102 protein-coding genes and 1 pseudogene (1 of these 103 running past the window's edge) are annotated in these 115,343 nt (G+C 47.4%); 50 read left to right on the top strand and 53 right to left on the bottom strand.

What is annotated here, in order from left to right:
• The 3 genes from hetL to U2F10_RS10555 all read left to right on the top strand — a co-directional run.
• Positions 1–697, top strand: the 3' portion of a protein-coding gene (gene hetL, locus U2F10_RS10565; protein ID WP_163659200.1) for a heterocyst differentiation pentapeptide repeat protein HetL. 17 nt of this gene lie to the left of the window's left edge; 697 of the gene's 714 nt are visible here — the last part of the coding sequence; the start codon falls outside the window, past its left edge; the stop codon is at positions 695–697.
• A 721-nt stretch (positions 698–1,418) separates the two neighbouring features.
• Positions 1,419–2,195, top strand: coding sequence for a biliverdin-producing heme oxygenase (locus U2F10_RS10560; protein WP_499871993.1), 777 nt, complete (start codon positions 1,419–1,421; stop codon positions 2,193–2,195).
• A gap of 112 nt (positions 2,196–2,307) precedes the next feature.
• The gene (locus tag U2F10_RS10555; protein WP_163701956.1) at positions 2,308–2,913 is read left to right on the top strand and encodes a 4Fe-4S single cluster domain-containing protein; all 606 of its coding nucleotides are present in this window, start codon (positions 2,308–2,310) and stop codon (positions 2,911–2,913) included.
• A 33-nt stretch (positions 2,914–2,946) separates the two neighbouring features.
• Here U2F10_RS10555 and ftsH read toward each other — a convergent pair whose 3' ends face one another.
• A complete protein-coding gene (gene ftsH, locus U2F10_RS10550; RefSeq protein ID WP_499871992.1) occupies positions 2,947–4,908 on the bottom strand; it encodes an ATP-dependent zinc metalloprotease FtsH in 1,962 nt (653 codons plus the stop codon).
• Positions 4,909–5,108: 200 nt separating this feature from the next.
• Entirely contained in the window at positions 5,109–5,360 is a 252-nt protein-coding gene (locus U2F10_RS10545) for a hypothetical protein (RefSeq protein ID WP_163659196.1), read from the bottom strand.
• A 25-nt stretch (positions 5,361–5,385) separates the two neighbouring features.
• On the opposite strand from U2F10_RS10545, the gene U2F10_RS10540 reads away from it, so the two are divergent.
• The 6 genes from U2F10_RS10540 to U2F10_RS10515 all read left to right on the top strand — a co-directional run bounded on the left by U2F10_RS10540 (position 5,386) and on the right by U2F10_RS10515 (position 12,720).
• Positions 5,386–5,562, top strand: a complete 177-nt coding sequence (locus U2F10_RS10540; RefSeq protein WP_163659195.1) for a hypothetical protein — start codon at positions 5,386–5,388, stop codon at positions 5,560–5,562.
• Positions 5,563–5,637: 75 nt separating this feature from the next.
• Positions 5,638–6,381 carry an ABC transporter ATP-binding protein gene (locus U2F10_RS10535; protein ID WP_499871991.1) on the top strand — a complete coding sequence of 248 codons (744 nt, stop codon included), beginning with the start codon at positions 5,638–5,640 and terminating at the stop codon, positions 6,379–6,381.
• A gap of 6 nt (positions 6,382–6,387) precedes the next feature.
• On the top strand, positions 6,388–8,751 hold the full coding sequence (locus tag U2F10_RS10530; RefSeq protein WP_250564630.1) for an ABC transporter permease: 2,364 nt from the start codon (positions 6,388–6,390) through the stop codon (positions 8,749–8,751).
• Positions 8,752–8,968: 217 nt separating this feature from the next.
• A complete protein-coding gene (locus tag U2F10_RS10525) occupies positions 8,969–10,378 on the top strand; it encodes an efflux RND transporter periplasmic adaptor subunit (RefSeq protein WP_499871989.1) in 1,410 nt (469 codons plus the stop codon).
• A gap of 839 nt (positions 10,379–11,217) precedes the next feature.
• Positions 11,218–12,423 carry a formamidase gene (gene fmdA, locus U2F10_RS10520; protein WP_163659192.1) on the top strand — a complete coding sequence of 402 codons (1,206 nt, stop codon included), beginning with the start codon at positions 11,218–11,220 and terminating at the stop codon, positions 12,421–12,423.
• 15 nt (positions 12,424–12,438) lie between these two features.
• On the top strand, positions 12,439–12,720 hold the full coding sequence (locus tag U2F10_RS10515) for an FmdB family zinc ribbon protein (RefSeq protein WP_163659191.1): 282 nt from the start codon (positions 12,439–12,441) through the stop codon (positions 12,718–12,720).
• A 69-nt stretch (positions 12,721–12,789) separates the two neighbouring features.
• On the opposite strand, the gene U2F10_RS10510 is transcribed toward U2F10_RS10515, so the two are convergent.
• The 10 genes from U2F10_RS10510 to U2F10_RS10465 all read right to left on the bottom strand — a co-directional run bounded on the left by U2F10_RS10510 (position 12,790) and on the right by U2F10_RS10465 (position 20,065).
• Positions 12,790–13,527, bottom strand: coding sequence for a serine/threonine protein kinase (locus U2F10_RS10510; protein ID WP_499056650.1), 738 nt, complete (start codon positions 13,525–13,527; stop codon positions 12,790–12,792).
• Positions 13,528–13,793: 266 nt separating this feature from the next.
• A complete protein-coding gene (locus U2F10_RS10505) occupies positions 13,794–14,717 on the bottom strand; it encodes a malate dehydrogenase (RefSeq protein ID WP_499056652.1) in 924 nt (307 codons plus the stop codon).
• Between the two features lie 36 nt (positions 14,718–14,753).
• Entirely contained in the window at positions 14,754–15,491 is a 738-nt protein-coding gene (locus tag U2F10_RS10500) for an SDR family NAD(P)-dependent oxidoreductase (RefSeq protein ID WP_499871988.1), read from the bottom strand.
• Entirely contained in the window at positions 15,488–16,408 is a 921-nt protein-coding gene (locus U2F10_RS10495; protein ID WP_499871986.1) for a PhzF family phenazine biosynthesis protein, read from the bottom strand. Before U2F10_RS10495 ends, U2F10_RS10500 begins: the two co-directional genes overlap by 4 nt.
• Positions 16,409–16,477: 69 nt before the next feature.
• The gene (locus tag U2F10_RS10490; protein ID WP_163659187.1) at positions 16,478–16,771 is read right to left on the bottom strand and encodes a hypothetical protein; all 294 of its coding nucleotides are present in this window, start codon (positions 16,769–16,771) and stop codon (positions 16,478–16,480) included.
• 138 nt (positions 16,772–16,909) lie between these two features.
• Complete coding sequence (locus U2F10_RS10485) at positions 16,910–17,521, bottom strand: carbonic anhydrase (RefSeq protein WP_499871985.1); 612 nt, start codon at positions 17,519–17,521, stop codon at positions 16,910–16,912.
• A 141-nt stretch (positions 17,522–17,662) separates the two neighbouring features.
• Positions 17,663–18,076, bottom strand: a complete 414-nt coding sequence (locus tag U2F10_RS10480; RefSeq protein ID WP_499871983.1) for a hypothetical protein — start codon at positions 18,074–18,076, stop codon at positions 17,663–17,665.
• A gap of 153 nt (positions 18,077–18,229) precedes the next feature.
• Positions 18,230–18,820 (bottom strand): TetR/AcrR family transcriptional regulator, encoded by a 591-nt coding sequence (locus U2F10_RS10475; protein WP_163701935.1) that lies wholly within the window; start codon positions 18,818–18,820, stop codon positions 18,230–18,232.
• 170 nt (positions 18,821–18,990) lie between these two features.
• The gene (locus tag U2F10_RS10470) at positions 18,991–19,398 is read right to left on the bottom strand and encodes an MAPEG family protein (RefSeq protein WP_499871981.1); all 408 of its coding nucleotides are present in this window, start codon (positions 19,396–19,398) and stop codon (positions 18,991–18,993) included.
• A 127-nt stretch (positions 19,399–19,525) separates the two neighbouring features.
• A complete protein-coding gene (locus U2F10_RS10465) occupies positions 19,526–20,065 on the bottom strand; it encodes a redoxin domain-containing protein (protein WP_499871979.1) in 540 nt (179 codons plus the stop codon).
• A 146-nt stretch (positions 20,066–20,211) separates the two neighbouring features.
• Here U2F10_RS10465 and U2F10_RS10460 point away from each other — a divergent pair, with 146 nt between their 5' ends.
• Positions 20,212–21,117 (top strand): LysR family transcriptional regulator, encoded by a 906-nt coding sequence (locus U2F10_RS10460; protein ID WP_499871977.1) that lies wholly within the window; start codon positions 20,212–20,214, stop codon positions 21,115–21,117.
• Positions 21,118–21,244: 127 nt separating this feature from the next.
• On the opposite strand, the gene U2F10_RS10455 is transcribed toward U2F10_RS10460, so the two are convergent.
• The 4 genes from U2F10_RS10455 to U2F10_RS10440 all read right to left on the bottom strand — a co-directional run bounded on the left by U2F10_RS10455 (position 21,245) and on the right by U2F10_RS10440 (position 26,691).
• A complete protein-coding gene (locus U2F10_RS10455) occupies positions 21,245–23,305 on the bottom strand; it encodes an ATP-binding response regulator (RefSeq protein ID WP_499871975.1) in 2,061 nt (686 codons plus the stop codon).
• Complete coding sequence (locus U2F10_RS10450; RefSeq protein WP_006514402.1) at positions 23,272–23,706, bottom strand: response regulator; 435 nt, start codon at positions 23,704–23,706, stop codon at positions 23,272–23,274. The genes U2F10_RS10455 and U2F10_RS10450 overlap by 34 nt, the downstream gene beginning before the upstream one ends.
• Positions 23,666–25,969, bottom strand: a complete 2,304-nt coding sequence (locus tag U2F10_RS10445) for an ATP-binding protein (RefSeq protein ID WP_490793310.1) — start codon at positions 25,967–25,969, stop codon at positions 23,666–23,668. Before U2F10_RS10445 ends, U2F10_RS10450 begins: the two co-directional genes overlap by 41 nt.
• Before the next feature lie 281 nt (positions 25,970–26,250).
• The gene (locus U2F10_RS10440; protein ID WP_499871974.1) at positions 26,251–26,691 is read right to left on the bottom strand and encodes a response regulator; all 441 of its coding nucleotides are present in this window, start codon (positions 26,689–26,691) and stop codon (positions 26,251–26,253) included.
• A gap of 482 nt (positions 26,692–27,173) precedes the next feature.
• Between U2F10_RS10440 and U2F10_RS10435 the strand changes: the two genes are divergently transcribed.
• Entirely contained in the window at positions 27,174–27,602 is a 429-nt protein-coding gene (locus tag U2F10_RS10435; protein WP_163659177.1) for a RidA family protein, read from the top strand.
• Between the two features lie 73 nt (positions 27,603–27,675).
• Here U2F10_RS10435 and U2F10_RS10430 read toward each other — a convergent pair whose 3' ends face one another.
• The 6 genes from U2F10_RS10430 to U2F10_RS10405 all read right to left on the bottom strand — a co-directional run bounded on the left by U2F10_RS10430 (position 27,676) and on the right by U2F10_RS10405 (position 34,142).
• Positions 27,676–28,494 carry an alpha/beta fold hydrolase gene (locus U2F10_RS10430; RefSeq protein WP_163659176.1) on the bottom strand — a complete coding sequence of 273 codons (819 nt, stop codon included), beginning with the start codon at positions 28,492–28,494 and terminating at the stop codon, positions 27,676–27,678.
• A gap of 41 nt (positions 28,495–28,535) precedes the next feature.
• Entirely contained in the window at positions 28,536–28,982 is a 447-nt protein-coding gene (locus U2F10_RS10425) for a DUF3598 family protein (RefSeq protein ID WP_163659175.1), read from the bottom strand.
• 35 nt (positions 28,983–29,017) lie between these two features.
• The gene (locus tag U2F10_RS10420; protein WP_163659174.1) at positions 29,018–29,992 is read right to left on the bottom strand and encodes a quinone oxidoreductase family protein; all 975 of its coding nucleotides are present in this window, start codon (positions 29,990–29,992) and stop codon (positions 29,018–29,020) included.
• Between the two features lie 8 nt (positions 29,993–30,000).
• Complete coding sequence (locus tag U2F10_RS10415; RefSeq protein ID WP_499871972.1) at positions 30,001–31,425, bottom strand: aldehyde dehydrogenase family protein; 1,425 nt, start codon at positions 31,423–31,425, stop codon at positions 30,001–30,003.
• A 1-nt stretch (position 31,426) separates the two neighbouring features.
• Positions 31,427–32,467: a nitrilase-related carbon-nitrogen hydrolase gene (locus tag U2F10_RS10410; protein ID WP_499866562.1), complete on the bottom strand. Its 1,041-nt coding sequence runs from the start codon at positions 32,465–32,467 to the stop codon at positions 31,427–31,429.
• Between the two features lie 196 nt (positions 32,468–32,663).
• Positions 32,664–34,142 carry a dihydroorotase gene (locus tag U2F10_RS10405; RefSeq protein ID WP_499871971.1) on the bottom strand — a complete coding sequence of 493 codons (1,479 nt, stop codon included), beginning with the start codon at positions 34,140–34,142 and terminating at the stop codon, positions 32,664–32,666.
• Between the two features lie 313 nt (positions 34,143–34,455).
• Between U2F10_RS10405 and U2F10_RS10400 the strand changes: the two genes are divergently transcribed.
• Positions 34,456–35,268: an aspartyl/asparaginyl beta-hydroxylase domain-containing protein gene (locus U2F10_RS10400; RefSeq protein ID WP_163703363.1), complete on the top strand. Its 813-nt coding sequence runs from the start codon at positions 34,456–34,458 to the stop codon at positions 35,266–35,268.
• 74 nt (positions 35,269–35,342) lie between these two features.
• Positions 35,343–36,164, top strand: coding sequence for a DUF1838 domain-containing protein (locus U2F10_RS10395; protein ID WP_499871970.1), 822 nt, complete (start codon positions 35,343–35,345; stop codon positions 36,162–36,164).
• A 44-nt stretch (positions 36,165–36,208) separates the two neighbouring features.
• Here U2F10_RS10395 and U2F10_RS10390 read toward each other — a convergent pair whose 3' ends face one another.
• From U2F10_RS10390 to U2F10_RS10375, 4 genes are all read right to left on the bottom strand, one after another.
• Positions 36,209–37,234 (bottom strand): VOC family protein, encoded by a 1,026-nt coding sequence (locus U2F10_RS10390; RefSeq protein ID WP_499871968.1) that lies wholly within the window; start codon positions 37,232–37,234, stop codon positions 36,209–36,211.
• Between the two features lie 215 nt (positions 37,235–37,449).
• A complete protein-coding gene (locus U2F10_RS10385) occupies positions 37,450–38,454 on the bottom strand; it encodes a zinc-binding dehydrogenase (protein ID WP_499866558.1) in 1,005 nt (334 codons plus the stop codon).
• 3 nt (positions 38,455–38,457) lie between these two features.
• Positions 38,458–38,856, bottom strand: coding sequence for a nuclear transport factor 2 family protein (locus U2F10_RS10380; protein WP_499871967.1), 399 nt, complete (start codon positions 38,854–38,856; stop codon positions 38,458–38,460).
• Between the two features lie 102 nt (positions 38,857–38,958).
• On the bottom strand, positions 38,959–39,585 hold the full coding sequence (locus U2F10_RS10375) for a hypothetical protein (RefSeq protein ID WP_163669040.1): 627 nt from the start codon (positions 39,583–39,585) through the stop codon (positions 38,959–38,961).
• Positions 39,586–39,743: 158 nt separating this feature from the next.
• On the opposite strand from U2F10_RS10375, the gene U2F10_RS10370 reads away from it, so the two are divergent.
• The 6 genes from U2F10_RS10370 to U2F10_RS10345 all read left to right on the top strand — a co-directional run bounded on the left by U2F10_RS10370 (position 39,744) and on the right by U2F10_RS10345 (position 45,996).
• A complete protein-coding gene (locus U2F10_RS10370) occupies positions 39,744–39,899 on the top strand; it encodes a hypothetical protein (RefSeq protein ID WP_163698169.1) in 156 nt (51 codons plus the stop codon).
• Between the two features lie 34 nt (positions 39,900–39,933).
• Complete coding sequence (locus U2F10_RS10365) at positions 39,934–40,350, top strand: XisH family protein (RefSeq protein ID WP_163659075.1); 417 nt, start codon at positions 39,934–39,936, stop codon at positions 40,348–40,350.
• The gene (locus tag U2F10_RS10360; protein ID WP_499871966.1) at positions 40,338–40,673 is read left to right on the top strand and encodes a XisI protein; all 336 of its coding nucleotides are present in this window, start codon (positions 40,338–40,340) and stop codon (positions 40,671–40,673) included. Before U2F10_RS10365 ends, U2F10_RS10360 begins: the two co-directional genes overlap by 13 nt.
• A gap of 102 nt (positions 40,674–40,775) precedes the next feature.
• Positions 40,776–44,636, top strand: a complete 3,861-nt coding sequence (gene bchH / locus U2F10_RS10355) for a magnesium chelatase subunit H (RefSeq protein ID WP_499871964.1) — start codon at positions 40,776–40,778, stop codon at positions 44,634–44,636.
• 36 nt (positions 44,637–44,672) lie between these two features.
• Positions 44,673–44,912, top strand: a complete 240-nt coding sequence (locus U2F10_RS10350; protein ID WP_250565124.1) for a DUF4058 family protein — start codon at positions 44,673–44,675, stop codon at positions 44,910–44,912.
• Positions 44,913–44,967: 55 nt separating this feature from the next.
• Positions 44,968–45,996, top strand: a complete 1,029-nt coding sequence (locus tag U2F10_RS10345) for a Kelch repeat-containing protein (RefSeq protein WP_499871963.1) — start codon at positions 44,968–44,970, stop codon at positions 45,994–45,996.
• 24 nt (positions 45,997–46,020) lie between these two features.
• Here the strand turns inward: U2F10_RS10345 and U2F10_RS10340 are convergent, their stop codons facing one another.
• Complete coding sequence (locus U2F10_RS10340) at positions 46,021–47,571, bottom strand: IS5 family transposase (protein WP_499871961.1); 1,551 nt, start codon at positions 47,569–47,571, stop codon at positions 46,021–46,023.
• Between the two features lie 189 nt (positions 47,572–47,760).
• Positions 47,761–48,717, bottom strand: a complete 957-nt coding sequence (locus tag U2F10_RS10335; RefSeq protein ID WP_499871960.1) for an aldo/keto reductase — start codon at positions 48,715–48,717, stop codon at positions 47,761–47,763.
• Between the two features lie 321 nt (positions 48,718–49,038).
• On the opposite strand from U2F10_RS10335, the gene U2F10_RS10330 reads away from it, so the two are divergent.
• The 5 genes from U2F10_RS10330 (at position 49,039) to U2F10_RS10310 (ending at position 54,690) form a co-directional block, all read left to right on the top strand.
• The gene (locus tag U2F10_RS10330; RefSeq protein ID WP_499871958.1) at positions 49,039–49,479 is read left to right on the top strand and encodes a DUF1569 domain-containing protein; all 441 of its coding nucleotides are present in this window, start codon (positions 49,039–49,041) and stop codon (positions 49,477–49,479) included.
• An 85-nt stretch (positions 49,480–49,564) separates the two neighbouring features.
• The gene (locus U2F10_RS10325) at positions 49,565–51,328 is read left to right on the top strand and encodes a peroxidase family protein (RefSeq protein WP_499871957.1); all 1,764 of its coding nucleotides are present in this window, start codon (positions 49,565–49,567) and stop codon (positions 51,326–51,328) included.
• A 307-nt stretch (positions 51,329–51,635) separates the two neighbouring features.
• Positions 51,636–52,721: a universal stress protein gene (locus U2F10_RS10320; protein WP_499871956.1), complete on the top strand. Its 1,086-nt coding sequence runs from the start codon at positions 51,636–51,638 to the stop codon at positions 52,719–52,721.
• A gap of 127 nt (positions 52,722–52,848) precedes the next feature.
• The gene (locus U2F10_RS10315; protein WP_006514376.1) at positions 52,849–53,334 is read left to right on the top strand and encodes a hypothetical protein; all 486 of its coding nucleotides are present in this window, start codon (positions 52,849–52,851) and stop codon (positions 53,332–53,334) included.
• Between the two features lie 228 nt (positions 53,335–53,562).
• Positions 53,563–54,690 (top strand): mechanosensitive ion channel family protein, encoded by a 1,128-nt coding sequence (locus U2F10_RS10310; RefSeq protein ID WP_499871954.1) that lies wholly within the window; start codon positions 53,563–53,565, stop codon positions 54,688–54,690.
• Positions 54,691–54,857: 167 nt separating this feature from the next.
• Here the strand turns inward: U2F10_RS10310 and leuA are convergent, their stop codons facing one another.
• The gene (gene leuA, locus U2F10_RS10305; protein ID WP_499871952.1) at positions 54,858–56,594 is read right to left on the bottom strand and encodes a 2-isopropylmalate synthase; all 1,737 of its coding nucleotides are present in this window, start codon (positions 56,592–56,594) and stop codon (positions 54,858–54,860) included.
• 863 nt (positions 56,595–57,457) lie between these two features.
• Between leuA and U2F10_RS10300 the strand changes: the two genes are divergently transcribed.
• Entirely contained in the window at positions 57,458–58,678 is a 1,221-nt protein-coding gene (locus U2F10_RS10300) for an MFS transporter (protein ID WP_163666457.1), read from the top strand.
• 47 nt (positions 58,679–58,725) lie between these two features.
• On the opposite strand, the gene rph is transcribed toward U2F10_RS10300, so the two are convergent.
• Entirely contained in the window at positions 58,726–59,448 is a 723-nt protein-coding gene (rph, locus tag U2F10_RS10295) for a ribonuclease PH (RefSeq protein WP_163666459.1), read from the bottom strand.
• Positions 59,449–59,901: 453 nt separating this feature from the next.
• On the opposite strand from rph, the gene U2F10_RS10290 reads away from it, so the two are divergent.
• Together U2F10_RS10290 and U2F10_RS10285 are read left to right on the top strand one after the other, a co-directional pair.
• Positions 59,902–62,325, top strand: a complete 2,424-nt coding sequence (locus U2F10_RS10290; protein ID WP_499871950.1) for a PAS domain S-box protein — start codon at positions 59,902–59,904, stop codon at positions 62,323–62,325.
• 203 nt (positions 62,326–62,528) lie between these two features.
• The gene (locus tag U2F10_RS10285) at positions 62,529–64,211 is read left to right on the top strand and encodes a multicopper oxidase family protein (RefSeq protein WP_499871948.1); all 1,683 of its coding nucleotides are present in this window, start codon (positions 62,529–62,531) and stop codon (positions 64,209–64,211) included.
• 83 nt (positions 64,212–64,294) lie between these two features.
• Here U2F10_RS10285 and U2F10_RS10280 read toward each other — a convergent pair whose 3' ends face one another.
• Positions 64,295–64,624 carry a hypothetical protein gene (locus tag U2F10_RS10280; RefSeq protein WP_499871946.1) on the bottom strand — a complete coding sequence of 110 codons (330 nt, stop codon included), beginning with the start codon at positions 64,622–64,624 and terminating at the stop codon, positions 64,295–64,297.
• A gap of 111 nt (positions 64,625–64,735) precedes the next feature.
• Positions 64,736–65,062, bottom strand: a complete 327-nt coding sequence (locus U2F10_RS10275; protein WP_163661783.1) for a hypothetical protein — start codon at positions 65,060–65,062, stop codon at positions 64,736–64,738.
• Positions 65,063–65,331: 269 nt separating this feature from the next.
• On the opposite strand from U2F10_RS10275, the gene U2F10_RS10270 reads away from it, so the two are divergent.
• Positions 65,332–66,477: a PEP-CTERM sorting domain-containing protein gene (locus tag U2F10_RS10270; RefSeq protein ID WP_499871944.1), complete on the top strand. Its 1,146-nt coding sequence runs from the start codon at positions 65,332–65,334 to the stop codon at positions 66,475–66,477.
• A 98-nt stretch (positions 66,478–66,575) separates the two neighbouring features.
• On the opposite strand, the gene U2F10_RS10265 is transcribed toward U2F10_RS10270, so the two are convergent.
• Complete coding sequence (locus U2F10_RS10265) at positions 66,576–66,980, bottom strand: hypothetical protein (protein WP_163699648.1); 405 nt, start codon at positions 66,978–66,980, stop codon at positions 66,576–66,578.
• Positions 66,981–67,339: 359 nt separating this feature from the next.
• Positions 67,340–67,735, bottom strand: a complete 396-nt coding sequence (locus tag U2F10_RS10260; protein ID WP_499871942.1) for an allophanate hydrolase-related protein — start codon at positions 67,733–67,735, stop codon at positions 67,340–67,342.
• A 269-nt stretch (positions 67,736–68,004) separates the two neighbouring features.
• Between U2F10_RS10260 and U2F10_RS10255 the strand changes: the two genes are divergently transcribed.
• From U2F10_RS10255 to U2F10_RS10230, 6 genes and pseudogenes are all read left to right on the top strand, one after another.
• The gene (locus tag U2F10_RS10255; RefSeq protein WP_499871941.1) at positions 68,005–69,324 is read left to right on the top strand and encodes a Zn-dependent hydrolase; all 1,320 of its coding nucleotides are present in this window, start codon (positions 68,005–68,007) and stop codon (positions 69,322–69,324) included.
• Between the two features lie 188 nt (positions 69,325–69,512).
• Positions 69,513–70,703 (top strand): ABC transporter ATP-binding protein, encoded by a 1,191-nt coding sequence (locus tag U2F10_RS10250; protein ID WP_250565724.1) that lies wholly within the window; start codon positions 69,513–69,515, stop codon positions 70,701–70,703.
• A 67-nt stretch (positions 70,704–70,770) separates the two neighbouring features.
• Positions 70,771–72,081, top strand: a complete 1,311-nt coding sequence (locus tag U2F10_RS10245) for an ABC transporter substrate-binding protein (RefSeq protein WP_163665019.1) — start codon at positions 70,771–70,773, stop codon at positions 72,079–72,081.
• 129 nt (positions 72,082–72,210) lie between these two features.
• Complete coding sequence (locus tag U2F10_RS10240; protein ID WP_163698320.1) at positions 72,211–73,068, top strand: ABC transporter permease; 858 nt, start codon at positions 72,211–72,213, stop codon at positions 73,066–73,068.
• Positions 73,065–73,877, top strand: a complete 813-nt coding sequence (locus tag U2F10_RS10235; RefSeq protein WP_499871940.1) for an ABC transporter permease — start codon at positions 73,065–73,067, stop codon at positions 73,875–73,877. Before U2F10_RS10240 ends, U2F10_RS10235 begins: the two co-directional genes overlap by 4 nt.
• 33 nt (positions 73,878–73,910) lie before the next feature.
• Positions 73,911–74,069: pseudogene (locus U2F10_RS10230) on the top strand (transposase); the annotation flags it as partial.
• A 190-nt stretch (positions 74,070–74,259) separates the two neighbouring features.
• On the opposite strand, the gene U2F10_RS10225 reads toward U2F10_RS10230, so the two are convergent.
• Positions 74,260–74,823, bottom strand: coding sequence for a histidine phosphatase family protein (locus U2F10_RS10225; protein ID WP_499871939.1), 564 nt, complete (start codon positions 74,821–74,823; stop codon positions 74,260–74,262).
• An 808-nt stretch (positions 74,824–75,631) separates the two neighbouring features.
• Entirely contained in the window at positions 75,632–76,018 is a 387-nt protein-coding gene (locus U2F10_RS10220) for a RidA family protein (RefSeq protein ID WP_499866542.1), read from the bottom strand.
• A gap of 973 nt (positions 76,019–76,991) precedes the next feature.
• Here U2F10_RS10220 and U2F10_RS10215 point away from each other — a divergent pair.
• On the top strand, positions 76,992–77,225 hold the full coding sequence (locus U2F10_RS10215; protein ID WP_499871937.1) for a hypothetical protein: 234 nt from the start codon (positions 76,992–76,994) through the stop codon (positions 77,223–77,225).
• Between the two features lie 206 nt (positions 77,226–77,431).
• Here U2F10_RS10215 and U2F10_RS10210 read toward each other — a convergent pair whose 3' ends face one another.
• From U2F10_RS10210 to U2F10_RS10200, 3 genes are all read right to left on the bottom strand, one after another.
• Positions 77,432–77,863 (bottom strand): nuclear transport factor 2 family protein, encoded by a 432-nt coding sequence (locus U2F10_RS10210; protein WP_499056688.1) that lies wholly within the window; start codon positions 77,861–77,863, stop codon positions 77,432–77,434.
• Between the two features lie 60 nt (positions 77,864–77,923).
• Positions 77,924–78,340: an ester cyclase gene (locus U2F10_RS10205; RefSeq protein WP_163669341.1), complete on the bottom strand. Its 417-nt coding sequence runs from the start codon at positions 78,338–78,340 to the stop codon at positions 77,924–77,926.
• A gap of 210 nt (positions 78,341–78,550) precedes the next feature.
• Positions 78,551–79,180 carry an NAD(P)-dependent oxidoreductase gene (locus U2F10_RS10200; protein WP_499866539.1) on the bottom strand — a complete coding sequence of 210 codons (630 nt, stop codon included), beginning with the start codon at positions 79,178–79,180 and terminating at the stop codon, positions 78,551–78,553.
• 282 nt (positions 79,181–79,462) lie between these two features.
• Between U2F10_RS10200 and U2F10_RS10195 the strand changes: the two genes are divergently transcribed.
• A complete protein-coding gene (locus U2F10_RS10195) occupies positions 79,463–80,266 on the top strand; it encodes a helix-turn-helix domain-containing protein (protein WP_163669337.1) in 804 nt (267 codons plus the stop codon).
• Positions 80,267–80,298: 32 nt separating this feature from the next.
• Here the strand turns inward: U2F10_RS10195 and U2F10_RS10190 are convergent, their stop codons facing one another.
• Positions 80,299–80,760: a GNAT family N-acetyltransferase gene (locus U2F10_RS10190; protein ID WP_163698327.1), complete on the bottom strand. Its 462-nt coding sequence runs from the start codon at positions 80,758–80,760 to the stop codon at positions 80,299–80,301.
• A 78-nt stretch (positions 80,761–80,838) separates the two neighbouring features.
• Here U2F10_RS10190 and U2F10_RS10185 point away from each other — a divergent pair, with 78 nt between their 5' ends.
• Positions 80,839–81,423 carry a TetR/AcrR family transcriptional regulator gene (locus U2F10_RS10185; protein ID WP_163669335.1) on the top strand — a complete coding sequence of 195 codons (585 nt, stop codon included), beginning with the start codon at positions 80,839–80,841 and terminating at the stop codon, positions 81,421–81,423.
• A 45-nt stretch (positions 81,424–81,468) separates the two neighbouring features.
• Here the strand turns inward: U2F10_RS10185 and U2F10_RS10180 are convergent, their stop codons facing one another.
• The 3 genes from U2F10_RS10180 to U2F10_RS10170 form a co-directional block, all read right to left on the bottom strand.
• The gene (locus tag U2F10_RS10180) at positions 81,469–82,440 is read right to left on the bottom strand and encodes an NAD(P)-dependent alcohol dehydrogenase (RefSeq protein ID WP_499871936.1); all 972 of its coding nucleotides are present in this window, start codon (positions 82,438–82,440) and stop codon (positions 81,469–81,471) included.
• 240 nt (positions 82,441–82,680) lie between these two features.
• Positions 82,681–85,563: a winged helix-turn-helix domain-containing protein gene (locus tag U2F10_RS10175; RefSeq protein ID WP_499871935.1), complete on the bottom strand. Its 2,883-nt coding sequence runs from the start codon at positions 85,561–85,563 to the stop codon at positions 82,681–82,683.
• A 39-nt stretch (positions 85,564–85,602) separates the two neighbouring features.
• Positions 85,603–86,250, bottom strand: a complete 648-nt coding sequence (locus tag U2F10_RS10170) for a TetR/AcrR family transcriptional regulator (RefSeq protein ID WP_163703473.1) — start codon at positions 86,248–86,250, stop codon at positions 85,603–85,605.
• 189 nt (positions 86,251–86,439) lie between these two features.
• Here U2F10_RS10170 and U2F10_RS10165 point away from each other — a divergent pair, with 189 nt between their 5' ends.
• The 8 genes from U2F10_RS10165 (at position 86,440) to U2F10_RS10130 (ending at position 95,950) form a co-directional block, all read left to right on the top strand.
• Positions 86,440–87,852, top strand: coding sequence for a flavin monoamine oxidase family protein (locus U2F10_RS10165; protein WP_499871934.1), 1,413 nt, complete (start codon positions 86,440–86,442; stop codon positions 87,850–87,852).
• A gap of 15 nt (positions 87,853–87,867) precedes the next feature.
• Positions 87,868–88,596 (top strand): VC0807 family protein, encoded by a 729-nt coding sequence (locus U2F10_RS10160; RefSeq protein WP_163669329.1) that lies wholly within the window; start codon positions 87,868–87,870, stop codon positions 88,594–88,596.
• A 178-nt stretch (positions 88,597–88,774) separates the two neighbouring features.
• A complete protein-coding gene (locus U2F10_RS10155; RefSeq protein WP_163669328.1) occupies positions 88,775–89,200 on the top strand; it encodes a hypothetical protein in 426 nt (141 codons plus the stop codon).
• Between the two features lie 139 nt (positions 89,201–89,339).
• Positions 89,340–90,719, top strand: a complete 1,380-nt coding sequence (locus U2F10_RS10150) for an efflux RND transporter periplasmic adaptor subunit (protein WP_499866533.1) — start codon at positions 89,340–89,342, stop codon at positions 90,717–90,719.
• Positions 90,720–90,759: 40 nt separating this feature from the next.
• Positions 90,760–91,989, top strand: coding sequence for an ABC transporter permease (locus U2F10_RS10145; protein ID WP_163698341.1), 1,230 nt, complete (start codon positions 90,760–90,762; stop codon positions 91,987–91,989).
• A 13-nt stretch (positions 91,990–92,002) separates the two neighbouring features.
• The gene (locus U2F10_RS10140) at positions 92,003–92,737 is read left to right on the top strand and encodes an ABC transporter ATP-binding protein (RefSeq protein WP_499871932.1); all 735 of its coding nucleotides are present in this window, start codon (positions 92,003–92,005) and stop codon (positions 92,735–92,737) included.
• A gap of 441 nt (positions 92,738–93,178) precedes the next feature.
• Positions 93,179–94,717 carry a glutamate-cysteine ligase family protein gene (locus U2F10_RS10135; RefSeq protein WP_499871930.1) on the top strand — a complete coding sequence of 513 codons (1,539 nt, stop codon included), beginning with the start codon at positions 93,179–93,181 and terminating at the stop codon, positions 94,715–94,717.
• 39 nt (positions 94,718–94,756) lie between these two features.
• The gene (locus tag U2F10_RS10130; RefSeq protein ID WP_499871929.1) at positions 94,757–95,950 is read left to right on the top strand and encodes an ATP-grasp domain-containing protein; all 1,194 of its coding nucleotides are present in this window, start codon (positions 94,757–94,759) and stop codon (positions 95,948–95,950) included.
• Between the two features lie 137 nt (positions 95,951–96,087).
• Here U2F10_RS10130 and U2F10_RS10125 read toward each other — a convergent pair whose 3' ends face one another.
• The 3 genes from U2F10_RS10125 to U2F10_RS10115 all read right to left on the bottom strand — a co-directional run bounded on the left by U2F10_RS10125 (position 96,088) and on the right by U2F10_RS10115 (position 102,761).
• Complete coding sequence (locus U2F10_RS10125; RefSeq protein ID WP_163669314.1) at positions 96,088–98,514, bottom strand: EAL domain-containing protein; 2,427 nt, start codon at positions 98,512–98,514, stop codon at positions 96,088–96,090.
• Between the two features lie 163 nt (positions 98,515–98,677).
• Entirely contained in the window at positions 98,678–99,151 is a 474-nt protein-coding gene (locus U2F10_RS10120) for a response regulator (protein ID WP_250565135.1), read from the bottom strand.
• Complete coding sequence (locus U2F10_RS10115; protein ID WP_499872350.1) at positions 99,132–102,761, bottom strand: PAS domain S-box protein; 3,630 nt, start codon at positions 102,759–102,761, stop codon at positions 99,132–99,134. Before U2F10_RS10115 ends, U2F10_RS10120 begins: the two co-directional genes overlap by 20 nt.
• A 523-nt stretch (positions 102,762–103,284) precedes the next feature.
• Between U2F10_RS10115 and U2F10_RS10110 the strand changes: the two genes are divergently transcribed.
• From U2F10_RS10110 to U2F10_RS10100, 3 genes are all read left to right on the top strand, one after another.
• A complete protein-coding gene (locus U2F10_RS10110) occupies positions 103,285–104,016 on the top strand; it encodes a class I SAM-dependent methyltransferase (RefSeq protein WP_499871927.1) in 732 nt (243 codons plus the stop codon).
• A gap of 433 nt (positions 104,017–104,449) precedes the next feature.
• The gene (locus U2F10_RS10105; protein WP_499871925.1) at positions 104,450–105,766 is read left to right on the top strand and encodes a sensor histidine kinase; all 1,317 of its coding nucleotides are present in this window, start codon (positions 104,450–104,452) and stop codon (positions 105,764–105,766) included.
• A 38-nt stretch (positions 105,767–105,804) separates the two neighbouring features.
• Complete coding sequence (locus tag U2F10_RS10100; RefSeq protein ID WP_163698351.1) at positions 105,805–106,485, top strand: response regulator transcription factor; 681 nt, start codon at positions 105,805–105,807, stop codon at positions 106,483–106,485.
• A gap of 104 nt (positions 106,486–106,589) precedes the next feature.
• Here the strand turns inward: U2F10_RS10100 and U2F10_RS10095 are convergent, their stop codons facing one another.
• Positions 106,590–107,453 carry a sulfotransferase domain-containing protein gene (locus U2F10_RS10095; RefSeq protein WP_163669306.1) on the bottom strand — a complete coding sequence of 288 codons (864 nt, stop codon included), beginning with the start codon at positions 107,451–107,453 and terminating at the stop codon, positions 106,590–106,592.
• Between the two features lie 316 nt (positions 107,454–107,769).
• Here U2F10_RS10095 and U2F10_RS10090 point away from each other — a divergent pair, with 316 nt between their 5' ends.
• The gene (locus tag U2F10_RS10090) at positions 107,770–107,943 is read left to right on the top strand and encodes a hypothetical protein (protein WP_163669304.1); all 174 of its coding nucleotides are present in this window, start codon (positions 107,770–107,772) and stop codon (positions 107,941–107,943) included.
• Between the two features lie 31 nt (positions 107,944–107,974).
• Here U2F10_RS10090 and U2F10_RS10085 read toward each other — a convergent pair whose 3' ends face one another.
• Positions 107,975–109,258 (bottom strand): DEAD/DEAH box helicase, encoded by a 1,284-nt coding sequence (locus tag U2F10_RS10085; protein ID WP_499871923.1) that lies wholly within the window; start codon positions 109,256–109,258, stop codon positions 107,975–107,977.
• 632 nt (positions 109,259–109,890) lie between these two features.
• Positions 109,891–110,379 carry a hypothetical protein gene (locus U2F10_RS10080; protein WP_163669302.1) on the bottom strand — a complete coding sequence of 163 codons (489 nt, stop codon included), beginning with the start codon at positions 110,377–110,379 and terminating at the stop codon, positions 109,891–109,893.
• Between the two features lie 44 nt (positions 110,380–110,423).
• On the opposite strand from U2F10_RS10080, the gene U2F10_RS10075 reads away from it, so the two are divergent.
• Positions 110,424–110,999, top strand: coding sequence for a TetR/AcrR family transcriptional regulator (locus tag U2F10_RS10075; protein ID WP_499871921.1), 576 nt, complete (start codon positions 110,424–110,426; stop codon positions 110,997–110,999).
• A gap of 166 nt (positions 111,000–111,165) precedes the next feature.
• Here the strand turns inward: U2F10_RS10075 and U2F10_RS10070 are convergent, their stop codons facing one another.
• From U2F10_RS10070 to U2F10_RS10055, 4 genes are all read right to left on the bottom strand, one after another.
• Positions 111,166–112,374, bottom strand: coding sequence for a serine hydrolase domain-containing protein (locus tag U2F10_RS10070; RefSeq protein WP_163698358.1), 1,209 nt, complete (start codon positions 112,372–112,374; stop codon positions 111,166–111,168).
• A gap of 34 nt (positions 112,375–112,408) precedes the next feature.
• Positions 112,409–113,320 (bottom strand): carboxymuconolactone decarboxylase family protein, encoded by a 912-nt coding sequence (locus U2F10_RS10065; protein WP_499871919.1) that lies wholly within the window; start codon positions 113,318–113,320, stop codon positions 112,409–112,411.
• A gap of 678 nt (positions 113,321–113,998) precedes the next feature.
• A complete protein-coding gene (locus tag U2F10_RS10060) occupies positions 113,999–114,478 on the bottom strand; it encodes a methyltransferase family protein (protein ID WP_499871918.1) in 480 nt (159 codons plus the stop codon).
• Between the two features lie 143 nt (positions 114,479–114,621).
• Positions 114,622–115,020 carry a RidA family protein gene (locus U2F10_RS10055; protein WP_499061385.1) on the bottom strand — a complete coding sequence of 133 codons (399 nt, stop codon included), beginning with the start codon at positions 115,018–115,020 and terminating at the stop codon, positions 114,622–114,624.
• Between the last annotated feature and the right edge of the window lie 323 nt (positions 115,021–115,343).

The raw sequence follows: 115,343 nt of genomic DNA, 5'->3' as shown, positions 1-115,343 counted from the left end.
GCTAAAGGCCTATGAGGCTGGCGAGCGTGATTTTTCTGGGTTAACACTCTTAGAGTTAGAGCTACTTCAGCTTGATTTAAGTGATGCAAACTTTAGTCAATCTGATTTACGGCAGTCTCGCTTAGGTCGAACGCACTTCTGTCGTGTAAATTTTGAAAATTGTAACTTAAGCGAATCGATTCTTTGGGGTAGCGATCTTCGCAGTGCTAATTTAAAGCAGGCACAGCTACGAGAAAGTGACTTAAGCAGTGCCCTATTAACGCAGGCCAACTTAGAAAAGGCAAATCTTATCAAAGCCAGCCTTTGTGGAGCTAATCTCAGCGATGCAAATCTTGCTAATGCTTGTCTGTTGGATGCCGATTTGCGCTCTAATTCTGACCAGAGAACGGATCTAGGACAGTCTAATTTGAGTGGGGCTGATTTAAGCTATGCATTTTTAAGCGGTGCCATTTTACGGGGGGCCAATTTAGCCCAAGCGAAGCTGTGTCGCGCTAAATTAGGCAAAGACTATCGCCCTGGAGGATTTCCCTCCGATCTCAGTGAGGCCAACCTGCAAGGGGCTGATCTTAGCTATGCTGATTTGACAGGCGTGAACTTGAAAGAGGCCAATCTAAAAGGGGCTGACCTAACGGGTGCAGTATTGCATCAGGCAAATCTCTACCATGCCATCATGCCCGATGGTCAGCCCCATGGCTAACCAAGGACTTTTTAACGTACGCTCTCTCCCATAGACACTGAGGCTATGGGAGAGAGCAAGGACAGCCGCCGCCGCTCTCCCGCAAACATCTATTGATAACTTTCTAGGTATAAATACCATAATATAGTGCATCCATGCCGCCACAGGCATCATATTTTGTAAGCCATCAGCCGGTCAGACCAAAGGGATATACGGCAGACTCATCCATAGGTTAGAGCTGCAACTCAGCAAAACGAAGCAATACTAAAGATTCCATGCCGTTTTTCTAGAATTTAAGACTTACCATAAAGCGTAAAGTTTTGAAAATAGGGATCCAGTAATCGTTTAATCGCTATATAGTAATTAAAGCTAAGCCTAACGTTTTTAGCCATGAGTCTTCAAGCCAATCTACCGCAGGCAAATGCAGATGTCGCTTCTCCCCTTCACACATTGGCAATATGGTTATGGGCCCACACCTGAGACGCCAGAAGCAGAGCTATCGAGCCTCCTTCTCAAATCCCAAGACTGGGTGGGCTGGGCCTCAACATCTTGATATTTTCTAAGTTATCTGACAAGTTTTCTGGCAAGAAATATCAATGAGTATCTCCAACTACTTAGAGGTATGCACGTCACAAGGAGGGCTCCTAATTCGTGCCTATGCTCCAATCAGCATTATTTCTTGCCTTTTTTCTTCTTTTAGGCTCCACAGCCAGCTCGATGCAGCAATCATTGAGGGTATACCATGAACCACAACTTAGCTATGCAGTTGCGGGAAGGGACACAGAAGTCTCATGCACTGGCAGAAAACACAGCATTTATGAAATGCTTTCTCAAAGGTGTTGTTGAAAGGGACCCCTTCCGTCATCTAATCGCTAACCTATACTTTATTTACAGTGCTCTAGAAGAGGAAATGCGACGGCATGCCCATCATTCTGTCGTGGGTACCCTGTATTTCCCTTCCTTAGAGCGAGTGCCACAATTAGAAAAAGACCTTGCTTTTTACTATGGCAAAAATTGGCGTGGTGGGATTATGGCGTCCTCAGCCGGTCTCCACTACATAGAACGCATTCATCAGGTGGCTAACCAGAATCCATCCTTATTGGTTGCCCATGCCTATGTGCGCTATATGGGTGATCTCTCCGGCGGGCAAGCTCTAAAGGCCATTATCCGTTCTGCTTTACAACTACCGGAAGGCTATGGAACAGCCTTTTATGAATTTGACGATATCTTTGACGATATCTCTACTGTGGAAGCTCGACGGGTTTTTAAGGGGCAATACAGAGATGCTTTAAACTCATTGCCCATTGAGATGAGTCTAGTACGAAAAATTGTTGACGAAGCAAATGTAGCATTTCGACTGGATTGTAATATTGTTAATGAGCTAGAGCCTCTGGTGAAAGCAGCCATTGGCGAACATGTCTTTGACTTGATTACTCGCCAGGATACACTTGGCCGTACAGAATACCATCATCGGTCACCGACAGTATCTACTGAACTCGTGTCTTCAGTAACTGTCTAATCATTGACTTGTTCATCGGCTACCTCCTCTTCTATGAACCTCCATATCCCCCGCAAGGGGGATTTTTTCATAACTGCTCGATTGACCATATCCAGTAACTAGGAGAAATACGATGCCACTAGCCGAGAAAGATACAACTATACCGCCCAATCACCTCAATATTATGGGGTATGTAAATCGCTCTGAAGTCAACGGTCCAGGTCGTCGGGCCGTGGTATGGGTCCAGGGCTGCTTACGAGAATGTCCAGGATGTTTTAATCCGGCCTCCTGGTCTTTTGAACCTAACCAGATAGTATCCATTGATGAACTGGTCAGCCGTATCCTGAATGATCCTGAAAACGAAGGGGTGACGTTCTCAGGGGGTGAACCCTTTTGGCAAGCAACCGCCCTGGCAGAAGTAGCCCGACAGGTTAAAAAACATGGGTTAAACGTCATGTCGTTTAGCGGGTTTACATTAGACGAATTACAGAAAACTGATGCCCCTGAAGGTTCCCAGGCACTGTTAAAACAGTTGGATATTCTCATTGATGGTCCATATGTTGAGTCCCTAGCCATCAATGAACCCACTTCACCGGTCTCATCTCGCAATCAACAAGTACGGATCTTTAATCCGGACCTAGCCAATCGCATTACATGGGCCAGTGATCAAATAGAAGTCCATGTTTTCAAGGATGGCAGTCGCCTGGTTACGGGGTATCAAGGCTATTCATATGAATAACTGCGTTGAGAAAAACTAGGGTGTGACTCCGAGCTAATAGGTCGTTTCATAGTGTCGTTCTTTTGGTAGATATGGCTGCAACCCCTGATGGCCTGGGTTTAGCCAAGCGTGCACATCGGTCAATGGTTGAATATCAGCCAACAATGTTTTCAGAGTGTCACCTTCAAGGCTCTCCGCCGTCAGCAGTTTTTGGGCAATTCGTTCTAAGACTGCTTGGTTCCTCGCTAAGAGCGCAGTGGCCATTTGATAAGCATGATCAATTAGCTCTTTGATTTCACCATCAATAGTCTCCGCCAGATGAGGACTAATGGGGCGACGAGGCTGTCCAAATCCGTCTAAAAATTGTGCTTGGTTACGTTCTACAGCCATGGGACCTAGGGTTTTGCTCATGCCATAAAGCGTGATACAGCGTTCGGCTAAGTCTGTTGCCTTTTGGATATCATCACTGGCCCCAGTGGAAACCTTGTTGAAAATCAATTCTTCGGCGGCACGTCCCCCCAATAGCATCATCAATTGGCCTCGAATCTCATCTTCCATCATTAAGAACCGATCGTCCTCTGGTAGCTGGAGTGTATACCCCAGAGCAGCCACACCTCTAGGTACAATTGAAATCTTCTCAATGCTCCCAGTGCCGGGCATTAGGGCACCGATGATCGCGTGTCCAGCTTCATGGTAGGCCACTGTTTGCTTCTCTAGCTCGCTAAGGATCCGTGACTTTTTCTCAAGCCCGGTTAACATTCGCTCAATGGCTTCATTAAAATCAGCCATTGTTACAGCTTCACGGTTTTTGCGAGCAGCTAATAAGGCTGCTTCATTGATTAAGTTGGCTAAATCCGCCCCAGCAAAACCGGGGGTACGGGCCGCTAGCTTAGATAACACAACATCATCTGACAGCTGCACCGTCTTAGCATGAACATCTAGAATGGCTTTTCGTCCCAGGCGATCAGGGCGATCCACGACAATACGACGATCAAATCGACCTGCCCTTAACAGCGCTGGATCTAACACCTCAGGGCGGTTGGTGGCTGCCAGCAGAATCACACCCGCATTGGGTTCAAAGCCATCCATCTCCGCCAAAAGCTGATTTAATGTTTGTTCCCGTTCATCATTGCTAGCGAAAGGGCCATTGGCAGTCCGCGATTTACCTAAAGCATCTAGTTCGTCGATAAATACAATACAAGGGGCTTGTTGTTTAGCCTGCTCAAACAAATCTCTTACCCGTGAGGCCCCGACACCCACGAACATTTCAATAAATTCTGATGCTGAAATACTGAAAAAGGGCACTCCGGCTTCTCCAGCAATGGCTCGTGCCAGCAACGTTTTACCGGTTCCTGGCGGGCCTACTAATAAAACTCCCTTGGGAATTTTGGCCCCCAGGCGAGTATATTTTTTTGAATCCTTTAGAAAATCAACAATTTCTTGGAGTTCGGCCTTAGCCTCGTCTACGCCAGCCACATCGTCAAAGGTAACGCTATTCCCACTTTGGGAATATATGCGTGCTTTGCTTTTACCAACACTGAGGGCTGCGGGGCCTGCTTGCATCCTATTGGCAAAGCTTCCCCATAGTATCCACACTATCAATAGTGGAAATAATAGGCTCCAGAGACCCCCTACCCAACGACCATTGGTTGGTAAGGCCGTAATCTCAACGTCATGTTGTCGTAGGATGCGAGATAAATCTGGGTCGGCGGGTAAGGGCGTTGTCGTTGCCACCTCTGGTTGAGTAGCCGCTTCATCGTTGAGAGATGTATCAACGGGTATGAGCGTATATTCAATTTCATGTTCGCTGATTTTTACGGTGGCGACCTGACCGCTTTCAACCTGGGTGAGGAATTCACTGTAGGGAACTGCCTCAGGGCGTTCTGGCATACGAGTCATCGTAAATACCATAATTAGCAGCCAGACCATAAGCCAGCTGAGATTAATTAGCGCAGGCCTCCAACCGGTTGGATTGTCTTTGGGTGGAGATGAACGAGGAGGGGTACGGTTTTGCATAGCATTGCACGGATAAGTGATGATGTTTACAGGCTTGATCCCGAAGCATTTGCAGCCATATCGTTCAGGGCCTAATGCCACATACTTTGAGTGTAAACAGCTGATTTGAGGAACTTATGAGTATGATCCCCGTGGCGAGATAGGCCTGTCTCCTCGTGCAGTTATCGCCCATTACTGAATTATTATCTCCTGAGCCCTAATTACCCACCTAACTCAAATCTCCCTGCATCACTATCTGACTTTTCTAGGGTCTCTTCTGCACGACTCAGCATTGTTTCCTTTAAATGCTCGGTTGTCTGGCGTTGTTGTGTAACATGTTCACGTTCTTCAGCAGCCACTGAATCCTCAGTATCCAAACTTTCTACTGCTCGATTTAACATCTTTTCGTCTAACTGCTCTGCATGCTGACGCTTTTGAGTGTTAGCGGCTCTAGTTTCCTGTTCAATATTCATGGTGGTTTTTAACTGTAATTAAGCCATGGATAGGGTAATCAAGCATTCTGAGGATATTGTGAGGATTGAGGCTGCCCTAGGGTGTGCGATCGCAACTGAGCATCGAGCTGACGGCAATCATGTCCGGTGCGATCTCATTAACGTGTTGTTACACCCCTCACAAATTCCTCAAGTTTTTTGTCTAAGATCACCACAAGAGTAACAGTGACGCATTTTTACGTTTATTTAATTTGAGTAACTGCCGATAGAAATAATTCCTTGTTTACTAATAGCCAGTATGGTGGCAAATTCAACGTCAAATCCAGCATCCATGATGCCTCCTGCCGTCTTTCATATGGAGCAGGTCAGTAAGGTCTATGTAATGGGCGAGGTCAAGGTGCATGCACTGGAGTCAGTGGATTTAGACCTTTACGAGGGAGAGTTTGTCGTACTGCTGGGACCATCAGGTAGCGGCAAGTCGACACTGTTAAATATTTTGGGCGGTTTAGATGTCCCGTCCGGTGGCCAGGTTTATTTTCGCAACCAGGCCATGAACAAAGCTAATGAACACTCTCTGACTCGATTTCGCCGCCAGTCGGTGGGGTTTGTATTTCAGTTTTATAACCTGATTCCCAGCCTGACAGCCAGGGAGAATGTGGCCCTGGTGACAGATATTGCTCGCCATCCCATGAAACCGGAAGATGCCCTAGAGCTAGTCGGTTTAGCCGATCGGTTGGATCACTTTCCGGCGCAGCTGTCGGGGGGAGAACAACAGCGGGTTGCGATCGCCCGTGCCATTGCCAAACGTCCCGAAGTTCTCCTCTGCGATGAACCCACCGGAGCCTTAGATTTCAAGACTGGCAAGCGAGTATTAGAGACCCTGGAACGAGTCAACCAAGAATTTGGCACCACAACGGCTGTAATCACCCACAATGCGGGCATTGCCGCCATGGCAGATCGCATCGTCCACATGCGCAGTGGCAACATTGCCGATATTAAACGAAATGAACAGAAAGCGTCTCCGGCGGAGTTGGAGTGGTGAGGGGATATGGCACTGAAAGCCTTAGACCGTAAACTATTTCGAGATCTCCTGCGTATGCAAGGGCAGGTGCTGGCAATTGTCCTGATTGTCACCTGTGGCATGGCCAATCTGATCACCATGATGAGCACCCACGGGTCACTACAGCTCACCCAGGACACCTACTACGACCAGTACCGGTTTGCCGATGTATTTGTCCAGCTAAAGCGCGCCCCCAAAAGCCTGACCGCCCGGTTTGAGCAAATTCCGGGGGTGGGGGTTGTGCAAACGCGCGTGGTCCAGGATGTCACCCTGTCCGTAGAGGGCCTGGCGGAACCGGCTACCGGACGATTAATCTCGATTCCTGAGCACCCCACCCCAATGCTCAACGATCTGTTTATTCGCAAAGGGCGCTATCCAGAACGAGGGGATGAGGTGCTGGCCAGTGAAGTCTTTGCTGAGGCCAATCACCTGGAACTCAACGACACGGTTGGGGCAATTCTCAATGGGCGCTGGCAAACCCTACGGATCGTTGGTGTTGCCCTATCACCAGAGTATATCTATGAGATTCGGGGCACGGAAATTGTTCCCGATAACCAACGCTTTGGCATTCTCTGGATGCAGCAGGAGGCCCTGGCAACAGCGTTTGACATGGATGGGGCCTTTAACGATGTCAGCTTAAGGCTGATGCCAGGTGCCAGTGAAGCCGAGGTGATCTTTCAGCTAGACCAGCAGTTGGAAACCTATGGTGGATTAGGGGCCTTTGGTCGAGAAGATCAAATTTCCCATACCTTTATTTCCGATGAGATTCGTCAGCTGTCGGCCCATGCTGTCTTTGTACCCAGCATTTTTCTAGGAATTGCTGCTTTTTTGTTAAATCTGTTGCTCAGTCGGTTAGTGAGCACCCAGCGGGACCAAATTGCAGTGATGAAAGCGTTTGGCTATGACAACTTTATGGTGGGGCTTCACTATCTAAAACTCGTACTGATTGTGGTGTTGCTAGGTGTCGTTCTAGGCAGCGGTCTGGGTTGGTGGATGGGGCAAGGTATGACCCGCTTGTATGCGGATTTTTATCACTTTCCGGTGCTGCAATATGAGGTGCGACCATCGGTACTGGTGACGGCGCTATTGGTCAGTGGTGGTGCCGCAATATTAGGGGCGTTTCTGGCGGTACAGCGCGCGGTGTCGCTTCCACCAGCTGAAGCCATGCGGCCTGAACCTCCGGCCACGTATAGGCCTACATTAGTGGAGAAACTGGGCCTACAGCGGTGGTTTTCTGCGCCCAGCCGCATTATTCTCCGGAATTTGGAACGACGTCCGGTGCAGGGATTGTTGTCGGTGGTGGGCATTGCGGTTGCGATCGCAATCCTGGTACTGGGCCGTTTTTTCACCGACGCCATGGATGCCCTTGTGGATATCCAGTTTCGCACCATTCAGCGAGAAGACATTACCCTGGTCTTTAACAATCCCCTATCGAGCCGCGCCCAGTTTGACCTTTACAGCTTGCCAGGGGTATTACGGGCCGAACCCTTTCGCACGGTGCCCGCTCGGCTGCGCTTTGGTCACTATCAAAAACTCAGCGGCATCAATGGTGTGGAGCCCGGTAGCGAACTCCGTCGCCTGCTGGACCGCGAGCAGCGGCCAGTAACATTACCGCCTGAGGGAGTTGTTTTATCCACAAAGCTGGCGGACATTTTACAGGCCCACCTGGGAGACCAAATCACAGTGGAGGTGTTAGAAGGAGAGCGTCCCACGCGCACCGTGCCAGTCACCGGCATCTTTGACGAGCTGGTGGGCATTTCCGCCTACATGGATATCCATGCCCTCAATCGCTTAATGCGAGAAGGATTTACCCTTTCCGGTGCCTATTTACAGGTGGATGAACACGAACAACAGCAGCTTTATGCCGAGCTTAAACAAACTCCTGCCGTGGCCAGCGTCGCCATGCGTCAAACCACCATTGATCAGTTCAACGACATTCTCACCAGGAGCATGGCAGGATTTACCATGGTATTGGTAGGGTTCGCGTCGGTCATTGCCTTTGGGGTGGTGTACAATGCCGCCCGCATTGCTTTATCAGAACGGGAGCGGGAACTGGCCACCCTGCGGATCATTGGATTTACCAAAGGTGAAATTGCGTTCATCTTATTAGGAGAACAGGCGGTGCTATTAACGCTATCAATTCCCATCGGGTTTGCTCTGGGCTTTGGTATGGCGGCACTGATGACTGAGATTTATGACTGGGAGCTGTTTCGCTTTCCTTTGGTCATCACTCCAGCCACCTATGCCTTTGCTTTTGTCGTGATTATGGCGGCAGCGTTGGCTTCTGGCTTACTAATTCGACGGCAGCTGAATCGACTGGATTTGATTGCTGTTTTAAAAACAAGAGAGTAATAGAAGTTATGAAAAGAGCGCACAGGAGATAGGGGCAGCAGAGGATACTGGGGGGAAAGGTTTATTATTAACCACTAATTCTTGGAGCAAAAATCAATGCAGTACTCTTATATAAAAGCTAAAACTTGCTTCCCTCCTGGGATGGCAACGGGGTCGGTTGTCCGCTAACACTCCTCAAAACCACTCATCAAGTTCCTCTGCCTAAGGAGATCTCACTATGACTCAGGCCCAGAAACAAACGGTCAAAAACTTGTTTCGACGGAAGCCCAAGGATCCGTCGACTCCTGCGACCCGACGGCAACTTCGTTTGCCTCGCTGGTTGCCCTATGGTCTAGCTGGTGTAGGTATTACTGTTCTGGTGGGTCTCGCCTTTCGACCTACCCCCATTCCCGTGGACATAGGAACCGTGACAACTGGTCCGTTACGGGTGACTATTGATGCTGAGGGAGAAACGCGGGTCAAAGATCGATATGTGGTCTCAGCACCCGTGGATGGGCGCTTACAGCGGATCGATCTAGAAGCAGGGGATCTGGTGGAGGCCAATGCTGTTGTTGCACAGCTTGATCCACTCCCCCTAGATAGCAAAGTACAGACGGCCCAAGCACGATTGCAGGAGTTGCAGGCTGAGCTGGTGGGGGTGGATACCCAGCGACCTAAGGCAGAAGCTTTGGCCCAGGCGTCTGCTCGACTACAGGCGGCCCAGGCAACACAACAGGCCACCGCCGCAGAGGTGGAAGAGACTCGGGTGGCGCTGGAGCAGGCACGTCGAGATCGCAACCGGGCCCAAGATTTAGAAACACGGGGTGCCATTTCTCGTCAGGCCAGAGAGGCGGCTGAACTTGAGGAAAATCGTTTGACGCAGGAACTGGCAGCGGACGAGAAACGATTGGGCAGTGCGATCGCAAATGTGACAGCTGCCCAGGAAGCCCTAGCGTTGCTGCGAGAAGAACAACGCGACCCTGATTATTTAGAAGATGCCTACCGCGCCCAAATAGCCGGGGTGGAGGCAGAGCTAGCCAACCTGGTGGATGAGGCACAACGCACAACAATCTCGGCCCCCATTAGTGGCTCGGTGCTACGGGTACCCGATGAGAGTGCTCGTTTTGTTCAAGCCGGAGACCCCTTACTAGAATTAGGAAACCCAGGTGATTTGGAGTTGGAGATTGATGTGCTGTCTACAGACGCAGTGCAGATTGAACCTGGCGATCAGATTATTGTTGATCAATGGGGTGGCCCCAAGCCACTGGCAGCTACCGTCAGCTATATTGAACCTGCGGCCTTTACCGAAGTGTCTGCCCTGGGCGTAGAAGAACAACGGGTCAATGTTATTGGCACGTTGACTGAACCTACAGCCAATCCTTTGGGGGATCGGTATCGCATTGAAGCCCAGATTGTCACATGGGCAGACAAAAATATCTTACAAGTGCCAGTTAGCGCACTTTATCGCTGCGGTGAGAGCTGGTGTGTGTTTGTTGTGGAAGATAATCAGGCCCAGCCCCGTGAGATTAACATTGACCACCGCAGCACTATGGCGGCTGAGGTGACGGAGGGATTAAGGGATGGAGAACAGGTGGTGCTACATCCCAGTGAGGAACTTGAAGCTGGACGTCAGGTTAAGGAGAGATAGCTGACTGGCTGAAAAAAAAGTTGCCCAGACTATGAAATAAGAAGATATCGAGAGTAATTCTACTGAATTTGGAGATATAGACGATGAAGGTTTTATTCACCTTGATTGATGACAATCTGCCAAATTTATTCCCAGGTAACAGCACTAAAAGAGTCTGAGGATAATCACTTGTACCTGCGTCATTACAAATAAGAAGTCCCCCATAATCAATAAGACTTATGGAGGACTTCGGTTTAGAGATAGGGGGGTAGTTGATAGAGTGTTCTATCGACCAGATATTGGGTTAGACATAGAGAGTTTGCAATAAAGCATGTTAGCCGTTTGGAGCCACTCTATGCCAGCATGGTTAATACAGACACATGTGAGGAGCAGTCCCAACTCTGTTTTAATATAACCATCAATTTTTCTTGGATTGTGTCTCAGATCACAGCATAGAACTCCGGATAGTGAGGCTCATCAAGGCTTGAACAACTAGCCGTATAAAACATCACGGTCTTCAATAAACAATGGGCTCAGTAATCTAAAGCCTTTATAATTTCTAACGTTGAGCGATGGCCGGCTCAATTTTAACAACAGATCAACCGCTACAGATCCGTTGGTAGTTGCCATATGCTTCTTAAAGCAGCTCAATTTTTACATCAGAAACGTAACAGAAAAATCTTGTCTAGAGTAGCGATTGTTACATACTGAGTAAAGTGATAAAAGCTAGTGTCAGAGTACGTAATTACGCCAGAACGAAATATCGAATACCCAATACTAAATGTTGAGTGGATCCATGAGTCCGCTAACTAACTGATCCAAAATTTACGTCTACCTCGTTTATCAGGGAAGTCAACAATATGCCTCAAACATTGTTTAAGGTGGATCTGACAAAATCCATGTCAGAACAAGAATTGCCGGGTCATAATCGCTGGCATCCAGACATTCCAGCCGTTGTTTCTGTCAATCCTGGGGATGTGTTTCGGATTGAGTGTAAAGACTGGACAGATGGGCAAATCAAAGATAATGATAGCCCTGACGATATTCGAGATGTTGATTTAACAGTCGTACATGTGCTCAGTGGTCCTATTTGGGTCAATGGCGCAGAGCCAGGGGATATCCTGGTGGTAGATTTGGTTGACATTGGGGCACTGCAAGGAGATGAGTGGGGATTTACGGGCATTTTTGCCAAGAACAATGGCGGTGGTTTTCTAACGGACCATTATCCTGAAGCTGCTAAAGCGATTTGGGACTTCCAGGGGATTTACACCACATCTCGCCATATTCCAGGGGTAAAATTTGCCGGGATTACCCACCCAGGTTTGATTGGTTGTGCGCCATCCCATGAGTTGTTGGCTACATGGAATAAGCGAGAGGCAGAATTGGTTAATACTGCCCCCGATTTACGTACCTACGGTACTGGGCTATCGGGCGATCAGCCAGTGTTGGCAGCCTTGCCGAATCCAAACAATGCCATTTTAGGCACTGTATCAGCCGCAGAGTTTGATCGAATTGCTGCAGAAGCAGCTCGTACGGTTCCACCCCGAGAACATGGGGGAAACTGCGATATTAAGAATCTCTCTAGAGGCACCCGCATATACTTCCCGGTATATGTGGAGGGTGCCAAACTCTCCATGGGAGATATTCACTTTTCCCAAGGGGATGGAGAGATTTCTTTCTGTGGAGCCATTGAGATGTCTGGGTTTATCGACCTACATGTGGATATTATCAAGGGTGGCATGGACAAGTATGGCATGGTTAACCCCATTTTTAAGCCAGGTCCAGTCGAACCTCACTATTCAGAATACCTGGTGTTTGAAGGTATTTCTGTCGATGAGTATTCAGGTAAACAATATTACATGGATGTGCATATTGCCTATCGCCGTGCTTGTTTGAATGCGATTGAATATCTGAAAAAGTTTGGTTTTACAGGTGAGCAGGCCTATTTATTGTTAAGTTGCGCCCCTGTCGAAGGTCGAGTCAGTGGCATTGTTGATATTCCTAATGCCTGTTGTACGTTAGCGATTCCGACGGAAATCTTTGACCAACCTATTTTGCCAGTTTAGCAAGGAGAAAAATATATGCCACTTTACGATTATAAGTGTGCCGACTGTGGCCCCTTTGATGTGTGGCGAAAGATGGCTGAGGTGAAAATACCCCTGCCCTGCCCTGGCTGTGGTGTGATTGCCACCCGAGTTTTTACAGCACCTAACATCAGTCTCAATACAGGCAGTTTAAGTCGAGTGAGTCACTCCGCTGAACCTCGGTTTGTTAAGCGCCAAGATGTACCACCGACGCCCACTAATCAAAGCTCCAAAGGGGGGCGTCCTTGGATGATTGGCCATGCATCTCAACGCCTTTAAGTTAACTAAGACCAAGACAAAAGGTGTATAAATTCATAGCTGTGGTGTAGGCCGATTAATAAACGGCCCCTAAGCTTTGCGCTTTAGCAAAACGCGTAGAAATCGATAAACCCCCCGACTGATGTCCAGTAAGGCGAGAGGAATACGAACCCTTAGAGGCGAGAGAAAAGGTCTATAAACCCAATAGTAAAATGTCTTTAGATCGTCCCAGGCTAAACCAGAACCTGCTCGCAGAAAGTCTGAAATATCAACAACAAGGCCCCGGCCTTGTTGTATCATGACATTTTTACCATGGACATCGTGGGGGCGTAGTCCTCGACTGCGAGCATAGTCTAAAGCTTGATCAATATCTAAAATCACCTGTTTAGGAATGCGTCGACCCTGGTGTAGACAGTTATATAAGGTGACGCCCTCTAGGCACTTAAGGACTAAAAAATTATCTCGGGCGTAGAAACATTGAGAGAAAGCGGGATGAATGCCTATTCTGCGATAAACTTCGGCTTCATCTTCAAAACCAGGGCGATCTGGGGCATAGATCTTGACGGCTAAATCGGCATAGTCGGGATGGGTAAATACCGCCGCATAGTTGCCCGTACCTAACAACTGCCACGGAGCCGGAATATGCTTGACCTCAATGGGGTCATGGGGCCTAATACTTTTAAGGCTAACCTGAGGACGCAGTTCTTGTTCAATCATCGCCACCAGAGTCTTAATCGACTGGTTGAGCAGCACATTATCCACAACAGGGCTGCTGGTTGAATAATCAGCTCTGTCATACAAGAACATCTTGCTGTAGTGATTATGCATGGCTGACCAGATCGATATGGGGGCATTGAAGCCATTATATAGGCCACGTTCTAAAGTTGGAGCTAGCTGATTGCGCCCATATATAGATAGTAAGAATAGATAAAACTCTTTGCAGGTTGTCTAAGATGGTCACCTTTGATCAAAGCGAATTTGATCAAAGCGAATTTGATATTGGATTGAATCTCTGGCTCTATATCCTCTCCAGAATATCGTGGTTTCCATTAACTAACCTGAACGTGAAATCTTTAAGAGATATCTTTACCAGTTTATAAGTGCACACACTGGATTTGTTGTTGAACCACTCGCGCACAATTCTGGAAAGCCGATACCTCCGCCTCATTCAGTCGAGTTTCCAAACGATAATGAACACCCTGGCGGCCAACAACACAAGGCACACTGAGGCAACAGTTAAATACATCACAGTACCCATCGATTAATACCGTCACTGGTAGGGTATATCGCGAATCCTCTACGATACTGCGTACAATCATCTCCATGGCTAAAGATACCGTGTAATTGGTATACCCTTTAGCTTTGAAAATAGTCCATGCTGATTGTTTCGCCTTTTCCACCATCTGTTGGCGTAAAGGATTGGCATCAATTAATGCACCACCGCTTGTAGCCGAACTAAGAGCGGCAAATTGACTGTCTCCGTGTTCTCCTAAAATATAGGCGTTGATATCGGCAGGGTGGATACCTAGTTGAGTGGATAACAGATCACGAAATCGGGCTGAATCAATAAGTGTGCCAGTGCCAATTACCCGTTGCCAGTTGATTTCCTCAGACTGTTGTCGAGCAATCTGTAAGATTTGGTAAGTTAATGCGTCAACGGGATTGCTGACATTCACAAAAATAGCGTTCGGGCTATAGCGCGCCAGAGGCGGGATCAACGTTTGCATGATTTGAGTGTTTTGCAAGTACAGCTCATTGCGGTTTATCATGTTTTTAGGCATCGGGGCACTGACTGCAATGACAATGATGTCTGAATTAGCAGTGTCTTCTAATTCACCATCTCGGACCACAAGTCGATAGGGGGTGAGAGCTACAGCTTGCTGAATATCGATGGCTTCAGCATGGGCAATTTCTCTGGTGCGGTTATATAGTACTAATTCGGATGCTAAACCGCCTTTTGCTAAAACAAAGCTAATGGTTGAACCGACTTTACCGATGCCAATGACAGAAATTTTCATGGCCTGTAGTTTCCTGCATACACTACTTAATTCTACTCACCACTTTTCAGTGGAAGGACGAATTTCTACATCAAAGGACCAGGCTGATCGGGGTTGATGGGCGATGTGAAATGTTTCTTCGGCAATATCAACTGGTTGGCAGAAGAACTCTTTAGAAATTGTTATTTGTTGGTTCAAAGGGTGAGTGTTGAGGCCTTGAACAGGTAGATCTTTTGACCAGGGGGTTGCGATCGCAGCATCAATGGTCAGATAGGCTACATGAATGCCTTTGGGTCCCAACTCGCGGGCCAGGGACTGCGCTAAAATCCGCTGTGCCGCTTTCGTGGGGGCAAAGAGAGCATAGGTGGGAATTCCTCTATGGGCGGCTGTGTTGCCAGTCACAATAATGGTGCCACTACCTGTTTGCACCATCGGCGGTGCCAGCTGACGCACCAGGTAAAGCAGAGAGGTCGTATTGACTCGAAAATTATGTTCTAATGTCTCCGGATCAGCGTTTAGAAACGTTCCAAACGTAGCGCTAACGGCATTGTGAATTAGCACAGAAGGGTGTCCCATCTCTGCTTGGATATGTTTTACGGTGGTGAGTAATTCCTCTAAATTACTCACATCACAACCATAGGCGTGAGCCTGAGGGATTTCCTGCTCAAGTTTCCGGAGTCGCTCGCGGTTGCGGGCAAGCATGGCCAACCGATAGCCACTTTTAGCAAATCGGCGGGCAATTGCGGCTCCTGTCCCCTCTCCCACCCCTGTGATTAAACAAATTGGCTGAGTCATGGGTTATCTCCTGATGGAATGGTTATCTCTCCCTGGCTGACTTGAACTGAATTTCCACCAACGCGAATGGCAGATATTTTGTTACCGTCTTTATCTGCCTCAATGTCTAGAAAGCTGGGCCGTCCCATGTCAAATCCCTGTTCAATCACCCAGCGTAATTTTCCAGCTTTTGCAGTTTGGCTGAGGTAGCCTGCAAAAGCTGTGGCAGCGGCTCCAGTGGCCGGATCTTCTTGGATACCCATGGCGGGTGCAAACATCCTGGCTCGAAAATCGGAGCCTTCTAATTCTGGATCAGGGGTGAACAGATAAATGTGGGGAGCCCAATAGGAGGCTAATGTTGCTTCCCATGTGGTGAGATTGAGTTGCGCTTTGGCTAGGGTGGTGCGATCGCAAATCGGAATAAACAAAAATGGTACCCCGCAGGATAACGCCTGAGGTGTCCAGTTATCTGCGTGTAAATCTGACGGTTGGAGAGACAGCATAGAAGCTAGCTTAGCCAGAGGGGGAGGCTCTGGGCCAAACTCTGGCAGTTGAGCCGCTGAAAACTGTGCAAAGGTGGGTTGATCATTGGTGCTATGAATAACAACTGGAATATCGCCAACGCCTTCTTCGAAAATAATCGTTGTCCTATCTTCACTTAAAGGCACCTTGCCGATGGCTGCCAGCACATAAGCCGTACCAATGGTGGGATGTCCGGCAAAGGGTAACTCAGTGCCTGGGGTGAAAATCCTCAGGCGATAGGTTCCCTCTGTGGTCTCTGGCGGCAGAACAAATGCAGTCTCAGATAAATTAAACTCATTGGCAATCCGCTGCATTTGCTCTGGTTTTAACCCGTCTGCTTCTGGAAAAACAGCCAGGGGATTACCGCCAAAAATATGTTTGGTAAAAACATCAACGGTGTAAAAACGGTAACGCATAGAGCACTCCGGTAGGTAAGGATTGTTCGTTGGGCCGGGTAACAGAGAAAGCGAGATTCCTGGACGATTTTATCGGTAGTGTCGTTGATCTAACCAGATGCGAACCTCGTTTTTTGAGCTGAAGTAATGCATTTTCTCATCCAGCGGATCGTAGATTCGGTAGTAGCGCTCACCGTTTCTATCCTGGTGTTCTGAAACCAAGGGTTCAGTGCTCACTTGATCGTGCAAAAACTGCGCCACGGTCTGAGCCATTGCCATAAAGGCTGCTTGAATTCTGTTTTTGGTGAAGGTTGCCGGAGTCTGCTGATAAGATCTACTTTTAGCAGTATCCGCCAACCGATTTGAAAATGAGGAGGACTTCATGACTGTCTCCTTAATCAGGATGACTAATTGGTATAGTGGGGTGAAATTTAGACTATGGAAAAGAGTTGAATGATGACAGCGAGGGTGAGTGCGATCGCAGTAATAACAACAACTTCTCGATCTGTCTGTTTCATAGCTTTAAGGATTAGCTGTAACCAATCCTTTGTCTTCTACAAGCTTTGTCAGCCCATGGGTATCAGTGTTGTAGACATAGCCGTAGATGTTGACATGTTTGGGTGTACCTTTCGATTCCCTGACTAAGCGAGTGTCATACTTCAGGGATGTGGCAAAGTCACCAATGGAGATGCTGGCCCGCTCATAAAGAGCCGCAATGTCCTGATGATGTTCACGTTTATAGACCTCGATCAACCCATCTGGCGTAAATGAGGTAGCCCCGCAATAGGTATGATGGACGATGACAATATTCTCAATGCCAAATAAATGTTGTGCCACCGTAATTGAGCGCAGTGCATCCACGGCTCGCCCCCCGGCCACAACAACTTCAAAGAGAGTGGCCGACGAAGCAACTTTATTTCCCTGGACATCGGTGACAATAGTGCCCGGATACACCTCGTCAAATTCTTCTGCCACAGCGATGGGAATTTCAATCACCCTGGGATCATAACAATAGACCACAATTGTTCTCAGATTCGGTACGGCCTTGGCAAGTTCCTGACGTACCGTTGGTTCATGGTAGTTAGGTTGTTTTGAGAAGATGTAAGCATCAAAATTTGGTACTGTAGAACTCATGATGTAACTCCTTTGGGTTAATAAATTTGCTCATGTAAACTGAACTAAATCTTGGATCTAAATATGAAGCCAAACCCTCATCCTTTCCTGGGACGGGAAACGAGGTGGGTTAACCGCTAGCACCTTAAATTGCTCCCCTCATTACGCCAATTTTTCAACAACAACGCTGTTGTCATATTTCGGATTTATCCTCCCAATCCGCATCACCTGATGAATCCGCTTATCCACTTCGTAGACTCGAACCCACTCTAGATCTCCAGCCTGTTTTAACAACCCAGAATGGGGCGATCGCACCGTTTGCTTGTACTGCACCTGAGTCATGCGGCAGGCTTGGCCACCATAGCGATAGAGATATCCAGTGGTCCCTTCTATCACCCAACGAGCCTGATACAGCTTCCAGAACTGACCGTCATGTTCGTAAATATCAAATGTCATCTCATACTGACTCTCTATTTGAAGGTGCCAGGGGTTCCCCTCGATCTTTTTCCAGTCAGTAACCAGACTGCCGTCTTCAAATTCTTGACCTGGAATTTTCCATTGCAGTGTGTTTTTCATGATTGTTGTGTGATTAAAATACGACCAGTCGTCTTAAAATAACGACAATTTCTCAATGTAGGGTCGCACAGCTGGGCGGCCAATGCAGGATATTCGCTATTTATCTAAATTTGGACACACGCAGGTGCGTTCTTGCATGGATTGTGGAGAGGTTTAGGGAGCCACCAAATAACTGTTGAGCAACTGCCATAATTTCCGGATGGGTTCTACCGATTGTTCGACCTGCATGCGCAGTAAAGCGCCTTCATAGGCATTGATCAAAAAATCTGCAAGGTCTTCGGCAGAAATATCATGCCGAATTGAACCTTGGGTCTGGCCCCGCTTCAGGGTTTGGAGAAACTGGTTTTTCATGGCGGCAAATCCCTCAATCATGGCCTGTTGGCATCGCTCACTGCTTGCCCCCAACTCTGCTCCTAAATTACCGATAATGCAGCCTGCTTTCACCTCCTGATGTCGCTGCATTTCTTGCTCAAAAAACTGTTCAAGGGCAATCAGTGCGTTGTCCTCTGAACCATTGAGCCAAGCGGCCATGTTTGTCACAACCCACCTGGCATAGTGCCGAATGACATCAGCCCCAAACTGTTCTTTGCTGTCAAAGTAGTTGTAGAAAGACCCCTTGGGAACCTTGACTAAATCCACAACTTCCTTGATGCCAGTGCCATGATAGCCCTGATCCATAAACAGCTTAATGCCTTGGTCCAGTAACTTTTCTCGAGTATTGTCGTTGCGTTTTGGTCTAGCCATGGGCTTATTATATGACCGGTCGTCTTAAAAGTCAAGTGACTGACTCATGGTTGTCAGGAACTTTGTGGGTGGCAACTGGGTATTCATCTCCTTGTAGGGGGCATAAAGAAGACGAGGCAAGGGGTTTGAGTGTGGCATGTATAATAGATAAACCACTTGCCCATTGATATTTAGAAGACAACTTGAGCGCCAATAATCAGTACTGCAGCCCAAGAGACTAGGTAGGTGGGGGTTCTCAGGTAAGGGACACCCAGAATGTAAACACTAGCGTGGAATATTCTGGCCCAGAAAAAGACAGCGGCCCAACTGTTAACAATGTCGTTGTTAGCATCGGTTAGATAAGCTGCAAGCACGACAGCGGCAAAGGCAGGTAAGGTCTCAACCATGTTGAGGTGGGTGCGTTGGGCCCGTTCTGCCCATACTGGAATTGCCGGGGCTTCGGCTGGGAACTTTTTGCTGGGATAGTTGCTGGCAAATGCTGGAATGCCCCATACAAAGACTCGATTGAGAATATAGGGGGTCCAAAGGAGGACGCACAGCATGCCGCTGGCAGCGAGATAAAACAAGGATGAGTTCATGATTTTCTCCTGATGAGTTATCAGACTGTGATCCTCTCACATACAGAGGATCACAGTCTTCTGTTGAATTAATTCAGAGAAGGGGATTGTCCGATCAGCTGATCATCGATCAATAAGATTTCTATGGCTATTCAGTGCCACGGAAGGGATAGTTGTTGGGAATGACGTATTCCAATCCCTGAATTAGGAAGTCAAAGCTGATGCGGGAAAAGGGATGGGTGCCCAAGTTAGCTAGGTAGATATGACCGTTGGGTTTGATCAGAAAAAGGGCGGGTTCACTAAACAGAGTGGGCTCATTATCAAAATGTCCCTTACTTAGGTATAGCCCCCAACGGCGCATAGCGTCATAGGTTAGGCCATATCCCAGTGTTAGCTGTTGTGAGTTAGTTTTTGCTTGCAATTGAGCCGCCTTCTCCTGATCATCGCCACTAATGGCAATAACGGTTACACCGAGCTGACTAAAGGCATTGAGTTTTTGTTCTAGTTCGCTGATGTATTGGACGCAAACAGGACAATGCAGACCTCGGTAGAAAACTATCATCGTGTAGTTTTCAGGCGTCTGGTCAGTCAGATTCCAAAGGCCATGGTTCAATGTGTTCACTTCCAAAGCGGGAGCTGTATGCCCCATGACCAGTTTGGCAGAGGTTCCATTTACAGTGGCTGTCATAATTGTTGTTTGAGTTTAATGTTCGCGTTGTTAAGGGATAAGGGCTTTGAGAAGTTATCGTTTGCCCTTGTCTCCTCAATGGTGTCCCAGGTTAAACTATTCAACAAGGCTATTCTGAGTATAAAACCTATAGAAGGTACCTATAGATGGATTTATATCAAGTGCGTTATTTCCTAGCAATTGCTGAAACAGGTACATTTTCACGGGCGGCTGAGCGGCTTTATCTGTCCCAACCCTCTCTCTCCACCGGGATTAAGAAATTGGAGCAGGAGTTGGGGGTATCTTTGTTTGAGCGCGGGGGGAGGCGCACGGTGCTGACGGCGGCAGGGCGATCTTTTATGGAGAAAGCCCAGGTGATTATGGAGCAGTACCAGGCGGCTTTGCATGAGCTGAAGGGATTTAATGATGAGACTACGCTGCGTCTGGGTGTTTTGAGTACGATGCGCGTTGCGGTTTTGGCTAATTTAGTCAGTTCCTTTCAGCAGCATTACCCCCATATCACGGTTGAGTTACACGATGGCACGCTGGAGACGTTGCAGGATGGGTTAGAGCGAGGGGATGTGGATGTTGTTTTAACGGTGTTGAGTTTGCGTGGGGTATCTCAACCGGTGGTTCATGCTGATTCTCAGACGTCTACTGTGCTCTTTCGGCAGCCGTTGCGGTTAGCGGTGCCGCTCAGCCATCCGTTTTCTCAGCGGACTTCAGTGCGTCTGGCGGAGCTGGAGGGGCAACCGTTTATTGACCGGATTAATTGTGAGTTTTTTCCCCAGGAATGTCAGATGTTGGATGCTGCTCATATTCGTCCTAAGGTTGTTTATCGGGCGAGCCATGAGGAATGGGTGTTTTCGTTGATTCAGGCAGGATTGGGGCTGTGTATTATGCCTTACTGGCAGGGGATACCGGGTATGGTGTATCTACCGATTTCAGATTTGGACTTTGAGCGCACCATTGGACTAAAATGGCGGCAACATCAGCAGTCTGAGCTGGTGCAACAGTTTTGCCATTTTGCTGCTAGCTATGATTGGCAGTCAAAGGAGCATGCTGCTCTTTAGTTTTTGGTGGGGTGAGTTTACAGTCGATGGCGGCTTTGACGCTGCATTCGACGTTTTGAATGTATGCCTTGAGGCCCTATGTTACCTGCATATTTTGCAGCCACTAGTGGCTGTTCTTGGGATGAACTCATCCCTGGGAGACGAGGACTTTTTGCAGCAGCATGAGTAGATCTCGAGTAGTAAACGGTTTATTTAGGGTGCCATCTAACCTTAATTCGTTCGCCACCGAATCTGCCTGCGTTGGGATAATCGCTCCAGTCATGGCCACCACCTTCACCTCAGGCTGAAGCCGTTGCAACAGCGGAATAGCAGTTTGACCATCCATATCTGGCATCATCAGGTCGATCAAAATGCAGCGTACTAAAGCGCGGTGTTCGGCTAGCATTGCGATCGCACCCAATCCATCATTAGCAATCAGCACCTGATACCCATAGGTCTCCAACGACAGCCGCATCACCTTACAAATTGCCGGATCATCATCCACCACCAGAATCACCTCTTGGTGACCGCACAACAATTCTAACGGTGGTGTTGGTACCGAAACAGAATTGGGATCAGCGGGCAGATAAACATGAAACTGACTGCCCTCACCCACCGCTGTTTGCATCGTGATAAAACCATTGTGGCTTTTCACAATATTGAGCACAGCGGCTAACCCCAGCCCCGTACCCTGACCAGTGGATTTGGTCGTAAAAAACGGATCAAAAATATGTTCTTGAATTTCTGGTGCAATCCCTATGCCCGTATCTGTCACGGTCACCATCACATGGGGACCCGGCGTAGCATCACCATGCATTTGTAAATAGGGCTCATCAATCACCAAGTTTTTTGCAGAGACCCGCAAGATGCCCCCCTCGGACATGGCATCTCGGGCATTGACACAGAGATTCATGAATACCTGGTGCAGCTGTGTCTCATTACCTTTGACCAACCATAGATCGGCAGGCACCTCAACATGAACATTTATAGACTGAGGCAAAGTTTGTTTTACAATCTGATTTGTCTCTGCTAACAAATCGCCGATGGATAGGACACTGCTAACACTCTTGCCATCTTGGGCAAATGAGAGAATTTGCTGGACGAGTTTGATCCCCCGCTGAGCACTACAGTTTAAGGTTTCAATCAGCTGCTGCGACCGTTCGTCGATGGTCTCCAGGGTAATCGGTAATAATTGCCCAGCGGCCAAAATAGGAGTCAAAATATTGTTAAGATCATGGGCAATGCCACTGGCTAACGCCCCTAGACTTTCCAGTCGCTGGGCCTGCAAAAATTGGGATTCCAGCTGTTTCTTTTCAGTAATATCCAAATGGATGCCTAACATTCTCAGGGGTTTGCCATCCTCCCCGTTGAAAATGCGACTGCTGACACTAATCCATCGAATACCGCTGGGGTGGGAGATTCTAAACTCACTGTTGAGACCCTTGCCCACGGTGACAGAGCGCCATAAATCTTGCTCGACCCGAGACCGGTCTTCACTGTGAATTGCCTTGATCCAATTATCATAGGACCCATCAAAGTCACCCCGAGATACCCCATAAAGTGCCTCTAATTCTGCACTCCAGGTAACCTCGTTGGAGCGAATATTCCATTCAAAAATGCCGGTTTTACCCGCCTTTTGGGCCAGGGCTAGCCGCTCCTGCACCGTTTGACGATAGTTGACCTCCTGGCGTAGTCGCTGATTGGCCAGCTCTAACTCCCGCGTCCGTGCCTGCACCCGATGTTCTAAGGCTTCATTGGCTGCCCGTAGTGCCTCGGCCTGCTGCTTGCGCTCAATGGCATAGCGGAGCGATCGCACCAACACCTCATGGTGCATTTGTCGTTTAATCAAATAGTCTTGCGCCCCTTGGCGCACAGCTTCAACCGCAAGCTCAGGATTGTTGGTATTGGTTAAAACCACAATCGGAACGCTGGGTGCCTGGAGGAGGAGGGCATTCAGTGAACTCAGGCCATCGCTATCGGGCAACGTCAAATCCAACAAAACAACATCATAGGTGTTGTCCTGTAGCTGCTGTAGCGCCTTACCAAGACGTTCCACATGGGTCAAGAGAAACTCATCATATAAGGTTTCCCTGAGAAACTCTTGTAGAAGTCGAGCATCGGCAGCGCTATCTTCAATCAATAACACTCGGGTGCTAGTCCCTAGTCTAGGATCGGTCAAAGTTTGGGTAGCGTAGCGGTTTTCAGCCAAAACTCTTCAATTCCTTGGATGATGGTAAATAGCTGAGCTAAATTACGAGATTTGGAAATGTAGCAGTTGACATGTAAGTCATAGCTATTAAGAATGTCATCTTCATTGCGCGATGTCGTTAATACGACCACTGGAATATGTTTAAGCTTGGGATCAGCTTTGATTTCGGCTAAGACCTCTCGACCATCTTTTTTAGGTAAATTGAGATCAAGAAGGATTAAATCAGGCATCTTGACTTGCTGAAAGTCGCCCTCGCGACGCAGGTAGGCCATAGCTTCTACACCGTCTCTAGCGACAGCAATATCACAGGCGGTACCCGCGTGTTTGAGGGCTTCTTGAATCAGGCGAATATCGCCCCGATTATCCTCGATCAAGAAAATAACTTTGCGTCCTGCGTCCACTGGTACGATCTCGACCTCCGACTGGCAATGTGAAATAGAATGTCGCGCCTTGACCTACTGCAGAGTCCACCCAGATACGACCTCGGTGACAGTCAGCAATCTTCTTGCAAATGGCTAAGCCCATACCTGAGCCAGGATACTCATCACGGGTATGTAACCGTTGGAAAATGACAAAAATACGTTCAAAAAATTCAGGATCGATACCAATGCCATTATCCCGTACTGAGAACAGCCAGCTATCTTCCTCACGGTCTACACCCACATGAATGGTGGGAGACACTTCAGAACGTCGAAACTTAATGGCGTTACCAATCAAATTCTGGAATAGCTGCATCAGTTGGGTGCCGTCAGCCACTAACGTCGGCATTGTGTCGTAGGTGACAACTGCCCCCGTTTCATGAATTCGTCCCTGTAGATTCTTTAAAGCTTTCTCTAAAGCTACATCAACTTCTGTTAGGGCACAGTCTATCCCTTGGATATCCACCTTGGAGTATAGCAATACGTCATCGATCAGGGTTTGCATTTGGTGCACACCCCCCACCGCATAGTTGATAAATTCCTTGGCGTCCTGGTCCAGTTCTTCGCTATAGCGCATTTCCAATAGCTGCACAAAATTGGCTACCTGGTTCAAAGGCTCCTGTAGATCATGGGAGGCGATGTAGGCAAACTTTTTTAATTCCGCATTAGATCGCTCTAGATCTTGAGCCAATAGGGCAAGTTCTTCGGCCTGGCGTAGAACTACATTGACAACAGCCTTGCGCAGTTCTAACGCTGCTTTAATTTCGATTGGTTTCCAATGGAGTGACTTGCATCGCACAGTCTCTTTCCACAGGGCAAACGACTGCCGTGGCGAGAGCTTTAGACCCTGTTCAGATTCTTCTACAGCATAGGCATTGTTAGGGTCACCGCCCCAATTGACCGTTTGAATCACCTCTGGACGGAACCAGAGCACATAGCTGCGCTTAGAAATGGGAATAGCCAATAACCCACTGGCTAAATGCTTAAAACGCTGGGCATCTGAATAGATTAGGGGTAAAGCATCGGTGTAGAAAATATCATCATCTAGCTGTTTCCCTAACCATTGGGTTAAATAGTTCAGCTCATTTTCTGACGGGGTGGCTCCCACTAAAGTCCACCGATTACCAAAGTAAACGGCTGCCCCACTAGCGCCAACCAGCTCCAGCAGGCTGGCTTGATCGCCTGTTAAACCCTCAACAAAATAATCCGCCTGGGACATAGCCTCAATCAGGCTGGACTGGACATTGGCGATCCGAATACGGTGGGCATGATCGGCAACTTCCTCTCGGGTGGCAATCTCGGAAAAGATCACCCGTCCTAAAAACTCACAAGCTTTACGGAGTTCGTAGGGAACATATTTAGCGGTTCGATGATGGCAGGCAATCAATCCCCATAGCTTGTTATCCTTCATCAACGAAATTGTTAATGAAGCCCCCACACCCATATTGTGGAGATATTCCAAGTGACAAGAATAGGCGCTACGCAGGATCGAGTGCGTTAAATCCGTAGGCTGTTGCGTCACCGGATTTTTAGCAGGATAGAGATCCACCGCAGTAGCCGCTGCGTCGGGAATTACCCGAATCCAGTTGGAGAGAAACATCTGGCGAGCTGTTTTGGGGATGTCCGATTCGGGATAATGCAGCCCCAAATACGGCTCCATGTCCTCACATTTTTCTTCTGCTACCACCTCACCGTGACCATCATCATCAAACTGGTAGAGCATAACCCGATCAAACCCGGTCACCTTGCGCACTTCTCGGACAATGACCTGGCAAAACGCATATAGCTCCGCTGTAGATTCCAGCTGATTAATTGAGGCCCTAGCCAGGTGATAAAAGCTTAAAAAAGGAATATTTTCTTGGGTAAGGGCAGGCTCAAGTTCAAGCACTAAAAAGCCATCGTTGCTGCGATGAAAGACAGCATCAAATACCTGATAATCATCCCCTTCTCTGCGTACCCATATCTTGACCGGATTAATAAAATCTAACTTCTCTTCTGTCAGTCCTACCTTAAATTGATCAACTTGGAAAGGATCGAGAATTTCATCTAAAGGCCTGCCGATGACGTCCCTGACGTCCAAGGCAAATTCATCAATTGTGTTGGTACTCGCCTGCAATACGGTCAGGTCATTGGGGTCTAGCACCAACACAACCCCATGGGGCTGAATCTTTGTCAGACTGGTGATTGATGGCTGTTTTAAGGCTGCCAGGTTGGGACTTGATTGAGTTAGATTTGTATGTATCATACTGTCCTCCGTAGATGATCAGTGAAGTGAACACCAAACGAACGATCAGCACGGCACTGTTCGCTAGGCGCAACGCCATCAATTATTGACAGCTACCTTGCAGAATATCCCAGGTCTCTCTCTGTGCCTTGTTTGAATTGTTAAATAAATAGGGAGTTCTTGAAATGCTGTCGTAGTCATGTGTTGAGGCGACTAAACTACTCTCTCAATCGCAACAATTATCATGACTTTTTACACATAAATAGATGCTTAATTGGCTTAGTTCATTTTGGCTGAAGTGTTTACTCCAGTGGCAGCGTTACAATGTTAAGCCAGAATGATTCAATCACCTGTATGACATCGGTCAAACTTGTTAAATCCTGAGGTTTAATCACATAGCTATTACACTGCAGTTGATAGTTACTGATGACGTTAGTCTGATCAGCTACAGGGCTGAGAACAATCGTAGGAATACGACGGAGAGACACGTCTGTTTTCACCTCTGAAAGAACAGCCTGGCCTTTGCCATCTGCTAATTGTGGGTCCAGTAAAATTAAATCAGGGCGCGGCACCTGAAGATAATTTCCTTTATGCCGCAGAAAATCGATGGCCCGATGGCTGTCAGCGATAGAAACGATGTGACAAGGAACAGTGCCATTGGTGAGGACCTGTTCAATAATTTGTAAATGCTCTGGCTGATCGTCAATTACTAAAACCAGTCGCTCGCGTTTACGGTCATCCATAGCAATCCTAGCTCCCCATACCTTGACGCCCAACTGGGCAACAAAATTGTTCAGATACTAGCTTTGATTCATTGGCTATGACCTCCCATAACTCATCTTACACATTAATTTTCATGATTTTTAATGTACTAAGATGCCAGTCAATTGGTTGGGTAGGCAGTCTTTTCTTTCTGATTCCATTCCCAAGGATAGTGGCTATGAAAGGGCGGTATCCACGGACGATAGGAAATGTGGGGATTACCGCCATGTACTAGGGCAAAGTATCTTGTTTCTGTATAAGCGGGAGCATGGGGTATAAAGGCTGGCTGCCAAAAACACAGCCTGGGGTCATCTGTCTAACCTGGGTAGTCAGGCTTCCTTGGAGAACAAATTCTTCTTCAGGCATAGGATGATACTCGGATTAAATTGTTTCCCAGGGCACCGTTTATAATCAATTCAATCATTACAATTCAGCCACTAGAGACCGCTGTGAGGATTTTGCTATGGGTACTAAGCGCGAGATTATAATTCCTGAAGGAATGGAAATTTTGTATGAAAAATATCGCTATTGTCCTGGGATAAAAGTGGGAGATACCTTATATATTTCAGGGCAAGTGGGAAGAGATGAAAATATGCAGGTGGTGGAGGGCACAGAAGCTCAATTTGACCAGGCATTTAAGAATGTGGAAAAGGTTCTATCATCAGCAGGAGCCACGTTTGATGATGTGGTGGAGATGATTACGTATCATGTTGTTGATACTCCGATAGAGAATCCACAGGATTTAAAAATTCCTCACTTGTTGTTGTTTATTCAGGTAAAAGATCGTTATTTCACAAAGAACTTCCCTACATGGACTGGCATGGGGATTGTGGCCCTATCTACACCAGGGCTGATTGTTGAGATTAAGTGTACGGCGGTGTTGGGGAGTTAGTTGTTGGCGGTGAGGGAAGATTGGTGATGGAGTAGGGGAGTGTTCCATCACCCTATCACTCTATCACCCCTCATTAGACTGCACCTTTCAAAAAATCAAGTACCATATTCGCAATCTCTTCGGCCATCTGACTCATCATGCAGATAGTTCCCTCGGGAATGTCGATCACCTTACCATGGGGGATTACCTGGCTAACAAAAAATCTGTCTTCTGGTTTGGAGAGACCCAGTCTTTCGAATTCTTTGACATCGTCTAAGCCCCAGAAGATCAGGGTGGGGCATTTGACCTGTTTTAATCTTTCCTCAGCTTCTAGACAATATTGTGCAACTGCCCAAACAGCGTACAGGGGGTGACCAAAACATTTGAGGTCGTCCAATACCCAGCGATGGTTGAGCTCAGACGTGCCGATATAACGGGAACGGGCCTGCCATCGTTGCATGAGATGGGAGCCATCGTCTTGGATCTTAAAGCCCTGTTCAAATAGTTCCATGAGTCTGGCTTTGCCCTGTTCTCCAAAGCCAGGGACATTACCTAAGATCAGTTTGTTGACCCGCTCAGGGTGGGCGGCGGTGACTTCTCCGGCGATAAAGGCACCGGTATGGTTGCCGAGAATGTTGGTTTCTTGAATGTCTAATTCGTCCAGTAATGCCATTACGGTTTTGGCATAGTCGTAAATCGTGTACATTCTGGGGGGTTTATCGGAATCGCCAAAGCCCATGGCGTCCATGGCAATTACCTGATAGTGTTGCCCCAAAATTGGCATCAGTTCTCGGTATTCGTCGCTGCTGCGGGGGTTCATGTGGAGTAGTAGGAGTGGTTCGCCTTCGCCGCCGATGCGATAGTGAATTTGGCCATCGGCGGTATCTAGAAAGGCTCGTTTGATGGGTTGCATGGGGTGTCTCCAGGAATCAAACACGTGTAAATCTTCTTTTCTTACTGAATTCGTGCTTCTTTGATTAGTGTTCGTTGATAGATTTCTCCATTTTTAAACCAGTGCCAGGTGCGGGCGCGATGGTTGTTGCACTTACTCAGGTGGATCATTTCGTAGACAAAGGCATCTGGGATTCCTTTGTAGGCAAACCAAAGGATTACAATGGAATCGTCTGCGTCCCAGGCTTTGCCTTCGATGCGTTCGGTGTCAAACCAGAGCTTGTTATCTCGATACATACCAGGGAACTGATATTCTTCTACTTTGCCGTCGGCCCAGGTGTAGCGATTGGTTTGAAAATAAGGATGGGGCTGGTCGTCTGGAAACTCGCAGGTAATCAGACATTGGTGTTGATCGAGAATTTTGCCATCATTATCAACCACTGTGTAAGTTCCGGTCCATTGGCCTTCATGGCGAGTGAGAACGGGCATTCCTTCTTTGATTGCAGACATTTGACTAGCTCCTAATTTAGCGAAACGACCTAAAATTATGGAACGATAACAACTTTTCCCTTAAGATGATTCTGTTCCATTTGTAATAATATTTGTGGCACACACTCCAGGCCCTGAACTACAGTGATGGCAGGCTGTACTTGACCGTTAACAATAGCGGGAACCACCAAATCACGCAGGGTGGTTAAGGTGGTTCGATAATGCTGGTTATACCAGAGGGCAATGCCAAATAGCTGTACATTACGACCGATGAGTTTGACCAGCGGCAGCGTTGCTTCCACACCTGTTGTATATCCATAGGAGATAATGCGACCTTCATTGGCAACAGCTGTTAAGCATTGGGGCAAGGTGACCTGTCCGCCGCCGTCTAGAGCTACCTGTATACCTTTATTTTCTGTAATACGTTGTACCTCTGTAACGACATTTTGCGTGCGGTGGTTGAGGGCATGGTCAACGCCTAAATCCTGTAAATGGGTGATTTTTGATTCAGAGCTGGCAGTGGCAATAACGTGGGCTCCTAGCAATTGGGCAAGTTGGATGGCGGCGGTGCCCACACCACCGCTGCCGGGATGGATTAAGACCCACTCACCTGCCTGCAGATTTGCTTTGCAAACCAGGGCCATTATGGCTGTGAGATAGGCGATGGGGAGACTGGCAGCCACCTCAAACGGGATAGTCTGCGGCAGGGGGAGGAATTCGGCAGCGGGTCCCAGGGCAGTCTCGGCAAAGGCTCCACTGACATGGCCGAAGACCCGCATTCCAGGGGTAAATTCAGTGACACCAGACCCGATAGCCTCAATTTCTCCGGCAGCCTCCTGTCCCAAAATGTGAGGTAATCCTTGATGCCCATACCCCCGATAGGTGCCATGGGTGGTTTGCAGGTCAGAGTTGTTCAATCCTGCTGCCCGCACTCGGATTCTAACTTGATCAGGACCAGGCTCTGGCACATCTATCTGATCAACTTGAACAGATGTGGGACCCTGATAATGATGAATACGACATGCTTTCATAATTTTCTTTAAAACCACCAGGGATCGTGAATCGAGCTGGTTTTAACTAAAAAGACCTGTTTGCGCATAAATCGCTGAATCGAGGCGGGTCCCATGCGAGATCCCCCCAGTCCCGATAACTTGAAGGCATTTTTCTCGCCTTCGTGGATCAGGGCGGTTAATCCGGCGTCGTTGATGCTGATGGCCCCGGCCTGGATCTGTTGGCCAACGACCTGGGCCTCATCTGCTGAACCGGCAAATACGGCAGCGCTGAGGCCGTAAACGGTATCATTAGCCAGCTGGATGGCTTCATCTACGGTGTCAAACGGCATGATGGGCATAATTGGGCCAAAGGTTTCTTCTGTCATAATTTTCATGGTGTGATTGACCTGGGTGAGCACGGTGGGGCGACACCATAGACCACCCTCCAGGTTTTCAACGGTACCGCCACAGTGGACAATGGCTCCTTTGTGGCGGGCATCTTGTAAATGATCTGCGATCAGATCGGCCTGTCTGGCGGCAATGATGGGGCCGATTTGACCGCTGTTGGGTTTGGGATAGGCCAGGTTAAGCTGTTTCGCTTTTTGGACCAGGGTTTCAACGAAGCGATCGCAAATCCCTCTATCCACATAAATTCGCTCAATGGACAAACAGGACTGTCCGGCATTCACCACCGATCCCCACAGTAATGCGGTGGCGGCCTGGTCCACATCGGCGGAGGCTAAAACAATGGCGGGGTCTTTGCCACCCAGTTCTAAAAAGGCGGGGATCATGCGTTTGGCAGCGGCCATGGCCACGATTTTGCCAGTGGCGACACTGCCGGTAAAGCACACTAAATCCACCTGCTCGATCAAGGCTGCGCCGGTTTCCCCTGCGCCTTCGATCAAGGTGAGGACAGATTGGAGGGCGGGAACGGCTGCGATCGCAGCCATCATCACCCGAATAAAGCGGGGGGCAATCTCACTGGGTTTAACAACTACAGCACAGCCCGCCAACAGTGCCGGCACCGTATCAATGGTGGCTAGTAACAGGGGAAAATTCCAGGGGCTGATCACCCCCACCAGGCTGTAGGGCACTACCTGGGGACGCAGTTGGATAAAGGGAATCGCCGCTGTTTTAGTTGGAGTGGGTGCGATCAAGTTCGGGGCCAGCTCACACCAGCGATCCAGCCCTGAGAGAAATGAGTCCACTTCCAATATAGACTCCGAGAGTCGGCCCGTATCTGCCACAATTGCCTGAATTAAGGCGTCTTTGCGGTCCAGCAATGCTTGTTTCCATGCCTGCAAAGCCTCAATCCGATGGTTCAATCCTTTGGTGTGCCAATCTTGCTGGCCCTGGCGTAGATGTCCACAGGTGGTGGTCAACTGTTCAGACGTGGGGGGAGTCATCTCATAATCTAGTTGGCCCGTGCGGGGATTGCGTACGGCGATGGTGACTGTGTCAAAGGTGACCATGTCAAATAACCCCCAACTGCGTTAATCGTTCAAGGGCTGTTTTTTGGGTGGCGATAAAGTGACTGCGCTCCACCCCACCGGCTGCCATGGAATTGGCCGGGTAAATGGAAGACTGACTATAGAGTGTAGTATAGGCATCCAGGCGCTGCCGGGACAGCAGGTTCTTGATGCTGGGGCGTTGCCGGTACCGACGCAGGGCCTCTAGATCAATGTCGCCATAGGCGGCCATACTTTCTCCGGATCCAGTTTCCGCTAACACTAATCCCCGGTAGTCGATAATCTTCGATCCCCCATCCACCGAGGCTTCTAAAATGGGCGTATTGGCAATGCCAGCGGTATTGGCCGAGACCACATACATCATATTTTCCACCGCTCGAGAGACTTTGGCCGCTTCCTTGGGAGCCCGCGCATTGCCGTACACTTCAGAGGTGGGATGCAGCAGAATTTCAGCCCCCCGCAGCATTAAACAACGGGCCACCTCAGGAAAAAGAATCTCATCGGAGGCAACGGCAGCCAGATTACCAATGGCGGTTTTGGCCACCGGAAAAATCCCTTCAATGCCGTAGATATCGAGGTATTTGTCCCACACATCATGGGGTGTGGGGGCATACATAGAATTAATGCGGCGATATCGCAATACCATGTCCCCTGAGGGATCTAGCACAAAACAATTCTGAAAGTAGAGATCGGGGAAATTAGGATCTAATTCGTAGGCATTGCCTGCCAGAAAAATCCCCTGTTTTTGGGCAATCGCTCCCAATGTTCCATACATGGGATCATCCATGGTGAGACAGGCCTTGGTGCCCCATTCGATAATCGATTCTCCCATGGGGAAGCCGGTGAGCCAGTATTCTGGCAGTACTACCAGACGACAGTCAGCACCGATAAAGGCACGGGCAGCAGCGATTTGAGGACCCAGTTTTGCGATCGCGCCTTCCATAATTGCCCGTGCCTCGGACGAGGTCCTTGCCCGGTTAACGGCTTCAGACTTTAGCTGCATAGCTAAGGCTGTAAATGCATTTGAAGTAGATGGGGATGCCATAAAGAATGAATTCTTAATCCTAAAAGATTTCCAATTACATCCCCTCTCGGTAGGGATGCTGATCAGCCGGGGTGAGTTAATCGTTAGCGCTACTGATCGAAACCCATCCCGTTGCCCTTTCCAGGAGGGGATGAAGTATCGAACTTCGTTATTACAGCCTGCATCAGTAAACCTCCGAATTCTAAAAGAGACTAATTTACGAGAGTGCCAGGGGACGTTTCAAATACTTACCCTGGGGTGTTCCCATCACCTGACCGCGATCATAAATTAACTGCCCCCGTAAAAACGTTTGTTTTATCCGTCCGGTTAACTCCACCCCTTCGAAGGGGGTATATCCCTGTTGCGATGGGGATTCATCCGCCTGGACAACAAATGTCTCATCTGGGTTTAACAACACCAGATCCGCATCATAACCAACCGCAATATCTCCCTTACAAAACAGTCCATATCGCTGTGCTGGATTCCAACTCAGCAGCTCCGCCATCCGATGATAAGGCAGCCCCCGCTTACTACCTTCGCTAAACACCCCTGAGAGTAAATATTCAGTGCCACCAAAGCCTGATTTAGCCAGCCAAATATTCTCCGGGTCCTTAAGACTGGCTTTTTTCTCCGCAGAACAGCAGGCATGGTCGCTGACAACCCAGTCCACCTGACCCGCTAATACCGCGTTCCAGAGAAATTCCACATCCTGTCGAGACCGGATCGGGGGATTTACCTTGGCCCATTTACCTGCTGGTGCATCCACATCCAACAACAGATGGCCCACGGTCACCTCCCGTCGAAAATTAATGTGGGGAAAAGTGCTCTGCATCATTAACGCGGCTGCCAAGGCTTTCTGGGAACTCAGATGTAGCAAATTAATGTTGACACAGTCTGTCTCATGGGCCAGATAGGACGCGATACAAATGGCCAGTCCCTCAGAGTGGGGTGGACGGGCAGCACTGTAGGCCTTCAAGCCAGAGAGACTAGTATCTTGTTGTACCAGTTTAGTGTAAGCATTTAAAATCTCGGCTACTTCGCAATGAAGACTTAAACTCAGGCTATCCTGTACTTCAGGATGCGCTTGCCGCAAACGGGTCAACCCCCGCATAATAAATTCAAAATGGGCAAAGTCGTAGCGATCTTCCTTATTGATCATCAAAAACAGACTTTGCTGATCGGAAAGCCCATGGAGACCATAGCCACCATAAAACATAAAAATCTTAAATGATGTCACCCCCTGGTCCAACAGCCACGACATTTCATCAATGTGATGGGGACTAATGGGGGCCAGATGATAACCATAATCCACAAAAAAGTTACCCTCTGACCGTGCCAGGACCTCTGGAAAAAATGACCGGTAGGGACCCCCCTTGTTCAGATAATACTGCCCTGTGCGCATATAGTTGAGACTGGTGGTCACACCTCCCATGGCCGCTGCCTTACTTTCCTCGACAGCATCCTGTTCCAGGGGTTGATAAATGCCGATATGCATATGGGCATCCACACAGCCAGGAAATCCTAGCCAGTGTTGGCCATCAATGACTTCCTTTGCCTGTTCAGGACTAATCTCTGGAGAAATTTGGGTGAATTTCCCATCTTTGATGCCCAAATCCAGTAGTTCTACTGATGACTGATTTGGACGCACCACTCTCACATGCTTGATTAATGTATCTAGCCCTGATATCTCAGTCACAGCGCCCCTCGATCTGAATCAAAATCTGAATCCATCAATTCGTTATGATTAAGGGTATCAACTCAAAGCGAAATGTTTTTCTCAGGATAGAATTAAAAATGCAGGGAGTCAGAATAGCTCCTCACTGATTTCTGGCTTCTGACGTCTGATTCCTGACTTCTGACTCCTGACCAGAACAGGAGTTTCAGCTTAAGTTAGTACCCATGATTAATCTTAGATAGGTGAACTAATTTTTAATGACAGCAAGACCACCAAGATATTAATCTTCTATTTTCTTAACAAGTAACAACATACAAGGATATGTAAGAGGGATATGCAAGCACTTAAAAAAGATTTTAACGACTATCATCAAGACCCCCAACAGTTTCCATTTCTGCATGGTTTGCAAGCAGACTGGCAAGCTATTAGAGAGGAGTTTTCTAACTTTATGGCCCAAAGCTCGGCTGCTGAGCAATCCATTGCGGCCCAGATGATGGGACCCCAAAGCAAAACCATTCGAACGAAGGGGGCAAAAAAGTATAGTGCCTTCGGTATTCTATTTCAGGGACAGCTGATTGACGACTATATTCGCACGTATCAGATTGGTTACCCGGATTGTACTACCACCAATGCTGCAAGCAAAGTCCAGGCGTTAAGAGAAACCTATTTTCCAAAATTGACTCAAGTTGTCACCCAAGTTAATCAGACAAACGCCAATATTCTTAGAAACGTTTACTTCGGCACGTTTCATCCTGGTTTAGATATTCGGCTCCACACCAACGATAATCCCCACATGTATCGGGGATATCTGGGATTGATTGTACCCAAGGGCGATGTGGCAATGAAAATCTGTCATGACAAACTCCACTGGCACGAAGGAGAGTTTATGGTGTTAGACCATAGCTATCCCCACTGCCCCCACAATCATACGGATTATGACAGAACGGTGCTGGTGGTGGACTTTTTTAAGCCTGATAAACCCAGGGAAGAGGTGATTGAGTTTGAACAAATCCAGGTGGCCCAGCGGATGCAGGCTAATCTTTATAGTTTGGGAGTATTTGGTCAAAGTGATAAAGCGAGCGAGGCTGACTTTGTTAAGTATGGGTTGGCCCATCAGCTGGAGTGGGATAAAGCATTGGGGAGTTAGAAGGTAAAGGAGCGAGATTTTTGCGAAAATCGATCCAAAATACCTATAATCGTCCTTGCCGTAACCCTAAATTTATGACTACTAAAGAAATGTTCGAAGCCCGCGACTGGGTTAAAGTCCGCAACACAACAACAGGGGAGCAAGCGTTTCTCACCTGGAGCGGAAAAGTCTATGCCTTCTCGCCGGGTGAACCGAAGATCCATCTGTTCAACATTGTTGGTATGAACGTGAGTCGTTGTCTAGACAACCCGGATAAGGAGGAAAGCTGGAGTTTTGTTTCACGGGAGTTGACCTATTATCTAGATCCAGAAACCGATGAGATTTTGCATAGCTGGAAAAATCCTTGGACAGGGGAGACTGTGCCGGTGATGCATGTGGCTAATAGTCCGGTGCAGGGTCGGCAGCCATTTGAAGGGCAGTATGGGGCGAAAGTGGATGGAGATTTTACGACATTTGCATTTGATTTGTTTACGTCTTATCCAAATCCATTAGGGGATGATGAGCGTTTTGTGGAGTATAGCCCTCAGTCGCTTTATCAGGCGGTGGAGTTGTTTAAGTTAACGGTGCCCACACGGGAATTGAGAAATCCTGAGTCGACGTCTATTGCCAACGTAATTTTGGGGTGGGATCGGTTGGGACCATGGGTGCCGTGGATGAAGATGGGGGATCGGGCGGGGCAGCTGATTTATAGCGCTAGTGGACGTAAGTTAACGGGGTTTGAGGAGTTGCCGGAACTTTTGCAGGAGCAGATTAAGACGCGAATTCCGACCTATCGACATGCGCCTGAGGCACGGATAGAGGGTGATAATGTTACTTCGTGGCGATATTTTAAGCGGCATTTTGAAGAGTATTTGGCGGGGAAGGAGTTTCCGTTGACGGATGTGGAGGGTACTTAAGGGGGACTGCACTTTCTCCTTCGACCTACCCCCTAAGTACAGTTTCACTGTTCGATTAAAGTCCAGAAATAACCGTCTGGAGCTATAAATGAAAAGCTTTGTTTCCCAAACTCATTGGTGACAATATCAGTAACGTGTGTAGCTGAACTAGAGTGAATCCGAACTCGGTACTCCTCCAGACCCTTTACCCGATAGGTATACAACGACACTCCCAATACCCCTGGTCGGGACTGTTCTGAAAAATCTGGCAACTCCAAATCTTCAGGAAATCGCACAATATATAACCGGCCCGATCTCGCTGTTTGCCAATCGGTCTTTGATGAACGTGGATCATCAAAGGCGGTTACCCAAAATCGTTCCCCTGGTTGCAGATCAAAAATCTGTCGCCCACCCCGCGCTGTTTCATAGGTGCTCTCCAGGGCATCCTGCACCCGCAGTAAGCCCAATACCTGATCATAAAATTGCAGAGTTTTCTGGCTGTCGTCCTGTACCACCAGCCCCATGTGGGTCACCTGACTCGCCTGAAATGCAGACCCTAATTGGGGCCGACCATAGTCCGGCACCGTATAGTTAAACCGCTCAAACATCACCTGTCGTGTCAGGGGTTGCAATAACAGCATTTCCCTCACACCCACCAACGGATCTAAAAACGGTCGTCCCTGGGCCGTCGGGTAAATCACCGTCCACTGGGGTGGCCCATAGCGAATAGGTAAACCATTGGCTTCTGCTTCTGCCGCATGGTTCCACAGATTAGTCACATCCAAGGTTAAACTGGTGGCCCAGCGATTGCCCTGTGCCTTCATAGGGGCCATGCTTAATCCTTCATTGATGGGACTGTCCCACACCATTAACCGAATCAATCCATGGTCTGCCGTCTGGTGATGTAACCGTATGGACTGCACGGATGATGCTACTCCATAAAGTCGCTCAGCATCAGCGGCGGATAGTTTACCGGTTTCTCCAACGGTATAGCCAAACTGTTGCCAATACTGAATTAATGGTTGGGCATCTCTGACGCCGATACAGACTTCATAGATACCTTGAATGGAGTGGGATGGGGTTTGGGACATTGTTTAAGGGTCAGGCAAATAAAGAGAATATTCGTTTGACATATTCGTTTGACATTATGTTTTAGGATGTCCTCCCCTTTAGAAGGGGAGGTGCCGTAGGTGGAGGGGTTTCGACTGATAGCGCCAGTGTCGAAAACCCCTCCCTGACGGTTCCCCTCACGAAGGGGAACCAGATGTCACTAGGCCTCTAAAAGGGTACATTTTTCCACACATTCCTAAAGCCTGACAACAACTTTACCGCAGTTTTGACCGCTGAGGAGATAATTGACAGCCTTGGGAATGGCTTCAATTCCATGGAAATCAGTAGGATCAATGGCTACTTTGAGTTTGCCTTGTTCAAATAGAGCCAGAAGTCGATCGCAAGCCTCCGGTACGGCCTCACGATACTGGGGCAACAAGAATCCTCGCACGGAAGCTGCTTTCCAAAAGAGTTTTTCATAAATGCGGGGTTGGGAAACTATCTCTAACGATTTGCCATATTCGGAGATAAATCCCACAATTACAAACCGTCCCCGCACAGCTAAATGGTCTACGCCAGCGTCAAACATGTGTTTACCAACGCAGTCAAACACCAGGTCGATGCCATTGGGGTATTCTCTGGCCAGGACATCACTGACAGATTCTTGGTGGTAGTTGATGATGCGATCGCACCCCAAGTCCCTCAACAATTGCCCTTTAGCCGCTGACCCGCAAGTCCCAATCACATGGTTACCTGCCAATTTAGCCAGCTGTACCGCAATGTGCCCAATCCCCCCCGCCGCCGCCGTAATCAAAATGATCTCTCCACTCCCCATTTCTCCCACCCGTTCTAAACCCACCAGGGCCGAGATACCTGTGGGCATCAGTGTCAGAATCTCGGGAATAGCCTCAGATATTTTAATCGCCAGTTCGGCATCAATTACCTGATATTCCCGGTACCCCCCTCCTCTGACAGTTGTTGCCACAGCATCGCCGACGGTAAACCGGTTCACCCCAGCCCCCATGGCGACCACCTCACCCACCGCTTCCACCCCCAGGTTAAAAGGGGGCCGAAAATTCACATAGGGCACCTCTCCCCGGCAAAGCAACGTATCAAACCCGGCATTCACACCAGCAAACCGATTCCGAATGAGCACCTGGTTAGCCATGGGTTGTGGTATGTCCTCTTCCACAATGTCAATGGCAGATTGAAAATCATGGCTAAGCTGTCGAGCCACTAGTTTGCGATACTGTTTGGCCATGGGTTATCCCCCAATTTGAAAGATTACACCCAGGTATTCCCGGTATCCACAAACCTTGTTACCGGCTATATCAAAGGAAATAGCCGCCTGGTTTTCATAGGGATGACCCAACATCAGTCCCTGAGAACGCACTTCAAATAGAACCGTATTGCCACTGCTAAACGTGCGCTCTAGGGTTAGGGTCAGCCCCTCTGGAAAGACTTTTGAAACCATGGCAAAAAAGTCTGTAGCCTTTTCTTTGCCAGAATTTAGACCTTTGAAGGGACCTGCTGGGAACCAGAAGGTAAAATCATCACTCAGCCAGGCTAAAAAACGAGACCAATCTCCCGTTGATAGCCCCTGGGAAAAGTCTTGGAAGGCGGCTTCGGCAACGTTAAGAGTTTTAGGGCTGGCAGTTGTCATCAGTAGTTATCCAATTTACAAATCAACTGTGGCTAGACTATCAACGAAATCAGGTTGTCAAAACTGTTGGGAAAACTTATAGCAGTGCCTATATTTCTATGCTTAGGCTGTATGTATAGACTCTTCTTCAGTTAAAAATGGTAATGACAAAATACCCAAAATCTTGTCAATCTCTTTAACGTAGTATTCTTCTAAATCAATGGCCACAATTGGATAGGTCAAACGCAAGAATTTCCAGATAACGCCAGTGGTCACCACCCCATAGATAGTTGATATCTCCTCTTCTTGCTTTTGATTAAACCTATAGGCTGCCACCATTTCAGCAATACACTGCCCCAAACCACCTTTAATATCTTCATTTTTGGCTTCTACTAAGGTAACCACTGGAGAGCGAACCTCATATAAGTCTGCTGATGCTGTCAAGATATAGTCGCAGTAACCAGATAGACCCGCATCGGGATCAACCGTAAACTCAGTCCCTGAGAAAAAACCTACTTTACCCTTATATTGTCGCCTGAGTTCTAGCAAAATAGGGGCAATGATTAGCTCAGAGCGGGCTTTTTCGGTATTAACTGCATTGGCAAGCGGTAAATAGTCTTGCAAAGTCTCCTTTAAACGAAGATCTGGCTGCAGAGGTTTTACATCGTTGAAAAGTCTATGGTGTTCGTCAAGGGTTAAGTCAAAGGCTGCTTCTACCTGGCTGAGGGTTGTGAATTTGCTGTAAGGCATATTGCTGACTTCCCTTGCTCAAAACATTCTAAGCTAATAGTAACGTTATTAATAGTAATGTACTACTCCCATATCTATAGCAGCAGGTATGCTCGCAGACTAAGGAGCCACAATATTAAAATTCGCTAAAATTAAGGGGCTGCCATGGGTCTTAATGAATGCCACGGATTGTCCTAATTGCTGGGTTTGAAGCCTTTAATACACAGCTATATCAGCAGGTGGCGGATATGGCTCAGAAGCGCTGTCCTGAGTTGGACATTCGGGTATTTTGCGATTTGCCTAATGAACCTTATAAGATCGCATGTATTAATTGAACTAATATCACAGAGATAGCTGAATAAGAGGATAATGGCAGCCAAAGATCGATTTCATGAAGTCGTTAAAATTGCTCTGGAGAAAGAACAATGGACAATTACTGATGATCCATTGCGACTTGACGTTGGTGGAACAAAGTTTGAAATTGATTTAGGTGCGGAACAACTTTTAGCAGCAGAACGAGGAGCAGAGAAAATTGCGGTTGAAATTAAAACCTTTTTAAGTGACTCACCACTAACGGACTATCATGCTGCGTTAGGGCAATTTTTGAACTATAGACTTGCTTTGGAGATCAGTGAGCCGCAACGTATTCTCTATTTGGCAGTACCTGTTATAGCCTATGAAGCCTTCTTTAAACGGGAATTTGCACAACTTTCAGTGGAACGATATCAGATTAAGCAAATCATTTATGACCCTATTCAAGAGGTAATTGTTCAATGGATAACATAACGTCTTATCGAAATATAATTCAAACATTATTGACTGAGTATGCAGCAATTCCAATCTCCAATGGCGAGATTGAATGCCATACTGTTTTTGACACACAACAAGACCATTACCAGGTGATGAATGTGGGTTGGGACGGTCACCGACGAGTGTATGGTTGTGTGCTGCACCTGGATATTAAAGCAGGAAAAATTTGGATTCAGCAGAACATGACTGAGATTAGAGTAGCTCAAGAACTGGTTGATCGAGGAGTGCCGAGAACGGATATTGTCCTTGGGTTCCAAGCTCCTGAGATGCGGCAGTATACTGACTATGCAATGGCTTAGCCGCCAAAGAGTATTTAGCCAATTTTGATGGAGAGATATGGGCGGCTCAGACCAAACCATTAAAACTCGTTAAAATTAAGGGGCTGCCATGGGTCCTAATGAATGCCACGGATTGTCCTAATTGCTGGGTTTGAAGCCTTTAATACACAGCTATATCAGCAGGCGGCGGATATGGCTCAGAAGCGCTGTCCTGAATTAGACATTCGGGTATTTTGCGATCGCGACCTCACCACCCAACCTGACACCATTGCAACGGCCTTAGATGGAGCCGACGTATTCTTCGCCAGCCTAATTTTTGACTATGACCAGGTCCTCTGGTTGCGGGAGCGCGTGCAGGATATTCCCATTCGCCTGGTCTTTGAATCCGCCCTGGAGCTTATGGCCCTCACCCATCTGGGTAAGTTTGTCATTGGCGCGAAGCCAAAAGGTATGCCTAAGCCGGTCAAGTTTATCCTCAGTAAGTTTGGCAGCGGCAAAGAAGAAGACAAACTGGCTGGGTATATTAGCTTTCTCAAAGTTGGCCCCAAGCTACTGAAATATATTCCCGCCAAAAAAGTACAGGACCTGCGCAACTGGCTGATTATCTACGGCTATTGGAATGCAGGCGGTACTGAGAATGTGGCCTCCATGCTGTGGGTGCTGACAGAGAAATATTTAGGCCTGACCGTCGGAGAGATCCCAGCGGTGATTGAGACGCCGAATATTGGATTGTTACATCCAGACTATGAGGGGTATTTTGAGACGCCGAGGGCGTATGTAGATTGGTATCGGGCTAACTCCATAGGAGACGCTATGCGAACGACTTCGCTCAGCCCCCCGTTGACTGAGCGGAGTCGTTCGCAGAGCGTTTCCAACGGAAATAGTCAACCCCGTGTTGGCATTCTCCTGTATCGCAAGCATGTCATTACCAAGCAGGCCTATATCCCGCAGCTGATTCGCTACTTTGAGGAAGCAGACCTGATGCCGGTGCCCATATTTATCAACGGTGTGGAAGGCCACGTAGCCGTGCGGGACCTGATGACCACCGGATATGAACAGGCCCAGCGAGCCTTGGGCAATGTGGAATGTGCCTCTCTTTCCAACGAAGCGGCACAGGTGGATGCCATTGTGTCTACCATTGGCTTTCCCCTGGTAGGTGGTCCAGCAGGGTCTATGGAAGCTGGGCGTCAAGTGGCCGTGGCCAAGAAGATTTTAGGGGCAAAAAATGTGCCCTATTTTGTGGCAGCACCGCTGTTGATTCAGGATATTCACTCCTGGACTCGTCAGGGGGTGGGGGGACTGCAAAGTGTGGTGCTGTACGCTCTACCGGAACTGGATGGAGCCATTGATCCGATTCCGCTGGGGGGCCTGGTGGGAGACCAAATTTATCTGGTACCGGAACGGGTGCGTCGTCTGACTGGACGGGTGAAACAGTGGATTGCACTGAGGCGGAAAGAGCGGTGCGATCTCAAAGTCGCCATCATTCTCTACGGATTCCCCCCAGGCTATGGAGCCACCGGTACAGCCGCGCTTTTGAATGTACCAAAATCTCTCCTAACCCTCTTACAAGCCCTAAAAGCCCAGGGATACCAGGTGGGAGAACTCCCCGAAGATGGCGAGAAAATCATTAACTGGGTGAAAGCAGCCGACGATGAAAATCAATGGATGACTCCCAGGCAGGCAGAACAAATAACCAATAACAAAGAACTTCCCCCACTCTCTGTCCCAGCCACTGTCAATGTCAGAACCTTAGAAAAATGGTTGGGCTATTTGAAAACCTCCAAAATTGAAAAACAATGGCAGTCCCTTACCAAAAGCGGCATTAAGACCATCGGTGAAAATTTCCATGTGGGTGGCATTCAGCTGGGCAATGTGTGGATTGGGGTGCAGCCCCCCTTAGGCCTAGCGGGGGATCCCATGCGGCTGATGTTTGAACGAGATTTAACCCCCCACCCCCAGTACGCAGCGTTTTATACCTGGCTGCAAGAAGAGTTTCAGGCGGATGCGGTGGTGCATTTTGGCATGCATGGCACCGTGGAATGGCTACCGGGTTCCCCATTGGGAAATACGGGCTATTCCTGGTCTGACATTCTGTTGGGCAATCTTCCACACCTATATGTGTATGCAGCCAACAACCCATCAGAGTCCATTTTAGCCAAGCGGCGAGGTTACGGAGTGCTGGTTTCCCACAATGTGCCCCCCTATGGACGAGCGGGGTTATACAAAGAACTGATTACGCTACGAGAGCTGATTGCTGAATTTCGAGAAGAGCCCCAGGCAAACCGAGTTTTGCAAGATGCCATTCTCACCAAGATTACCGATACAGGTCTGGCCACAGATTGTCCGCTGCCGGAGTTAAAGCAGCAAGGATTAGAGTTCACCCCAGAGCATGCCAAACTATTTAGTAATGCCGTCTTAGATGCCTACTTTGTCACGGTATATGAGTATCTGCAAGTCTTAGAAAATCGTCTATTTTCCAGTGGCCTCCATGGGCTGGGTCAATCGCCTACGACAGAAGCTATTACCAGCTATCTTGCTGCCTACTTTGGAGAACGCCTGCACCCTGAGCTAATAGAACACATCGCAACGGATACCCTACCGGAGAAACCTCAGATCGACGTCCTGAACAAGCGTTATCCAGCCAGCGCGCCCATCACCGCAGCGCTATTGGACGAAGCCAGAATTATTCGTCAGGGCCTGATGCAAACCACGGATGAACTCACCAATCTGTTGCGAGGCCTTAACGGCGAGTACATTCCTCCAGCCCCCGGTGGCGATCTGTTACGGGATGGTCCCGGTGCTCTCCCCACAGGCCGAAATATCCATGCGCTAGATCCCTATCGTATGCCTTCTCCAGCTGCCTATGAGCGGGGACGTGCCATTGGACGGAAGCTGATCGCTCAGAATGTGGAGGACTCTGGTGAGTATCCTGAAACTGTTGCTGTGATGTTATGGGGACTGGATGCCATCAAGACTAAGGGAGAATCTTTAGGGATTTTGCTAGAGCTGGTGGGGGCGGAACCGATTAAAGAAGGTACGGGGCGGATTGTGCGCTATGGGCTAATCCCTCTAGAGCAGATGGATCATCCCCGCATCGATATTTTGGGCAATCTCTCCGGCATCTTTCGCGATAGCTTTGTGAATATCATTGAGTTGTTGGACGATCTGTTTCTCCGCGCTGCCGAGGCTGATGAACCCCCAGAACAGAATTTTATTCGTAAGCATGCCTTAGAGCTGAAAGCCCAAGGGGTGGAGAATGTGTCGGCTCGATTATTTTCCAATCCGGCTGGGGACTATGGGTCGCTGGTGAATGACCGGGTGACGGATTCTAACTGGGAGTCGGGGGAAGAGCTGGCGGATACGTGGCGCGATCGCAATGCCTTTAGCTACGGTCGTAGCGATAAAGGACAGGCTCGCCCAGACGTGCTCAATACTCTTCTACAAAGCACAGGCCGCATTGTGCAGCAAATTGACTCTGTGGAATATGGCCTCACCGACATTCAGGAGTATTACGCCAACACCGGAGCCCTCAAAAAGGCTGCCGAAAAACGTCAAGGTAAACGAGTGACTGCTAGCTTTGTGGAGAGTTTTTCCCAGGACACCACCCCCCGCAAGCTGGAAGAGGTATTGCGCATGGAGTATCGCACCAAGTTGCTTAACCCTAAGTGGGCTGAAGCCATGGCAGACCAAGGTTCTGGTGGAGCCTATGAAATTTCTCAACGGATGACGGCCCTGATTGGCTGGGGAGGGACCACTGGCTTCCAAGATAATTGGGTCTATGACCAGGCCGCCCAGACCTATGCCCTGGATGAAATCATGGCGAATCGGTTGAGGGAAGCCAACCCAGAAGCATTCCGTAATATCATCGGACGGATGATTGAGGCTAATGGACGTGGGCTATGGCAAGCTGAAGAAGAAACCCTGGAAAAACTACAGGAGCTTTATGATGTCGCTGATGAGACCCTGGAAGGTGTAGGGCTATAATGGCCATAATTAAGGAAATTGCCAAATCACTTGACCATGGCATCACCGTTTCCAGTTGGGAATCTATTTGCCTTCAGCTTACAACAGACTGTTCCCCCTATTCCAATTCCGCTGTTGCCCGGTGAATCAGATGTTTTACTAGAGCTCCAGCCATTACTCGATCAGGTGTATAAAAAGGGCCGATATCATTTGGCTATTGACTACAGTCAACCTCCTAGTCCTAAATTCGCTCCCGAACATCAGCAATGGGTGTTGGAACTCATAGAAAATCAATAACTGAAACTTGCTTATGGTAAGGCTTACTCGAAGATTTATTTCTGTTGGGCTGACTTTGACAATTTCTATTTTTCCTGTAATAGCTTGTACCCCGCAGCAGCAGACCGCGCAAAGAATTAGCCAAACCCCAAAAGACTCTCCCTGGCAAGAAATTGGTCAGTTACCAACGCCTTTAGAATCCCACCAAATGATGGTATTGGGTGACTATATCTATGTGATTGGTGGCTGGAATGAGACCAAAGGCATTCATGAGGATGTCTTTTTTGCGCCCCTAACGTCAGAGGGCACATTTGGTGACTGGCAAGACACAACGGCTCCGTTGCCTCTAAAGCTACAACACCATATGGTAGCTATCCATAAGGGTGCTTTTTATGTGTTTGGAGGAGATAATGGCTTCTGGGATGGCAGTGAGGTTTCTAGCCGAATTCTGCGGGCGGTGCCCAATCAGCAAGGTGATATTACAGAATGGGTAGATGTAGGAGAGTTACCAGAACCACTAACAATTCATGCCGTCACTAGCCTGAATAATCAGCTTTATATTCTGGGTGGCAGCAATACGTTTCGCCCCAACAACACGACGGTAATTGATAAAGTGTTTACAGCGACCATTGCCGCTGATGGAACGGTGGGAGATTTTCAAGAGCTGGCCCCCTTTCCCACACCCATCGGCTGGGTAACGGCAACAACTGTGGATAATCGCATTTTTGCAGTGTCTGGCACTGCCCAGTTTAGACCTAGTGAATTACTTGATCAGGTTTGGGTGGCTGATGTTCAAGTGGATAAAACCCTGTCACCGTTTGAACCGGTGGGGACAATTACAGCACGACAGCGACATGCAACTGTTTTGGTGGATAGAACAGTGGTTGCGATCGCAGGTGGTGCAACCAACAAAGTTCTCTCCACCGTCGAAGCCGCCACGGTTGATGACCAAGGTAATCTCGGATCCTGGACAGAGCTACCGCCTTTACCCGAATCCCGCTATGCCCATGCTGCCTTTGTCCATAATGGTTACATTTATGTGTCCGGTGGTTTCATAAAATATGGTAGCAATGAGACCAGTACTCAGATATTTAGGGTTTGCTGAAAAACTCAATAGAAATCTCAGGGATTATCCAGCAGCCCAGCCAGGGTCAGTAGCCCCTTTCCCAGGGTCGAGCCTTTTCAGCCAGTCCTTGCTTAAGGTGTCTGTAAAGGGTCTCACATCTGCCTGAGAGCGGCGGAGTAAGCGGATCACCCCCATCAAAAACAAGCCAATAAAACGGCGTAGCCGTTTCTCCAAGTTCATCACCAAACAAGTGATGGCAATCATGGTTTCAGCAGTTTGGGCGAGTTTGGCCATGACGTGTCCGAGTCCAAATCGTCGTTTGGCCTGACCAAACTTACCTTCGACAGTGACTCGAATACTCTCATCGTCTCGGGCTTGTTGTCGGAGGAAGGCGTGTTGAGCTTCATCGAGTGACGGTCGACCCAAGGGCGGACCACTTAGACGGATGCCATGCTGTTTACACCACCTCAAGTTATCGCGTGTCCGATAAATCTGGTCGGCATGCACTGAGGCGGGATAGTGTCCGGTGCGGGCGCGAAAGCGTTCTATCTGGGGTATCAAGTCTTCGGATTCATTAAAGTTATCCCAACTGAGACGGTCGAGAAACACATAGCCCGCCACACAACTCATGGCGAATTTGGCTCCAAATTCAACGGGGGTTCCGGCTTTACCGCGCACAATGGGTCGTACATGGGGCTGTGAAATACTCACAATGCGGTCATTAATCCGTCGCTGCTTGTGTTGATACATGTGCTGTTGTTGGCGATAGACCTCATAAATCACCAACAGGGTCTTGTACTCTCGTGGATTCAGCGCTGCAAGCGTTGCGCCTGCTTTGATTAACCGGTCAATGTACCCTAGGTTTCGTCGCACATAGTTGAGTTGTTGTCGGAGGCCTTTACGAATCAACTTGCGTGACTTCTTGCGCCGTTTCACAATCCTGAGGTAGTCTCTGCGGGCGGTTTGTCGATACGTTCGAGGCTTCTTTGGAAGACAGCCTGCTACCTGTTGATACAACTCATCAATGAGCCGTTCACTGTGCTCTCTCGCTTGGTTGAGTAAATCGAGGTCAGTCGGATAGTGAATATCGGCAGGCGCACAACTCGCATCCACAATCAATTGACCTTGATTGCCACTCGATGGCGGGGCTGGTGGATCTGAGTCATCATCGCTCTCGGATGCACTGTCCTCAGATGAGGCGGAGGCGGGGGCCATGCCTGCTTCAACCACCGACTCATTGACCGCTGACACCAGGTCGACACGGATTCGTTTGCGAAAATGAACCAGCATCGACGCATCAAACGGGGGCGTGTCGCTGTACTCATGCAGTCCAAGAAAATATTGCAGATACGGGTTCTCTCGTATTTGGTCTATCGTCTCTCGGTCGCTGGTACCCAATTTCTCTTTGATAATCAATGCGCCCAGAGCCATCCGAAAGCCCTTCGCTGGCGCTCCCATATCCTCGCTAAACTGGCTAGCATAGGTTGATTCGAACTCATCCCATGGGATCATCTCGGCCAGTTTCACCCAGCGATTCTCCGACGATAATTTGCCCCCAAACGGTAGATAAAAATCTTCGAAAGATAACTGGCCAGGTGATGATTGTCGGTACATTTCCCTGAGTAGGTGCAAGGGTTTTAAGCATTTTAGCCACTTTTTCGTGCACTTAAGCACATCTCAATACAATGAAACCCTTGCAAACTATGAAAGCTGGACTTCAACAGCAAACCCTATTTAGATTACCTTTTGAGCAAGGGTAGTACCAATTGTTAATGCATGAAAATGGACGTTTACAGCGTTGAATCATAAATCCCATAGCGCCGCTAGGGTATACGGTCCACCGTCCACCTGCCAGAAAGTGCCGTCCACATAGCGACGGTTTAAATCTAGCTCGGCTATTGTCTGCATGTCGGCGGCAGTTAGCGACAAGTCAGCAGCGGCCAAATTTTGCTTAATACGGTCAGGATTAACTGACTTAGGAATCACTGCGGTGCCTCGCTGCATGGCCCAGCTCAGCAGTACTTGAGCGGGTGTGGCTCCATGGTGTTTAGCAATGGTTGCAATGGTTGGATTTTCCAACAGAACAGGTTCGTCATCGGCCTTCAAGCTATCAGGCCGATCCGCTGACCCCAACGGTGAATAGGCCGTCAGATAAATATTGTTTTCTTTGCAGAAATCCAGCATTGAGGTTTGCTGTAGGTAAGGATGCAGCTCAATCTGGTTCATTTCCGGCTTTAAGCGGGCGTTTTCCAGTAAATCCTGTAGTTTGGCCATACTGAAGTTAGACACCCCGATGTGACGGCATAGCCCCTCATCTGCCAAGACCTCCATTTCACTCCAGGTAATTAAAATGGGCAATACTTCCAGCGAAACTAATTTTTCGGGCGTCAGGGGAAACGTTGCCCCCTTTTTCAGGGCAACAGGCCAGTGGATAAGATACAGATCTAGATAATCTAATTGCAAATTTGAGAGGGTTTCTTTCAGGGCAGGCCGCACATCCTCCGGTGCATGGGAATCATTCCATAGCTTTGAGGTAATCCACATTTGCTCACGGGTGACCACGCCTTCACTAAATGATTCTGATAGAGCACGACCAACTTCGGCTTCGTTGCCATAGATGTGGGCACAGTCAATGTGGCGATACCCCGCTGCAATGGCTTCCTTAACAGCCTTATAGACGTCGCCAGGTGCAGACTTCCATGTGCCTAATCCTAAAATCGGCATCTGGTCGCCATTTTTAAATTTAAATGTAGTTACCATTTATCTGCTCCGAGCGATGAACATTTTCCATCCTGTCTTTTCATCAAAGTAGCAGGGAAAATTAAATTTGCGTCAAACTCAGCATTTAATCCTGTGATTAGGGGCCTTAACCTGCCTGATTTCAAGACGGCGTTGGCAGGCGATAATCACTAACATATTTTACTTTTACCCAACGCTGAAGCATCAAGTTGTAAAGCTAACGGCACGTTGCTATTGGAGTGATGTTAACGTCATGGGAGATTCTCACAACTCAACCTGGGTTGATGTTTAGAATCCTCCCAAAACTGAGACGCATGAATGAAATTTGGTAATAGGCCTACTATGTTAACAATTTCTTCAGCATTAGAAACTATAGCAAGCCTTAGCAATCGACCTCTACACAGTACAGGAGCATGGCAACCCTATGCAATTTTGACCCACTGTGCCCAGAGTGTTGAATGTTCCATGGTGGGATATCCCATACAACAACCTGAAATCTACAAAGCCACGGTTGGTAAGCTAGCTTTCACCCTTTTTTCTGCCCTCGGTGCCATGCAGCATCCCTTAGATGAACACATTCCTGGTGCCCCAGAATTGGAAGCACATGGCAATCTCAAAAAAGCTTTGGCTCGCTTAAAAAAAGCTTACATTGATTTTGACAACTACACAGATTCCCTGGCTCCTCATTTTATCTATGGAGACCTATCAAAACAAGACTATATCCGTGCCCATGTGATGCATTTAAATAATCACCTTGAGGAAATACGAGAATATTCAGCTTGATTCACCATCAGCATCCTTAAGGTTAATTCAATAACAATCCGAGCGCAATTACTGTTAGCCCCCTCGACGACTGGAGACTATTGTTATGTTTGATAATTTTTGGCACAAACTGCCGACTCCGCTGGCGTTGTTGCAGTTATTAAAGCTTCGCAATGATCTTAGGGAGAAAAATCTCCACGATACATCTCAGCTGCCTGATAGTGGTGAATTGCCCAAACCTCACCCCAGCTCTGATGGGAGTCACCTAACTGCTCGTACAGCAGACGGCAGCTTTAATGATTTGCAACAGCCCCAAATGGGTATGGCGGGTACCCGCTTTGGCCGTAATGTTGCACTGGGTGCCGTTGAAGCTGAAGCAGCCCCTAAGCTGATGACGCCAAATCCGCGTGAGGTCAGTCGCATATTGATGACGCGCGATCGCTTTCAGCCTGCCACCATTCTTAATCTGTTGGCTGCGGCCTGGATTCAGTTTGAAAACCATGATTGGTTTTCCCATGGTGATAATGAGCCTGACGATAAGCTAGAAATTCCTTTGGAGCCCAATGATCCGTGGCCAGAGGAGCATCGCCCCATGGCCGTTGGCAAGACGCTGGCAGACAAGTCTCGACCGGACGGTGCCAGACCCAAAACGTTTATCAATACGGTCACCCACTGGTGGGATGGCTCTCAGATCTATGGCAGCGACCCGGAAACGGTGGATAAATTGAGATCGCACGTCCATGGCAAACTCACTATTCAGGATGACGGTCTGTTACCTGTGGATCCCGAGACTGGCCTAGATGTCACCGGTTTTAACGATAACTGGTGGATTGGATTATCCATGTTGCACACTGTGTTCACCAAAGAACACAACGCTATTTGCGATCACCTAAAACAAGAATATTCCCATTGGTCCGACGATGTTCTCTTCAACCATGCCCGGTTGATCAATGCAGCACTAATGGCAAAAATCCACACCGTTGAGTGGACACCTGCGATTTTACCTCTGCCGGCAACGGATATTGCGCTGAATGTGAACTGGTCTGGTTTCCTAGGAGAAGACCTGAAGCAAGTTTTAGGCAGCGTCGGTGAAGGAGAACTCACTGATTTGTTGTCGGGGATTGTGGGGTCTGAGACGGACCACCACACCGCACCCTACTATTTAACTGAGGAATTTGCGTCTGTGTATCGCATGCACCCGCTGATTCCTGATGAACTCCAGTTTTATTCTCTAGATAATAATCGGCCATTACAAGCCGCCGACTTTTTCCAAATCTCAGGCAAACGCAGTCGGACATTGTTAGAATCAATCCCTATGCCGGACCTATACTATTCGTTTGGTATCGCCCATCCTGGTGAAATTAGTCTTCATAACTATCCGCGTTCCTTGCAGCAATTGGTGCGAGACAATGGTGAGGTCTTTGATCTGGCAGCAGTGGATATTTTACGCGATCGTGAACGGGGAGTGCCCCGCTACAATCGTTTCCGAGAGCTGATCGGTAGAACTCGTGTGAAATCCTTTGAGGAAATTAGCAGCAACAAACAATGGGTCGAAGAAATGCGTCGAGTCTACTACAACGACATCAACAGCGTAGACCTGATGGTCGGTCTGTTTGCTGAAGATAAACCTGAAGGCTTTGGCTTTAGCGATACCGCCTTCCGCGTGTTTATCCTCATGGCCTCTCGCCGCCTAAAAAGCGATCGGTTCTTTACCAAGGATTATAGGGCTGAAGTTTATACCCAGCTGGGCTTAGACTGGATTGCCAACAACACAATGGTAACTGTTCTACAGCGCCATTTTCCCACGCTAGCTCCAGCGTTGTACGATATTGACAATGCATTTAAACCTTGGCGTCGCATTAGCACCTAGGGTGCGGTGGGTCCTCAAGCTCTTTGCACTGCCACATAATCGCAAGGGTGGGTCAATCAGTATTGAGCCAGGAACTTCTCAATCATAGATAGCCCAATGATAGAGAGGCATGGATAATACTAGATATAAAGTCTCCTAATATAGACCGACAATCTAAAGAAAATATGGGGAAGAGTAACGTTGCCCAATGGCCCAACCAGTCTTTGCTACTCCTCATAAGTTCCTCAACTTGTTTTGTTACGATCAAGAAGGAAGAGATAAAAATCTTCCACATTTGTTGATCCAACAATATATCAGGAGAAAGCGAATGATTCGCAAAATTGTGGTTGGCTTGGATAGTTCTGATTTAGGGTTGAGGGCCTTACAAAAGGCGATCGCATCTGCACTTAGCTACAATGCAGAGCTAAAACTCGTTCATGTTTTAGTAGATAGCGAACCAGGCGCGCCAAAATTTAGTGGTTATTTTGGCGGACCTCTATACCCCAGCGTTAGCGCCACCGTAGTGGAATCCTACCAAGTTGCCTGGAATCAGTTTGTAGATCATTCGCAAGCTTTACTGAATCAGCAGATTGCCGATGCCCAAAATTATGGCATAGAAGCATCGGGCACCCTACTGTATGGCAATCCAGGCGCACGATTGTGTGAAGTCGCACAAACCTGGGAGGCCGACTTAATTATTGTGGGCAGTCGTGGCCTATCGGGAATGAGTGAATTTCTAATTGGCAGCGTTAGCAACTATGTGTTGCACCATGCTCCCTGCTCCGTTTTGGTCGTACATGCTAAGCAACAACCCGTTGAGGATATTCCGATTGCTCGCAAAAATGAGCAGACTGACACAGCATCCAGCGAGGGGCCCAAGCAGATTTTGGTGGCGCTGGACAAGTCAGAAATGGCTCAAAAGGCAATGAAAACTGCCATCGAACTGGCAAAGCTACATCAGGCTGAACTCAGGCTACTTCACGTCATTGACGAAGATGAACCAGGTTTGCCTCAAAAGCTGATTTTTAGCGATAGTCAATACATATCCCAACATAGTGAGCTCCTATTTGCAGAGTACCAGCAGGAATGGAACAAATTTGTCAGTGGCTGGTGGCAAACCTTACAACTCTATGTTGAAGAACTGGAAACTGAAGGTATTGAAGCCATTTGTGATGTCATGCAGGGACGCACGGGGCAGCAGATCTGTGAAGTCGCTAATGATTGGCCTGCCGATCTGATTGTCATGGGCTGTCGCGGATTGTCAGGGCTTAAAGAGTTACTAGTGGGTAGTGTCAGCTACTACGTCAGCCATCGAGCTCCCTGTGCTGTTTTCGTCAATCGACCTAAGTCATCTACGTCAACAAAGGCGCATCAAGAACAAGAAACACGCCAGGTCGCCCAAACTAGAGGGTAAATGGTGAAATTACTCCCGAACCAGGCTTAAACCGAGTTTGGGAGTAAGGTTCTTCATAATTTCCTCAACTTTCTCCACTAGCGTGAAATTATTGCTCAGACACAGGTGGCATCCATCAAGCACGCTTATGAGACCTGATGTAAAACCCAGACTCAATGTCCATGTAGGTTTACCTCGGATTGTCCTGATTAGCGCCTTTCGCGTCAGTATGGTCTGGGATTTGCTCACTACATTTTTAGGGAGCCTGCTCATTCTAAATGGTATTCATTTCATTGCCATTGGCTTAAGTCTAGTCGGTACTTTAATTGCAGGGGCCTTTAATTTCTCGACTCGTCCTATATGGGGACATAATCAAGGCAAACAGCGTGAAATTTACCTGCTAAGACTTGCTTGGATACTCGCTATTCTTTTTGACTTTTGGACATCATTTATCTGTAACGTCACCTACGTTGCCTTAGGACGATTTGAGTTAGGCCGAGCGGCTACCTGGGATTACATGGCTCGCATAACATGGGATCAGCATCTGATCGTCCTAGTGATCACCATCTTCACAGTTATGAGTCCGATGATGGTTGGCATCATTAGAAAGCGCAATCCTGAATTTTTAGCTTAGATTCGACTGCGGGGTGGTATCAAGGCAGAGCGGGAAGTTTTCCCAAGGATAGAATTCAATCGTCAGACGTCAGGACTTCACTAACGTCTAACGTCTGACTCCCCAGCCAGCCAAGCTTTTCTGGCGTAAGTTGATGCCTGGTAGGTGCAACTTGCCAAAGGCGATTGATCACGGTATCTATGAAATATCTATGTTTAGATAACTCTATTAAATCAATCGCTAACTGTTGTGAGTGCAGCCTTAAACGTCATTACTATTACCAATATCATTAGTGTTGTCGTACCCATTGTCATTATCTTGGGTGCGTTTTTTCTAGGAATAATTGTTGAACGTCAAGGGTTAAATCGCCTGCAGGCGCTCTCTTCCAGGATAGGTTGGGGTGGTGCTGATGTGATTATCAGCTCCCTCAAAGGATTAATCCTGTTTTGGTTTATTATTGGCGGTATTTTTGCAGCGATTCTGACGCTGCCCATTGACAATAATTTATTTCTCACAATTCAAAGGTGTCTCTTAGTAGCCGCTATTGCCTCTGGTACCTTAATCGTTGCCCGTTTATCTGTAGGCTTTGTCCGCTACTTTTCTGAGACAAAAGGGGCAGGTAATCTGACATCTCTATTTGAGATGCTGACCCAAATTGTGATTTTCACCTTTGGTGTACTGATCACACTGCAGTCCCTTGGCATTGCCATTACACCTTTACTCACAGCTTTGGGTATTGGTGGTGTTTCCCTTGGTCTAGCTTTTCAGAGTACCCTAACTAATTTTCTGTCAGGCTTAAACCTAGCCACATCTAATAAATTAAGGGTTGGGGACTTTATCCAGTTAGATTCTGGTGAAGAGGGATACGTGGTGGATATTGCCTGGCGGCACACTATCCTGCAAGACATTCGCGACAACATGGTAGTGGTACCCAATACCCGAATCCTCAATAATGTCTTCAAGAACTATGGTCTACCAGATAAAGAAGCTCTGATTATCCTTGAAGTGGGTATTAGCTACGATACGGATTTAGAGAAAGTAGAACAAGTCGCCCTTGAGATCGCCAATGAGGTGATGAATGACGTTGTTGGAGGCGTGCCCAATTCTGACCCCTGGATTCGCTTTAAAGAATTCGGTTACTTCGCGATCACCATGACGGTTTACCTGCGCATTCGCGAATATTTTGACCATCTGGTGGTGCGCCACGAGTTTATCAAACGGCTGCATAAGCGTTTTCGCAACGAAAATATTCCCATGCCGTTTCCGATTCAAACCTCGTTAATTCCTATTCCCCATGAGCAAACGCCAACCCCTAAGCGTAGTGCATTAAGCCATGATGGTCTGCCAGATCTACCCTTTTTAAATGACGAGCAGTAATCTCTTCGTGAACACAGTCACTCATACCAGTTTTTAGTCATTAGGTTTGAATGATAAAAGTCTTTCACAGTCACGTATTTGAGGTTGATGGTTGCAGTTAATTTTCTAGGGATTGATATTAGCCATCGTTCCCTAAGCTTTACTCAGGGAACGATGGCTGATGGTGATTAAACGCAGAGGCTAAGCGATTGCTGATCTTGCCCAGCTTGATCCTGTGCATTCAGTAAACGGTTAAGACCATTAAGCACAGCCAAGATTGAGGCTGTGGTGATGTTGCGATGGGTGCCCATGCCATAGCATGTCTGTGACGGCTCTGGGCCAGTGATGGCAACCAAGGCAATGGCCTCGGCACCACTCCCTGCATGCAGCGCCCGTTCCTCATAATCAGCAATCTCGATGTCAAAGCCCCTAAGCCGCAGAGCTGCCACTAGGGCATCGATGGGACCATTGCCAGCCCCTTGCAAACATAGCGGTTGGTTGTCGTAACTCACCTGCATCACTAGCTGTTGCACCTGGTCATTATCACCTGACGTTTCCAGGTGATGGGATTGATAGACAAATGGCCCCAATGGCCCCAATGGCCCCAATGGCCCCGGTGCTGCTCCATAGGTGTTACAAAACAACTGCCAAATCGCAGACGATGACATTTCGTCGCCAGTACTATCCATAACCTGCTGTACTATCTGGCTAAATTCCACCTGTAAAGCCTTGGGTAGAACAACGCCATAGTCTCGCTCTAGCAAGAAGGCAATGCCCCCCTTTCCTGACTGGCTGTTAACCCGCACAATGGCCTCATAGGAGCGACCCACATCTGCCGGGTCCATGTGAAAATAGGGAATCTCCCAGTAGTCCCCCGGCTGTCGTTGAGCAAATCCTTTTTTGATGGCATCTTGGTGAGACCCAGAAAAGGCTGTAAAGACCAAGTCACCCACATAGGGATGCCGTGGATGAATGGGTAGCTGGGTGCATCGCTTAACCACCTCGGCCACCTGATCTATTTGCGAAAAATCTAGGCCCGGATGAATGCCCTGGGTATAGAGATTCATCGCTAACGTCACCAAGTCCACATTGCCGGTACGTTCGCCATTGCCAAACAGACAGCCTTCCACTCGATCCGCCCCTGCCATTTGGGCCAGCTCTGCCGCTGCCACACTACAGCCTCGATCATTGTGGGGATGGACACTCAGGGCCACTGCATCACGGTAGTCTAACTGGCGATGCATCCATTCCACCTGATCGGCAAATATATTGGGTGTAGCGACTTCAACGCTGGCTGGTAAGTTAATAATCGCTTTGGCGTCGGGTGTGGGTTGCCACACGGCCAAGACTGCATTGCAAATATCTCGGGCAAAGGGTAGTTCAGTGGATGTAAAAACTTCAGGAGAGTATTGAAATCGCCAGACCGTTTCTGGTTGTTGTTGGGCCAGCTGCCGAATCAGGGTGGCAGCCGACACAGCTAGTTCAATGGTTTCTGTCTTATTGTTGCCAAAGACAACGCGGCGAAATACGGGAGCTGTCGCATTATACACATGGACAATTGCCTGTTTAGCTCCTCGCAATGCTTCAAATGTTCGACGGATAAGCGATTCCCTTGCCTGGGTGAGGACTTGTATGGTGACATCTGCGGGGATCCGATCTTCTTCAATCAGTCGTCGGACAAACTCAAATTCTGTTGCCGAGGCTGATGGAAACCCTACTTCAATTTCTTTAAAGCCAATGCGCACCAACAGTTCAAAGAAGTGCAGCTTTTGCTCAATCGACATGGGTTGGGCCAGGGCCTGGTTGCCGTCACGTAAATCGGTGCTGAGCCATGTGGGGGCTTTGGTAATGGTGCAACTGGGCCAGGTGCGGTCAATCTGAATCGGTTGAAACGGACGGTATTTGTGGGCAGGATGCTTCAACATAATGGTTTTTGTGAGTGCTTAATGGTTGGTTGTTTAATTCCTTTTCTCGGGAAGAGCATGCAAAGGATGCTGTTGCGTTTCCCTCTTGGGAGGGGTGCCCAACGGGCGGTGTGGGTAAAGTCTGCGAGCAACAATGTTTACAGGCAAAAAGACTTAAACCTCTCAAGCCACAACAATTCCTTTAAAGAGCAGAAGGATTGATGTTGAGAGCTCGAAAAATTGCGCAAGGGACAACCCACCCCGGAGCCCCTCCCATGAGGGGATAGGGTATCGATAGACGTGGGAGATTTTGGAGATAGGCAGGCTAGGGAGACAACCTAAGAGAACGCTTTCATTTCAGCAATGGGGCTCTTCCAAAAGTGGAAGAACCTGGGTGAAATGGTCGTCCTATGATTTCAGGTATGACATCCAAAACTCAAAGATTCTCGTATATCAGAAACGTTGGGTAATGGATGGGTTAGAAAAAGCCTGCCTATCGTATGGATTGGGGTGAAATCTAGTTAGTATGCGCCAGGCGCAGCAGCAGTCCTAGCCCACCGAGGCTAGTTAGACTGTGTAGTGATAGCTGCTTGACTGCGTTCATGACAAGAAAAGTTTGTGAAAAACTCAATGACGAGATTCTAGCTTACTCTTTTTTAGACCGTCAACTAAATTATTGGATGGTTATTGGTTCCTGGTTCTTAGTTCTTGGCTGCTCATTCTTTGTTTTGAGGCATTGTCTCCCATAGTTTGTTAATGACTTAACGTGTCTAACTTAACTAACTAAGAACTAAAAACTAGTAACTCAAAACAATTCCTGATTAGCGCTTAACCAGGCATCCTGATATTCTAACAAGGTTACAAAACTTTACGTCTTTGCTTTTATGGCTGCCAAGTCGCGCCTGCCGCTGCAGTTTTGGATTGTCACGTTGGTGGCGTTCATTAACTCCGTCAGTTTTACCATCATTATTCCAACGCTGTACCCCTATGCTAAAGAGTTTGGTCTCAGTGATCTGGCGGCGAGTCTGCTGACCACGGCGTTTTCCTTGTCTCAGTTTTTGGGTACCCCGATTCTGGGGCGGCTATCGGATCGCATTGGGCGTAAGCCGTTGTTGGTAATTAGCTTATTGGGCACGGTGGTGGCTAACCTGCTGGCGGCGGTCAGTCCCTTTGCCTGGTGGCTGTATCTGGCCAGGATGCTGGATGGTCTAACAGGGGGTAATAATTCTGTAGCCCAGGCGGTGGTCAGCGATATTACAACCCCGGAGCAGCGGACCCAAGCTTTTGGAATTTTTGGCGGCATATTTCGACTGGGGTTTGTCGTGGGGCCGCCACTGGCCTATTTTGCCCAGACGTTACCCCCGATACCGGGTATCACGCCTTTGGGTATGAGTTTTATGGTGTCAGCCCTGATGGCCCTGGTGGCAGCGATTCTCTGTTTTGCGGTATTGCCGGAAACACGGCCATCGTCAGAGTGCGATCGCAAACTCAACCTGTCCCTAAATGACTTTGGTTTTGGCCGCCTGGCCACCTCCTTCCGCAAACCGTTGGTCGGTCGCATTTTCCTGATGACCTTTCTCAATGGGGCCACATTCACCGTATTTACCTTTGCGTTTCAGCCCTTCTTCTTAACGGTGCTGGGGCAAGATACCAAGAATCTGGCATTTGCGTTTGTATTCTTTGGCGTTCTAGCGTTTTTATCCCAGGTGTTCTTATTAGGGCCTCTGCGGAAACGGATGAATCTTGTCACACTGCTGGTGACTGCCCTGATTATGCGGGGAATTTTGCTGATTCTTTATCCGTCGTTCCCTACCATTGAAGCGTTCTGGGTATTGCTATTCTTCTTTGGTATTGTCAATGCATTTCCGATGCCGCTGATCGATTCACTCCTGTCGCTACGCACGTCTAAAGATGAACAGGGTGAAGCCCTCGGTACCAATTCTTCTTACCTGAGTATGGCCAATGCCATCGGCCCTGCTGTTTCCGGCGTACTGGTCACCTTTGGGTATGGCATGCCTTTTTTGGTGGCAGGTGGGTTAACTATAGCGATCGCAATCTTTGCGTTTTCCCTAAATTTGCCAGACAACAAAGCCCCGGCAGTGTGATCAATGAATAGAACCAGCGGATGGGCATTGCCCATCCGCCGATTAAATTAATCTTGCAATAGCGCTTCTTTTTGCAGCACCATCAGCTGCTTAATGCCCACTTCTGCATAATCCAGCATCTGATTTAGCTGTTGACGATTAAAGCTTTCAGCCTCAGCAGTTCCCTGCACTTCGATGTACCCCAATTCCCCATTGAGCACCACATTAAAATCAATGTCGGCTGCAACATCTTCTGGATAATTGAGGTCGAGAAACGCATCGCCTTCTAACAGACCGACAGAAACAGCAGCAATCTGATGCTTTAAAGGTGAGCTTTGCAGGGTGTTTTTGGCCATGAGTGTGGCGATCGCATCTTCTAAGGCCACATAAGCCCCCGTGATCGCCGTCGTGCGAGTACCGCCATCAGCTTGGATCACATCCGCATCTACCGTCAGCGTTATTTCCCCTAACGCCTCTAAGTCTAGGGCAGCCCGCAAACTGCGACCGATCAGCCGCTGAATCTCTTGGGTACGACCCGATAGTTTCATCAGCTCACGCCTTGTCCGGGTGTGGGTGGCACTGGGCAACATCCGATATTCTGCCGTGAGCCAACCTTGTCCTGAGTCCTTCAGCCAGCGAGGCACGTCTTCAGACGCTGACACCGTACATAGCACTTGAGTATTGCCGCAGTGGGCTAAGACTGACCCAGCCGCATAACGGGTAAAACGTCGCTCGAACTTAACTGGACGCAGTTCATTCGGTTGCCGACCATCAGGACGCTGCCAAACCATAGTGTCAATGCTCTGTATAACTATTTTCCAACATACCTAGTCTGCCGGAGTGTTGAGAACTTACCACCAGTTTTTTTAGGGTTTGCTTAGATGTCCTTACAAAAATACTTTTATCAAAGAATTATCAGATTTGTTCGCTAATTACCTGAAAAATATAGAGCGATGGAACCTAACTACCTCAGATCATCGTCTTAATAGAAACATGTCGGCATTGCCCCCTCTGCTAAAGCCCATTAAACATCTATGTTTTCTAAGTGATTGGGCTTTAAATCTGCTGCCTATTGCAAATAGGCAATCCCTCCTTAAGAACCTCTTGGCTGTCAAACCACATTGAGGTGATGATTATATTTGCGATAGGGAACTATTGAAAAATGAGTGCTTTGCAGTAAAACTGCTAGTACCCAATGTGTAATAAAACCGTATGACAGGCCCACAGAGCTATCGAAATCACCCATGTTGGATAGTGGTAAAATCCTAACTGTTGACGATAGACCTGAGAACTTAGAGGTACTCACAGAGGTCTTAGCTTCAGCTGGGTATACGGTAGCAGCATCCATTAGTGGCGAGCGGGCTATCCACCGTTTACGGTCTTTTGTGCCAGACCTGATCCTGCTGGATATTGAAATGCCAGGACTTGACGGCTTCGAGACTTGTCAACAAATTAAAGCCAATCCCAGTACATCCCACATTCCCGTTATTTTTATTACGGCCCTATCAGATACTGAAAGTATTGTCAAAGGCTTTTCAGTGGGAGCAGTTGACTTTATTAGTAAACCATTTCAAGAACCGGAATTATTAGCCAGGGTTGCCACTCATTTACAACTAAGGCATGTTAATCAGCTCTATGAATTAGAACAGAAAAAAACAGAAGAACTGACTAAACTCAATAACAAACTTCTGCTGACTCAGTTTTCAGTTGATAATGCAGCCAACGGCATCGTTTGGCTGGATGAAGATGCTAAATGTTTCTACGCTAACACAGCGGCTTGCAACATCCTGGAGTACTCATCTGAAGAACTCACAACCTTATCAGTACCCGATATTGACATTAATTTCTCGCTGAAGCATTGGAAAAAGCTTTGGAATACCATTAAACAGAAACAAAGCGTTTCTCTTGAATCTCAACACCTCACCAAGAGTGGGCGGGTTTATTCAGCTGAAATCACGGTTAACTATCTTTCTTTTGCAGAACGAGAATGCAGTGTTGTTGTGTTTCGTGACATTAGCGATCGCAAACGGGTTGAAGCTGAACTTCAGTTAAGTCAGGCCCGTACCCAGGCAGCATTTGAGCAAGCGGCTGTGGGCTTTGCTGAAGCCAACATGACCACTCAAAAATTTACGAATGTCAATACACTCTTTTGCCAAATGATCGGCTATAGCCGAGAAGAGTTATTGCAGATGACATTTGGTGATCTCACCTATCCAGAGGATATCCAAGCGTCTCGTCAAGCGATGGAACGTCTGTATAGCGGGGAGGTAGATAGTTTCACCCTGGAAAAGCGATATCTACGTAAAGATCGTACCTATTTTTGGGCAGAGACAACCGTCTATTTGGTCAAACTGCAGGGGGAGCATGCGATCTATACCTTAGGTCTAATTCAGGATATCAGTGAGCGTAAAGCCACTGAAAAAGCACTGAGCCTGGCCAAGTTTGCCATTGATCATACTGCTACCAGCTGCTTTTGGGTGAATAAGGATGGACATTTTCTCTCGGTCAACAAAGCGGCCTGTCAAAAATTGGGCTACTCTCAAGCAGAATTAACCACCATGTCGGTGTGGGATATTACCCCCACATTTTCTCAACGTGAATGGCCTGCCCATTGGCAAGCCCTCAAAGAGCGTCATTACCAACGGTTGGAAACGTTTCACCAAACGAAGGATGGGCATATATTTCCAGTGGAAGTTGTTGCTAACTTTTTAGAGTTTGAAGGCGAACAGTACAATTTTGCACGGGCAATCGATATTACCGAGCGCAAAGCGGCTGAAGTCAAAATAAATCAACAGAATCAAGAATTGGAACAGGCGCTCAGACAGCTGCAAAACACTCAGCTACGGCTGATTCAACAGGAAAAAATGTCCGCCCTCGGCAATTTAGTGGCAGGTGTTGCCCATGAAATCAATAATCCAGTTGGTTTTGTCGGTGGCAATGTTACTGAGCTCAAACGCGCGCTATCGGATCTGATAGAACATCTAACCCTCTATCGTCAACAGGCCCCTACGGAGAAAATAGTTGCCCATGCTGCCGCCGTTGAACTGGATTACCTATTAGAGGATGTTCCTAAAATGCTGACATCGATGGAAACGGGATGCGATCGCATTCGTAACATTAGTGTTAGTCTGCGCTCATTTGCCCGTGCCGATAAAGAAACCAAGGTCGCCTTTAATTTACACGAGGGCCTGGATAGTACCCTACTAATTCTCAAACACCGCCTGAAGGCTAATAAACAACGGCCAGCCATTCAGGTGCATAAGCATTACGGTACCTGTCCTGAAATCACTTGCTTTCCAGGGCAGTTAAACCAGGTCTTTATGAACCTTTTGGCCAATGCCATTGACGCACTAGACGAAAAAAGCCAATACCAAGATTACGCAGCCCTGGAAACCACCCCTAACCAGATCACCATTAAGACCGAATTCAACCAGGGGAAAATCATCATCCATTTTATTGATAATGGCGCAGGCATGCCTGAGGACATTAAGTCGCAGATTTTTGATCACCTCTATACTACAAAAGAGATTGGCAAAGGAACCGGCCTGGGGCTAGCCATTGTGCAACAAATTGTTGTCGAAACCCACGGCGGGCAAATTACGGTTAACTCTGCCCCTAATCAAGGTACAGAATTTACGCTGACTCTACCGACCTCTGTAACGGAGTGATACCGCTAAAGATTGAGTTTTCTCAATTTTTCTACGCCATTGTGCCCATAAGCGGTTAAAACAGGCATATAAGACAGCAAACCATCTCTAGACCTGTAGTTTTTTGTAAATGAAAACTACAAGTCTAGATGTGGTTTGGTTTTGGCTCAGGGTTAATTTTTATCCCCTATAGAAACAAATCTAAAAATACAGTGGAGGGTCAGATGGACTTCACACGACGGGATGCGTTGCGACTAGGACTACTGGGTGCTGGCAGCTTATTTGCTTGGGGTCGAGGCGGCTATGCCCTGGCCGCTGCTGGAGACTGTGTCCCCCATGGCATGGGAGAACCGCCAGGACCTTTCATCACTCCTCGTTTTAGTCCTGATCTTCCTCTTTTTGATCGTCCTTTTGAACCTATGCAGGTGCTGCCGTCTAAGTCAGTCACATCTGGCTTAGATGGCTATACCATCACCATGCAAAAATCCCAGGTGGAGATTTTACCCGGTAAACCAACCACCATGTGGACCTATAACGGGCAAGTGCCAGGGCCACTGATTCGACAACGCCAAGATACGGGGTCTGTAGTACGTTTTGTTAATCAGCTGGGCAATGATGATCAGGGCAGGGGCATCAGCACCGTCATTCATCTACACGGTGTAGCATCGTTACCTCAATACGATGGGTATGCCGAAGATATTATTCCAACCCAGCACTATAAAGACTATTATTACCCTAACGATAGAGCCGCTACATTCTGGTATCACGATCACGTTATTGAGCACACGGCCCGCAATGTCTACATGGGTTTAGCCGGCATGTACATTGTTGAATACGACGCCCAAGACTTCTGTAATCCGGATGACCAACAACTGCTCCCCCAAGGAGACTATGACATTCCCCTAATTATTCAAGATAAGCGTCTGACCCCCGAGGGTGAGCTTGTATTCAACGACAGAGCCCATCGAGGCATTTATGACGATGTTGTTCTGGTTAACGGTGTACCCTGGCCCAGGCTAGCGGTGAAAAATCGTAAATACCGGTTTCGAGTCTTAAATGGCGGCCCATCACGCACCTTAAGTTTAGAGGCTCGGGTCAAACATAGCGATGGTTCCCTGGAGCCCGTGATGTTACAGGTGATTGCCAGTGACTCCGGCTTATTGAGTGCCCCCGTTACCACGGATAACCTGCGGGTAGGGGTGGCTGAACGGTATGAGTTTGTGATTGATTTTGCCGACTATGCAGGTAAAGAGGTACTGCTAGTCAACCCAATTTTCTTTGGCAACATAGACGGTAACCTGCGCAGCACTCAGATCATGTGCTTCCAGGTGAGTGGAGGAGCCCAAGACAATCCTCCATTACCAGAGCGGCTGACAACATTGACCCCCATGGCAACCCTATTATCCGAAGTGAAAGCGGAACGGAACTTCCGATTTGATCGAGCTGGTCGCTGGTTGATTAACGGTAAAGCCTGGGACCCCCATCGAGTCGATGCCTTTGTTGACCCCTGTGCCACGGAAATTTGGCGATTCACCGCAACCGGGGGTTGGGTCCATCCCATCCATATTCATTTGGGTCACTTCCGTTTACTGAGCCGCAGCCGTACTCCGGTTGCCCCCTATGAGCAGGGGCAAAAAGACACATTCTTTGTCAATGACTTTGAAACGGTGGAAATGATTGGTCGCTTTGGCCCCCACGAAGGCAAATACATGATCCATTGCCACAATCTGGTGCATGAAGATCATGACATGATGACTCAGTTCCAGGTGGGAAGCAACGGCTGTGAACCCTGTGCCGAGCCCGCCAAGCCATTACCAGCGCCAGCTAACTTTGATGCTCCACAATGTGTGCCTCCCCCTGAATGTGTCGTCGAGATGGACAATGGCGGCGCAGCCACCTGTGGATAAGGGATAATTGATAAATACTTGTAGGGGTAGTGCCTCGTGCCTACCCCAAACAACTTGTGACTATCTTGCAATATTCGATCTATCTATTTAGCTCGATGGTCACCGGCATCAAATCGTTTAAGTGCCTTCATATCGTAGGGGTTAAACGGTTTAGACTGAGAGCGCTCAGACGATTGCTGCTCAGTTGTTGTCTGTTTAGGGGGTGTTTTCTCAGCAGCAGGCTGCGTGTCTTGTTGATTAGTATTCTTTTGACTGGGTTGTTCTTGGGGAACGTTGGCAGAAGATGTTTCCATTTGAGCGATCCAGTGTGTTGTCAGTGTGGCGTCAGGCGAAGCGAAGGCCCACTGGGGACCCAAAAACACAGCTACTCCCATAATTCCGATTAAACAGAGAAGAACGAGTTTTTTCACCATGGCCGTTCACCGGATACAGAAACAGCTGGGCTTAGCCATCATGCCTCGATCTTATGCAGTGTTTTTATCCCCCACGGCATCTTGTTACAAAGCTTACGCTTGCTTAGAAGGTTATTGGACGATGGGCGCGAGCATCATCAGTTCAGCATTGCCATCATCGGCTACGGCAGGCTGCAACAGATCGAAGAGATCAGGATATTGCTCGGCAATTTCTTGTTCGGTTAATGCAGCGTTTAGAACGGCACCTGACTCGTCAGCGACTGAGTAAAGGTATCCCTCGGGGTGGGAGGTGATCGTTACGGTGCGATCGCGAAGTTGAAGTTGAGCCACCACCGGCATCGTCTCAGGCTGACGTGTCACATCTTCTGCTAACGCTAACCCGGTCAAACCAGTTACAGATACAGCCGTCAATAGGGCTGCCATTGCAAATCGAGCCATCAAACTGACCTCCCACATATGAACATGCTCCAAGCCTATCGCAATCCTTTAGGAATGGCGGGAGGTTACGAACAGCGAGTGCTGTGTCAAAGCGAAAAATATGTAATGAACTGCAACTGTAACGAACAGTAACAGTCGTCGTTTAACTAAAGCTTCAGGAAAAACCAGGAATAACTTCTAAATAACTTCAAAGTAATTTAGTTACGCTAAAGGCGAATATGGGGACACCTGGAAACCGTAATCTGCTTTTACGTGGAGACGTGAGCACTTTGAATAAGATAATCATTACTGCTGGAGCCACCCTTTCAGCCATAGGCCTAATAGCTGGTGCACCTGCCCATGCAAGCACCCTATCTTTTAATTTTCAGCTAGATACATCTGCCGACGTAGGAGTTAGCCCATTTTTAGCAGGGCTCACATGGGCGGGCGTTACCTTACCAGACAGTTTTAATATTGATGCAGATGATGTTACAGGCAGTTTCATCGTTTTAGATGACCCCGATCAATTTACCGATGGTGAGATCGAGCTTGGCTATGACTTTATCGGTGCGGCACTAGGTAATTCCTACGAAGCCACACTGGACTCTTTGCTGGGTGACTTTGAACTGACATCTGAGCAAGCTCTACAGTCCATTGATGATCTCTTTACCATCACTCAATTTACTGGCAAAGGCATCCTCAAGTCTGAATCTTTTGACGTAGCGGGTAACCCCAAGAATCCTAGCCCGTTTAATATCACCTACGACAATCAGGCCAATTCTGTGCTCATTAATGGTTATTCAGAGAAGGTAGCCAGTAGCTGTTTGTTAGCTGACTGTAGCCTAACGGGGAATGTTAGCTATGGCATCGGTGTTGTGCTCAGCGAATTGGTTACCGTTACGGGTGATTTGCTCGCTAATTCTGCAATTGAATTTAGTGAAGACACCAGCAATGCTATCCGTGGTCTCCGCCAGGCTGCATTACTTGTGCAGCAGATCAATCCATCCTTAGAAACCTTGAGTCTGGCAACGGTCAACACTACTTTTGCCGCCAACACTGAGTTTCTAAGCTTCAATCCCAATGGTTCAGCGGATGACATATCGTTTGATGTCACTGGGGGCACACTGAGTGCCAGGGCAACAACGGATGGTCAGGAAGAGCAGCTTTTTACTAGAGCTTATGCCACCGAGGAAGAGGCCACTAAGGAAGAGGTCACCGCGACCGAAAACTGGACTGCCACAAAGTCAACTTCAACGGCCACACTAACTGGTGTAACGTCTTCACCCACGACCTCTGTATCATCAAGTACTCCACAGCTATTGGCCACAGTTGATGATAGCGATGTGCAGGATGTGCCAGAGCCGTCAATTGTTCTAGGTTTCTTAGGGACTGCTGCCTGGATGGCTAAGCGGAACCGTAGGAAAACGATTGCTTAATCAAGTTTTACAATCAGGGCGGATATACCAATTACAAAAACTTCTTTGGGGGCGCACAGTCTGTGCGCCCTTTTCTTATATTTTCTTATATTTGTTAGCTAGAAGCCGCCTGAAGAACGTCTGCCCCTATCTACTGGGGTCTCAGGAGTTAGCGGGTCACTTAGAGATAACACCTTTAGATAGTGGGAATATTCATCCACTACCTTTTTGTAGGTTTCCACAGCTTGTACATCATTTTTCGATGGAATATCAGTCTCATATAGGACCTGAGAAACAATAGTTTTTGCGTTTAAGAGGATCAGCGCTTCGTTGTCAGACTCAATTAATTGTTGATTTAACAGCTTTCTGTGTTCGTAAAAGCTAATTTCACGCTCACGTTGGAAGACCCCTTCCTGGGTCATGCGCGCACACATCATCAGATGTCTAATGGATTGAAGTTTCCCGTCACTATGGTTGTCATCCTTTTCCATGACATGCAATGCGATTTCCTTAGGAGTCTCCATAAGCCCTTGTGACCAGAACGATTGTAGAAATTACACCGTGTACTTATCCGCCTTTATTTTTATAAAACCTGCCTGGCAGGTTTTATAAAAATCGACCTGAGGCGGCACGGCTAAGATACTGTCCCATACCAGCTTTCCCCAGCCAATCATCTCCATCAACGATCATCTCTCCTCTTAAAAAGACTTTTTTCACTTTGCCCTGCACTTCACGGCCCTCAAAGAGAGAGTAGTCTACCAGGAGTAGTCGTCAACGGCGGTGACGATACGGCCACCTTTGATGAGTACTTTGCTCATGTTTCTTCTACGAGAGATCTGTTTTTAGATGGCTTTGAATGGCGTGGGCACCCCCCACCTTCCGATTACGATTGAGAGGCTTTGTATGCAGTCCAGCTGCCGTGGTGAGAGATGTCGGGCCAGTTGTTTTCTTCGATAAGAGCTTGGGGGTATAGCATTGCGATCGCACGTCCTCCACCCTCCAAACTCACCTCTGCCGGATACATGTTCGGCGGCTCCGTAGACACCAGATAGTCATATTGCTCCGCCGTTAATTCGTACAGTTCACCGGGAATCGAAATGCCTCCCGAGTCCACGGCATAGATGCCTGGATGCCATCCATCTTTGATAGAATGCAGTCGATAGCTGGCTGTCGTTTTCGCCTCTCCTACAAAGGTGGCAGCTTGAAGATTGCCATGATCCGGTTGTCCCCGTAGGGCTGAACCACAAATAAATACGACTTTAGTTCCGCTATCAGCCATAGATGCTCTCTCCTTAAATTGTGACCACAGTGTTAGCTGTTTTATTAAACCCCATAGGGTTTCATTTCAAGGAAAACCCCATGGTGGGTGAAGTGCTCTAATCAATTTCTCAACCTGTACTGGGTGGGCCACCATCATCTCGGGGTAACTGGCGTTACAGATACCTGACATAAGCATTTATAAAATAAAAATAATTTAAACAAGTTAAGGTTGGAGTGATCACTCACTGCTACTAGCTTGTCGAGTTTATTTGGCTGGACACACCACTTATGTTGAACATCATTGCATCTACTCACATCGCACCTGCCGATACACTGACGGTCAATGGGGAGCGCCTCATGCAAATGATGACCGATGTAGGAGCCATTGGAGCCTTACCCAATGGTGGGGTACGGCGACTTGCCTTTAGCCCAGAGGACCGTGAATGCCGACAACTAGTCCGCAGCTGGATGGAAGCGGCAGGCATGACCGTCACCATTGATGCTGCGGGCAATATGATTGGTCGCTACGCAGGCCGTTTTCCTCAAGCCCCGGCTCTGGCAACGGGCTCCCATCTGGATACGGTGCCCAATGCCGGTATTTACGATGGCACCTACGGCGTACTGGCGGGTGTAGAAGTTGCTCGCACTCTGTATGACCAGGGCATTCGTCCCGATCATCCCATCGAAGTGATCGTCTTTGCCGATGAAGAACGCACCATGATTGGGAGTAAGGCCATGGCGGGTAAAGCCAATCTGGAGCCGAGCTTTTATGAGCATCCCCACTATGAACCCATTGATATGGGGGTGAATTTTATTGGTGGAGACTGGGCACAACTGCCCTCAGCCAAACGCGATACGGATGGTCTGGCTGCATTTGTAGAGCTTCATGTTGAACAGGGACCCGTGCTGGAGGCTGCTGGCAATTCCATGGGTTTAGTCACTGGCATTGTGGGTCAGCGTCGTTATTTGATTACGATTGATGGCACCGCTAGCCATGCGGGGACAACGCCCATGCCCATGCGCCAAGATGCGTTGGTGGCCGCCTCCCAAATTATTTTGGCGGTGAATCGCCTCGGTAATAAAACCGGTGATGGCTACGGTGAACAGGTAGCTACGGTCGGTGCCATGCAGCTATCACCCAATGTGGCGAATACTATACCGGGTCGGGTGGAAATGACCCTGGATATTCGGGATCTGTCGAATCAACGGTTGGATGCCATGGTGGCAGAGTTGGAGGAAGCAATGGATGCGATCGCCACCCAAACCCAAACCCAAATTCACATCAAGCCACAACTCCGCAACGAACCCGTTCCCGTTAATTCCCACATTTACAATGCCATTGCCCAGGTGTGCGATGAACTACGGCTACCGGCTCAATCATTGCCCAGCCGCGCCAGCCACGATGCCCAAATTATCGCTAGCATTACCGATATGGGTATGATTTTTGTCCCCAGCCAGAACGGCATCAGCCATTCTGAAACCGAGTACACAACGCCTGAACATTGCATTCAAGGCGCAAATATTTTATTACATACTTTGTTGAAGTTAGATCAACATTATCGTTGCCCAGAATATCCTCCAGCCATTAGAACAGAATCTAAAGTTTAATGGAACTTTCCACCTTCTGAAGGCAGCTATTGGTACGTTTTTACCCAGCTGTCTCCTAAGTTACATTCACTGTTGTCCCATGTTCACTGGTAACAGTTATTACTAACCTTCACGGCCCATAGTTGTATTCAGATTAAACATTTAGCTTCAATTTCGCACCCTTCTCATCCCTATAGGAGACATCCCCCATGGCGGTTAGCGCTGATCGGCCCTCCCCGATAGCCCCTCAAGAGCAGCCTCCCAAACCCACCATAGTATCGACTGAAGCTGCAGCAGGTGTTTCACTGCGCTCCGTCACCAAAAAATATGGCAATGTCATCGCCATTGAAAACATGACCCTGGATATCCCAGCAGGCATTTATTGCTGTTTGCTAGGACCCAGCGGATGCGGTAAAACCACTGCCCTGAGGATGATTTCAGGCCATGAGTCAGTCACCAGTGGCCAGGTCTTGATTGGAGATCGCTGTGTCAATGATTTGCCAGCCGCAAAACGGAACACCGCCATGATGTTCCAAAACTATGCCTTATTTCCCCATAAGACTGTCTGGCAAAACGTTGAGTTTGGCCTCAAAATGCAGCGTGTTCCTCTGACAGAGCGACGGGAACGTGTGGCAGAAATTTTAGAGTTGGTTGGTCTCAGTAATACCGCTAAACGCAAGCCTCATCAGCTAAGTGGTGGGCAGCAGCAACGCATTGCCCTGGCACGGGCCTTGGTCACCCGGCCCCAGGTATTGATGCTAGATGAGCCCCTCAGTGCCTTGGATGAAAACCTCCGAGTCCGGATGCGAGGAGAGCTCCGTAATATTCAAAAACAGTTCGGTCTCACATTTATTCAGGTAACTCACCATGTTGAAGAAGCCTTTTCCCTATCGGATCAAATTGTGGTGATGAACCATGGTCATATTGATCAGGTGGCCACACCGACTGAGCTGTTCAATCAGCCCGCGTCTCGGTTTGTTGCTCGATTTATCGGCGACAACAATATTTTCTCCGGTAAGGTATTAACCTCCACTGCCCAGGCCAATGGTAAGGATCTCATTCGCCTTGATGTTGAGGGCATAGGCTTACTGCACGCCATTGGTCACAGTAGTCAGCCTGGCACCAACGCCGCATGTTCTGTGCGCCCTGATCTTCTCACCCTAGGGAAGCCAGATTCTCCTACTGATTCTAAAACTCTTCCTACTAATACGCTGACCGCCCGCATCATCCAGGTGGAAATGACTGGTTTCGTCACCCGTGTCACCCTCATGGCAACCGCCACGGGCCAAACTCTACTGCATACGCTACGGACAGTAGACTTTCAAAACCTTGCCCTGCAAGAAGGCCAGACTGTTTCACTCAAATGGTCGGCCAACGACTGTGTTTTCCTAGCTAATTAGATGGGCATTCATCGCTGATCTAATCGAAGTCACAGAACTCACATGAATTTGTTTCTAGGACTAATCTATGACTAAAATCACTCGTCGTAAGCTACTTTACACTGGTTTGGCCGCTGGGGCTGCCGTTGCGACCACACGATGCGCGTCCTCTGCACCAGAAGGCACCCCTAACAATCCGGCTCCCGGCCCTGAAGTCAACACAAATCAAACTAAAGACGTCACCCTGCGCCTCATCGGTACTGGCGTTTCCCAGATCAACGAAATCCGCGATAAGGCCCAAGAGGACCTGGGCTTTAAGCTAGAAATGCGGGCTTTGAGTACTGAAGAAAACAACCAAATTGCCATCACCCAGCCCGACCAGTATGACATCTTTGACGGCGAATACTTTAGTTTGCCCCTAGTGGTTCCCTCCGGCAACCTGCAACCCATTGCCGTCTCTAAAATCAAAGATTGGGATAAGATCGTTCCCTTCTTCACCAGTGGCAAGTTTGAAGGCATGCCGGTGGAAACGTCCCAGGGTACGGCTCCTTACAGAGTGATGTATCTGACTGGGGCAGATTCCAAAGAATTCTCAGCCACGCCCACAGATTTTGCCACCCTGATTCCCTTCCAGTACAATGCTGACACCCTGGGCTATCGTCCTGATCTTGTGGGTCGTAACATTGAAAGCTGGGGAGAACTCTTTAACGAGGAATTCAAGGGCAAGACCTCCATTCTGGATATTCCTCAGATCGGCATCATGGATGCGGCCATGGTGGCTGAAGCCCTGGGTCTGATGACCTTTGGTGACAAGGGCAACATGACCAAAGCAGAAATTGATCAGATTACCGATATCCTCAAAGAACAAAAGGCCAAGGGGCAGTTCCGTGCCTTCTGGAAGACCTTTGATGAGTCAGTAAACCTGATGTCCTCGGGTGAAGTTGTACTACAATCCATGTGGTCTCCTGCGGTGACTGCGGTGCAGGCGAAAGGTATTGAGTGCATCTACGCCCCCCTTAAAGAAGGCTATCGCGGCTGGGGTGGTGGCGTTGGCCTTTCCAAGAACCTCAGTGGCATCCAGCTAGATGCGGCCTACGAGTATATGAATTGGATGCTAGAGGGCTGGGTTGGTGCCTTCTTAGGTCGTCAGGGTTACTATAGCGCTGCACCAGAAAACGCTAAGAAGTATATGTCCGCCGAGGAGTGGGACTTCTGGTACGAGGGTAAGCCCGCCGCTGTGGATATGGTAGACCCCTTTGAGAAAACCCTAGCCAAGGCTGGGGCTGTTCGTGACGGTGGTGCCTTCAAGGATCGCTTTGGCAACATCGTCTGCTGGAACTCCACCATGGAAGAGAACACCTATCTCGTTCAGAAGTGGAACGAGTTTATTGCGTCGTAGTCGCCCTCACCCTAAATCCCTCTCCCCAGGGAGAGGGACTTTTAGTTCCCCTTCTCCCCAGGGAGAAGGGGGTAGGGGATGAGGGCCAACGTCTGCCAGCCAACCTTTTATTCAAGGCCCTATAGACCCATGGCTAAAGCCTGGACTAACCTAAAACCCTATTTCCTCGCAACGCCCCAGGCGCTAGCGCTGGGGCTATTCTTAATTTTCCCCATACTACTCATTGCGGTGGTCAGTTTCTGGGAGTTTAATGGCTACTCCATGACCCCCGCCTTTACCCTGGATAATTACATCGGCATTTTTACCTCCGATGTCACCCTTAAAACCTATTTCAACACCTTTAAATTTGTTGGGTTAACGTGGCTATTTACCTTGCTAATTGGCTACCCAGTGGCCTATTTTCTTTCATTTCACATTCCTAAACTGCGATGGCAGGTATTGTTGTTTTTGGTCTGTACCATCCCGTTTTGGACCTCGAATATCATTCGTATGATTTCCTGGTTACCGCTGCTAGGAAGAGAGGGGCTGGTTAACCAATTACTTCTAGGGGCAGGCATCACCCAGGAGCCGCTGGAGTTTTTACTATACTCAGACTTTGCGGTGGTGCTGGGCATGGTGCACCTCTATGTGATTTTTATGATTGCCCCTATTTTCAATAGCCTGATGCGCATCGACCGCACCCTAATCACCGCTGCAGAAGACATGGGTGCATCGGGGTTTGAGGTTTTTAGGGAAGTGATTTTTCCCCTATCAGCACCGGGCATTGCCATTGGTTCGATTTTTATCGTCACGCTGGTGATGGGGGAGTTTGTCACGGTGCGGCTGATGGGTGGGGGGCAGGCAGCTTCCATTGGCAAGCTGATTCAAACTCAGATTGGCAGTTTGCAATATCCCCTAGCAGCCGCCAATGCCATTGTGCTATTGGCCGTGACGTTACTAGTGGTCATTTCGATTTTGCGCCTTGTGGATATTAGAAAGGAATTATGAAAAAACGCTCTCTCTCTTTTTATCTGCTAGCTGCATTTTTTGGGCTGTTTGTTCTCTTTCTTTATGGCCCGATGATTACCATCTTTATCTTGTCTCTCCAAGGGCCAGATGGGACGCTCACATTTCCTGTCCGCAGCTTTGGCTTCCACTGGCTTGGGCAGGTTTTCCAAGAGCAGCGAGTGGGTAACTTTGTGGAGCCATTTAAGCGATCGCTAGTGCTGGGCGGTTTGGTAACCGCCTTAGTGGCTAGTATGGCCATTTCCGCAGCTATGGCCTTCCGACAACGGTTTCGGGGTGCAACTATACTGTTTTACTTGAGTATTGCCAGCCTAATTGTACCCAGCATTTTGGTTTCCCTGGGGCTGGGCGTCATGTTCCAAGTCATGGAGTGGCCCACCAGATGGTATAGCTCAGGTTTGGGAGCTCACCTGACCTGGACCTTGCCCATTGCATTTTTGATTATGTTGGGTATCTTTAATCGGTTTAATCCGTCCTATGAAGAAGCGGCCCGAGATCTAGGGGCCAGCGATGCCAAAACATTTTTGGAAATTGTCTTACCGCTGATTGCCCCTAGCCTCATCGGGGTGAGTTTATTAACCTTCACCCTTTCATACGATGAATTTACGCGTACATCGTTGGTGTCTGGACAGTACAATACATTGCCCTTGGAAATCTTTGGTATGACGACTAATGTTACGTCCCCGGCACTCTATGCATTGGGCACGTTGACCACTCTGTTTTCGTTTAGCTTAATTATAGTGGCCTATGTACTCTATAGACGTTTGTCAAAGCAACGTCTATCAGAGTGAAATGAGTAGCTTAGCCGAAAACCACCCGTCCCGGAGATGGCCAAACAGCTCATGGGGAAACTTTTTGGTGATAAAGGCTATGTGTCTCAGGCATTATTTGAAACCCTCTATCAGCAAGGGTTTACCTTGATTGCCATACGACGGAAAAACATGACCCATCGCTTAATGTCCCTTCTGGATAAAGTCCTCTGAACTCACGTTGCTTAGATTGTGAAATGCGCAGCCCAACAACACTTCAAGTGGTCGGAGCAGGCCTAGAGTTATTTGGAGACTCTCATTTGTGATGAGTCTCTCTATTCTGATTAGATGACATGATGGTGCATAGTTGCGTTCTAGGTAATATCACGTACATGCCACTAGCCTAAAACATTCAGCAGATAACTCAACGGCTATAAGTTGTACATCCCCAGTGTTCAAGTTTTGGCGTTTGGGGACCATGCCATCCTCGCTTTTTTAACTCTCTAGCAATAAATAAGTTTGTGATGCCATGACCCACCAGGACTACAGACCCAGTCTCATAAGAGTTTTGTTCTAATAATTCAGTGGCTTTTCTAACTCGTTCTTTGTTATAGGTCTGAGATTGAGATTGAGGAGAATAACCTAAACTCAATAGCAACCTATCAAGAAAAAGCCACATATGAAATGGTAACCGAATATTGAGCGGACACTCAAGCCAAAAGTCTACTTCACGAAAGATAGGATTCCTAATAGGGAGAATGGTAGGTTCAAGGATTTGAGCAGAGTGTATAGAACGAGGAAGATCGCTCGTGAACACTAGCTTTGCTGATTGAACTAGCGCTTGAATAGCTTCTGGAGGGAAAGAATCACTTGCAATTCTGGCTGATTGATAATGACCAATGACCTGTGATAAATCGGAGCTATTGATCCATCCTTGTGGTGTAATTGCTGGTTTCCCATGCCTAATCAAGGTGATAGTTGTGCTCATTGCTTAGGATTCAAAAGTTCACTATCAAAGATGTGCTAGCTAACTATTAGCATGCGGAAAGCTTCTGGATAACACACCTACAAGGATATTATCTAGAAGTGTTTTGCCCAATCCCCTGATTTACTAAATTAGGCAGCCATCGGCCAACCTACCATAGTGACCTAGCCAAACCCCATGCCAGTAATTCAATACTATCCATACAGAATTCATTCAGATCATTGCTCGATCTTGGAATTTGCGAGGAGGTAGACTGCAAGGGCTAGTTAATGAGGTCGAGAATGACTTTTTTAAAGTTGATATGTGCAGCGGGTAGTCTTGGATTCGGGATTATTGTATTGACAGAGGAATCCACTCCACCATCGGTTAAGTCAGCTATTTTAGTGTTGATTTCACTCCTCTTCTTGAGGCTTTATTGGCCAGCTAAGTTATCTTAGGAGCACCGCACAAGTGATGTGAAATCGCCCTCTCAAGAACCGGCTTCGAGATAATTTGAGTAACGCCAGCAGCACGATCAACAGCCAATATAGTAAGCCGTTTGAACACGTTACTGACGTTAGTAATGCGATTTGAGTTTTGAAGATTACGCCGTAAAACCCCTTTCTAGCGAACTTTCATGATGGCAGGGGAGAGCGGCAGCGGTTGGTTCGGGATTTGAAAGACGTCTGTGGTGGCTACTTACTGTTGGCGTTTTGCTGCTGCCTGCATATTTACTTGGAATCATTTTTAGCTGCTACATCCTTTTCAACCAGGTTTTCAACACGCTACCCTATTGGAGGGCAGCGTTTATCATAGTTCGCTAACCAGGGGACTATGAGCGGTAAGCGATGACACGAATCTCCACTAATGCACCTTCAGTGATGAGTTCGGAAACACCAATAGCTGACCAAGCAGGATAAGGATCTTTCACATACTCATCCTTGACCTTCGTAAAGGTGTCAAAATATTTACGTAGAGAAACATGGTAGGTTGTCATTTCTACAACATCATCGAAAGAAAGCGTGGCTTCTGTCAAGTATAGTAGAACCGTTTCAAAAGCCTCTCGGAACTGCGCCTCTGGGTCGCTTGAGATACTACGATCGGGACGTGTTCCTGTAGCACCTGAAAAGAATACGAACTTGTCAATTTCGACAGCGGGAGCGAAGTGCCAGTCGTTGTAATAATGAGAGAACTCTTTTGGAATAATCGGCTTTTTCATGTTTTACCTCTCGGAACTAAAGGGAAGGGTGGAATAAGTCCTTCAACCCAAGCCTATAAGCATTCACCCCCTACCCCTACCCCGATAGCCTTCCATCAGCCTGGGAATGCTAATGAAGTATGAAGTATGCGCTAGCACACAACGCCCTTATCCGTTAGGGTGTTCTTTTTTGAAAAAAATCCCTCAGCCATTACCAGCCAAGGGACATGAAAAAGTGCATTTAGATAGAGTCCGGTAGTCCCCCTTTTATCTTGTGTAATACATGAAATTGACTACCGAATGTTTTTAAAAGTTGCAAAAGAATTCTCAATGGATGGTATTGAGGGAGGTTAGCCGAGCTAGTGCTCGTAACCGTGCTGGTGACCGTTACCTTCTCTGTAACGGCTTTAATAACAGGTTTAGCCCCGTACCGCTGGTAGTAGCCCAAACAGGAAACCCGCTAATAGTTCAATGGCACACATTAGCGGGTGATAACTTTATGTGACTCTCTGTGCTAACGAAAAGTTCAGGCTCATGCAGGTAAAAGTTCAGGTTTGTTCAGATCTGATAGGGTTGAGTGAGCTAATATTCAATATGCTGTGATATTGATGTGACCGTGTTTTCAACAAACATTGATGTGCTCACATTCCAAAGGAAGATCCATATGAAACACCAAGTTTTTTCACTAAGTTAGAGTTAGCCTTAATCCACTAAGCCCTGATGCATTAATGAATAATCAGGGAATCGCATTTGCGACTAAGCCATAGTTGGTGCATGCTCTGGCCAAGATATGTATCAACTATTTATTTAAGAGCATCAGGGTAACCCGCATATACCCAAAGAATTAGGGTGGGGTGAAGCGATTTTATTCTCCAGAAGTATTATTTATAGCTCAACTGTACCGTTAGCCTGTAGAAAGGTTGGGGCAATCTTATAAATGACTTTGTCAACAAGGCATTGAGTTTTGTGCAACACAACATCTAAAAGAAGGTCTATGAAGTACATATTGTGTACATTATTTTTGACATTGGGATTGGCAGTTTCACCTGCCACTGCTCAGGTAGAAATCATTGAAGAAGAGGTAATCCTGGAAGAATATGTCGAAGAAGAGGAAATCATTGAAGAAGCAGTAATCCTGGAAGAATATGTCGAAGAAGAGGAAATCATTGAAGAAGCAGTAATCCTGGAAGAAGAGCTGATACTTGAAGAAGAAGTATACGTTGAGTAATCAACCCTCTCTCTAGGGCGGCGATGGGTCTGTTGAGGGTAGATTTTACGCCGTCAGCATTACCGAATACAACCACCTTTTTTACCAATATTTCTCCCTTTTCAGATCACCATCAATCCATTATGCCAACGGCAATTGCCAGGCTGCTACGCTAATGGCTGTTGTGATAAAGCACTGAACCATGAAAAAACTATAGATACATTAGATCAACTTTTTTCACTGGATGAGCTCTGTTTATCTTGGTCCTTATCTGAAAGCGTGTAGTGAAAAACTTTTGAGATGATTGTCCACTGACCGTCTAAGTAAATGAGAGATAGCAGATCGATATAGTTTTTGGAGAACATAGAGCTGCGAACTTTCGCGATCGCAGTTACTGCACCTGCAAACTCAATCGAATCAATGGAAAACCCATAGGGCTCACCATTATGTTCTGGTGAAACACGGGTTTCAACCATTGGTAAATAGGTATCCATATCAAGATGTAACAGTTCTCCATCGGATGCTGTGAAATATTGTGCCTTGGGATGAAACACCTTTTTTAAGAGCGATACATCACATCGATATAGACCGTCATAATACTGCTTGAGCAAGTCAATTACAGCATCATATTGTTGTTCTAGGATCAGATCTGGGAGCATGGTTGCCTCCTGTTTATAGTTACAGCTTGATATACGTTTGCGAGCTAAAACTATTCTGCTTTATGTGGGTAGAGAGAAAAAGCCAAGCTGTTGAAACATTGCCAACTGGTCTAAAATTTCCCATTCCTCGATAATTTTATCTGCCTTAAAACGGCTGAGAATCATGCCGTGGACGTTCACTGGTTTGCCAGTTGCAGGGATTCCCATCAGGTCGCCATTATGGGTTCCGGTTAACGTAAAGCAGGTCACAACCTTGTTCTTTTCAGTGGCCAAGTCATCAACCTGTATCTTCAGGTCAGGAAAGGCTGTGCGAAATGCTTCAATAAAGCCCTTTAACCCATCGGCTCCCTGGACTTCTTCACTGGGACTACCAAAGATATAGTCTGGATGAACAAACTCCTCTATAGCTGAAAAATTGCCTTTATTGATCACCTCTTCAATGTAACGACGGATGATTGCTTGGTGAGTATCAGACATAAAGTTCTCCTCGATTAGGTGCCAATGTTGAAGCTGTCAGCCTATTTACTCGGACCCTTTAGCTGCGAACGTGGATAAGGTTTAGCTAAAGACATAGGGAAAGGGTGAATACAGCTGCTGCCAAAAAGGATGCTTCTGTCCGCACATGGTCCAATGTAGAATTCTGTAGGGGCAAGCCTTGTGCCTGCCCTAAGATAGCGAATGCGTTCTTCAGTAAGACAAACTTGGTGCTTGACGAAGATAGGTATCATTGGACAACTGCTTCAAAATAAAATCCGCCACATCCGCGCGAGTAATTTTCAATTTCGAAGTTTTATCGGTGCCTGGAAACCCATGGCGGTATTGTCCTGTTCGACCACCCTCAATCAATGCCCCAGGTCGAACAATGGTCCAATCCAGGTTGCTTTGTTGCACATAACTCTCCTGTAGCTCATGATCTGCAAACACATGGCGCAGAATAAAGCCAAACATAATGTACTTCCAGAAGACGTTCAGGCTACCCCAGCTATCTCCGGCACCAAGAGTGCTTTGACAGATAAATCGTCGTACACCCGCGTGTTCCATGGCACGGATGATCTGCTGTGTTCCTTCTGAGCGAATATTACTTTTTAGCTGCTGACCAGACCCGAGGATACATACAACCGCCTCTTGACCTTGGACGGCCTGCTTTACGGATGATAGATCCATCACATCTCCCTGAGCCACGTTAAGGTTGGGATGCTGAATATTCAACTTAGCAGGGGTCCGGACAAAGGCTGTGACCCTATGCCCCTGGTCCAGTGCCTGTTCGACAACCTGACGCCCGGTACTGCCTGTAGCTCCGAAAATAACTAGTTTCATGGTGTTTGCTCCTAAGCAATGACACCCTTAGCTTAGGCAGGCGATTATTTCTGGGCTTTTTATTTCTTGCGGCCCTGTCACAATCTTGCGGGGAGTTGTCAAATGTGGACATGAAACGCAGAAGAGGCAGAGAAAGGCTGAAATCTAAAGTATGTAAGCGAAGTTACCTGATTACAGTTAGATAACCGATATAATTAGGTGCTGACGTCATGGGCTGACTCCGTGCAAGAACCTGCTATACCATCGGTTCAAACAAGTTCTTCGTTCGACCAGACACAGGACGTGGAGCCTATTCGTATCACACAACTCCTAAATCCCCCTGGCGAAGGGCATTATCACTGTGGGACTAAACACACGCTGTTTATGTCCCTTGTGCCTCGGCCTATTTACTATTTGCAAGCACAAGATGGCAAAACCCATACGGGATTGTACAAAAAAGGGGATATCTCTATTACTCCAGCAAGTACCCCATTTTTTGCTCGGTGGGAAGGAGATGAAAATTGTTTACAGATTCAGCTGAGCGATGCCTTTGTGAAACGTATCGCTCAAGAGACGATTCAGCAGGATTGCGATCGCATTCTCCTTCTTCCCCAATTTCAAACCAATAATCCCCAGCTTGAATCCATTGCCACCATGCTCCTCACCGAGTTCAAGCAAAACGCAACAGGCAACAGGCTATACCTGGATTCCCTAGCTAATGTTCTGGCGGTCAATTTACTCAGACAGCACACCACCACCAAAACATCAGTTCCCACCTATGGAGGTGGCTTACCCCAGTACCAACTGCAGCGAGTTTTAGACTATATCGATGCCTATTTGGATCGCGAGATCAAACTGGCGGACCTGGCCCAGCTATTAGACATGAGCCAATTTCACTTCAGCCGCTTATTTAAACAGTCCATCGGCATTTCTCCTCACCAATATCTGGTACAACAACGGGTAGAACGAGCTAAACAGTTGTTGAAACAAACAGACCGTCTCATTGTTGATATTGCCTTAGAGTGTGGATTTAACAGCCACAGTCATTTAAGCAAGCAGTTTCGTCAAGTGACCGGCATGAGCCCCAAGGCGTTTAGGGCAAGCTAATCATCAGACTCAGTGTCTTCAAACATCTAACCTCAAAAATTTAATAATTTACGATAAACAATCTTGTCAGCGCCTGCTTCATAAAAGTCACGAATGCACGCTTCTTGCCCATAACCACACTTAAGATAAAACGCTCGTGTCCGTTCGAAGCTTGCTAATGTCTCCACCAATAATAAGTGCGCCCCCCGTGCCGCCAACGTTTCTTCAACATGGCGCACCATTGCTGTGCCCCGCCCTTGCCCCTGTTGCTCGGGATGGACAGCGAGAAAGAGTAGATTCCAGGTCCCATTGGTCATCCGCTCAGGCGCACAGTAGGCCGCCGCCACTAGCCCGTCATCATCGTCCGTCAGCCAAAAATGATCGCCATTTTCACCGCTAAAGTAATCATTTAGGCTTGATTTCAGCTCCTTCAACTCCTCTGGTGAGAAGCCAATTGCCTCACTAGCTAAGGCAAGTAGCGCAGCCGTGTCATCGAGCGTAGTCGATCGAATCATTACATCACAACAGTTGTTATGTCGCTCAAAACATAACAACTGTTGTGATAACCTGTCAAGGTAGAGTTGCTAAACGCTATGGGTCATGAAGATCGCCGGATTGAGATTGCCAAAGCTGCATGGCAAGTGATTGTGCGGGAAGGGTTAGACCGGACGAGTATGCGTGCGATCGCGCAGGAACTCGGCTCCTCAACCGGTGTGGTCACCCACTACTTTCGCAATAAGGAAGAGCTCACCCTATTTGCCCTAGAGCAAGTGGTGAAAGGCACCCTTGAGTATATGGAAACCCGTGCTCAAGGGTTAGACGGCATCAGCAGATTAGAAGCAATGCTTTTCTCGGCTCTACCTTTGGAGGTTAGTGATAGAGACGACTGGACAGTATGGATAGCATTTTTAGGCTATTCCATTGGTCGTGAACACCTGGTTCAGGCGCATCAAAAACGCTATAGCCAGATACAACAGGTGCTCAGAAAAGAGCTATCTGATTTGCAAACCGCCAAATTAATTCGAGCCGATCTTGATTTAGCACTTGAAGCTAATGCGCTGATTGCCCTAGTCGATGGCATTGGCATCGGAGTCGTCATCAACCCTGATCAGGTCTCTATAGAGCAGCAAAAATATCTCATTCAGCAGCACATCCATGGTTTACAGATAACAGCCTGAACTGGGTTAAGTCGGGTCTAACAAATGTTGAATGCGCCTCAGGAGTTAGGCGTTGCTATGGGTATCCCAAGTAATCACCACTTTCCCTTTAGCGTGCCCCTCCCCAAGATAGCAAAGGGCTGCTGCTGTTGCCTTCAATGGATAACATCGATCTATCACAGGGACGACTTTGCCAGATTCAAGCAGTGCCCCAATAGCGGACAGGTCCTTTTCCTCTACTTGCGCTACCCCCATAAATGAGAGTTTTCTACTGTCAACGTTGGATAATATGGGTCCCACAAGCAATGCCTGCATAATTTGAGCCAGTGCTCCCCCAGCCGCAACATAGATGCCTTTAGGGCATAATGCCCGACGGTAATTAAAAATCGAGTTATAGCCATTGACCGCAAAAATCAGGTCATACTGCTGCCCACGGGTGGTGAGATCGTCTTGTGTGTAATCGATAACGTGATCTGCGCCAATTGAACGGGCAATATCAAGATTTCGGGTGCTACATACAGCCGTTACCATTGTCCCAAAAGATTTAGCTAGCTGCACGGCAAATGACCCCACGCCCCCAGAGGCTCCATTGATGAGAACTTTTTGACCTGGGTGAATTCGACCTTGCAGCGCTTGCAGCGCTGTCAGAGCTGCAACAGGCGTAGCGGCTGCGGCCTCAAATGATACTTTGGTTGGTTTCAGGACCAACTCATGTTCGTCAGCACAGGCATAGTCTGCGAATGAACCTTTGGCGACTCCAAAAACCTCATCCCCTGGCTGAAACGTTGTTACGCGATTGCCCACAGCCTCAACCCGACCTGCTACATCCAGGCCCAGTGATATCTCTTTGGGCTTAAACAGTTCACCGTTAAGTAAACGGATCCCCATGGCCCCTCTTAAACGATGCCAGTCTAAAGCATTGACAGATGCCGCATAAACCTTGACCAAAACCTGATGATCACTGGGTACCGGTTGCTCGGTCTCGATCAGTTCAATGACATCCGGGGAGCCATATTTTGTGTACACAATCTTTTTCATTCAGATCTCCTTCTGTTCAACATTTACCCCTTTAACCAACAATGAAAACCAGAGCATTGTTTCACGCATTCTGGAGGGCAAGACTCAAAGATCCCAGAATGCGGGGGGCTGAATAATTGAACGTCTTTTCTAAAAATGTCCTTATCACCCACATAAGTAGCTTATGGGCAAGACAGGACAAGCGTCATACCACCCAGGTATTAATTGAGGAGTAATTACCAGGGGAAATCTGATGACTATCTATGTTGAGGACAAAATGCCGAAAACACGGGCTTTTGCAACGGCATCGGCTCGGTGATGGGCATCGAGTTTGCCATAAATATTTCGCGTATGAACTTTCACTGTATTCACTGAAAGGCAGAGATTGGCTGCAATTTCCTGATTGGTCTGACCCTCGGCTATCAGGTGGAGCACTTCGATTTCTCGCTTGCTCAAGGGTTCGAGCAAGGTGGTTGCTTGAGACTGTGTTGTGAATGATTTTTTAGGCCCTAATGCGTTCGGAGGAAATGTCGCTAACACGCGCTGCACATAATTAGGGTTTATTTTGTGAGAAAGAGCCCCATAGAGCAAACGGGCCATGGGCTGACCTTCATTGACAAAGATACGCAGGTAACCTTCAGTTTCTGCTAGTGTGAGCGCGCGTTCTAAAAATTGGAGCGCACACGGGATGTTTCCTTGGGCTTCATTGATGAGTGCTTGTAAGACAACAATCTCAATCATGCTGCCTAATCTGCCGCCTGTTTCTGCCATCGAGTATAGTTGTTTCAGCAGTGATATTGCTGTTTGCAACGTTTCATCTGTTTGGTCATGTCTGTACTGAGCAATGAGCACTCTGGCGAATGTAATGTACTCAAATTCTTGCAAATAACTGAGCTCATCTTCAACAGATAAGCCTTGTCCACGCAGCCAACTGAGAGCTTCGGCCAGTCTATCTTGACGGAGCCATATCCGTGTCTTTAATGCGGCTACAGAACAAACATTAGGAACAGGACTTTTTTGGTATATCTGTTCCGCTTGGTCGAGTAATGTGAGGGCATCATCGAGTTCTCCCTGTTCAGCTTTTAATTGAGCCTGAACGAGATACAATCCATAGGGCCATTCTGGTAATGCCGCTTGCTTCCCAAGTGCCAGACATTTTTGAAGCTGCTCAACAGCAGCTTCTTCATTGCCCTGTTCATGGTAAAGCTTGCTCAACCCCAGATGTAAGTCAGTTGTGCCCACTGGCTCGCCCTGCGCTGTCGCAAACCGTAAGGCCTCTGTGTAGATATTGGCTGCATCAAAGAGACGGCCCTGGGCGATCTTAATGCTGGCCAATGTATAGGAGCCACTGATGGCAAACAGTATATGTCCTGTGGTCCGTAAGCGTGAGATCGCATCAGTCATATACTGAGCCGCTGTCTCCAAATCTCCATTTCTCCAATAGGCCAGACCTAGCAGAGAGCTTGCCAGGCCAGCTATATAGTGATTTGTCTCAGTCAGCAGGCTGAGGGTTTTCCGGGCATATTTGATCGTGCCAGCATGATCACCAAGGGCTTGGGAATAAAATGCCCAGGCCAGGTCCAATAACTCTTGTGGTGACTGGACTATGCTCTCATCTTGACTGCTTAACGAGACCTCCAAAGAATCTCTGTTGTTGACTGCCAATAAGCGACTTGCATCCTTTAGTCGGCTCTCTGCAGCCTGCAACTGACCTGAAAAAAGCAACTCCCATGCCAGGCCAATGCTGAGCGTTGGCCGCGTTCGGACTAACTTATCCGGCAAGGTCTGCACCCATTTTGTCCAGGTTGCATTCTGATAGTAGGAGCCAATATTCGCTGACCATTCCCATTCGATCAGATCCGCCGCCCGCTCAAACTGTCGCGCAGCAAGGGCATGGTGGATCGCATTGAGTCGCAAATTATTTTGCTCGTACCAGGCACAGGCCCTTAGATGTAGCTCGGCTACATTGCCCGGCTGAAGCTTAGCTAAGCGCGCCTGTAGAACATCCTTGAAAAGATGATGGTAGCGATACCACTGGCGTTTATCATCGAGCGGAATCAACAACAGATTTGTACGTTCTAAAGAGTCTAAGATTGCTTGGCCTGATATGGAAGATTGTGGCACAACAGCATCACAAAGAGACCCACACAGTTGGTCAAGAATGGATGTGAACAATAGAAAATTCTGGATGCGTTCAGGTTGTTTTTCCAGAATCTCTTCCACCAGATAATCTAGTATAAAGTAATGGCTACCGGAGAACGATTGGATAAAGTTGCTTGTGTCCTGATGGCCTTGTAAAGATATGGCTGCCAGGTGTAGTGCGGCAATCCATCCTTCAGTGCGGGTTTCAAGTGCGGTCATATCGTCTGCCGACAAGTTGAGCGCCATTACCCGGTTAAGAAATTCCGCCGTTTCGATTGGGGTGAAGCGCACATCAGATGCACGCAACTCAGTCAGTTGATCACGGGCACGCAGTCGTGCCAGGGGCAGTGGTGGGTCTTTGCGGGTGGCAATGACAAGGTGTATGGAGGATGGCGGCAGGTGATTGACCAAAAATTCTAGCGCCTGATCCACCGGTGCAGACTTAATCAGGTGGTAGTCATCCAGGACGAGGATAAAATTCTCAGAAACCGCTGTAATTTCATTGATCAATGTCGTTAGAATTGCATTGATTGGAGGCAGTTGGGGGGAGTTTAGTGAACTTAAAATCCTCTCACCCAGTGGAGCCTCCCCCTCAACCTTGCTTAAGGTGAGCCTTTGCAAGGCAGACACAAGATAAACCAGAAAGCGAGTTGGATCATTATGCTCCTCATCCAGTGATAACCATGCCACTGGATGTTCACAGACTGCAACCCATTCGCTGAGTAACGTTGTTTTGCCAAAGCCAGCAGGGGCGGAGATGAGAGTGAGTTTTCTGTGTAACCCCCTATTTAACTGTTCAAGTAGCCGTGGACGCCGCACAGCATTGCGTCGTGGGGGTGGGATATATAGTTTGGTGGTTAAAATCGGCCTGTACATTATTAAATTATGTACATTACTCAAAAAATTGATCCCGCGAATTTGATCCTGCTTCAAAGTGAGGGGAATAGTGAGTCTACCGTACCCATCATCACTATCAAGCTCTTCCTTGTTTATGCCGCTCATCTGCTGGAACCCAGCCACGATTTGTTAAACAGGGTGTTTCTAATCCAAGTATTGTTGAAGATAGCTGAGGGTAAGCAGCTTAGTTTCTGCCACCAGTTCTTGACGAAATTCCTGATCTCCACTGAGGGAAATCCATAAAAGTTCAGTAATTGTTTTAGTAATAACCATAGCGATGCGCTCACATTTTGTTATTGATAAACTTGGCTTACGCGCATGGAAGAAGCGAGCGAGTTCATTGATTACCTGATATTCAAAGTCATCGATTTTTTCAATGGCAGACCAGGTGATGGTGTCTAAAAGCTGTTCAAAAATAGCGCGTGACCCCGGATAGTCTGTGTAGAATTGGTCAAACACATCAATCATCCGATCAACATAGCTGCGTAACGTTAGGGTGACTGTGTCGGGGGTATGCAGATCGAGAAATCGCTGATATTGCGTCTGCATATAGCGAATGGCCAGGGCCTTAAGAATTGCTTTTTTGTCGGGAAAGAATTGGTAAAGTGAGCCAACTGACACCTTGGCACGGGCTGCGATCGCACGTGTTGTCGTTGATTCATACCCAACTTCCAAAAATAGCTGCTCGGCAGCATCCAGAATGTGCTGGACTCGCTCCTGACTACGAGCCTGTTTAGGCTGTCGCCGCATCTTATTAAGTTTGGGTGAACTAGAGGAATCCGGTAGGGACATTGATTTTGGCTGTTGCTGATTGCGAAGACGGATCGACTGGGTAGCAGGCATCTATCTATTCAAGATGAAATCATACCGAGGATCGACGGCACCTGTTTTTTTTGCTAGGTTGACAAAATGTGAACATCGTTCGTATTTTAAAACATGAACATCGTTCAGTTTTTATTGCTTCTTTGAAGGAGCGTTGCCATGCGAACTATTACTCAGCGCATTCTGGTGTCCCTGCTAGCGGCTATTCCCTTCCTGAAAAAAGCTCGTAAACCCATGGCTGCGCCAGCGTTGCCAGATCAAACCCACTATGACACCATCGTGATTGGTGCAGGGGCGGCAGGGTTAGCCGCCGCCCGGACATTGCAGGAGGCTAACCAGTCTGTACTCCTGCTTGAGGCTCGCGATCGCATCGGTGGCAGAGTCCATACAAATTACGATTTTGCCTCGCACCCCATTGAGTGCGGTGCGGAATACCTCCATGGTGACAACATTGTGACCTGGGACTGGGTGCGTCGCTACCGGCTAGGGACACTGCCCGTATTTGATGAATATCGACACCAGTTCATGTACGTCAACCAAAAGCTGCTCCCGTTTAGACGTTGGTCAGTCATTCCTGGCATGGAAGTGCTTGATTGGATGGATGACTCGCCCATTGATACATTGATCACCTCATGGATTGATGCTGGCAAACCCGATGTCAGTCTGGCGCAGTTTCTCTTAGATGCTCAAATCGAGCTGTCAACCGATGTGCGTCGCATTGTAGACCATTTTCTCAGCGGTAGCTATGCAGCTAATCTCGATCAGCTGGGGATATATGGGTTCGCGGAGTTGACCTATGCCGGCGACGGCGATCGCTATTCTCGGCTAATCGAGGGATACTCTCATTTATTTGAGCAATTTGCAGCCGGACTCAAGATTCGCTATAAAACACCAGTCACACGCATTCACTGGCGTTCATCGGGGATAGAGATTCACACAGAAACCGGCAAAACTTACACCGCACAACAGATTGTGATCACACTGCCCCTGGCTCTATTGCAAGCGAATGCAGTGGAGTTTGAACCTGAGTTGCCCGATGCCAAACTCAATGCCATTCACGGTCTCGCTGCCGGACAGATTACCAAACTCATTCTGAAATTTGATCAGCCCTTCTGGTCTAGGGAATTAGAGTCTTGCCTGACCACACTGGATACTCAACTTTGGTGGAGACCGGGCTGGAAACGCCACCATGAGGCACCTGTTTTAACAGCCTTTACAGGCGCAACCGGAGCCAATAATCTGGGGCAGCTTGGACAAGCAGGCGCGGTTCAAGCAGGCTTACAAAATTTAGAACAGATGTTTGAGATGCCGTTGGCAGATCGATTAGTGGATGCGCTTTTTGTTGATTGGCAAGCAGATCCCTATGCCCGGATGGCCTATTCCTATGTTCCTGTAAATGGGGTGGGGTTGCGATCGCAACTTGCCCAGCCAGTCAATCAGGTCCTTTTCTTTGCTGGCGAAGCAACCCATACAACCCGTGCAGCCACCGTCCACGGCGCGTTAGAAAGTGGTATCCGGGCAGCTAATGAGATTCTATCTTTGAATACCAACGAAAATAAAAAAAAGAAATAGGAGGACAACTAAACCATGAACCGAAAACTAATACTCGATATCTTTATGGGATCTGTCATCCCTATCCTGGTCCTAAGCAGTCTGAATGAACAACTCGGAGCAGAAATGACCTATGTTGTTGCTGCCCTTGTTCCAGTAGGCTGGGTGTTTATTGATTTATTTTTTATCACTAAACGATTTAACTTTATTACCAGCTATATTGGCACGTTTGCGATTATTCGTGGTCTGCTAGCATTTTGGTTTGTCGATGGTATTCAGTTTGCCTTTAAAGATAGTGTTGGGTCTATCTTTCTGACCGTGGTATTTGGTGCTTCAATCATCATTCGCAAGCCGATCATCTACTATTTTCTGATGCAAGGCTTTAGTCCGGAGTCGCCGGAGCAAGAAAAATCATTAAAAGCATTGCTTACAGAGTCAAGGGTCTATCGGTCACTTGTCAATGGCACAATAATTATCTTGATGGTTAATCTATGGACAGGTATTGCCAATTTCTCTCTCAATCTCCGGATTGTGGTAGCCGATTTTGGCACAGCTATGTTTAATCAACAAGTGGCACAGGTGAATGCTATGACCCGCATCGCGCTGGCGATACCCGAGTTTATCGGATTTGTGATTGCTATTGTGGTGATCCGCCGGGCGATGTTTTACTATCTTCCTAAGGAGAATGGTAAAGAGCACAGTGAAAGTGATTTCTGGGATCTCTTACAACTACGCGAGGCTCAGAAGATCACGACAGACCCATAAAATCTAAAATGAGGGACTAAGAACTGCTATTGGCGTTAAGTCAATCCTCCTACAAGAAAACGTGATATATGTCCTATGCGATTTATGAAGTTTGCTACAAGCGTTCAGCAAGCCAAATTGCATAGGATGGGCATGTTCCAGCCAAAGAAACAAATTAGTGACTCATTGGAGCATCCCCATGCAATTTCAAATTACTCGAAAACGAATTGTCAACACTGTGTTGATCGGCACTCTAGCCCTGGGTCTGGGGAATTTTAATGGTCAGCCTGCTACAGCCCAACTTGACCGCAGTACCTTTCGGGAAGTAGCGCAAGAGCTTGACTTAAGCCGCTCTCAGATGAGACAAGTGGGCGGTATTATGCGAGACTTAAACTCTGAACTCGAAGAAATCCTCACCCCTGGGCAACTTGAGACACTACAATCTGCACGGGAACAGCAGGAGTCTCAGGACCCTCAGGACCTACAGGAAGCCTTAAATTTAACAGATACTCAGTCGGAACAGCTTGCTGTGGCCCATGCAGAGACGGTTGCTGAACTGCAAGAGGTTCTGACACCTGAACAGCTTGAAGGAATTATGGAAGTAACTGCCTTCAATCGGCTCTAAAAGACCATCCTAGCTTATACTACATCACTAAACTCACACTTCACCACAGGGCTCCTCTTAAGCTGATTTAAGAGACTAAGGGGGGCTTTTTCTCATTGCTAATTATGCGTTCGACCTGAATCAAATATTCAGTCTTGCTATGGATGATCACACTGACGCGACTAGTACACTAGCGATCGCAACCGAAGCACTCCATGCCACATCCCCCATATCATCTGAGAAAAAAAGGCCTCGCCGTTGGTTTCTTTGGCTGAGGAGAGCACTGTTCCTCAGCTTACTGTTACGTCTGGGGGTGGGCATAGTATTACGCTTGCCATCTATGCCTCGCGGCCATAATCAGGCAGGGTCACTGGAATCGTTGACGGTACCGGTAACCCATGGGCCTCTAGCAGTGAGGATTGAGGGTAATGGCACGGTCATTTCAAAGGACACCGTGAACCTCAGCCCAAAAACAACGGGTCGTCTGGCCAATCTCGATGTCCAGCAGGGTGATCGCGTGGAGGCAGGTCAGGTGGTTGCCCGCATGGAAATCGGGAGTTTAGCCGCTGAGCTACAGCAACGAAAAGCACAGCTTGATCAGGCTCAAGCTGATTATGCCAGAATTGTAGCCGGTAATCGAGAGGAAGATATCCTTCAGGCTGAAGCTCGTTTGGTGGCAGCCCAATCCCAGGTTGATCTGACGACAACTCGTCTGGAGCGGTTTGAGGATCTAGCCCGTCAGGGGGCGATTTCCCAAAATGATTTAGATCAGTATGTGAATGAAGCCCAAAGTGCTGTGGCAAATTTTAATGAAGTACAACAACAGCTTAAGGAAACCACCAACGGCTCGCGTCCCGAAGACATTGCAGCGGCAGCAGCCAATGTAGCAGCGGCTCAAGCGCAAATTGAGGTGATTGAAACGGAATTGGCAGACGCGAATATCCTGGCCCCCTTTGCTGGGTATGTAACCCAAACCTATGCCACCATTGGCGCAATTGTCACACCTACCACCACCGCATCCGCCACCGCATCCGCCACCTCCAGTTCCATTTTGGCCTTATCCTCAGGTCTCGAAGTTGAGGTGGATATCTTAGAAGCCAACATTGGCCAAATTCAGGTGGGCCAATCAGTGGAGATTGTCGCAGAGGCATTTCCCAACCAGGTCTATACAGGTCGGGTGCAACGGATTGCTCCAGAGGCGATTATTGAAAACAATATCACCACATTTCAGGTGGTTGTTGAGCTATTGACGGGCACTGATCAACTGCGATCGGGTATGACGGTGGATGCCACTTTTATGGGTGAGACCTTAACAGATGCTTTAATGGTGCCAACTGTTGCGATCGCCACCCAAGACGGACAGCTGGGCGTGCAAATGCCAGATAGTGAGGGCAATGCTGAGTTTCAACCGGTTACTGTCGGTATCACCCAGGCAGGGAGTACTCAAATTGTTGAAGGCCTAGAAGCAGGGGAGCGAATTTTTCTGGAACTGCCACCGGAGGAACAACGCCCTGGTCAATCTGGTTTTCCTTTACCTTAGCTGGTGACAAATTCAATTCACTCTCACACCTTTGAAACCAATGGGACTTAATGTTCTTGAAAATGCCAAGATGGCCTTTAAGACCCTGGCGGCCAACAAACTGCAAAGTGGTCTTACCATGCTAGGTATTATCATCGGCAACGCCTCTGTTATTGCCATGGTGGCAGCCGGAGAAGCGGCCCAAGGGTTTGTCACGGCACAGTTTGAATCCTTAGGCACCAATCTGTTGTTTATTACCCCTGGTGATGCCCAGCGGGGGCCGCTTGCCGGTACAACTCAGGCAGATACCCTGACGCTGGCGGATGCTGAGGCGATTACTCAAGAAGTATTGGCTGTTAGTGCGATCGCACCTCAAAAAAATACGCGGTTACGCATTACCCAGGGGGCCGCCGAGACCCAGGCCAATGTGACAGGAACTACACCAGACTACCAGGTTGTGCGAGATATCCAGATCGCCCAAGGACAGTTCTTGAATCCGATTGATGTCCAAACTAATTTACGGGTCGCTGTTCTCGGTAGTGAAACCGCTCGCACATTATTTGGAAATCAAGATCCGGTCGGTCGCAAAATTCGCATTAGTAACCTGAGCTTTACGGTTAGCGGCGTTGTGGAAGAGCGCGGTTCTTCATTTGGCCAAAACCAGGATGAGCTAGTCTACATCCCAATCAATGTGATGGTGAGCCAGTTAACAGGGCAAGAGACCGGCAAGATTAGCCCAACGGTGCAGGTGATTTCAATTTCTCTGGAAAGCCCAGACACAACTAATGCAGCCGTTTATCAAATTAGAAATTTGTTGCGTCTGCGCCACAACATTTTGCAAGGGGACGATGACTTTGCAGTACAAAGCCAGCAGGAATTGTTGGAGAGGTCTAGCAGCATCACAGATATTCTGGTGCTAGTGCTGGGGTTTACTGCCGGTATCTCCTTGTTAGTCGGGGGCATTGGCATCATGAATATCATGTTGGTTTCGGTGACAGAACGCACGGGGGAAATTGGTCTCCGTAAGGCAATCGGGGCCACTGGGACAGATATTCTGGCCCAGTTCACCATTGAGGCTGTTATCCTGGCGGCAACGGGCGGCATGATTGGTATTGGTGTGGGGCTTCTTGGAGTGGTGGGTCTGACATTGTTTAGCCCCTTGGAGGCTGGGGTCAGCCTGAACGCTGTGATAGTTTCGTTTACCGTGTCGGGCAGTATTGGTTTGATTTTTGGCATTGCGCCTGCCCAGAGAGCGGCAAATCTTGATCCGATTGTGGCCCTGCGGAGTTAGAACAACACATGCTATGAGCCATCTTATTCAACTGCAAAACCTATCTAAAACCTACGGCATAGGCGATCTCCAGGTGTATGCCTTGAAGGCTGTTGATCTGACCATAAATTCAGGAGACTATTGCACCATTATGGGGCCATCTGGCTCAGGAAAGTCAACGATGATGAATATGATTGGTTGTCTTGATCGTCCTACCCAGGGGGACTATTGGCTGGATGGTGTGAAGATCTCACAACTAACTGCTAAGCAATTGGCTGGCATTCGGAATCGTAAAATTGGTTTTATTTTTCAACAGTTTCATTTGCTCCATCAGCTGACAGCCGTAGAAAATGTTGTTCTGCCCATGGTCTATGCGGGGGTGCCTGCTGGCGAACGGGAGTCACGGGCCATGGCGGCATTGCAGCGGGTGGGTCTAGGGGACAGGCTAGGCAATCGGCCTAATCAACTCTCTGGCGGACAACAGCAACGAGTAGCGATCGCACGGGCCATCGTCAATCAACCCAAATTGCTCCTGGCCGATGAACCGACGGGGGCTCTGGACTCTCAGATGAGCCAGGAAATCATGGATATCTTTGCCGAGCTGAACCAGCAGGGCATGACCCTGGTGATGGTCACCCATGATCCGGAAGTCGCCCAGCGCTGTCGACGTACCATTACCTTTCGGGATGGGAGTGTTTTACAGGACTCGCACCACCAACCATCTCGCTCTATTCCCAGTGATTTAGCCCCAGGGCCATCTAATACCTAAGTCGAACTTTTAAAGACAGTCTCTGGGCAAACGCATCTTCATTGAGGCTCAAGTGGCGGGGAATATGACCTGTACGCTGGCCTACCTCGAATTTTTGCAATCTCAGTTTCCAGACCAATGCTTGATTGTGTTGTGGCATGGTGCCAGTTACTATTGGGGGGTATGGGCAACGAGCTCAATTCAAGTCTGCCAGCCCCCAATAGCGGATTCATTTCATTCGCTTTGCCCCCAATGGTCCAAATCAAAATCCGAGTCAACACATGTGGTTGTAGGCAAAGACTTGGGTCAGACATATAGCTGAATTGAAACCTCCATTTACAGTGCTTTATGCCCTTTCTGGATATTTTTGTGCACCCGAAATCTTTGATTTCCCGAACATGTAAATATACGAGATATTATCACCAACCAACTAGGTAGAGGCTATACAGAAGACGTGTAAAAATGACAAGTGTAATTTATCTCGAAGAAAACGGCCCATGGTTATCTAGTTTGGGCGATGTTTATGAGTTTTATGAACAATCTTTATCTAGCAATACGGTTAGTCCACAAACCTATGGTTTTGAGGTAGAGTTCTACGCTTTACAACAGCAAAGCGATTATGCAGGACATCTGGCTAATGTCGCTCAAGTTCAGCGTGTATTAGATGATTTAAAGGTTTCGAATACGGATTCCAGCGATGCTGTTTATACACTAGACCTGGCTCAACAATTAGAATTTGCCTCTGCCCCCCGCGATTCTATCACTGCGCTCTATCAGCATGGTCAAGAAGCCGAGCAATTACTGCAAAAAACAACTGAGCGTCATGGCCTTAGACCATCAGCATTATCTGTTCACCCTAGCGCCAATTGGTCCGATCCAGACTACATTAACCATATTGATCAAGAGCTAATTTCTGATGAACGCACCCAACTAGTCATTCCATGCTTTCAGCGTAGCATCGACAGTGCAAAACAACCGTACTCTGCCCATGATCTTTTGGCAACCTGCGGTATCCATACCACATTTGCGATTCACAACAAAATAGTACTCGAAGAAACACTAACCCTTGTTGGTGCAGTAACCTCACTCATTGCTGCGGTCAATCATGCTAGTCCGTTTTCCTATTTTGAGAATGCACAAAATTCTGTCCGTGAACTCTTATGGGATGCAAGCCTCACTCGCAGTGATAACCGTTTTGGTTTGCCACCGCAGCTTTCTGGTGCAGTGACCCTCGATGATGTCATCACACATATCATCAATCAACCGATGTGGTATGGCATTGACCAATACAATAATCTTCATGAGATTGCTAAACCAGTTACATTTGCCGATCTCATACGAACTGGCGGTATACATCTTGACGATACGTTTATTGCACCAACATTAGAGCAATATATCAATCATTCCCGCACCTGTTATAACAGTTACCGTGTGAAACCAACCTTTGCTGCTGATGGCATGATGTGTCTCACGGAGTTCCGAATTCCCGACGGTGGTGGCATGGGCAAAGCTGTCATGAATGTGGCGCTTATTCATGGCTTGACCCATAGTGCCGAAGCCCGTGGCCAATTCCGTCAGATTTTAGAGCGTTATGGTTTGCTTGATGTTACAGATAGTAAACAAGATGCGTATGAACGCAATAAGATTTTGCAGCAGAACTTATTAAAAAATAGTCTCTACGGAACAACTTTACCCTACAGAGGAGAAACTGCCATCACAGTTTGGCAAGAAATTATTGATTTGGCCTGTCATGAATTATCTGCTAAAGAAGATACACCAGAAATTCAACAAGTTTTGAACAAACTACAGGCAACAACCTATGTGAGTGAAGCAGAACAGCATCGTAAGTCCTTACAACGACTCGATATCGATCCGCAACAGCTTAGTAAACCGCACTATGCCGACAAGTTAGATCTGTTAACGGGCTATGCCCAGTTTGGGGAATACTACGAACTACCGCCTGCTCGTGTACTCTATCATCGGGCCGGGGACGGGCGGTAATGGTTTTCTATGACCCACAAAGTCTTTATCTTTAATTCCATGATGCAGAAAAATGTGTTATTCATCACTGACCCTATTGATTCCTTAGAGCCAGGGCACGATACCTCATTGGGTTTGATGGAAGCTGCCATTAAACATGGCGATCGAGTGTTTGTCACCACCCCTAAAGACTTCGTGATTAACTCCGACAGCCATGTTGGTAATATATATGCCGCTGTTCGAGAAGTCACTAGCTTTGTGAAACAGCAACATCCAACCAAAAATAAAAGGGTCTCAGCACCTATTACTAATGGCACTGTTGTCAATATGACACTTAATTACCCACCTGGAAGCAGCGCAGGTAAAAACTCTATTGCGGCACCAGTTGCGGTTTTGCAGCGGCAGGATGACCGTAGTGACTGGTCAACCCAGCAAATTGCCACCAGGCTACATCCCAAGATTTGTGTCCTCAATGGTGGTGAAGCCACTTTAAGCACAGAAGACAAAATTGCAATCGTCACAGATTTTCCAGATCTTTGCCCACCCAGTATGATCACTGCCAACGCAGATAAACTGATTGGGTTTGCAGAGCACATGAAGTATGAAGGTGATCAAAAACTGGTGCTTAAGGCGACCCAGAGTTATGGTGGCAACGATGTTAAAATCATTCAATTAACAGATGTAAATTGGCAGCAGCAAATACGAGACTATACGCAGGAAAAAAACGCAACTAAACGTCCTATGATTGTTGCCCAAAAATTTCTGTCCGATGTTAAGAATGGCGATATGCGTATTTTCTATATCAATGGTAAACCCATTGCCGCTGTAAATCGTGTCCCCTCCCATGAAGAAACCCTAGCAAATATGGCTCAAGGCGGCATTGGCATTGCTGTTCCGCTGAGAAATATCTCACCAACTACTATGGCAGCCGTGCATCAGGTTGTTGACTGGGGTAAAAGACAAGGGATTGTTATTGTTGGCATTGATGTAATTGGGCAGGACAGACCCTATATTACTGAGCTTAACCCAGGTTCGCCAACCGGACTGATTGAAGCTCAAGAGCAGTTGGGCCAAGATGTCTGCAGTGAAGCTTGGGTTGCGATCAAAGAAGCTATTCATGAGCATCAAATAGCCCATGGAAATCTTTTATCCTTACACTGGCAGTTTATCTCAGAGCTATTTCAGCATCCAGGTTCCTACCTTGCTAACGTTACTGCGTTAGCACAGCGATGGCTTATTACAAGGTTCTCTTAGACGTTTGCTAGCTTTTAAGTCTTTAAAGAAATTACATGAAAAGGTAGATGTATACCTTATACGAACACCGTTTCACCCATAATCATTGGTGCGCTCTGCTCGGTGGATTGTCACTAGTGCCCATGGGATGAGAGAGTTTATGTACAAGCAATAATTTGTGCTAGATAACTTTCTACCTTTGTCGCTGGCAAGGGTTTAGAAAATAGATATCCCTGGCCTGCATCACATCCCAGTTCATGTAATTCAGTCAGCTGCTCATGGGCTTCAACCCCTTCGGCAATGGTGTTAAACCCTAATGCTTTAGCCAGGTTTACAATCGCACTCGTAATTCTAAAATTGCGATCGCTATTATTTAACCCATCGACAAAAGAACGATCGATCTTAATTGTTGAGATCGGAAATTGTTGCAAATATCGCAGAGAGGAAAACCCAGTGCCGAAGTCATCAAGACTCAGTTCAATACCTCGATTACAAATCAACTTCATAATTTCAGTGGCCGCTTGGGTATTTTGAATGAGACTACTTTCAGTGATTTCTAATTTGAGACATTGTGGATCCAATTGAGTCTCTGTCAGGATAGTATCAAGGGTGTAAATTAGAGACGGATTCCGAAACTGTTGACCAGACAGATTAACACTTAAGTATACATCCATCGTCACCTTTCCCTTAGCTTGCCAGGTTTTTAACTGCTTACAAGCATTTCGTAAAACCCATTCGTCTATGACATTAATTTGTCCTGTTTCTTCAGCAATGGGGATGAATTCAGAGGCTGGGATAAGACCTTGGTCTGGGTGATGCCAGCGCAATAGAACCTCAAATCCTTTCAGTTGATGGGGAGGATTAAGATTGACCAGGGGTTGATAATACAAGCAAAACTCTTGTGTTTTTATGGCTTTTCGCAACGCTGTTTCGATTTCTACTAAACGCAGGGTTTGAAGATACATCGTTTGATCAAAGATGGCGTAGCTTGATTTTCCCTGGCTTTTAGCCCGATACATAGCAATGTCGGCATCGCGGATAATGTCATCAACTGATTGATACGATAAATTGGAAAAAACAACACCAATACTAGCACTGGTAAAGATTTCCCGAGCCCCCAATTGAAAAGATTTTTGTAACTCCTTTTGTAGGCGATATACCGTCTTTAAAGCATCATTCAGATGATCTAGTTTTTCTAGCAGAATCAGAAACTCATCACCCCCCAAGCGCGCCACGCCATCTATCCCTCTGACTACCGCCTTCAGCCTTTGGGAGACCTGAATCAGTAGCTGGTCACCCACTAGATGCCCAAGGCTATCATTGATATACTTAAAGTTATCGAGATCCACAAACAGAACCGCAAAATGTTCATGGGGCTGCCGTTTCTGGTGCTCGATGGCAAGTTCCAGGCGGTTTAAACAACAGACTCGGTTATCCAAGCCAGTTAAACTGTCGTGTAATGTTTCGTAAGTTAAACGGGCTGCAGACGCCTTGCGTTGAGTAATATCGCGCCCACTACCGTACAATAAATTCTCTTGGGGGAATGGCACTAGATTCCAGGCTATCCAATGATAAGTTCCATCTTTTGATCGCACTTGAAATTCCAGCCCATTGATGTCTTGTCCCTGGGCTAGGGTATCCTGTAAATCCTGTTTACTATGCTGATCTTCGGGAAGCATGAATTGCCAGAAAGACTGGCCTAACAAATCATCAGCGGCATAACCCAATGTAGCCAACCAGGAAGGATTGATGCGCTTAAATACACCGTCTGCGTCTGCAATAAATAATAAATCAATCGCAAGGTTGAAAAAACGATCGCGTTCTAGCTCAGCTTGCTTACGTTCGGTAATATCATGAATCATGCCAAATCGTAGGGTTTGTTGTTGCGCTTTGACCCATGACTCAGACAATAACACTGTTCGATCTAGCCCTATGGAAGATTCCAGGGACAGCTCAGTTTTGAATGTAGAGTTTTTTTGTGTTTGACGGTTTTGGTTTCCCTGGGATAACAATTGTTGCAATATTGGAGATTGCAGTGGGTCTAGTGGTTGTCCCAATGTTGGTTTAGCTGGGTGGGTGCAAAGTTGTCTAAGGGATTGATTTAAAAACAGTAACGCTCCCTCTTCAGTCGCCATATATACACCATCATGAATACTCTGAAGCACATGGGTTAATAAGCATATTTCCGCTGCCGCTTGAGTGCGTTCTATCGCATGCAAGATTGAACGTTCCAGGAGTGGGCCGGTCAACAGGTTACCTTTAACTAAATAGTCTGAGGCTCCCATCGCCATACATTGACGATCGATATCGTAGTTGCTTAACCCTGTCAAAAGGATCACTGGCTTACGTAGACCAGATTCTACAGCGGCTTGCAATAGCTCTAAGCCAGTTTTTGCCCCTAAACGATAGTCCAATAAATAAACATCATAAAAATCAGCATGTAGGGCCTCAAGGCCAGCTTGAAAAGTATTTACCCAGTTCAACTCAAAGGATGCTTGTTCTGAGTCTTGTAATAAGTCTCGGGTAACAATATAATCATCTTCATCGTCGTCGATTAGTAAGACTTGGTATGACAAATCACTCATTGTTATCATTTTCCTAAGATCCGTGACGATAAGAGTTGAGTCTTTAAGATGGATAACCTCTGATAGGAAACCTTTCAGTGCTTTAGATTTCTAGCGCTCTTAAGAGGTTGCAAAGCTGAATGCATAAGGTATAAAAACGTTGACATGTACTTCAAAGAGTGTCTTAAGGCCTTGATGCTGAGCTGACCTCATCTGGCAAATGTACAATTTGAAACCAGTATGTACCAAGGGTTTTCATAATATCAACCATGGATTGAAAGCCCACAGGTTTAGTAATAAATGAGTTAGCACCCAAATCATAGGTTTTTAAAATATCTTCTTCGGCTTTAGATGTGGTTAATACTACGACTGGAATACTGCGTAGTACAGGATCCTTCTTAATCTCTTCCAGGGCTTCACGACCATCTTTGCGAGGCATATTCAGGTCCAATAAAATTAACGTGGGACGGGGTGCAACATCAGGGTCACTGTAGTTTCCTCGTTGATATAGATAATCCATCAGGTCTTCCCCATCTTCAACGAAATACAGCTCGTTAGCAACTCGATTTTCGGCTAAGGCTTCCTGGGTAAAAAGGCGATCGTCCTCATCGTCGTCGGCCATTAGAATAATCGCAGGTTTACTCCGTTGTTGAGACATTCTCCTCTCCTTGGGAATGATGAACTGGTAAGGTGGCGATAAATGTGGCTCCTTCTCCAGGCTGACTTTCTGCCCGGAGTATTCCCCCGTGACGGTGAATCACCTTACGACAAATTGCTAAACCAATACCACTGCCCTCATAGGCTTTGCGTCCGTGAAGGCGCTGAAATGGCTGAAAAATGCGATCGCAATACTTAACATCAAAACCTATTCCATTGTCGATCACTCGTAATTCACAAAATTCTTTTCCTCCCGTAAAATAACTCCGCATCCTCACCTGAACCTGGGGTACTACATCTGGTTTATGAAACTTGAGGGCATTCCCGACAAGATTTTGAAAGACCTGTTGCATTTGCATGCGGTCAGCATCAATGATCGGTAACGGGTCCACATCTACGGTAGCCCCAGTTTGCTCAATGCGAACCTCTAAATCCGATAAAACCCCTGCCATAACTTGTGATAAGTCTGTGGGGGTAAAGGGTTTAGCCTGCGTTGTCACCCTCGAAAAGCTAAGCAAATCATTAATCAGCGCCTGGGCACGCACTGCCGCATTTAGCATTCGTGCCAAATAGTCTTGCCCTTTCTCAGAAAGCCGATCTTGACAGGTATGGCTTAAGCGATCGCCAAAGACTTGTACTTTCCGCAGAGGTTCCTGGAGATCATGGGAAGCCACATAGGCAAAATCCTGGAGTTCTTGGTTACTTTCCCCTAGGCGTTGGGTAGTAAGTTGCAACGCCTGAATCACTTGCTGACGCCTTTTCACTTCGGCCTTAAGTTGATCCTCTGCCGCCTTACGGGCCGAAATATCTCGCATAATTTTTGAGCCCCCAATCACCTGGCCAGTTCGATCCCTTAGGGGGGAAATGGTCAGCGACACGTCTAAAAGCGTACCGTTTTTATGACGACGAACCGTTTCAAAATGGTCAATGCTCTTGCCCTGAGTGATCTGTGCAAGAATATAAACTTCTTCAGAAATCCGATCATTTGGGAAAAGCATGGTGATCGGTTGTCCGATTGCTTCTGATGCTGAATACCCCAGAAGTTTTTCTGCTCCTACATTCCAACTGGTAATGGAACAATTGAGATCCTTGGTAATGATGGCGTCTTCGGTAGACTCCACCACCGCAGCCAGCAACCGAGCCGTTTGTAGCGATCGATAATGCTGCATTGTGTGCCAGACCAGATTGGAAATCAACTGCACCGTCTCAACATCCATATCGGTGTAGCTGCTGTCCTTGTTGCCAACTCCTGTGAGCATCACGACTTTGCCATTTTCAATGACAGGAATACTCAGGAGGCAACTAAGGTGCTCATGATTTTGCAATAATCCTTGTGTTTGAAGAAAGTCTTGTTCTTGTCGAGCGGGACCACAGGCATAATTGCAAATTATAGACTTGCGCTGATGTAGAACATCAGCCAAAATCCCCGCCTGATTAATTGGCAGACCAGCCTTAGCGACGGTATTACCAAAGTCAGTTAAGGTTTGCTGCCCCCCACCCATCAATTCAAAGGTTGCTTGATCCTCATAGACAAGATAAAGGAATGCGACCTGACTACCCGTCAGGTTTTTGGCAATGTCCTGGGCCTGTTGTATAAATTCATGTTCATTCAATTGCTCAGCTAGCTGAGATAGCTCTAGCAAAGCCTCTGCCCGACATGTCTGGTGGGTCAGGGCTAACTCAGCCGCATGGATTTCTGAGATATCTCGCACGCTGACGACAGCCCCGGTAATCGTTCCATCTACTTCGTGATAAGGGGCATAGGTAACATCCAGATACTGCTGTTGCTGTCGCTCATCAGGCAGGGAAAATAGACTTTGGTAGTGAACTGTTTCCCCTGCAAAGGTGCGATCAAGATTAGGTTTAATAGTTTGCAAAAATACGCCCTCGCCCAGAAGCTCTGCTACGGAATGACCAATAATCTCGGCTTTGGATTTACCAAATTTTTGAGCATAGGCATCATTGACCATGGAATAGATGTAATGGCAATCCACAAATGACATATGGTCGGGTGTAGTACACACCGCACGCTCATAGAGACGCAGCATTTCTTCCGTTTGTTTGCGAGCAGTGATATCTTCTATCACCTCAATAAAATAATCCGGCTCACCATTCTGAAGCCTTACCAAGGAAACCGTCACATGGGCCCACATAAGAGTTCCATTCTTTCGGATATAGCGTTTTTCCATGGAGAAGGTCTGAATCTGATTTGTAAGAACCTGCTGTGTATAGTGCAGGTCATGCTCCACATCCTCTAGGTAGGTAATGTCTTGAAACGTAAGGTTTAAAAGTTCTTGTTGTGAATAGCCAAGAATTTCACAGTAGCGCTGATTAAGACGAATAAATTGCCTGGTGATAGCAAGATGTGCAATGCCTACCGCCGCTTGCTCAAACGTGTTTCGAAACAGGGCCTCTTTTTGCGCAACTTCATCTGTAGCAGCTTTCAGTCGAAGTTCTGTTTGTTTACGCTCGGTAATATTAGTCAGACACCCTATATAGCCGATCACTTCATGGGCGTGATTGAATTCTGGGACCGCTTTCTCATATACCCAAGTCACTGGGCCTGATGGATTTCCAAATCGATATTCCACTTGAAAGGGAAGATTCTGGCTAGTAGCGTTATGCCATTCTGCCAAAATAACGTCTCGATCCTCTGGATAGATAGCCTGAATCCATCCTGCTCCTAACATTTTCTCCGAGGGCAACCGGGCAATCTCGCATAAATGTTTGTTGACATAAATACAACTTCCCTCAGTATTTGCCCGAAAAATGCCTACGGGAGCCGTAGCCGCAAGGCTAGCAAAGCGTTCTTCACTCGCCATCAACTGGTGTTCGGCCTGTTTACGATCGGTGATGTCGTAGTTTGTCCCAATCATACGAATAGGGGTTCCCTCGTCATCCCGTTGCACTAGGCCATCCGCTTTCATATAGCGAATTACGCCATCGGCATGAACTACCCGAAATTCAATGTCATAGACGGCTTCATTGCGTAAAGCACGCTGTATAGCAGCTTCTGCATGCGGTCGATCCTCTGGATGAACACGCTTTGCCCAGGCTGAGTAATCTCGCTCAAACGCTTCCGGTGTAGTGCCATAGAGTTCATAGAACCGACTATCCCAGATCAATTTATTGTGAGTGATGTTCCAATCCCAAATACCAATGCCCACTGCCTCCAGAGCTAAGTCTAGCCGGGTCGATAATTCTCGTAGCTCTACTTCAGCTTGTCTACGCTCAGCGATTTCCTGTTCCAATTGTTGATTTAAGGCTTCTAGCTTAGCTGGGGTACGTAAGTCTAGAGCTTCAGGTAGCATGGGGATGAGGGCAATCGCAGTATACGTAGAAATACCGGCTGTCATCGCCTTAAGAACACCAGAAACCCAATAGTCTGAATGCCATAGGGTCCAGACCTCAACTAAATGTGTAGTACCACATAAAAAAATACATGCTGCAAAAAGCAGAAATATTTTATAAAAGGGGATACTCTCACGCTTTTTCAGGAAACAGACTAAGGTGATGGCAATAGAATAGTAAGCCAGCCCAATGAAAGTGTCTGATACTAAATGTAAGCCAACCAGACTGGGCCTCCACCCATAGCAGTAGCCATGGGGCATATATTGGCTAAGCCATGAAATACTCAACATTTTGGAGAACAACCCTTGACTTTCTCAAATTGAACTCAATACGCTCCTAATTATTAATTTATTTTGATTAATATTCCCATCCTCAGACAGCCTAAACTTGTCTATACCAATCTCATAACACGTCAACTTTTCCGCTAAAAAGCCAGAATTAGCCACCTTTTCAGCCTTCCAAGAAAGCATTGCCTACCCTTGCAAGGAATTAAAATAAATTCACAAAAGGATTTTATTCGTCTTATTCGTTTGTGGAGAAGATTCAATGCCTTTGGCGTGTATACTTTTGAGGGTGAGAAAGAACATAAATCTGTTGCTGCCCTTCAAGAACAAAACGTTGAATACTTGATGAGATTGGCACTTATACCCTTTAGGTTGATTACATTCAAGAAGCTTAGTAACTATGGTCGTAGTGTGAGTCATGCACCGCTTACCCTCTTTGGTAGGTGCTAAACCCATCATTTGATGAGACTATGATCTGAAAAGTTAAAGGAGGAATCTGATGGATTACTTTCTCCAGATCTATGGAACCTTGCCGCGAGCTGGCCCTGGCTCCAACGAGCTGACTCGGAGAGCCTTCGAAATGATGTCGAATCTCCCTGAGTCAGCTAAAATCCTGGACGTTGGTTGTGGCCCTGGTATGCAGACAGTCGAGCTTTTGCGTATCACATCGGGTACAGTTGTCGCCCTTGACCTCCTCCCAGAAATGATTGCCCAAGTAAGAGCTAGAGCTGAAAATGCTGGGGTCTCTGATCGCCTCGAAACATTAGAGCAGAGTATGACGGAGATGGCTTTCCCAGAGTCGAGCTTTGATGTTGTTTGGTTTGAGGGCTCGATCTATTTCTTAGGTTTCGAAACGGGCCTCAAGAAAGTTAAAAAATTCCTTAAACCAGGTGGCTACGTAGCGGTCAGCGAGGTGGTGTGGTTAAAACCTAACCCCCCGGCTGAGGCAGTTGAATTCTGGAAAGAGTATCCCGAGATTGATACTGTAGCTGCGAAACTTGACGTTATTAAGCGCATTGGCTACGAGTCCGTCGGACATTTTGTATTGCCAGCTACCGCATGGACTGAGCATTACTACAACCCAATGGAGGAGCGCATCGCTGAGAAAACAGCAGAGTGGAGTGGCATACCGGAGGCAGAGGCTGTCCTGAAAGAGGCGAGAAACGAGATCGCAACCTTCCGCAAGTACTCTGACTACTTCAGCTATGCATTCTTCGTCATGCGCAACTGAGTGCATGTCTTACCAGGACTATTGTCCTACCGAAAGTCCCATAGAATTAGGACTTAAGTGACTGGGCGGCTCAATTTCGCAATGGTAAATTAGGGATTATTTCAAGCAATGCCCTAGGTTCAAGATGCTCTAACCCAAGGTTTCCCTTGACTAAGGCTACCGTGTATATACATCTCGGAAGTGAGCTCAAAATCCTGCATTACCCCCCTTAATCCCCCCTTAGTAAGGGGGGAAACTCCAGTTCTCCCCCTTACTAAGGGGGAGTTAGAGGGGGTAGTGCAACAAAAAACGCTAGTTTCCAGTACTTGTGTGTACACCGTAGCCTTGACTAAGGGGAACCGCAACTGTCGTCATCAGGCAACGTCGCATAGAGCTGTATACAGGCTAGCCTGAACCCTAGAGAGAACCCCTTTGTGTTAAGAGTTGAAGCCTAATGGTCCTAAATCCACCCTCCCGACTGTTCCCAGATCTCACAGTCACCAGACCCTTACGCATACTGCTGCATATTGAGTGGATTTTGCTCAGTATGGGTGTGCTGGTTAGCATTACGGCCATGGTTTTCCATCGGACATTTCAGGTTACCTGGCTAGAACTGCTCTTGTTTGGTTTGATTGGCGTCATGGGGCTTTATTTACCGCTGACTCAGTGCCGGGCCAAGATTCTTTATACCGCAATCGAGCTTAGCCTCTTCGGTATTTTGGTTCTGCGTTGTTTTGATAATCCTTTGATGGTCAGGATTATCCCACTGCTGGGATTGGTCATTATCATCCGTAGTTGTCAAATCTTTCACACACGAGGGCGACTCGTAGTGGCCGGCATTACGTTTAGCTCACATTTATTTTTATCATTAACTTTGGGTCAGACGGCCATGAGCCGAAATCTATCCCGACTGATGTCAACCCCTGAGGCATGGCAGGTGAGTGTGTTTCAGACCAATGCCATTATTCTCTTTACCCTGGCGCTACTGTTTGTTTTTTTACTGGTGGATGCTTTGCTCAGTCTTCATAGGAATCAACAGAAACTGGAGAGCGCCCATGGTCAATTACAACAATATGCGCTACAGGTGGAAGGCCAGGCCGCATTACAAGAACGTAATCGCATCGCCCGCGAAATTCATGACTCCCTCGGACATTCCCTGACCGCTCAAACTATTTTGCTAGAAAATGTCCTCCTCTTTTGGGGACAAGATAATGGACGGGCAAAATCCTATCTGCTTGAAGCTAAAGATTCATCTTATCAGGCGCTCAAAGAGGTTTCACGGGCTGTTGCGGCTCTGCGCGACTCTCCTCAAACGGATAAATCTTTGCAGGTGGCGATTACCGAATTGGTTAATAAGGTCTGTCAATCCACACCGATAACGCCAGCGTGTGAGATTAATATTACGGCACCGCTGTCCGATGAGCTGAGTCTGACCGCCTACCGGATTGTGCAGGAAGCCCTCACCAATGTGGTGAAACACGCCCAAGCCACACAGCTATCTGTGCAGCTATCGACTAAACCACAGAGTCTCTATGTAGAAGTGTTGGATAATGGCAAAGGGTTTGATCCTAGCAAAAATACGACCGGATTTGGCTTACGGGGCATGAAAGAACGTGCGATCGCACTTAGTGGAACCTGCCAAATCTGGAGTGCATCAGGGACTGGCTGTCGCATCAGCGTAGTTTTGCCTCTTCCTCAGACTCTAGAGTCTCCTCTACCTCTACCAAATTTGAATTCAGTATCGGTGACAGGTGACCAGAACTTTATATGAGAGATTGATGAATGGGGAGATCTAAGGAGGTCAAGAGGATGATTCGTGTCTTACTGGTGGATGACCAACCCATTATTCGACAAGGTTTGGCCAATCTGTTGGAAAATCAACCTGATTTACAGGTAGTTGGCGACGCAGCCAATGGTCAACAGGCGATTGATCACGTCTCAACACTCTATGGCACCCCCAATCAACCTGATGTAATTTTGATGGATGTGCGGATGCCGGTGGTGGATGGTGTTGCGGCAACAAAACAGATCTGTGCCGACTTTCCAGCGGTAAACATTTTAGTGCTCACCACATTTGACGATAGTGACTATGTCCAGCAAGCTATGGGTTGGGGGGCTAAAGGCTATTTGCTTAAGCAAACCCCTATTCAGGACTTGGTGATGGCTATTCGAGCTGTCTATCAAGGTTATACCCACATGGGACCTGGTCTTTTTGAAAAGACGTTAGGCGCTTCTCAAGCACCAGGAGCACCTCTTGTTCATGCTGAAACTGCACTTCCTGAAAAATTGAGATCGCTATCCCCCCGCGAACAAGAGGTGCTCCAATTGATTGTTACAGGACTCAATAACCGCGAAATTGGAGAAAACCTTTTTATCTCTGAGCGCACCGTTCGGAACCATGTCACCAGCATTTTGAGCCAACTCCAACTGCGCGATCGCACACAAGCAGCTTTGTACGCCAGTCAATTTTGGCCCCAGAGTATGCGCTAAACCTATACAGCCTTAAAAGCTACTTCATGATTGATTTAAAAAAGGACTATAGAAAAAGAAAGATTAGAGTCAAGGCACACCAAAAATAATATGAGTACATTCCGTTAATTCAAATCCCAATTTGATATATCCAAACTGTATTCAGTTTCTAAGCGATGACTATCGTCCTTTAGCATCGCCCGAATGAAATCTTTTTGCGCATCTGTTAAAGGGGGGACTTTACCCTGATCCTGATTCATCAGTGGCCTCGCTAGCACATTACGGGCATTGTTCTTGATTGAGTCAGGGAATATATTTTTAATCGGATTTAAATATCTGGCCTCCCTTAAGTAATGCCAAATTGTGTCAGTCCTGTAGGAGTTTTTGGAATTATGTATTTTTCCAAGGGAAAATTCGAATGATGGTTCTATCTCCAAAAAGGGACAGATTTTACATTTCAAAGTCATAGAAATAACGTCTTTCTTGAGTTCATCTGTTTTTAGTAAAAGTATTTGCTCCCTTGAAAAGTTGCGTGTAAAAGCATCAACTATTGCTGCATAGCTAACAGATTCAATTACATTTAACGGCAAACTGTTTGGTGTTTCTTTTGCCAAATATTTAGCATACCAGCCTTGATAAATACCCTGCTTCCTCATAGATTCAATTTTTTGTACAGGGTCTCTCAAGATATAAATAAACTTATACCTGATGTCCACTGTTTTCATGCGCTGAATAACTTTTCTGACATTATTCAGAGAACGAGTGTAATTTGGTGAGGCTTCTAATGCCGTTAAATGTTTGTTTAAATCCCACGCATATAGGTTCTCGTAATAGTCGATACCTTTGCCCCACTTACCGTCTTTTAAGAAGAAGTCAGTTTCTTTCATCTTCGACTTTGATACCTGTGGATGCTGAGATAGATAATTAAATAAACTGCTTGTGCCGCCTTTTTGAGTACCAATAATTATACTGATTTTGCTGAATTTCATAGTTGTCTTAGGACTTAATAGGGCTCGAGATTGAGTTTGCAGGTTATAGGGGGATGCTCACTTTCCAGAGGAAGAAGATCTCTGACGGCGCTATCCCTTAATAATTCTAAGGAAATAAAATAAATTAACGTCCAAATTTTGGACGTTATGGATGGCTTGCTCCTAAATGGAATTTACTGGCCTCCTGAGCACTGGCATCACCACCTGTTGCACGAGCAATAGATATGTCTTGTGGATACCGTACTGTGTCTAAGCATGTCGTCATCGTTGATAAAAATTGGCTTCTAACCTCAGCAGCCTAACCTGTACTCACTCAATGGGCCACTCGCTCACGTCCTGCCTTCGCACTCAGCACTTTGTGCCAGTAGCCTGTCCACTGGCACAAAGTGCGATCACTGGCCTCGATCAAATGCCAGGTGATAGGGCAGCGGTTGCATTGATGAGTCGCCTCAAACCGCCTCTGATTCCTAACCAGCAGCATTCTTCTTGAAACCTGCCTGTTTTTATAAACGGTTTTTCAATTAAGCCTTACGGAGCCGTTTACGGTGGTTCCCGGTGGGAGACTTTTTACCCTGGGCAGGACGTGCTTGAGTGTTGGATGAATTGTAATTTCTCCGACGTGACTTAGAGCGTTGACGCTTTGGTTGCTCTCCCTGATGATTAGGGGCAGCCGTTGGTTCATAACCGGGAAGGACAGACTGAGTGAGTTTGCGCTTGAGTAACTTTTCAATTCTCTTTAACAGAGATTGTTCATCACTGGAAACTAGCGAAATGGCTTGGCCTTCATTACCAGCCCGTCCAGTCCGACCAATCCGGTGTACATAGTCTTCCGGCACATTGGGTAATTCAAAATTGACGACGTGGGGAAGCTGGTCAATGTCTAACCCCCGTGAGGCAACATCGGTTGCAACCAGCACTCGCACCTTACTTTGCTTAAAGTCTCGCAAGGCACGGGTACGAGCGGCCTGACTTTTGTTGCCGTGAATGGCAGCTGTTTTCAAGCCATCTTTAGCCAATTGTTCGGCCAGACGATTGGCACCATGTTTGGTACGGGTGAAGACAAGCACCTGTTGCCAATTGTTAAAGCCAATTAAATATGACAGGAGTTCTCGCTTACGCGTGCGATCAACGGGATATACGAGTTGTTCAACTTGTTCAGCCGCCGTGTTACGGGGGGCAACTTCAATCTGCACTGGATTGTGTAACAGCGTGCTTGCTAGTTTCCGGATAGCCTTTGAGAATGTGGCGGAAAACATCAGGGTCTGCCGCGATGCAGGCAGTTGTGCCAAAACCTTGCGAATGTCATGGATGAACCCCATGTCCAACATGCGATCGCACTCATCCAGCACCAGCATCTCGATCTGAGATAGATCAATTGTATGTTGACTAACATGGTCCAGCAAGCGACCTGGAGTTGCGACCACAATGTCACTCCCCTGCTTCAACGCTTTAATTTGGCGCACAATGCCGACGCCACCAAACACCACCACTGATTTAATGGGCAGGTATTTGCCGTAAGTATTGACACTATTGTTAACTTGAGCAGCCAATTCACGGGTGGGAGTCAAGATTAGAGCCCGTGGGGCTCGTTGCGTTTTGGTAGGGGGATGGCTGCTGAGGCGTTGCAGCAAGGGTAAGGTAAACCCTGCTGTTTTCCCCGTACCCGTCTGAGCACTGGCGAAAATATCATTTCCTTGCAAAATGGGAGGAATCGCCTGCTCCTGAATCGGAGTTGCTGCTGTGTAGCCTTCCTCAGCCACAGCACGTAGGAGTTGGGCCGTAAGACCTAGCGTCTCAAATGTCATGGGTTTTTAGTAGCTCCTAAATGCGCCCCTAACCCAAATGCAATGCTGGGACCAGTCTTAAGAGCAATAAACGTATGGTTGCGTTGGATGACTTGGGTCAACAAGTACCAAGGCTGCAACAATAGACCGGAACTAAGTTGCAGTTTATTACCCTAACACACACTGGATGCTTAGATAGATGTTTCAAATGGCATAGCCCTCATTACGCAATGGAGTTAATGGCAACCGCGATCCGCGGCTTTGGCTGGTCTAGAGCTCTTGGTTACGATGCTGGCTTTCTTGCTTGCTAGTTTGCAGAGCTATGTGTACGCGTTGCAGCCCTAATCTACGCAAAAGACTACAGATACCTGTCATGTCAGCTTTGAAAGCTTTAGCAATTTGGATGACAGTGGCTTTCGTGAGCCGATCCAAGCAAATTGTTATAGCGTCTATCCATCACTTTTATAAATTTGTTTTGAGGATTGATGCAATCTCAACCATTAATCTCTGACGACTTCGATCTCCTTTTATATATTCAAGATTTGCAGACCAATTTAGGATATCTATCATAGTTTCTCTTAATTGAGCTGAATGCACCTCGTTGGTTGTTACAACTGCCATGAAGTATTGGGTGGCTGATGCGCAATTAGAACTTATCTTATAAAAAGCAACAGATCAAACTCTTGGCGGATATCCAAAAGAGAACGATCAAGCAACGGCTCAAACTCAAGAAATGGCAGCAGTTTTGGGCGGTTGCGAGTTTTAAACCAAATTGGAATTAATTCTAAAAGTACCCCAGGAAGCACCCTCAAAATTGCTCCGTACAGCCACAGCGAGCCCTTGCCTCTGATCATATCTTCATACATCACATCAACGGCAGGGGAGTTTTTCATCTTTAAGTACACCTGAAACGTACATTCACTCGTCCACCAAAATAGCGGCAGAATTTTTAGCTCATCGTACATTCCTGTATCACAACCGTAAATCACATGCCCTACATCGTGCGATCGCAAAATTTTGCCGAAGTCTGAAGGTTGTGTCGCTGGATCAGTAACGTGTGGATTGAGAGCATAGTACTCCGCTAGACCTGCTCGTAAGGTTTGAGTACTGTGCTTGTCCATGTAAAGAGGTTTTTGGGGCATAGCATTTACGATACGGTACGGTATCGTAAATTATAATAGCATCTATGAACGATACCAAAAAAAAATCTCCCGGAAGACCTCGTAGCGCAGCCTCTCACCAGGCAATGCTGAAAGCCGCGCTAGGTTTGTTGTCAGAAGTCGGCTTTGAAGCGATGAGTATTGAGGCGATCGCCTCTCGTGCTGGAGTTGGCAAGACCACCATCTACCGGCGTTATAGCAGTAAAGATGAACTAGTTGCTGATGCAATTGAAAGCATTAGGGAAGAGGTGTTAATTCCTGATACAGGAAACCTTTGGAGTGATATAGATGCACTTATTGAAAATGCAGCACAAATAACCCTTACTCCAATTGGGCGGCGGGCTGTTGCCATGATTATCAGTAGTGCATCAAGCAATCCTGGGTTTGCTCAAGTTTATTGGGAGAAGTATCTACAACCCCGTAGACAAGCCTTCGACATTGTCATCGAACGGGCAAAAGCAAAAAACGAAATTTCAACAGACTTAGATTCAGGTTTGGTTTTCGACACAATGAGCGGCATCATGCTCTATACATTGATCTTCCCGCCGACAGAATCTTGGAAAGTCTATATCCGTCGTGCCCTAAGTTTACTTCTCAAATGAACTTCAACTGAATTGGCTCCAATTGCTCACAAACAACCTTTAGGTCACTATCTCCGCATAATTAAACCGTAGCAAAGTTTACGAGTTACATAACCCCATACATCGCTTTTGCCCGCTTAGCCAGTTCGTCTCAGCGAGTTGTGAGCCAGCCGAACCCGCTTGCCCATTACTCACTCGGTAAGGAGGCAATGAAGTCAGCAACCAAGTTTATGAGCTGTTTTTCAGATTTCCAAGCCTTGGCATTATGTTCCAAGAAGAAGGGATCACCGGTCACAACAATCACCATATTAAACTTATCCAAAACCGCGATGACCTGTCCGCCATGGCCCAAAGCCGCATGATAGTGATGTTCACCTGATTGTATAGCCCACCACTGGTATCCGTATCCTGTCCTATTGACGTTGCGGCCTTCCTTGGGCCATCCAACAGATGGATTTTGGGTATAGTTCTGTAGGGAATCGTGCACCCATTCAGAAGAAATAACCTGCTTTCCATCAAAAATGCCATCATTTAGGTAGAGCAACCCAAACTTAGCCGCATCACGCGCAGTCATATGCATCGTGCCGGTACCCATTGGGTATCTATCATCGGAGGCTGTTGTATACCATTCACCCAACTCAGCTCCTAGAGGAGTAAATAGTTGTTCCTCTGCAAAGGTTCTGAGATCTGTGCCGCAAGCTCGGTCAACGATAACACCAAGATAGTGCGAGGAGAGATTACTGTAATGGAATTCTGTGCCTGGATCGTTAATGAGAGGGACGTGAACCATCAAGCCAAGAAAGTCTCCCGCGACGAAAACCTCCCAGAGATCCCTATCGGATTCCTCCCAGGGATAACCGGAGCGCATCTGTAGGAGATGACGAATAGTGATCTCCTGCTTTCTTGGATCTTTGATCAGGTTAACGTATTCCGGAAAGTAGGCTAAAAACGGTTGATCTAGACTGGGTAGGCAACCCTGCTCGAAGGCAATACCCACAAGGGCAGAGGTAAAGCTCTTACCCACCGACTGTAGATTTGACTTTAGGTAAATGGAGCCATCATTGAAATATTTCTCGGCAACCAGGTAGCTGTTCTTGACGATCAGTAGGCTATAGATGGAATTCAGTTTGGCAGAATCATAATACAGCTCTGCCACCGTATCGGCATCGAGTCCTTCTGCTTCCGGTGAGGAGACTTCCCAGTCATCGCCAGCTAAGGGAATGTAGTTCAGAGCGGCGAGATCCTTGGACGACGGACCGCAACCGAAAAGGGTGGTTAGGATCAGGGCTGAACTGGTGAATATGAAGGAATGATTCTGATGGTGATGAGATTTTCTCAGCACCCGCTGCAGAAACTTCTGCATCATATTAATCCACTGTCGGTGGTCAGTGTTCATAGGCGTTATGGGGGACGAGCATAGCAAAGTAGCTCTACCCTACGTTGGCAAATACCTCTCGTGCAGTTGTGATACCGTTGAGAGCCGCAGGAAAGCCTGCATACACAGCCATTTGTTGGATCACCTCAACGATCTCCTCTCGTGATGCCCCGACATTAAGGGACGCATTGATATGCACGTTTAGCTGAGGTTGTGCTGTACCTAAGGCGGTCAAGAGGGCAACAGTGGCCAGTTCTTTTGAGCGAAGATCCAGATCTGGACGGGCAATAATATCGCCATATGAAAATTCGATGATGAACCGAGCAAGATCTGGAGCGATATCCTGTAAGCTTTGCACAACGTCAGCTCCCGAACCGGCACTCACTTGCTCAAGCGTTTGTAGTCCTCGTTCATACCGATCATTCCCTGTAGGGCTAGAACTGGGCGTGAAGGCAACTCCGCGTTCTTGAAAGACCTCTCGGGCAGAAAAGACACCATTGAGTGCTGCTGGAAATCCAGCATAGACAGTGCTCAGCAAAATTGATTCAATCACTTGGGGGGGTGAACAGCCGACATTAAGGCATCCGTTGATATGATACTTAAGTTGCGGCTGTGCATTTCCTAGAGCAGTAAGCGCCGCGACGGTTGAGAGCTGGCGAGTCTGTAGGTCGAGCTCATCTCGTGACATGACATCTCCGTATGCAAACTCTACAGTGAATCGCGCAAGGTCAGGGGCTATATCGCTAAGGCGATTGATTGGTCCATCATAGTTTTCGCCCCCGACTTGTCTCAGGACTTCAATGCCAACATTGTATCGATCTGACCATTCGTTTATCTGACCCGTTGTATTCAATGTGGAATTCGCTGTTCCATATTCTGTAAGTGTGACAAGAAGTACCATCAAAACGATCAAACTAACTTTGAGATAACGACCTGTGAGCATACGGCCTCCTTTGGTTTTACTCATGGAACTAGACTGATGTATGAGGTTCTAGCGACTGGAGATGCATCACGATGCCATGCGCCCGATACCAGCTTTGATTTGGTTGAATTGGCCAGAAGGCATTTGAAGGAGCCCCTAGTTAAGGCCCCTATATCATGATCAGTGATTGTTCGATTTGATGAGAATAATCACTGGTGCTGAGTCACCAGTGATTTAAGATTGAAAGACGGAGATATTGAACCTGTAGTTTGGGCTACTGGTTGGATAGCCTGTTCCTATTCCATAGCTATACCCTAGAAGTTAGAGCACGCTCTAAGTCAAGTCGTTTTTGCGATCGTAATAAATCCTGTTACAAATTACCTGTTCTTACTAGGAGGACTGACCTCGTTCAAAGTGGATTCGCTTGCAATGATCCAAAAGCCGCTACACTTCCCAATATAACTAGAACAGAGATAATAATATACGCTTTTAATGAACCAACTGTTTCTTTCATCACCCTATCTCCATCAGAACAACTGATTCACGGCTATCTCGTTTCAGTCAAAGCTTGGTTCAGATGTCAGCAGTGGGCACGAATTTTTCGGGACGGTCAACCACAAGATGAGAGATTTGTGGTGACAAACAATGAGAGACTCCCTGAAAAAATATGCCGACACCCACTTGACATGTTCGCGGCTTCAGCGTCGATGAATTCGGGGCTGCCTAGAGCCAGCGACGTACAGATTCCTTGTAGTCGAGATATTCGCTACCGAACTTGCCCTCAAGGTAAGCCTCCTCAGGACGAATGGCCGTGATCTGGACGATTAGACAAGAAAACGCTACCAGCAGCACAACCCAGAGGTTGCCCAGGCCGATACCGATGGCAACCTGGAGTAGTGCTAAGCTCAGGTACATCGGATTACGCGTAAACCGGTAGACGCCCGTCTGAACGATCTCCGGTGTGGTAGCCCACGGTTCGGGGTCCTGCCCTGTGGCCCAAAAGAGCCTCAATGCCCCGGCCACTAGTACAATGCTCGGCACGGCAATCGCCAAGGCGATCGCAAGTCGAATACTACCACTGAATGCGAAGGGCAACGGCCAGATGAATGCATTCAGCGCGATGCCTACAGCCGCCACCACCAGATGCAAAATTGGTGGCGGCACCAGCACCGCAGCACCATCGGTTGTTTCATTGTTGTTCATCGTCTTATCGTTTTCTCCTGAGCCTACGAGCACCACCTAACTATATAGTTATTCAATATATGTATTCAACGTCATATCTGACAGATCAGATCCAATTTTCCAGAATAGTATCAGATAGCATTACAGACCGATTCTCCACTTACCTATCTGACGCTGGCTATTGCCTCAACCTCAACCAGTGTTGATGGTGATGCGAGGGAAGCTACACCGATACCGGTCACCGATGGACGAGACTCACCTAAGAAGTCAGAAAGAATAGGGGCAACAGTTTCCATATGTTCTCCAAGTTCACCTCGGATATATACGCGAACTTGTAATAGTTGTTCAATCGATGAACCAGCTGCTGTTAGAGCAATTTTAAGATTTCCAAGCGCCTTTTTCATTTGGCCTTCGATCGAGGTCTCTGTGGTCTCAAATTGATGATTCCAATCAACCTGACCAGATACAAAGACTAGTCCCAAGTCTGTCTCAACAGTAGCCTGAGACATACCAAATGCAGCACCATCATACAGTTCCTCTGGATTGATTAGTTTTTTGCTCATGTTGTCCTCCTAACTGATTTGAGTAATCCCTAGCAGCTATGCTAATCCATAGAAATAGTTCTGAGCTGGGTACTAGACTCTCCTACCTGTCCGCTCCAGTGCAATACTAGCCTATGGGTCGTATATTGGCTGGGTCATGTTATCGAGCTTTATTGATGCTAGCTTTCTATGAGCTATATCCTTAAACAACATAATAAGTTGTCAGTTTTGGGTAAGGCTAAAATTTCTTATTGCTCATTGCAAATTGGCTTAGGTCATAATTAGAGAGATTTAGCTAAGTTTAAGAAATACGCAAGCCATTATTGGAACCTACTTCTACAGTC

This window comes from Leptothoe sp. EHU-05/26/07-4, from assembly GCF_043421015.1.
Taxonomy (GTDB): Bacteria; Cyanobacteriota; Cyanobacteriia; order Phormidesmidales; family Phormidesmidaceae; genus Leptothoe; species Leptothoe turfae.
This window is presented reverse-complemented; position numbering and strand designations above follow the sequence as displayed.

Bases quoted from the DNA above. Each gene is read 5' to 3' on its own strand.
- rph (WP_163666459.1), bottom strand. From the start codon at position 59,448: ATGGTTTGGCAGCGTCCTGATGGTCGGCAACCGAATGAACTGCGTCCA.
- U2F10_RS10165 (WP_499871934.1), top strand. From the start codon at position 86,440: ATGCGAACTATTACTCAGCGCATTCTGGTGTCCCTGCTAGCGGCTATT.
- U2F10_RS10235 (WP_499871940.1), top strand. From the start codon at position 73,065: ATGAAAAAACGCTCTCTCTCTTTTTATCTGCTAGCTGCATTTTTTGGG.
- U2F10_RS10150 (WP_499866533.1), top strand. From the start codon at position 89,340: ATGGATGATCACACTGACGCGACTAGTACACTAGCGATCGCAACCGAA.
- U2F10_RS10100 (WP_163698351.1), top strand. From the start codon at position 105,805: ATGATTCGTGTCTTACTGGTGGATGACCAACCCATTATTCGACAAGGT.
- U2F10_RS10475 (WP_163701935.1), bottom strand. From the start codon at position 18,820: ATGGCTAGACCAAAACGCAACGACAATACTCGAGAAAAGTTACTGGAC.
- U2F10_RS10075 (WP_499871921.1), top strand. From the start codon at position 110,424: ATGAACGATACCAAAAAAAAATCTCCCGGAAGACCTCGTAGCGCAGCC.
- U2F10_RS10125 (WP_163669314.1), bottom strand. From the start codon at position 98,514: ATGAGTGATTTGTCATACCAAGTCTTACTAATCGACGACGATGAAGAT.
- U2F10_RS10205 (WP_163669341.1), bottom strand. From the start codon at position 78,340: ATGTCTGATACTCACCAAGCAATCATCCGTCGTTACATTGAAGAGGTG.
- U2F10_RS10255 (WP_499871941.1), top strand. From the start codon at position 68,005: ATGTTGAACATCATTGCATCTACTCACATCGCACCTGCCGATACACTG.
- U2F10_RS10545 (WP_163659196.1), bottom strand. From the start codon at position 5,360: ATGAATATTGAACAGGAAACTAGAGCCGCTAACACTCAAAAGCGTCAG.
- U2F10_RS10215 (WP_499871937.1), top strand. From the start codon at position 76,992: ATGAAGTACATATTGTGTACATTATTTTTGACATTGGGATTGGCAGTT.
- U2F10_RS10440 (WP_499871974.1), bottom strand. From the start codon at position 26,691: ATGGATGACCGTAAACGCGAGCGACTGGTTTTAGTAATTGACGATCAG.
- U2F10_RS10420 (WP_163659174.1), bottom strand. From the start codon at position 29,992: ATGAAAGCATGTCGTATTCATCATTATCAGGGTCCCACATCTGTTCAA.
- U2F10_RS10375 (WP_163669040.1), bottom strand. From the start codon at position 39,585: ATGCCTTACAGCAAATTCACAACCCTCAGCCAGGTAGAAGCAGCCTTT.
- fmdA (WP_163659192.1), top strand. From the start codon at position 11,218: ATGCCTCAAACATTGTTTAAGGTGGATCTGACAAAATCCATGTCAGAA.
- U2F10_RS10315 (WP_006514376.1), top strand. From the start codon at position 52,849: ATGAGACCTGATGTAAAACCCAGACTCAATGTCCATGTAGGTTTACCT.
- U2F10_RS10350 (WP_250565124.1), top strand. From the start codon at position 44,673: ATGGCATCACCGTTTCCAGTTGGGAATCTATTTGCCTTCAGCTTACAA.
- U2F10_RS10470 (WP_499871981.1), bottom strand. From the start codon at position 19,398: ATGAACTCATCCTTGTTTTATCTCGCTGCCAGCGGCATGCTGTGCGTC.
- U2F10_RS10410 (WP_499866562.1), bottom strand. From the start codon at position 32,467: ATGGCATCCCCATCTACTTCAAATGCATTTACAGCCTTAGCTATGCAG.
- U2F10_RS10090 (WP_163669304.1), top strand. From the start codon at position 107,770: ATGGGCCACTCGCTCACGTCCTGCCTTCGCACTCAGCACTTTGTGCCA.
- ftsH (WP_499871992.1), bottom strand. From the start codon at position 4,908: ATGCAAAACCGTACCCCTCCTCGTTCATCTCCACCCAAAGACAATCCA.
- U2F10_RS10500 (WP_499871988.1), bottom strand. From the start codon at position 15,491: ATGACTCAGCCAATTTGTTTAATCACAGGGGTGGGAGAGGGGACAGGA.
- U2F10_RS10210 (WP_499056688.1), bottom strand. From the start codon at position 77,863: ATGCTCCCAGATCTGATCCTAGAACAACAATATGATGCTGTAATTGAC.
- U2F10_RS10190 (WP_163698327.1), bottom strand. From the start codon at position 80,760: ATGATTCGATCGACTACGCTCGATGACACGGCTGCGCTACTTGCCTTA.
- U2F10_RS10140 (WP_499871932.1), top strand. From the start codon at position 92,003: ATGAGCCATCTTATTCAACTGCAAAACCTATCTAAAACCTACGGCATA.
- U2F10_RS10135 (WP_499871930.1), top strand. From the start codon at position 93,179: ATGACAAGTGTAATTTATCTCGAAGAAAACGGCCCATGGTTATCTAGT.
- U2F10_RS10505 (WP_499056652.1), bottom strand. From the start codon at position 14,717: ATGAAAATTTCTGTCATTGGCATCGGTAAAGTCGGTTCAACCATTAGC.
- U2F10_RS10560 (WP_499871993.1), top strand. From the start codon at position 1,419: ATGAACCACAACTTAGCTATGCAGTTGCGGGAAGGGACACAGAAGTCT.
- U2F10_RS10110 (WP_499871927.1), top strand. From the start codon at position 103,285: ATGGATTACTTTCTCCAGATCTATGGAACCTTGCCGCGAGCTGGCCCT.
- U2F10_RS10175 (WP_499871935.1), bottom strand. From the start codon at position 85,563: ATGAGCGGCATAAACAAGGAAGAGCTTGATAGTGATGATGGGTACGGT.
- U2F10_RS10200 (WP_499866539.1), bottom strand. From the start codon at position 79,180: ATGAAACTAGTTATTTTCGGAGCTACAGGCAGTACCGGGCGTCAGGTT.
- U2F10_RS10540 (WP_163659195.1), top strand. From the start codon at position 5,386: ATGGATAGGGTAATCAAGCATTCTGAGGATATTGTGAGGATTGAGGCT.
- U2F10_RS10290 (WP_499871950.1), top strand. From the start codon at position 59,902: ATGTTGGATAGTGGTAAAATCCTAACTGTTGACGATAGACCTGAGAAC.
- U2F10_RS10535 (WP_499871991.1), top strand. From the start codon at position 5,638: ATGGTGGCAAATTCAACGTCAAATCCAGCATCCATGATGCCTCCTGCC.
- U2F10_RS10515 (WP_163659191.1), top strand. From the start codon at position 12,439: ATGCCACTTTACGATTATAAGTGTGCCGACTGTGGCCCCTTTGATGTG.
- U2F10_RS10185 (WP_163669335.1), top strand. From the start codon at position 80,839: ATGGGTCATGAAGATCGCCGGATTGAGATTGCCAAAGCTGCATGGCAA.
- U2F10_RS10390 (WP_499871968.1), bottom strand. From the start codon at position 37,234: ATGTCCCAAACCCCATCCCACTCCATTCAAGGTATCTATGAAGTCTGT.
- U2F10_RS10415 (WP_499871972.1), bottom strand. From the start codon at position 31,425: ATGGTCACCTTTGACACAGTCACCATCGCCGTACGCAATCCCCGCACG.
- U2F10_RS10465 (WP_499871979.1), bottom strand. From the start codon at position 20,065: ATGACAGCCACTGTAAATGGAACCTCTGCCAAACTGGTCATGGGGCAT.
- U2F10_RS10510 (WP_499056650.1), bottom strand. From the start codon at position 13,527: ATGCATAATCACTACAGCAAGATGTTCTTGTATGACAGAGCTGATTAT.
- U2F10_RS10115 (WP_499872350.1), bottom strand. From the start codon at position 102,761: ATGCCCCATGGCTACTGCTATGGGTGGAGGCCCAGTCTGGTTGGCTTA.
- U2F10_RS10495 (WP_499871986.1), bottom strand. From the start codon at position 16,408: ATGCGTTACCGTTTTTACACCGTTGATGTTTTTACCAAACATATTTTT.
- U2F10_RS10460 (WP_499871977.1), top strand. From the start codon at position 20,212: ATGGATTTATATCAAGTGCGTTATTTCCTAGCAATTGCTGAAACAGGT.
- U2F10_RS10070 (WP_163698358.1), bottom strand. From the start codon at position 112,374: ATGAACACTGACCACCGACAGTGGATTAATATGATGCAGAAGTTTCTG.
- U2F10_RS10160 (WP_163669329.1), top strand. From the start codon at position 87,868: ATGAACCGAAAACTAATACTCGATATCTTTATGGGATCTGTCATCCCT.
- U2F10_RS10245 (WP_163665019.1), top strand. From the start codon at position 70,771: ATGACTAAAATCACTCGTCGTAAGCTACTTTACACTGGTTTGGCCGCT.
- U2F10_RS10225 (WP_499871939.1), bottom strand. From the start codon at position 74,823: ATGAGCACAACTATCACCTTGATTAGGCATGGGAAACCAGCAATTACA.
- U2F10_RS10060 (WP_499871918.1), bottom strand. From the start codon at position 114,478: ATGAACAACAATGAAACAACCGATGGTGCTGCGGTGCTGGTGCCGCCA.
- U2F10_RS10055 (WP_499061385.1), bottom strand. From the start codon at position 115,020: ATGAGCAAAAAACTAATCAATCCAGAGGAACTGTATGATGGTGCTGCA.
- U2F10_RS10130 (WP_499871929.1), top strand. From the start codon at position 94,757: ATGATGCAGAAAAATGTGTTATTCATCACTGACCCTATTGATTCCTTA.
- U2F10_RS10525 (WP_499871989.1), top strand. From the start codon at position 8,969: ATGACTCAGGCCCAGAAACAAACGGTCAAAAACTTGTTTCGACGGAAG.
- U2F10_RS10280 (WP_499871946.1), bottom strand. From the start codon at position 64,624: ATGGTGAAAAAACTCGTTCTTCTCTGTTTAATCGGAATTATGGGAGTA.
- U2F10_RS10085 (WP_499871923.1), bottom strand. From the start codon at position 109,258: ATGACATTTGAGACGCTAGGTCTTACGGCCCAACTCCTACGTGCTGTG.
- U2F10_RS10425 (WP_163659175.1), bottom strand. From the start codon at position 28,982: ATGTCTGCAATCAAAGAAGGAATGCCCGTTCTCACTCGCCATGAAGGC.
- U2F10_RS10445 (WP_490793310.1), bottom strand. From the start codon at position 25,969: ATGATACATACAAATCTAACTCAATCAAGTCCCAACCTGGCAGCCTTA.
- U2F10_RS10335 (WP_499871960.1), bottom strand. From the start codon at position 48,717: ATGGTAACTACATTTAAATTTAAAAATGGCGACCAGATGCCGATTTTA.
- U2F10_RS10065 (WP_499871919.1), bottom strand. From the start codon at position 113,320: ATGAGTAAAACCAAAGGAGGCCGTATGCTCACAGGTCGTTATCTCAAA.
- U2F10_RS10395 (WP_499871970.1), top strand. From the start codon at position 35,343: ATGACTACTAAAGAAATGTTCGAAGCCCGCGACTGGGTTAAAGTCCGC.
- U2F10_RS10365 (WP_163659075.1), top strand. From the start codon at position 39,934: ATGGCAGCCAAAGATCGATTTCATGAAGTCGTTAAAATTGCTCTGGAG.
- U2F10_RS10490 (WP_163659187.1), bottom strand. From the start codon at position 16,771: ATGAAGTCCTCCTCATTTTCAAATCGGTTGGCGGATACTGCTAAAAGT.
- U2F10_RS10380 (WP_499871967.1), bottom strand. From the start codon at position 38,856: ATGACAACTGCCAGCCCTAAAACTCTTAACGTTGCCGAAGCCGCCTTC.
- U2F10_RS10325 (WP_499871957.1), top strand. From the start codon at position 49,565: ATGTTTGATAATTTTTGGCACAAACTGCCGACTCCGCTGGCGTTGTTG.
- U2F10_RS10250 (WP_250565724.1), top strand. From the start codon at position 69,513: ATGGCGGTTAGCGCTGATCGGCCCTCCCCGATAGCCCCTCAAGAGCAG.
- U2F10_RS10385 (WP_499866558.1), bottom strand. From the start codon at position 38,454: ATGGCCAAACAGTATCGCAAACTAGTGGCTCGACAGCTTAGCCATGAT.
- U2F10_RS10095 (WP_163669306.1), bottom strand. From the start codon at position 107,453: ATGAAATTCAGCAAAATCAGTATAATTATTGGTACTCAAAAAGGCGGC.
- U2F10_RS10145 (WP_163698341.1), top strand. From the start codon at position 90,760: ATGGGACTTAATGTTCTTGAAAATGCCAAGATGGCCTTTAAGACCCTG.
- U2F10_RS10530 (WP_250564630.1), top strand. From the start codon at position 6,388: ATGGCACTGAAAGCCTTAGACCGTAAACTATTTCGAGATCTCCTGCGT.
- U2F10_RS10180 (WP_499871936.1), bottom strand. From the start codon at position 82,440: ATGAAAAAGATTGTGTACACAAAATATGGCTCCCCGGATGTCATTGAA.
- U2F10_RS10400 (WP_163703363.1), top strand. From the start codon at position 34,456: ATGCAAGCACTTAAAAAAGATTTTAACGACTATCATCAAGACCCCCAA.
- U2F10_RS10105 (WP_499871925.1), top strand. From the start codon at position 104,450: ATGGTCCTAAATCCACCCTCCCGACTGTTCCCAGATCTCACAGTCACC.
- U2F10_RS10240 (WP_163698320.1), top strand. From the start codon at position 72,211: ATGGCTAAAGCCTGGACTAACCTAAAACCCTATTTCCTCGCAACGCCC.
- U2F10_RS10080 (WP_163669302.1), bottom strand. From the start codon at position 110,379: ATGCCCCAAAAACCTCTTTACATGGACAAGCACAGTACTCAAACCTTA.
- U2F10_RS10485 (WP_499871985.1), bottom strand. From the start codon at position 17,521: ATGAGTTCTACAGTACCAAATTTTGATGCTTACATCTTCTCAAAACAA.
- U2F10_RS10320 (WP_499871956.1), top strand. From the start codon at position 51,636: ATGATTCGCAAAATTGTGGTTGGCTTGGATAGTTCTGATTTAGGGTTG.
- U2F10_RS10360 (WP_499871966.1), top strand. From the start codon at position 40,338: ATGGATAACATAACGTCTTATCGAAATATAATTCAAACATTATTGACT.
- U2F10_RS10260 (WP_499871942.1), bottom strand. From the start codon at position 67,735: ATGGCTGATAGCGGAACTAAAGTCGTATTTATTTGTGGTTCAGCCCTA.
- U2F10_RS10555 (WP_163701956.1), top strand. From the start codon at position 2,308: ATGCCACTAGCCGAGAAAGATACAACTATACCGCCCAATCACCTCAAT.
- leuA (WP_499871952.1), bottom strand. From the start codon at position 56,594: ATGTTGAAGCATCCTGCCCACAAATACCGTCCGTTTCAACCGATTCAG.
- bchH (WP_499871964.1), top strand. From the start codon at position 40,776: ATGCCACGGATTGTCCTAATTGCTGGGTTTGAAGCCTTTAATACACAG.
- U2F10_RS10155 (WP_163669328.1), top strand. From the start codon at position 88,775: ATGCAATTTCAAATTACTCGAAAACGAATTGTCAACACTGTGTTGATC.
- U2F10_RS10300 (WP_163666457.1), top strand. From the start codon at position 57,458: ATGGCTGCCAAGTCGCGCCTGCCGCTGCAGTTTTGGATTGTCACGTTG.
- U2F10_RS10275 (WP_163661783.1), bottom strand. From the start codon at position 65,062: ATGGCTCGATTTGCAATGGCAGCCCTATTGACGGCTGTATCTGTAACT.
- U2F10_RS10330 (WP_499871958.1), top strand. From the start codon at position 49,039: ATGTTAACAATTTCTTCAGCATTAGAAACTATAGCAAGCCTTAGCAAT.
- U2F10_RS10480 (WP_499871983.1), bottom strand. From the start codon at position 18,076: ATGAAAAACACACTGCAATGGAAAATTCCAGGTCAAGAATTTGAAGAC.
- U2F10_RS10265 (WP_163699648.1), bottom strand. From the start codon at position 66,980: ATGGAGACTCCTAAGGAAATCGCATTGCATGTCATGGAAAAGGATGAC.
- U2F10_RS10370 (WP_163698169.1), top strand. From the start codon at position 39,744: ATGCCACGGATTGTCCTAATTGCTGGGTTTGAAGCCTTTAATACACAG.
- U2F10_RS10430 (WP_163659176.1), bottom strand. From the start codon at position 28,494: ATGCAACCCATCAAACGAGCCTTTCTAGATACCGCCGATGGCCAAATT.
- U2F10_RS10340 (WP_499871961.1), bottom strand. From the start codon at position 47,571: ATGTACCGACAATCATCACCTGGCCAGTTATCTTTCGAAGATTTTTAT.
- U2F10_RS10220 (WP_499866542.1), bottom strand. From the start codon at position 76,018: ATGAAAAAGCCGATTATTCCAAAAGAGTTCTCTCATTATTACAACGAC.
- U2F10_RS10435 (WP_163659177.1), top strand. From the start codon at position 27,174: ATGGGTACTAAGCGCGAGATTATAATTCCTGAAGGAATGGAAATTTTG.
- U2F10_RS10170 (WP_163703473.1), bottom strand. From the start codon at position 86,250: ATGTCCCTACCGGATTCCTCTAGTTCACCCAAACTTAATAAGATGCGG.
- U2F10_RS10120 (WP_250565135.1), bottom strand. From the start codon at position 99,151: ATGTCTCAACAACGGAGTAAACCTGCGATTATTCTAATGGCCGACGAC.
- U2F10_RS10285 (WP_499871948.1), top strand. From the start codon at position 62,529: ATGGACTTCACACGACGGGATGCGTTGCGACTAGGACTACTGGGTGCT.